Annotated in this window: 86 protein-coding genes; 40 read left to right on the top strand and 46 right to left on the bottom strand. The window is 64.4% G+C overall.

Going from position 1 to position 90,666, the window contains the following annotated elements; genetic code table 11:
* The 3 genes from AC1Y2B_RS12500 to AC1Y2B_RS12510 form a co-directional block, all read right to left on the bottom strand.
* The coding region (locus AC1Y2B_RS12500) for an urea carboxylase-associated family protein (protein WP_482253425.1) at positions 1–773 on the bottom strand (773 nt) is incomplete at its 3' end.
* Positions 774–898: 125 nt separating this feature from the next.
* On the bottom strand, positions 899–1,597 hold the full coding sequence (locus AC1Y2B_RS12505) for an acyl-homoserine-lactone synthase (RefSeq protein WP_482253426.1): 699 nt from the start codon (positions 1,595–1,597) through the stop codon (positions 899–901).
* A 125-nt stretch (positions 1,598–1,722) separates the two neighbouring features.
* On the bottom strand, positions 1,723–2,235 hold the full coding sequence (locus AC1Y2B_RS12510) for a helix-turn-helix transcriptional regulator (RefSeq protein ID WP_482253427.1): 513 nt from the start codon (positions 2,233–2,235) through the stop codon (positions 1,723–1,725).
* A gap of 207 nt (positions 2,236–2,442) precedes the next feature.
* Here AC1Y2B_RS12510 and AC1Y2B_RS12515 point away from each other — a divergent pair, with 207 nt between their 5' ends.
* A complete protein-coding gene (locus tag AC1Y2B_RS12515) occupies positions 2,443–2,919 on the top strand; it encodes an autoinducer binding domain-containing protein (protein WP_482253428.1) in 477 nt (158 codons plus the stop codon).
* Between the two features lie 9 nt (positions 2,920–2,928).
* Here AC1Y2B_RS12515 and AC1Y2B_RS12520 read toward each other — a convergent pair whose 3' ends face one another.
* The 13 genes from AC1Y2B_RS12520 to AC1Y2B_RS12580 all read right to left on the bottom strand — a co-directional run bounded on the left by AC1Y2B_RS12520 (position 2,929) and on the right by AC1Y2B_RS12580 (position 11,737).
* Positions 2,929–3,561 (bottom strand): hypothetical protein, encoded by a 633-nt coding sequence (locus tag AC1Y2B_RS12520; RefSeq protein ID WP_482253429.1) that lies wholly within the window; start codon positions 3,559–3,561, stop codon positions 2,929–2,931.
* Positions 3,562–3,564: 3 nt separating this feature from the next.
* On the bottom strand, positions 3,565–4,341 hold the full coding sequence (locus tag AC1Y2B_RS12525; protein WP_482253430.1) for a succinate dehydrogenase iron-sulfur subunit: 777 nt from the start codon (positions 4,339–4,341) through the stop codon (positions 3,565–3,567).
* 17 nt (positions 4,342–4,358) lie between these two features.
* Complete coding sequence (locus AC1Y2B_RS12530) at positions 4,359–4,658, bottom strand: hypothetical protein (RefSeq protein WP_482253431.1); 300 nt, start codon at positions 4,656–4,658, stop codon at positions 4,359–4,361.
* The gene (locus tag AC1Y2B_RS12535; protein ID WP_482253432.1) at positions 4,655–4,945 is read right to left on the bottom strand and encodes a hypothetical protein; all 291 of its coding nucleotides are present in this window, start codon (positions 4,943–4,945) and stop codon (positions 4,655–4,657) included. The genes AC1Y2B_RS12530 and AC1Y2B_RS12535 overlap by 4 nt, the downstream gene beginning before the upstream one ends.
* A complete protein-coding gene (locus AC1Y2B_RS12540; protein ID WP_482253433.1) occupies positions 4,942–5,403 on the bottom strand; it encodes a hypothetical protein in 462 nt (153 codons plus the stop codon). The genes AC1Y2B_RS12535 and AC1Y2B_RS12540 overlap by 4 nt, the downstream gene beginning before the upstream one ends.
* Before the next feature lie 2 nt (positions 5,404–5,405).
* Entirely contained in the window at positions 5,406–7,208 is a 1,803-nt protein-coding gene (gene sdhA, locus AC1Y2B_RS12545; RefSeq protein ID WP_482253434.1) for a succinate dehydrogenase flavoprotein subunit, read from the bottom strand.
* 7 nt (positions 7,209–7,215) lie between these two features.
* Positions 7,216–7,587: a succinate dehydrogenase, hydrophobic membrane anchor protein gene (locus AC1Y2B_RS12550; RefSeq protein WP_482253435.1), complete on the bottom strand. Its 372-nt coding sequence runs from the start codon at positions 7,585–7,587 to the stop codon at positions 7,216–7,218.
* A gap of 7 nt (positions 7,588–7,594) precedes the next feature.
* Positions 7,595–7,990, bottom strand: a complete 396-nt coding sequence (sdhC, locus tag AC1Y2B_RS12555) for a succinate dehydrogenase, cytochrome b556 subunit (protein WP_482253436.1) — start codon at positions 7,988–7,990, stop codon at positions 7,595–7,597.
* A 193-nt stretch (positions 7,991–8,183) separates the two neighbouring features.
* Positions 8,184–8,822, bottom strand: coding sequence for a hypothetical protein (locus AC1Y2B_RS12560; protein ID WP_482253437.1), 639 nt, complete (start codon positions 8,820–8,822; stop codon positions 8,184–8,186).
* Positions 8,823–9,040: 218 nt separating this feature from the next.
* A complete protein-coding gene (locus AC1Y2B_RS12565) occupies positions 9,041–10,069 on the bottom strand; it encodes a MaoC family dehydratase (RefSeq protein ID WP_482253438.1) in 1,029 nt (342 codons plus the stop codon).
* Between the two features lie 48 nt (positions 10,070–10,117).
* Positions 10,118–10,321, bottom strand: coding sequence for a DUF1737 domain-containing protein (locus AC1Y2B_RS12570; protein ID WP_482253439.1), 204 nt, complete (start codon positions 10,319–10,321; stop codon positions 10,118–10,120).
* Positions 10,322–10,325: 4 nt separating this feature from the next.
* The gene (locus AC1Y2B_RS12575) at positions 10,326–10,880 is read right to left on the bottom strand and encodes an NnrU family protein (protein ID WP_482253440.1); all 555 of its coding nucleotides are present in this window, start codon (positions 10,878–10,880) and stop codon (positions 10,326–10,328) included.
* Between the two features lie 2 nt (positions 10,881–10,882).
* Entirely contained in the window at positions 10,883–11,737 is an 855-nt protein-coding gene (locus tag AC1Y2B_RS12580; RefSeq protein WP_482253441.1) for an HpcH/HpaI aldolase/citrate lyase family protein, read from the bottom strand.
* Positions 11,738–11,926: 189 nt separating this feature from the next.
* On the opposite strand from AC1Y2B_RS12580, the gene AC1Y2B_RS12585 reads away from it, so the two are divergent.
* On the top strand, positions 11,927–12,238 hold the full coding sequence (locus AC1Y2B_RS12585) for a hypothetical protein (protein WP_482253442.1): 312 nt from the start codon (positions 11,927–11,929) through the stop codon (positions 12,236–12,238).
* A 3-nt stretch (positions 12,239–12,241) separates the two neighbouring features.
* Here the strand turns inward: AC1Y2B_RS12585 and AC1Y2B_RS12590 are convergent, their stop codons facing one another.
* Positions 12,242–13,021: a sulfite exporter TauE/SafE family protein gene (locus AC1Y2B_RS12590; protein ID WP_482253443.1), complete on the bottom strand. Its 780-nt coding sequence runs from the start codon at positions 13,019–13,021 to the stop codon at positions 12,242–12,244.
* 246 nt (positions 13,022–13,267) lie between these two features.
* Between AC1Y2B_RS12590 and mdh the strand changes: the two genes are divergently transcribed.
* The 12 genes from mdh (at position 13,268) to lpdA (ending at position 27,646) form a co-directional block, all read left to right on the top strand.
* Complete coding sequence (mdh, locus tag AC1Y2B_RS12595; RefSeq protein ID WP_482253444.1) at positions 13,268–14,230, top strand: malate dehydrogenase; 963 nt, start codon at positions 13,268–13,270, stop codon at positions 14,228–14,230.
* A 210-nt stretch (positions 14,231–14,440) separates the two neighbouring features.
* Complete coding sequence (locus tag AC1Y2B_RS12600; RefSeq protein ID WP_482253445.1) at positions 14,441–15,487, top strand: glycosyltransferase family 2 protein; 1,047 nt, start codon at positions 14,441–14,443, stop codon at positions 15,485–15,487.
* 63 nt (positions 15,488–15,550) lie between these two features.
* Complete coding sequence (gene pepT, locus AC1Y2B_RS12605; RefSeq protein WP_482253446.1) at positions 15,551–16,780, top strand: peptidase T; 1,230 nt, start codon at positions 15,551–15,553, stop codon at positions 16,778–16,780.
* A 90-nt stretch (positions 16,781–16,870) separates the two neighbouring features.
* On the top strand, positions 16,871–17,542 hold the full coding sequence (locus AC1Y2B_RS12610) for a class I SAM-dependent methyltransferase (protein WP_482253447.1): 672 nt from the start codon (positions 16,871–16,873) through the stop codon (positions 17,540–17,542).
* A 52-nt stretch (positions 17,543–17,594) separates the two neighbouring features.
* Positions 17,595–18,806: a hypothetical protein gene (locus AC1Y2B_RS12615; protein WP_482253448.1), complete on the top strand. Its 1,212-nt coding sequence runs from the start codon at positions 17,595–17,597 to the stop codon at positions 18,804–18,806.
* 235 nt (positions 18,807–19,041) lie between these two features.
* Positions 19,042–20,235 (top strand): ADP-forming succinate--CoA ligase subunit beta, encoded by a 1,194-nt coding sequence (sucC, locus tag AC1Y2B_RS12620; protein ID WP_482253449.1) that lies wholly within the window; start codon positions 19,042–19,044, stop codon positions 20,233–20,235.
* A gap of 4 nt (positions 20,236–20,239) precedes the next feature.
* Positions 20,240–21,124 carry a succinate--CoA ligase subunit alpha gene (sucD, locus tag AC1Y2B_RS12625; protein ID WP_482253450.1) on the top strand — a complete coding sequence of 295 codons (885 nt, stop codon included), beginning with the start codon at positions 20,240–20,242 and terminating at the stop codon, positions 21,122–21,124.
* A gap of 46 nt (positions 21,125–21,170) precedes the next feature.
* Entirely contained in the window at positions 21,171–21,575 is a 405-nt protein-coding gene (locus AC1Y2B_RS12630; protein ID WP_482253451.1) for a hypothetical protein, read from the top strand.
* A 12-nt stretch (positions 21,576–21,587) separates the two neighbouring features.
* The gene (locus tag AC1Y2B_RS12635; RefSeq protein ID WP_482253452.1) at positions 21,588–24,533 is read left to right on the top strand and encodes a 2-oxoglutarate dehydrogenase E1 component; all 2,946 of its coding nucleotides are present in this window, start codon (positions 21,588–21,590) and stop codon (positions 24,531–24,533) included.
* A 25-nt stretch (positions 24,534–24,558) separates the two neighbouring features.
* Entirely contained in the window at positions 24,559–25,758 is a 1,200-nt protein-coding gene (gene odhB / locus AC1Y2B_RS12640; RefSeq protein ID WP_482253453.1) for a 2-oxoglutarate dehydrogenase complex dihydrolipoyllysine-residue succinyltransferase, read from the top strand.
* Positions 25,759–25,807: 49 nt separating this feature from the next.
* Positions 25,808–26,203 carry an MAPEG family protein gene (locus tag AC1Y2B_RS12645; protein WP_482253454.1) on the top strand — a complete coding sequence of 132 codons (396 nt, stop codon included), beginning with the start codon at positions 25,808–25,810 and terminating at the stop codon, positions 26,201–26,203.
* 66 nt (positions 26,204–26,269) lie between these two features.
* Positions 26,270–27,646 (top strand): dihydrolipoyl dehydrogenase, encoded by a 1,377-nt coding sequence (gene lpdA, locus AC1Y2B_RS12650; RefSeq protein ID WP_482253455.1) that lies wholly within the window; start codon positions 26,270–26,272, stop codon positions 27,644–27,646.
* A gap of 54 nt (positions 27,647–27,700) precedes the next feature.
* Here lpdA and AC1Y2B_RS12655 read toward each other — a convergent pair whose 3' ends face one another.
* From AC1Y2B_RS12655 to AC1Y2B_RS12665, 3 genes are all read right to left on the bottom strand, one after another.
* Positions 27,701–29,341 (bottom strand): peptidoglycan -binding protein, encoded by a 1,641-nt coding sequence (locus tag AC1Y2B_RS12655; protein WP_482253456.1) that lies wholly within the window; start codon positions 29,339–29,341, stop codon positions 27,701–27,703.
* 3 nt (positions 29,342–29,344) lie between these two features.
* Positions 29,345–30,520, bottom strand: a complete 1,176-nt coding sequence (locus AC1Y2B_RS12660; RefSeq protein WP_482253457.1) for a biopolymer transporter ExbB — start codon at positions 30,518–30,520, stop codon at positions 29,345–29,347.
* A gap of 71 nt (positions 30,521–30,591) precedes the next feature.
* A complete protein-coding gene (locus AC1Y2B_RS12665) occupies positions 30,592–31,125 on the bottom strand; it encodes a gamma-glutamylcyclotransferase (RefSeq protein ID WP_482253458.1) in 534 nt (177 codons plus the stop codon).
* Positions 31,126–31,190: 65 nt separating this feature from the next.
* On the opposite strand from AC1Y2B_RS12665, the gene AC1Y2B_RS12670 reads away from it, so the two are divergent.
* Entirely contained in the window at positions 31,191–32,177 is a 987-nt protein-coding gene (locus AC1Y2B_RS12670) for a DUF2125 domain-containing protein (protein WP_482253459.1), read from the top strand.
* 39 nt (positions 32,178–32,216) lie between these two features.
* On the opposite strand, the gene AC1Y2B_RS12675 is transcribed toward AC1Y2B_RS12670, so the two are convergent.
* From AC1Y2B_RS12675 to AC1Y2B_RS12715, 9 genes are all read right to left on the bottom strand, one after another.
* A complete protein-coding gene (locus AC1Y2B_RS12675) occupies positions 32,217–33,047 on the bottom strand; it encodes an extensin family protein (protein WP_482253460.1) in 831 nt (276 codons plus the stop codon).
* A 1-nt stretch (position 33,048) separates the two neighbouring features.
* Positions 33,049–33,978, bottom strand: coding sequence for a prephenate/arogenate dehydrogenase family protein (locus AC1Y2B_RS12680; RefSeq protein ID WP_482253461.1), 930 nt, complete (start codon positions 33,976–33,978; stop codon positions 33,049–33,051).
* Complete coding sequence (gene hisC, locus AC1Y2B_RS12685; protein WP_482253462.1) at positions 33,975–35,060, bottom strand: histidinol-phosphate transaminase; 1,086 nt, start codon at positions 35,058–35,060, stop codon at positions 33,975–33,977. The genes AC1Y2B_RS12680 and hisC overlap by 4 nt, the downstream gene beginning before the upstream one ends.
* A gap of 67 nt (positions 35,061–35,127) precedes the next feature.
* Positions 35,128–35,676 (bottom strand): TIGR00645 family protein, encoded by a 549-nt coding sequence (locus AC1Y2B_RS12690; protein WP_482253463.1) that lies wholly within the window; start codon positions 35,674–35,676, stop codon positions 35,128–35,130.
* A gap of 93 nt (positions 35,677–35,769) precedes the next feature.
* A complete protein-coding gene (gene rpsD / locus AC1Y2B_RS12695; RefSeq protein WP_482253464.1) occupies positions 35,770–36,390 on the bottom strand; it encodes a 30S ribosomal protein S4 in 621 nt (206 codons plus the stop codon).
* Positions 36,391–36,577: 187 nt separating this feature from the next.
* Positions 36,578–37,645 (bottom strand): Hint domain-containing protein, encoded by a 1,068-nt coding sequence (locus AC1Y2B_RS12700; protein ID WP_482253465.1) that lies wholly within the window; start codon positions 37,643–37,645, stop codon positions 36,578–36,580.
* A 122-nt stretch (positions 37,646–37,767) separates the two neighbouring features.
* Positions 37,768–39,015 carry an Hsp70 family protein gene (locus AC1Y2B_RS12705; RefSeq protein WP_482253466.1) on the bottom strand — a complete coding sequence of 416 codons (1,248 nt, stop codon included), beginning with the start codon at positions 39,013–39,015 and terminating at the stop codon, positions 37,768–37,770.
* 197 nt (positions 39,016–39,212) lie between these two features.
* A complete protein-coding gene (locus AC1Y2B_RS12710; protein ID WP_482253467.1) occupies positions 39,213–40,043 on the bottom strand; it encodes an SDR family NAD(P)-dependent oxidoreductase in 831 nt (276 codons plus the stop codon).
* A 3-nt stretch (positions 40,044–40,046) separates the two neighbouring features.
* Positions 40,047–41,027 carry an aldo/keto reductase gene (locus AC1Y2B_RS12715; protein WP_482253468.1) on the bottom strand — a complete coding sequence of 327 codons (981 nt, stop codon included), beginning with the start codon at positions 41,025–41,027 and terminating at the stop codon, positions 40,047–40,049.
* A 301-nt stretch (positions 41,028–41,328) separates the two neighbouring features.
* On the opposite strand from AC1Y2B_RS12715, the gene gmd reads away from it, so the two are divergent.
* The 5 genes from gmd (at position 41,329) to AC1Y2B_RS12740 (ending at position 47,581) form a co-directional block, all read left to right on the top strand.
* On the top strand, positions 41,329–42,447 hold the full coding sequence (gene gmd, locus AC1Y2B_RS12720; protein WP_482253469.1) for a GDP-mannose 4,6-dehydratase: 1,119 nt from the start codon (positions 41,329–41,331) through the stop codon (positions 42,445–42,447).
* Positions 42,448–42,520: 73 nt separating this feature from the next.
* Complete coding sequence (gene fcl, locus AC1Y2B_RS12725; protein WP_482253470.1) at positions 42,521–43,501, top strand: GDP-L-fucose synthase; 981 nt, start codon at positions 42,521–42,523, stop codon at positions 43,499–43,501.
* Between the two features lie 33 nt (positions 43,502–43,534).
* Positions 43,535–44,980, top strand: a complete 1,446-nt coding sequence (locus AC1Y2B_RS12730; protein ID WP_482253471.1) for a mannose-1-phosphate guanylyltransferase/mannose-6-phosphate isomerase — start codon at positions 43,535–43,537, stop codon at positions 44,978–44,980.
* A gap of 63 nt (positions 44,981–45,043) precedes the next feature.
* Positions 45,044–46,411, top strand: a complete 1,368-nt coding sequence (locus tag AC1Y2B_RS12735; RefSeq protein WP_482253472.1) for a phosphohexomutase domain-containing protein — start codon at positions 45,044–45,046, stop codon at positions 46,409–46,411.
* Between the two features lie 222 nt (positions 46,412–46,633).
* Positions 46,634–47,581 carry an N-acetylglucosamine kinase gene (locus AC1Y2B_RS12740; RefSeq protein WP_482253473.1) on the top strand — a complete coding sequence of 316 codons (948 nt, stop codon included), beginning with the start codon at positions 46,634–46,636 and terminating at the stop codon, positions 47,579–47,581.
* Here AC1Y2B_RS12740 and AC1Y2B_RS12745 read toward each other — a convergent pair.
* Positions 47,578–48,642 carry an ABC transporter ATP-binding protein gene (locus AC1Y2B_RS12745; protein WP_482253474.1) on the bottom strand — a complete coding sequence of 355 codons (1,065 nt, stop codon included), beginning with the start codon at positions 48,640–48,642 and terminating at the stop codon, positions 47,578–47,580. The two genes, AC1Y2B_RS12740 and AC1Y2B_RS12745, sit on opposite strands and share 4 nt — an antisense overlap.
* 160 nt (positions 48,643–48,802) lie before the next feature.
* Here AC1Y2B_RS12745 and AC1Y2B_RS12750 point away from each other — a divergent pair, with 160 nt between their 5' ends.
* The 4 genes from AC1Y2B_RS12750 (at position 48,803) to AC1Y2B_RS12765 (ending at position 52,892) form a co-directional block, all read left to right on the top strand.
* On the top strand, positions 48,803–49,693 hold the full coding sequence (locus AC1Y2B_RS12750; protein WP_482253475.1) for a helix-turn-helix domain-containing protein: 891 nt from the start codon (positions 48,803–48,805) through the stop codon (positions 49,691–49,693).
* 165 nt (positions 49,694–49,858) lie between these two features.
* Positions 49,859–51,121 carry an ABC transporter substrate-binding protein gene (locus AC1Y2B_RS12755; RefSeq protein WP_482253476.1) on the top strand — a complete coding sequence of 421 codons (1,263 nt, stop codon included), beginning with the start codon at positions 49,859–49,861 and terminating at the stop codon, positions 51,119–51,121.
* Complete coding sequence (locus tag AC1Y2B_RS12760; protein WP_482253477.1) at positions 51,118–52,035, top strand: carbohydrate ABC transporter permease; 918 nt, start codon at positions 51,118–51,120, stop codon at positions 52,033–52,035. The genes AC1Y2B_RS12755 and AC1Y2B_RS12760 overlap by 4 nt, the downstream gene beginning before the upstream one ends.
* On the top strand, positions 52,032–52,892 hold the full coding sequence (locus tag AC1Y2B_RS12765; protein ID WP_482253478.1) for a carbohydrate ABC transporter permease: 861 nt from the start codon (positions 52,032–52,034) through the stop codon (positions 52,890–52,892). Before AC1Y2B_RS12760 ends, AC1Y2B_RS12765 begins: the two co-directional genes overlap by 4 nt.
* A gap of 60 nt (positions 52,893–52,952) precedes the next feature.
* Here AC1Y2B_RS12765 and AC1Y2B_RS12770 read toward each other — a convergent pair whose 3' ends face one another.
* Both AC1Y2B_RS12770 and AC1Y2B_RS12775 read right to left on the bottom strand, forming a co-directional pair.
* Positions 52,953–53,441 carry a hypothetical protein gene (locus tag AC1Y2B_RS12770; RefSeq protein ID WP_482253479.1) on the bottom strand — a complete coding sequence of 163 codons (489 nt, stop codon included), beginning with the start codon at positions 53,439–53,441 and terminating at the stop codon, positions 52,953–52,955.
* 7 nt (positions 53,442–53,448) lie between these two features.
* Positions 53,449–55,725 (bottom strand): adenosylcobalamin-dependent ribonucleoside-diphosphate reductase, encoded by a 2,277-nt coding sequence (locus AC1Y2B_RS12775; protein ID WP_482253480.1) that lies wholly within the window; start codon positions 55,723–55,725, stop codon positions 53,449–53,451.
* A 145-nt stretch (positions 55,726–55,870) separates the two neighbouring features.
* Here AC1Y2B_RS12775 and AC1Y2B_RS12780 point away from each other — a divergent pair, with 145 nt between their 5' ends.
* Positions 55,871–56,296: a DUF1489 family protein gene (locus AC1Y2B_RS12780; RefSeq protein ID WP_482253481.1), complete on the top strand. Its 426-nt coding sequence runs from the start codon at positions 55,871–55,873 to the stop codon at positions 56,294–56,296.
* Between the two features lie 36 nt (positions 56,297–56,332).
* A complete protein-coding gene (locus AC1Y2B_RS12785) occupies positions 56,333–57,202 on the top strand; it encodes a DMT family transporter (RefSeq protein ID WP_482253482.1) in 870 nt (289 codons plus the stop codon).
* Between the two features lie 61 nt (positions 57,203–57,263).
* On the opposite strand, the gene hisG is transcribed toward AC1Y2B_RS12785, so the two are convergent.
* From hisG to hisS, 3 genes are read right to left on the bottom strand one after another with little or no spacing between them, the layout of a single operon-like run.
* Positions 57,264–57,947 (bottom strand): ATP phosphoribosyltransferase, encoded by a 684-nt coding sequence (hisG, locus tag AC1Y2B_RS12790; protein WP_482253483.1) that lies wholly within the window; start codon positions 57,945–57,947, stop codon positions 57,264–57,266.
* Entirely contained in the window at positions 57,944–59,050 is a 1,107-nt protein-coding gene (locus tag AC1Y2B_RS12795; RefSeq protein ID WP_482253484.1) for an ATP phosphoribosyltransferase regulatory subunit, read from the bottom strand. Before AC1Y2B_RS12795 ends, hisG begins: the two co-directional genes overlap by 4 nt.
* Positions 59,047–60,534 carry a histidine--tRNA ligase gene (gene hisS / locus AC1Y2B_RS12800; RefSeq protein WP_482253485.1) on the bottom strand — a complete coding sequence of 496 codons (1,488 nt, stop codon included), beginning with the start codon at positions 60,532–60,534 and terminating at the stop codon, positions 59,047–59,049. Before hisS ends, AC1Y2B_RS12795 begins: the two co-directional genes overlap by 4 nt.
* A 147-nt stretch (positions 60,535–60,681) precedes the next feature.
* Here hisS and AC1Y2B_RS12805 point away from each other — a divergent pair, with 147 nt between their 5' ends.
* Positions 60,682–60,882, top strand: coding sequence for a SlyX family protein (locus AC1Y2B_RS12805; protein WP_482253486.1), 201 nt, complete (start codon positions 60,682–60,684; stop codon positions 60,880–60,882).
* 168 nt (positions 60,883–61,050) lie between these two features.
* Here AC1Y2B_RS12805 and dnaE read toward each other — a convergent pair whose 3' ends face one another.
* Entirely contained in the window at positions 61,051–64,491 is a 3,441-nt protein-coding gene (gene dnaE, locus AC1Y2B_RS12810) for a DNA polymerase III subunit alpha (protein ID WP_482253487.1), read from the bottom strand.
* A 209-nt stretch (positions 64,492–64,700) separates the two neighbouring features.
* Between dnaE and xdhA the strand changes: the two genes are divergently transcribed.
* The 3 genes from xdhA to xdhC are packed head-to-tail and all read left to right on the top strand — an operon-like array spanning position 64,701 to position 69,326.
* Positions 64,701–66,128 carry a xanthine dehydrogenase small subunit gene (gene xdhA / locus AC1Y2B_RS12815; RefSeq protein WP_482253488.1) on the top strand — a complete coding sequence of 476 codons (1,428 nt, stop codon included), beginning with the start codon at positions 64,701–64,703 and terminating at the stop codon, positions 66,126–66,128.
* Positions 66,125–68,404: a xanthine dehydrogenase molybdopterin binding subunit gene (xdhB, locus tag AC1Y2B_RS12820; RefSeq protein ID WP_482253489.1), complete on the top strand. Its 2,280-nt coding sequence runs from the start codon at positions 66,125–66,127 to the stop codon at positions 68,402–68,404. Before xdhA ends, xdhB begins: the two co-directional genes overlap by 4 nt.
* Positions 68,397–69,326, top strand: coding sequence for a xanthine dehydrogenase accessory protein XdhC (gene xdhC / locus AC1Y2B_RS12825; protein ID WP_482253490.1), 930 nt, complete (start codon positions 68,397–68,399; stop codon positions 69,324–69,326). The genes xdhB and xdhC overlap by 8 nt, the downstream gene beginning before the upstream one ends.
* Positions 69,327–69,337: 11 nt before the next feature.
* Here the strand turns inward: xdhC and AC1Y2B_RS12830 are convergent, their stop codons facing one another.
* On the bottom strand, positions 69,338–69,649 hold the full coding sequence (locus tag AC1Y2B_RS12830) for a hypothetical protein (protein ID WP_482253491.1): 312 nt from the start codon (positions 69,647–69,649) through the stop codon (positions 69,338–69,340).
* Positions 69,650–70,115: 466 nt separating this feature from the next.
* Here AC1Y2B_RS12830 and AC1Y2B_RS12835 point away from each other — a divergent pair, with 466 nt between their 5' ends.
* Positions 70,116–71,405 (top strand): amidohydrolase family protein, encoded by a 1,290-nt coding sequence (locus AC1Y2B_RS12835; protein WP_482253492.1) that lies wholly within the window; start codon positions 70,116–70,118, stop codon positions 71,403–71,405.
* A gap of 403 nt (positions 71,406–71,808) precedes the next feature.
* Here the strand turns inward: AC1Y2B_RS12835 and AC1Y2B_RS12840 are convergent, their stop codons facing one another.
* Positions 71,809–72,282, bottom strand: a complete 474-nt coding sequence (locus tag AC1Y2B_RS12840; protein WP_482253493.1) for a nucleoside deaminase — start codon at positions 72,280–72,282, stop codon at positions 71,809–71,811.
* Between the two features lie 386 nt (positions 72,283–72,668).
* Here AC1Y2B_RS12840 and AC1Y2B_RS12845 point away from each other — a divergent pair, with 386 nt between their 5' ends.
* From AC1Y2B_RS12845 to AC1Y2B_RS12860, 4 genes are read left to right on the top strand one after another with little or no spacing between them, the layout of a single operon-like run.
* Positions 72,669–74,249 (top strand): ABC transporter ATP-binding protein, encoded by a 1,581-nt coding sequence (locus AC1Y2B_RS12845; RefSeq protein ID WP_482253494.1) that lies wholly within the window; start codon positions 72,669–72,671, stop codon positions 74,247–74,249.
* Positions 74,239–75,315, top strand: a complete 1,077-nt coding sequence (locus AC1Y2B_RS12850) for an ABC transporter permease (protein WP_482253495.1) — start codon at positions 74,239–74,241, stop codon at positions 75,313–75,315. The genes AC1Y2B_RS12845 and AC1Y2B_RS12850 overlap by 11 nt, the downstream gene beginning before the upstream one ends.
* A gap of 1 nt (position 75,316) precedes the next feature.
* Positions 75,317–76,240: an ABC transporter permease gene (locus tag AC1Y2B_RS12855; protein ID WP_482253496.1), complete on the top strand. Its 924-nt coding sequence runs from the start codon at positions 75,317–75,319 to the stop codon at positions 76,238–76,240.
* Positions 76,241–76,297: 57 nt separating this feature from the next.
* Positions 76,298–77,377 (top strand): BMP family ABC transporter substrate-binding protein, encoded by a 1,080-nt coding sequence (locus AC1Y2B_RS12860; RefSeq protein WP_482253497.1) that lies wholly within the window; start codon positions 76,298–76,300, stop codon positions 77,375–77,377.
* 214 nt (positions 77,378–77,591) lie between these two features.
* Here the strand turns inward: AC1Y2B_RS12860 and AC1Y2B_RS12865 are convergent, their stop codons facing one another.
* Positions 77,592–78,071 (bottom strand): SRPBCC family protein, encoded by a 480-nt coding sequence (locus AC1Y2B_RS12865; protein ID WP_482253498.1) that lies wholly within the window; start codon positions 78,069–78,071, stop codon positions 77,592–77,594.
* On the bottom strand, positions 78,064–78,399 hold the full coding sequence (locus AC1Y2B_RS12870; protein WP_482253499.1) for an ArsR/SmtB family transcription factor: 336 nt from the start codon (positions 78,397–78,399) through the stop codon (positions 78,064–78,066). The genes AC1Y2B_RS12865 and AC1Y2B_RS12870 overlap by 8 nt, the downstream gene beginning before the upstream one ends.
* Positions 78,400–78,513: 114 nt before the next feature.
* Here AC1Y2B_RS12870 and AC1Y2B_RS12875 point away from each other — a divergent pair, with 114 nt between their 5' ends.
* Positions 78,514–79,590, top strand: a complete 1,077-nt coding sequence (locus AC1Y2B_RS12875; RefSeq protein WP_482253500.1) for an NAD(P)/FAD-dependent oxidoreductase — start codon at positions 78,514–78,516, stop codon at positions 79,588–79,590.
* Between the two features lie 158 nt (positions 79,591–79,748).
* On the opposite strand, the gene AC1Y2B_RS12880 is transcribed toward AC1Y2B_RS12875, so the two are convergent.
* The gene (locus tag AC1Y2B_RS12880) at positions 79,749–80,693 is read right to left on the bottom strand and encodes a LysR family transcriptional regulator (protein WP_482253510.1); all 945 of its coding nucleotides are present in this window, start codon (positions 80,691–80,693) and stop codon (positions 79,749–79,751) included.
* A 133-nt stretch (positions 80,694–80,826) separates the two neighbouring features.
* Here AC1Y2B_RS12880 and araD1 point away from each other — a divergent pair, with 133 nt between their 5' ends.
* The 4 genes from araD1 to AC1Y2B_RS12900 all read left to right on the top strand — a co-directional run bounded on the left by araD1 (position 80,827) and on the right by AC1Y2B_RS12900 (position 86,061).
* Positions 80,827–81,813: an AraD1 family protein gene (gene araD1 / locus AC1Y2B_RS12885; RefSeq protein ID WP_482253501.1), complete on the top strand. Its 987-nt coding sequence runs from the start codon at positions 80,827–80,829 to the stop codon at positions 81,811–81,813.
* Between the two features lies 1 nt (position 81,814).
* Positions 81,815–83,557 (top strand): L-arabinonate dehydratase, encoded by a 1,743-nt coding sequence (araD, locus tag AC1Y2B_RS12890; protein ID WP_482253502.1) that lies wholly within the window; start codon positions 81,815–81,817, stop codon positions 83,555–83,557.
* Entirely contained in the window at positions 83,557–84,468 is a 912-nt protein-coding gene (locus AC1Y2B_RS12895; protein ID WP_482253503.1) for a Gfo/Idh/MocA family protein, read from the top strand. The genes araD and AC1Y2B_RS12895 overlap by 1 nt, the downstream gene beginning before the upstream one ends.
* A gap of 84 nt (positions 84,469–84,552) precedes the next feature.
* Positions 84,553–86,061, top strand: a complete 1,509-nt coding sequence (locus AC1Y2B_RS12900) for an aldehyde dehydrogenase (NADP(+)) (protein ID WP_482253504.1) — start codon at positions 84,553–84,555, stop codon at positions 86,059–86,061.
* Between the two features lie 52 nt (positions 86,062–86,113).
* Here the strand turns inward: AC1Y2B_RS12900 and AC1Y2B_RS12905 are convergent, their stop codons facing one another.
* Genes AC1Y2B_RS12905 through AC1Y2B_RS12925 form a run of 5 tightly spaced genes read right to left on the bottom strand, consistent with a single transcriptional unit; the run spans position 86,114 to position 90,180 of the window.
* Entirely contained in the window at positions 86,114–86,575 is a 462-nt protein-coding gene (locus tag AC1Y2B_RS12905; RefSeq protein WP_482253505.1) for an Lrp/AsnC family transcriptional regulator, read from the bottom strand.
* Positions 86,576–86,591: 16 nt separating this feature from the next.
* Positions 86,592–87,323 carry a sulfate/molybdate ABC transporter ATP-binding protein gene (locus AC1Y2B_RS12910; RefSeq protein WP_482253506.1) on the bottom strand — a complete coding sequence of 244 codons (732 nt, stop codon included), beginning with the start codon at positions 87,321–87,323 and terminating at the stop codon, positions 86,592–86,594.
* Positions 87,324–87,332: 9 nt separating this feature from the next.
* Positions 87,333–88,208 carry a sulfate ABC transporter permease subunit CysW gene (cysW, locus tag AC1Y2B_RS12915; RefSeq protein WP_482253507.1) on the bottom strand — a complete coding sequence of 292 codons (876 nt, stop codon included), beginning with the start codon at positions 88,206–88,208 and terminating at the stop codon, positions 87,333–87,335.
* Complete coding sequence (gene cysT, locus AC1Y2B_RS12920; protein WP_482253508.1) at positions 88,201–89,037, bottom strand: sulfate ABC transporter permease subunit CysT; 837 nt, start codon at positions 89,035–89,037, stop codon at positions 88,201–88,203. The genes cysW and cysT overlap by 8 nt, the downstream gene beginning before the upstream one ends.
* 24 nt (positions 89,038–89,061) lie before the next feature.
* Complete coding sequence (locus tag AC1Y2B_RS12925) at positions 89,062–90,180, bottom strand: sulfate ABC transporter substrate-binding protein (protein ID WP_482253509.1); 1,119 nt, start codon at positions 90,178–90,180, stop codon at positions 89,062–89,064.
* Positions 90,181–90,666: the final 486 nt, after the last annotated feature.

A 90,666-nucleotide genomic window follows, 5' to 3' on the forward strand; every position in this document is an offset into this window, starting at 1 on the left:
AGGGGGTGGCAGGCGGCTTGGTCGGAGGAGTGTTCGGAGGAGCAGTCGCCGCCGGGGCAGGCGGACAGGGCGCCGATCAGGTCGATGTTGGCGAAGAACTCCAGATAGTCGCCGGGGCGGACCGGGCTGGCTTTCATGAAATACTGGCCGGTGTCGCGGGTGAAGCCGGTGCACATGAAGACGTTGAGGACGTCATGGACGGCGAATTCGGCGACGTGGAGGGGGATGCCCATGCGAAGGGCGAAGGCGCGGGTCAGGTTGGAGTGGCAGCAATGGTGGTACTGGCCGCCGGAGAGGAGGTTGTGGGTGTAGGGGTCGCAGCGGGTGCCGATCACGTCATGGACCGAGCCGCCAAAGGCGTCAAAGCCGTACCAGTCGAGCGAATCATCGGTGATCAGCGCCATTGGGCGCAGGTAGGGCAGGCAGGACCACATCTGGTCCCCCGCCGACAGATGCGTGCCGTGCAGGGCGCGGGTCTTGCCGGAGAAGAAGCGTTCCGAGGTGTCGGCGGCGGACCAGAGATTAAGGTCGCCAACCTGCGGGCCTTCGACAGAGGTGATGCGGAAGAAATGGCCGGCGGGGACGTCGAAGCTGCGGGCGTCGCGGGCGGGGACGAGGGTTTCGGAGACGCGGGTCCAGCCCGCGCGGGCCGCAAGGTAGGGGGCAAGGTCGGGGCGCGGCAGGCCTTCCACCGGATAGCAGATCACCGGCGCAATCGCCTTGCGCGACGCGGCATCGGTGGGGGCTTGGTGGCTGGGGGTCTGGGGTTTCATCTTTGGCCTTCCTCGTGCGGCGTTAACCATTTGGTAACCTTTTGCCGGAGGATGAACGAATTCCGGCCGGAACCACAAGCGGCCAGGCCAAGTTTCGCGCCGCTGACGCGGTCAGACCGCGCGGTTTAGACGGCGGCGGCCAGTTCGATCGACCGGGCCGGGGCGACGTCGGGGCGCGGGCGGGGGACGGTCAGGTGATGGACGGTGGCCGAAGCCTGGATCTGCGCCTTGCGGGCGTTGGAATAGTCGGCGGGCATGCGCAGGACGCCGTAGGTGCGGCCATCCTCGGCGTTCTGATAGGTCTCGCCAAGACGATCCACCTTGTAGCCCATCTGACGCAAGGCGCGCATCAGGTGGAGGGAAGACAGGCAGATCATCTCTTCGGCGCCATGTTTGCGCACGGTGTCGACAAGGCCGTCGACGATCAGGCGCAGACACTCGGCCCGTTCGGCTTGCGTGGCGATGTCAGAGGCGATCACCAGACGGGTGCATTCCCAGACACGCGGCGAGGCGATGTCGACCGACATGATATGCGGCGGGATGTGCTTGAGTTTGCCGGAATAGGCGTCGCGCAGCATGTAGGTGTGGTCGCCCCAGGTCGTGGTGGTGGCCATGGCGCGGGCCCCGCCAATCACCCTGCCCTGATGCCAGACCACCGAATAATGCGCCATCGGCGTGTCATATTGATCCATCTCGACCGTGTCATTGTGGGGTACGTCCCACTTCAACTCGTCAACGAACACCTGTTTGCGCAAAGCAAGAAACTGATAAAACGCCAGACCATGGCGGTGCAGGTCGGAAAAGTCGAAATTTACGCAGTCCATGTGAGTCCCCCAAGTCGTGTAAACATGCAGTGGGACCAGTTTTAGACTGCCTTGGGTTGTGCGAAACAGCCAAAATGACACTTCGGGTGGAAATTCCCGACGATCTGCCTGATGTGAAATCGAATTCAGATGATGCGACGGCCGGCCGCGATGGAGGAGGCCTGTGTCAGCGTCTTGGCGCCGAGTTTCTTCTTGGCATTGTTGAGCCGCGCCTTCACGGCGCTTTCGGAAATGCTCAATTCCCCGGCGATCTGCTTGAGCCGCAACCCGGAGGCCTGCATCTTCAGCGCCTCGATCTCGGCGGCGGTCAGGCCGGGTTCATCGCTGCTGCCACTGTGCAGTTGCTTGACGATGCCGTGCAGGGCCTTGAGATCGGGATCGGCGAAATCGCGATCCTCGCGGAAGAACAGGCCGTAGCTGCGCCGGCCACGATCCGCCGCCGTCATGACCGAAACCACCGCGCCGTGCCGCAGGCCGAAGGCCGTCGCCTTGGCGCGGATCTGATGCGGATCTGGCAGGGTGATTTCGGACATCCGGGCCGCGCCGAGATTGCCGTAGACCCATTTCATCACAGGATCGTGGACGACCAATCCCCGGGTGGTGTAGTATTCCACCCAGTTGTCTGGAAGTTGATTCAACTCCTCCTCTGGAAACGAGAAGCCCACCCGCAAGGCCAGGTAAAAGCCAGCAGGTGAAATCTGAACGATCTGGTCTCGCATCTTTTGAAGGATTGCCATCTACTTTTAAACAGGTTGCCGTTTTGCGGCCTAAGTTTATGTTTCGTGTGTTAACCAATGCCCGGTCCGAGTGCTTTTCGCAACAGCTAGCATCCTTGAGGTGAAGACTTGGCAAACGATCGTGGTAAGGTTGAGGCCGTTGCAAGGCATTTGAGCAGGCTGGGCGCTTTGTGCGACACCGGGTTTGCCTTGGCGATCCATATTCGGCTGACCGCGCCGACGCTGCTGTACCAGACCTATTCACAGGCCTGGGCCGAGCATTATTCGATCAAGGGCTATATGTTGTCCGATCCGGTGGTGCATTGGGGTCTGACCCACACCGGGCGGGTGGTCTGGGACACGCTGACCGGCGTCGATCCCGAGGGGGTCATACCGGCGGCTGTGTCATTTGGTCTGACCCATGGGTGGACCTATGCGGTGGGGCCGGCCGGGTCGCGCACCATCGCCGGGCTGACGCGGTCGGGCCAGGCGCATAGGGCGGAGGAGGTGGCCGAGATCGAGGCGATCGTCGATGATCTGCATGAATTGACCGAAGGGTTCGACGATTTCCCGAAGGACAAGCAGGACCGGCTGCGGAGGCTTTAGGGTGCGGTGTCAAGGGGTTGGCGGGCAGGTGACGGGGTCGCCCGCAGTGAAGCCCTTGACGGTGTCGGGGATGGGGTACCAATCGCCTGTGGCATAGCTCCAACCCAGGGGTTGGCCTTGCGCGCGGATGGCGGCGTGGATGTCGGGCTGTGGATCCTTTTGGGTGTTGGCCACGCTCCAGGCGAAGGAGTTCCGTTCAAAGCTGTAAACGCCGCGTTTGGCGGCGGCGGCGCACATCGCGGTCTGGCTGAGGCCGTCGCCGACATAAAGGGCGGCAAGCAGGGCGGTGGTCAGCGTTAGTCCAAGGCTCCACCGGCGCAGGGGCCGGATCGCAAGGCTGACCAGCACGGCGGCCCCGGCATAGGGGGCCACGTGCCAGGCGAGGTCTGTCAGGAAGGGGCCGAAGCGCGCCAACGCCGCCAGTTGCACCAGCGCCAGCGGCGGAAAGGCCGCCATGAAGATGCCGCCCATCGGCTCTGCACGCACAAGGCCGTAGATCAGGCACAGGCCGGACAGTTGCAGCGCCAGTCTGGCCAGGCGGCCGCGCCCATCGGGGCGCAGAAAGCCCGAGCACAGCCAGAGCCAGCCGAAGATGCCAAGGCAGGTCAGCGCCAACCCGGCCAGGATCAGCGCCACCTGCATGGGTCAGAGCACCCGTTCGACCATCATGTGCTTGATCTCGGCAATCGCCTTGGCCGGGTTCAGACCCTTGGGGCAGGTCTTGGTGCAGTTCATGATCGTGTGGCAGCGGTAGAGCTTGAAGGGGTCTTCGAGGTCGTCCAGACGCTCGCCCGTCGCCTCGTCGCGGCTGTCGACGATCCAGCGGTAGGCGTGCAAGAGGGCGGCGGGGCCGAGGTACTTGTCGCTGTTCCACCAGTAGCTGGGGCAGGAGGTGCTGCAGCAGGCGCACATCACGCATTCATAGACACCGTCCAGCTTGGCGCGGTCGTCAATAGACTGACGCCATTCCTTCTCGGGGCGGTTGGTCTTGGTTTCCAGCCAGGGCATGATCGAGGCATGCTGGGCGTAGAAATGCGTCAGGTCCGGCACAAGGTCCTTGATGACGGGCATATGCGGCAGGGGATAGATCTTGATGTCGCCCTTCACCTCGTCCAGGCCGTAGATGCAGGCGAGGGTGTTGATGCCGCCGATGTTCATCGCACAGGACCCGCAGATGCCTTCGCGGCAGGAGCGGCGGAAGGTCAAGGTCGGGTCGATGTCGGTCTTGATCTTGATCAGCGCGTCCAGAACCATGGGCCCGCATTTGTCCATGTCGAGGAAATAGGTGTCGACACGGGGGTTTTCGCCGTCATCCGGCGTCCAGCGGTAGATCTGGAACTTGCGGACGTTCTTGCCGTCAGGCCGGGGCCAGGTTTTGCCCGTACGGACTTTGGAATTCTTGGGCAGGGTGAACTGGACCATTTGTCAGCCTTTCGGGGTCACTGGCGGGATTCGGGCAGGGAAGAGAAGGGGATCGAGGGCGGCACCCCGGCGCGTTGCTGGACGCAGGCGGCATAGACCTGATCAGGGTCGTGGTGCAGCAGATAATCGGACGAGATGCCAAGCTGGATGCTGGCCCCGCTGCTGCCGCCCGAGCCAAAGCCGGCGGAGATCGTGCCACGCGGGTGCTGGGCCATCTGGGCGTCGGGGATGCAGACCCGCTCGGCCGTGGGCAGGTCCATCGGGCCGCAGGCGGCCAGCAGGCCCAGAAGGGCAAGGGAGAGGAGCGCGCGGGTCATGACAGGTTCGGCGCGGTCAGGTGGGCGCGGGTCAGGCAGGTTTGCGTGTCAGGGCGGATCAGAATGCCCTGAATGATCGCCTTGGTGCGGGTGCCGGCCTGCACGCCGATGTCCTGCGCCAGCACCTGCAACTCGGCCGGTTCGGCGTGATCCACGACGCAATTGGCCACATCGGCACCGGTCACCTCGGCGATGACGCTTTCGGCGGTGCGGGCGATGGTCTTGTCGACCACGGTCTGCGGATCGCAGGCTGCGAGAGTCAGAAGAAGCAAAGCGATACGTTTCATGCGGTTACCCCTGCGTTCACGCCGAAATTCACATGGGTGGCCCGCGCTTCCACGCGGACGACCAGTTTCAGACCGGACCAGACGGCATCAACGGCGCAGACTTTCACAGCCACCAGCCCCACGGCGAGGGCCTCGGCCCGGATCACGTCTTCGGTGACATCCGTCGGCACTTTGGCGGCCTTCTTCGGCCAAGACACCCAGATCATCCCCGCCGGCGCGATCAGATCGTGCAGCACCGGAAGCGCTGCCCGCAGATCATGGGCCTGTGCGGTGAAGATATGGATCACATCGCGCGCCCCTTCCGGCAAGGCGCGCCAGTCGGGGGCCAGTTCGATGCGGCGAAACTCTGCCGCATCGTGCAGGTGGGCCAAGCTGTCCGGCAGTCCGACAAAGGCCACCGCCTGCCCGGCCTTGAGGCCAAGCTTGCGTGCCAATGGGGTGCCGGAATAGCCCGCCATGATCAGAACTTCCGTTCCGCCGGGGCGATTTTCTTCAAGGAGATGCCGCCATCCGCCTCGGTCGTCAGGGGGTCGCGGTGGACGGCGCGGTAGTCGAGCTTGACCGTCGGCCCGTCGACCCAAGCCAGCGAGTGCTTGCGCCACTCCACGTCGTTCCGCGTCGGGTAATCTTCGTGGGCATGAGCGCCACGGGATTCCTTGCGGGCCTCTGCCGCCACGATGGTGGCAAGGGCGTTGGGCATCAGGTTGGTCAGCTCCAGCGTTTCCATCAGGTCGGAGTTCCAGACCATCGAGCGGTCGGTGACCTTGATGTCGGGCATCTTTTTTGCCACGGCATCCATCTTGCGCACGCCATCGGCAAGGGTCTTGTCGGCGCGGAAGACGGCGGCGTCGGCCTGCATGGTGCGCTGCATTTCCAGCCGCAGGTCTGCGGTTGGGATGGCGCCGTTGGCATGGCGCAGCGCGTCAAAGCGCGACAGGGCCTTGTCAACTTCCGGCTTGTTGACCGGGGCGACGCGCTCTTTGGGGTTGACGATTTCCCCAGCGCGGATCGCGGCAGCGCGGCCAAAGACCACAAGGTCGATCAGCGAGTTGGAGCCAAGGCGGTTGGCGCCATGCACCGAGGCGCAACCAGCCTCGCCCACGGCCATCAGGCCGGGGAAGACGGCGTCGGGGTTGTCGTGGGTGGGGTTCAGAACCTCACCGAAGTAGTTCGTGGGAATGCCGCCCATGTTGTAGTGCACGGTGGGCAGGACCGGGATCGGGTCTTTCTGCAGATCAACCCCGGCGAAGATCCGGGCGCTTTCGCTGATGCCGGGCAGGCGCAGGTCCAGCGTCGCCTTGGGCAGGTGGTTGAGGTTCAGGTGGATGTGGTCCTTGTTCGGGCCGACCCCCCTGCCCTCACGAATCTCCAGCGTCATGCAGCGGGAGACGTAGTCGCGGGGGGCAAGGTCTTTGTAGTGCGGCGCGTAGCGTTCCATGAAGCGTTCGCCGTTGGAGTTGGTGAGGTAGCCGCCCTCGCCCCGCGCGCCTTCGGTGATGAGGCAGCCCGAGCCGTAGATGCCGGTCGGGTGGAACTGCACGAACTCCATATCCTGCAGCGGCAGGCCCGCGCGGGCGACCATGCCGCCGCCGTCACCGGTGCAGGTGTGGGCGGAGGTGGCCGAGAAGTAGGCGCGGCCGTAGCCACCGGTGGCCAAGACGGTCATCTTGGCGTTGAAGACGTGGATGGTGCCGTCGTCCAGCTTCCACGCCACGACGCCGGTGCAGCGGCCCTCGGTCATGATCAGGTCGATGGCGAAGTATTCGATGAAGAATTCGGCGTTGTTCTTCAGGGATTGGCCGTAGAGCGTGTGCAGGATGGCGTGGCCGGTGCGGTCAGCGGCAGCACAGGTGCGTTGGACGGGCGGGCCCTCGCCGTATTCGGTGGTGTGGCCGCCGAAGGGGCGCTGGTAGATCTTGCCCTCTTCCGTGCGGCTGAAGGGGACGCCGTAGTGTTCCAGTTCATAGACGGCCTTGGGGGCTTCACGGGCGAGGTATTCCATCGCGTCGGTGTCGCCCAGCCAGTCAGAGCCCTTGACGGTGTCATACATGTGCCACTGCCAGGAATCCGGGCCCATGTTGCCAAGGCTGGCCGCGATGCCGCCTTGGGCTGCCACGGTGTGGGACCGCGTCGGGAAGACCTTGGTCACGCAAGCGGTGCGCAGGCCTTGTTCGGCCATGCCAAGGGTGGCGCGCAGGCCAGCACCGCCGGCACCGACAACCACCACGTCATAGTCATGCACTTCATAGGGGTAAGCGTTCATTGCAACCTCACAGCGCGATCTTGATCAGGGCGAAGAGCCCGGTCGCGGCGATCACGGCGGACAGGGAATAGACGGCGATGATGCCGATCTTGAGAGAGGACCCTTTGGTGTAGTCCTGCAGCATGGTGGTGGCGCCCTTGGCGAAGTGGCGCATGGCGACCACCAGCACGAGGGCGGTCAGAATCGCCGGGAGCGGGCGCGCGAAGGTCGCCACGACCTCGGCACGGCTGCCGCCTATGGCAGAGCCGAAGATGTAAAGCCAGGTCGGGACCATGAAGGCCAAGGCCACGCCAGAAACGGTCATCGCCCAGTGATGCTCTGTCCCAGAATGGGCGGAGCCTTTGCCCACGGCGCGTTTGCGGTCGGTCAGATAGCGCATGGGTGCCTCACACGATCACGAGGGTCAGAAGGGTCAGCACGACAGAGCCTATGATGCAGGCCCAGCCCAGCCTTTCGGCCGTGGCAATTTCAAGCCCGTGGCCGGCGTCGTAGTAGACGTGCCGCAGGCCGGCGAGGTAGTGGTACCAGACCGCCCAGAGCGCGCCTGTGAAGACCAGCTTGCCGAACCACGAGGTGACAACCGCGTTGGCCGTGGCGAAGGCCGCATCCGAAACCGCCGCCGCCGCCAGCCACCAGACCGCCAGAACCACACCCGCCATCAGCGCGTGCCCCGTGATCCGCGTCAGGATCGACGAGACCGAGGTGATCTGGACCCGGTAGATCTGCAGGTGCGGCGACAAAGGCCGCTCAACCCGCTTGGAAGACCCCGTCGCTTCGGCCATTTCGATGCCCTTTCCCCGTTGTCGAACTGCAGCGCCGCCATGCTGCGCTGCAGAGTTTACCAATCTTTCAATAGCGCCCAAATTTGCGCTGTCACGTCCCCATGCGACCGAAAAATCATCCTGCTTGCGGTATCAGGGCAAGATTTTGCGCTTTGTGATCACACCAAGAAATTTTGTGATCACAGGCCTTGCCTCAGCCGCCGAACAACGTGGTGTCCCACGTCAGATCCAGACCAAGGTAACCCTTGTAGTCCGAACCCTGATAGTAGTGCAACTTGGCCGCCGTCTCGGCGCCCAAGGCGTAAGTGGCGGCCAGTTCCCATTCCTTGGTGTCGGGCGCCCCGGCATTCTGAACGAAACCGACCTTGCCGGACAGGGTGATCTTGTCGTTCAGCACATAGGCCAGCGTGACATGGGCGTCCGAGGTCTGGTCTTGCGTGTAGTAATTGGCGTCAAGGGTGCCGGTCAGCGCGTCCGTGACAGGTTTGCTGAGCGACAGGGCCAGGTCTGCGCAGCAATTGCCACCGTTGTTGGGATAGATGTTGCGGGCATAGGAGACATCGTAGCTGAGATTGCCGGCGGTGGTGTTGCGGTAGCCGAAGGTCAGGTCGATCTCGTCCGAGGTGTGGTCGTTGTAGACGTCGCCCGAGGCGCCGAGGTAGAAATTGGCGAAATCGCCCTCGACATAGGCGTTGAGGTCGTCGCGGCTGGCCCTGTCGCCGCCCGGCGCGAAGCTGAGCGCCATGCCGCCCAGAACCTTGACCCCATCAGCGAAAACCGGATGCGTTTGCAGGGCCAGAAGGACAAGGCTTGAAAATACAGCAGACCGCATGGTGAAAATCTCCGGTTCGGGACGAGGGTTGAATGGGGTGCAGGGACAGCGGGAAACGACGGCCAATGGTAGCACTGGCGCAACATTTCACAAGCGGTAGTCGTGCGGCAGGCGGCTGGCACCAATCTGCGGCAGCCTTGACGGGATTTTCAGTCTTGTGATCACAGCGCAGGGCGTTGCACTTCGGGCATTTGGCCGCCGCCCGCGACCCGGTGCCGTCAGAGCGGGATCAGCGCCCAGTAATCAAGGTCCAGCAGGTGGCCCGGGGTGTATTTGCCGGCCGCATCGCGCAGTTGGAAGGGCGGCGTGCCGTCCTTGACCGCGACCAGCCGCAACCGCAGTGCGCCGACACCGGGGGCCGCGGTGGGCGCCTTGTCGAGCACCTGGCTCCAGGCGCGAACGGTGTCGCCGGCGAAGCAGGGGCTGATATGGGCGCCGGCGTTCAGGGCGACGATCATCTGCGCATTGGCCAGCCCGTTGAAGGACAAGGCCCGGGCGAGGCTGATGACATGGCCGCCGTAGATCAGCCGTTTGCCATCGGGGCGTTGGGTGGCGTCAAAATGCACCTTGGCGGTGTTTTGCCACAGGCGCGTGGCCAGCATATGCTCGGCCTCTTCGACGGTGACGCCATCGACATGGTCGATCTGTTCGCCCACGGCGTAGTCGCTGAAGCGGTGCGGCTCTCCGGCGAGGGTGAAGTCGTAGCGGGAGAAGTCGAGGCCCTTGGGGATCACCAGTTGCGCAGGCTCTACCGCGTCGGCCAGATCGGGCACCACGGCCTCGGGTGCGGGACCGGTGCCGCGTTTCCGGACCATGACCCAACGGACATATTCCAGCACCGCAGCCCCATGCTGGTTCAGGCCACGGGTGCGGACCCAGACCACGCCGGTGGTGCCGGAGGAATTCTCTTTCAGTCCGATCACCCAGCTTTCCGAGCGGATCGTGTCACCGGGCCAAACCGGGGCCAGCCAGCGGCCCTCGGCATAGCCCAGATTGGCCACGGCGTTCAGGCTGATGTCCGGCACGGTCTTGCCAAAGACCGTGTGGAAGGCGATCAGGTCATCGAGCGGGCTTTGCGGCAGGCCACAGGCGCGGGCGAATTCATCCGAGGAATAAAGCGCCCCCCGGGCGGGGTAGAGCGCGTGATAGAGCGCGCGCTCTGCGCCCGAGAGGGTGCGGGGGACGGCGTGGGGGATGACCTCCCCAAGTCGATAGTCTTCAAAGAACCGTCCCGGATTGGTCTTCATCTCGCCTCCCGCCGTCGTGTTCCGGTAGGGTGGGGTTATAACCCCACCCTACTGCTCGCCCAGTTTCAGGTCCGGGCTGTAGTCGCCCGGCGCCTCTTTCACCACCGCCTGCCCGCAGCGCATCACCCCCTTGGCCGCGTCGAAGGCGTAAGACGGGGCGCCATGCAGCACCCAGCCCTTGTTCAGCGCGGCCGAGACCTTGTGGCAGAAGGCAGACGTGTCGTCATCCGACAGAAAACGATAAAGTTTCATGGCCTTACCCAAGCACCGGATAGCCCAGGATCCAGCCGTGCAGCCACGCGATGGCCCCGAAGGCCACCACGCAGGCCACCCCATAGATCACGTCGTTGAGGACCGGACCCTTCGCCGGGCGCTGCCAGGCAGGCTCCATCCTGTTGATCAGGATGACGTCGACCACGGCCCAAGCCATGAGGCCACCAAACAGGATCAGCGAGCCCAGATCGCCATGGACCAGGATATGGGCCAGCGCCCAGACCTTGACCGCCGTCAGCATCGGATGGCGCAGGATCGTGCGCAGCGTTCCACGGTTGGCCTGCATGAAGACCAGAATCACCGCGATCAGCATCAACAGGTTGTTGATGTGACGCAGGAAGGCCGGCGGCGACCAGAGCATGATCGGGTCGAGTTTCGTTTCACCGTAGCCTTTGTACATAAGATAGATCGCGAGCACCGACAGCACGGCGGCCACGGCCTTGCCCGGCTCGCCCAGTTTCGCCCGGAACCCCGGCGTCACCCGTTTCATCAAGTGAGAATAGGCCCAGAGCAGGACCCCGATAACAAGTAACAGCATGTTCACCCCTGCAAAGCTGCGATGGCGCGGGCTTTTTCGATCAAGGCCCGCGCCGTCACGATATGCAGGTTCTCGACGATCTTTCCATCCAGAACTGCCACACCCTGCCCTGCGGCTTCGGCGGCGGCAAAGGCCTCGATCTGGCGGCGGGCCAGGGTGAGGTCCTCCGGCGCGGGGGCAAAGACCCGGTTGGCCACGGCGAGTTGAGCGGGATGGATCAGGGTCTTGCCGTCAAAGCCCATGTCGCGGCCCTGCCGGCATTCGGCCTCCAGCCCCGCATCATCCTGAAAGGCGTTGAAGACGCCGTCGATCACCGCCCGGCCATGGGCGCGCCCCGCCAGCACGCACAGGCCCAGAGCCGCGATCATCGGCAGGCGATCGGCGCGGAAGCGGACGCCGAGGTCCTTGGCCAGATCGTTGGTGCCCATCACCAGACCGCGCAGGGCCGGATGGGCGGCGATCTCGGCGGCATTGAGCAGCGCGAGCGGGGTTTCCATCATCGCCCACAGCGGCGTGTCGGGCGCCACCTGCGCCACGGCATCAAGGGCGGCGGCGCGGTTGACCTTGGGCACCAAAAGCCCGTCCACGCCGGGATGGCGGGCAAAGGCCGCCGCATCGGCGCGGCCCCAGACCGTGTCAAAGCCGTTGATTCGCACCAGCCGCAGGCGATGGCCATAGTCGGTGTCGTTGAGGACCCCGTCGAGGGTTTCACGCGCCGACAGCTTTTCAGCGGGCGACACCGCGTCCTCCAGATCGAAGATGATGGCATCCGCCGCCAGACCCGCCGCCTTTTCCAGCGCTCGGGCCTTGGACGCGGGGATGTACAGCACCGAACGGAGGGGTCTTGCAGCGATCATGATTCCACCAAGCAATAATCTTGCGCCAAGTGGCATCATTTGGACACTTCCCGCAAGGGCCATTTTGCCGCGCCGCAGAACGACCGACGAAGAACCGCTGAACGCGGCGTTAACCCGATCTTTGCCAGGACCGCGCAGTCTGACGGCATCAGATCCAGGGGGCGCGCCTGTCGCCCGGAAAGGCAAAAGATGGACCGGAATGTCTTCGCCCTGTCGCTCGGCCTCGCCGGGCTTTTGCTGTGGCCCGGATTGGGCCACGCCACGCCCGGCCCCTGCGCCCCGCATGATCGGGTGGCGGCGCAACTGGCGCAAGGGTTCGACGAACGGCCGCGCTCGATGGGGCTGGCGCAGGATGGCACGGTGATGGAGCTTTACGCCTCGGCCCGGCAGACCTGGACGCTGACGGTCACCCTGCCCAGCGGCATGACCTGCCTTGTGGCGGCCGGTGATGCGTTCGAGACGGCCCTGCCGGCGCAGGTGGCCAAGGGGGCCCCGGCCTGACGATCAGGCGAACAGGTTGAACAGGGCCAGCAAGGGCTCCACCCCGGTGAGGCCCTTGCCCATCAGGTCCGCGCCGATCACCAGAAGCGACCAGGTGACGATGCGGAAGAAGACCCGCTCTGGCAGGCGCCGCACCGCCCAGACGCCGAAAAAGACCGAGCCCGCCGCAATGGGCATCAGGACGGCGGCGGTTTCCAGACTGACCCAGGTGATCTGGCCCAGAAGGTAATAAGGCACCAGTTTCAAGGCGTTGATATAGGCGAAGGCGATGGTCGAGGTGCCTGCGAAAACCGCCTTCTTCATGCCCAGCGGCAGCGTCCAGACCTGATAGGGTGGCCCGCCGGTGTGGCTGACAAAGCTGGTGAAACCCGCGATCAGGCACCAGAACAGGCCCGGTGCCACCTCGGCCCGCCGGGGTGCGGCCAAGACCGGTTTGCGCAGCAACTGGTTGAGCGAGAAGGCCACCGCGATCGCCCCCACCAGCACGGTCACCCAATCCTCGGGAATGAAGCGGGCGATGGCCCAGCCCACGCCAACCCCCGCCGTCATGCCGACCGAGGCGATGATCAGCACGCGCTTGTCAAATTCCTTGCGGTAGGCATAAAGCCCGAACCAGTCCGAAACGACATAGACCGGCAGCATCAACCCCGCCGCCGCCACTGGCGAGATCACCAGCGACATCACCGGCACCACCAGCGCCCCCACGATCGGGATGCCACCCTTGCCGACCCCGGTCAGAAAGGCGCCGATGACGGCCACAACCCAGAATTCCCAGCCGCTCATCTCGCTTTTCCCATTCATCCAGGTCCAAATATCCGCGGGGGATCCAGGGGGCTGGCAAGCCCCCGGCCTTCCGACACGCCCGTTGCGGGCAAACCCGGCGCCCTTTTGCGATGTGCTAGCGCAATCATCCGGAATGCACCATCCCGCACCGCTTTGCCGCAGCGCAGCGCCCTTGCGCGGGGCCAAGGTTTGGGACTATGCCACGCCATCCAATTTCCGCTTGCAAACCAAAAAGGGGAGTCCCACATGGCCAGACCGAAGATCGCGCTGATCGGCGCAGGGCAAATCGGGGGCACGCTTGCCCACCTAGCTGCCATCAAGGAACTGGGCGACGTCATCCTGTTCGACATCGCCGAGGGCACCCCGCAGGGCAAGGCGCTCGACATCTCGCAATCCGGCCCGATCGAGGGATTTGACGCCACGATCAAGGGCGCCAATTCCTACGCCGATATCGCGGGGGCCGATGTCTGCATCGTCACCGCCGGCGTGCCGCGCAAGCCGGGGATGAGCCGCGATGACCTGCTGGGCATCAACCTCAAAGTGATGAAGGCCGTGGGCGAGGGTTTGAAGGCCCATGCACCGGACGCTTTCGTGATCTGCATCACCAACCCCTTGGATGCCATGGTCTGGGCGCTGCGCGAATTCTCGGGCCTGCCGCACCACAAGGTTGTCGGCATGGCGGGCGTTCTGGATGCCGGCCGCTTCCGGCACTTCCTGGCCAACGAGTTCAACGTCTCGATGAAAGATGTCACGGCCTTCGTGCTGGGTGGTCATGGCGACACGATGGTGCCGTTGGCGCGCTATTCCACCGTGGCCGGCATCCCGTTGCCCGATCTGGTCAAGATGGGCTGGACCAGCCAGGAAAAGCTGGACAGCATCATCCAGCGCACCCGCGATGGCGGGGCCGAGATTGTGGGCCTGCTGAAGACCGGTTCGGCCTTCTATGCCCCGGCCGCTTCGGCGATCGAGATGGCGGAAGCCTACCTGAAGGACCAAAAGCGCCTGCTGCCGGTGGCGGCTTATGTCAAGGACGCCTTCGGGCTTGACGGCATGTATGTCGGCGTTCCGGTGATCATCGGGGCGGGCGGTGTCGAGCGTCTGGTGGAAATCCAGATGACGGCGGACGAAAACGCCATGTTCCAGAAGTCGGTCGATGCCGTGAAGGGCCTTGTCGCCGCCTGCAAGACGATCGACCCCTCGCTGGCCTGAGCGCAAGCTGCCGGACGGACGGATGCGCGCCCCCCCTGCGGGCGCGCATTTCTTTTGGGCGGGCGCGCATTTCTTTTGGGCGGGCACGCCAAGCCCCTGCGCGCCATCGACCACATCGGGACCGGGTGGTTTCAAGGCGACTTTTCACGGCAGTGGGCCGATGTTAAGCAGCCGGTGATGCCTTTGCGACGGTCAATGTAGGTGATTTCCATGCGACCAACCTGGATGGTTCAGGCCACGGTGAACGAACCGCTGGAGCTGCTGGTCTCGTTCACGGCGCATCATCTGGATCTGGGGGCCGACCTTGTCCACCTGTATCTGGACCAGCCCCATCCCGAGGCGGAGGCCGCCTTCAAGGGGCATCCCAAGGTCAAGATCACCAATTGCGACGCCGCCTATTGGGCGCGTGTCGCCCCAAGGGGCCGTCCGCCCGGCCTGCCGGGACGCCAACAGATCAACTACCGCGACGTCTATGACTCGATGACGCAAGACTGGCTGCTGCTGTGCGACGCCGATGAATATCTGGCCCCGCGCGACGAGGTGGCTGCCGTTCTGGCCCGACAGCCGGCCCGGATCGACTTTCTGCGCATTCGGGTTGCCGAAAAGGTCCTGCCGCCGGGCCTGCAGCCCGCGACGGTGTTCGAGGGCACCTTCCGCAAGGCCCAGCCCAAGGGAGCAGCCTTTGCGCCCGAGATTTACGGACCCGAACTTGCCCCCATGCTGGAACGGGTGGTGGCCGCCCATGACGTCGGCAAAAGCATCGTGCGGCGCGGGGTGGACTGTCTGTTGTACGTCCACATGCCCGTGCCGGTGCCGCCGCCGCCGGGCGCGCCTGACCCCGGGCACAAGCTGAACTGGGTCTGGATGCCCGACACCTATCTGGCGCATTACGATGCGGTGACGCCGCTGTACTATCTGGTCAAGCTTCTGGCGCGCCATCTTGTCAACAAATCCATCCTCGAGGCCGGCCGCAAGACCGGCAAGCGCCACCCCTCGCGCGAAGAACAGATGGCTTTTGCCGTCGCCGCCTGCGCCCATGCCGACCCGGTCGCCGTGACAGAGGTGCTGCACCGGCTGACCCCCGCCTCGATGGCGGCGCTGAAGGACAAGGGGCTTTTGGTCGATCTGGCACTGGCCCCCGACCGCGTCGCCCGCAGGCTGTTCCCCGAACTGGCCCTGGACTACACGCCCGAGGCCTTTGACCGGGCGCTGCGCGTGAAGCACGCGGCGACCTTGGCCACGATGGGCGTGGCCTAGGCGCCGCCCGGCACGTTGACTTCGCCGCCCCCCGCCGCCACATTCCCCCGGACCGGAGGCCCCATGACCCATTCCTTTGACGACGCGCTTGAATCCCGCCTGATGCGCTATGCCGCTATCGACAGCCAAAGTGATCAGGACAGCGCCACCGCGCCGTCCAGCGCCGTGCAGTTTGCCATGCTGACCCTGCTGCGCGACGAACTTTTGGCCATCGGCGCGCAAGATGTCACCCTGACCGACTACGGCGCGGTGCTGGCCACCCTTCCCGCCACGGCCGAGGGGCCGACCATCGCCTTCCTGTCGCATGTCGACACCGCGCCCGCCTACAAGGCCACCGGCGTCAAGCCCCGCGCCCATCGCGGCTATAATGGGGGCGAGATCACCTATCCGGACGCGCCCTTGGTCCTGTCGCCCGAAACCTCGCCGGAACTGGGCAAGAAGCTGGGCCATACGATCATCACCGCCTCGGGCGGAACGCTTCTGGGCGCCGATGACAAGGCCGGCATTGCCATCCTGATGACGGCCGCCCAGCATCTTTTGACCACGCCGGGGCTGAAGCACGGCAAGATCCGTCTGGCCTTCACCCCCGATGAGGAAATTGGCCGCGGGGTGAACACGCGCCTGGTCGCCGACATCGGTGCCGACTTCGCCTATACGTTCGACGGCTCGACCGTCGGGGAAATCGAGTTCGAAAGCTTCTCGGCCGATGGCGCCACCGTCAAGATCACCGGCGTTTCGGCGCATCCGGGCTGGGCCAAGGGCAAGCTGGTCAACGCCCTCTACCTTGCCGCGCGCCTTGTCACTGCCTTGCCGCTGGCCACCATGACCCCCGAGGTGACCGAGGGCCGCGACGGTTTCCTGCATCTGACCGACATGACGGGCAATGCCGCCGAGGTGACCTTGCGCTTCATCCTGCGCGACTTCGAACGTCAGGGTCTGGCCGAAAAGGCCGCCCTGCTGCGTCTGGCCTGCGCCGATGTTGCCGCCGCCGAACCGCGCGCCAAGGTCGAGGTTGCCATAACCCCGCAATACCGCAACATGCGCTATTGGCTGGAAAAGGACATGCGCCCGGTCGATCTGGCGCTGCAAGCCGCCCGCGCCATCGGGATCGAACCGGTTTGCAAACCGATCCGCGGCGGCACCGACGGCTCTCGCCTGACCGAGATGGGCCTGCCCACGCCCAACCTGTTCACCGGCATGCAAGAGATTCACGGCCCCTTGGAATGGGTCTCGGTGCAGGATATGGCCGTGGCCACCGCCCTCATGCTGAAGATCATCGAAACCGCCGCCTGAAACGCCGCCGCCGCCCCTTTCATACTTGTCCAAATATCCCACGGGGGTCCGGGGGTGTGAAACCCCCGGCTGCCAGCCAAGAAGCCCGCCATGTCCCGCCCCGTCTCGCCCTACCACAAGCCCGGTTTCTACGACGAAGCGCTGGCCAAAGGCCGCCATCGCGACATCGTCGGCGGAAGGTGGGAGGAGACGGGTCTTGTGCAGATGCAGCTTCTGCTCGCCGCCGGATTGGACCGCCACAACACCCTGCTGGACATCGGCGCGGGCGCTTTGCGTCTGGGCTGTCGCGCGGTGCCTTACCTTGACCCGGGCCATTACTGGGCCACCGATCTGTCCGGCGCGCTGCTGCAGCGCGGCTATGACCTTGAGATTTCTGATAAATCCCGCCTGTCATCCGATCACCTGATCGAGGATGCCCACTTTGCCTTCCCCGGCGTGCCGGATACGATCGACATGGCGATGGCCTTTGCCGTCTTCACCCATTTGCCGCTGTCCTACCTGCAAGGCGCCTTGCCGACGATCCGGGCCCGCTTTCCCCGTCTGCAAAAGCTTCTGTTTACCGTCTTTCTCGCCCCCGACGCCGCGGCGGCCAAGGCTGCGCACCGCCAGCCTGATGGCGTGGTCACCCATCCTGACCGAGCGCCCTATCACCACCTGGGGCCCGATGTTCTGGCCGCCGCCCGCGTCGCGGGATTTGACGCCACCCTGTCGGACCCCTACCTGCCGCGCGGCCAGATCCTGTGCACCGCGACGCCATGCTGACTTGATTTATCGCGCCACCGGGCAGATCATGACCGCAATTCAGGAGGCTGCCATGCGCCGTATTCTCGCCGCTTTGCCTGCACTGTTCTTCTGTCTGCCCGTTGGTGCCGAAACCATTTCTGCCGAAATAGGCCACAAGGGCCTGGCCGAGGTGGAGGCCCGCCTGACCGCCCTGCCCGCACGCTCGGATGCCGACACCTTTGCCTTGGGCGGCGTGCAGTTCCTGCGCGCCCTTGAGATCAGCTTTCAGGACCGCTGGACCTCTGGCATGACGGACCGCTCTGGCCTGTTGCCCTTGTTGCGGATGCCGTTGCCGCCCAATCCGACCCCGAAGCCCTTTGACCCCGCCTCGGTCGTGGGGATCTTCATCCATGCGGGGGACGAACTGGCCAAGGCCAAGGCGACACTCGCCACCCTGCCGGATGCTTCGGATTTCGGTGTCGAGATCGCGCTGGACGACCTGTGGTTCGATGTGAACAGCAACGGCACCCGCGACAAGGGCGAAGGCTTGGTCGATATCATCGGCAGCACCGCCCTGGGCGGCAGCCCGGACGACACCGCCGTGCCGCATGCCATGCCGACCGTCCGGTTCGATGTCGCCGATGCCAGCTGGCTGGCCGCCTATGCGGACCTGCTTGGCGGATTGTGCGACATGGTGCGCGCCTATGACCCGACCCTGCCGTTGACCCGCGTCGTCGATGCCCGCGCCAGAATGATGCAGCTTGGCCAGATCTATCCCGATCCAATCTTTGGCGACAGCAGCATCGGCCCGCAGGCGCTGGACAGTCTTGACATCATCGCAGTGTTCCTGGGCAGCCTGAACCAGCAGCCCGACAAGGCCCGCATGGCTTCGGCCCGCGATCACCTGCTGGCCACTGTCGCCGAAAACCGCAGCTTCTGGGCCAAGGTCGACAAGGAAACCGACGACAGGCAGGAATGGATCCCGAACGAGCATCAACACTCGGCCATAGGCATCGACCTGCCGCCGGGGACCGAGGCCAGTTGGCTGGCGGTGCTGGCCGACCTTGACGGCGTGCTGAACGGCAAGAAGCTGCTGCCCTTCTGGCGGGTCAGGGCGCCGGTCGGCTTCAATCTGGCCAAGTTTCTGGCCGATCCGGTGCCGATCGACCTGGCAGGCTGGGTGCAGGGCTGGGCCGTTTTGCCCTATCTGGAAAGCGGAACCGTCGTCGATGCCAGCAGCACCGACAGCTTTGACCAGTTGATGGAGGGTCAATCCATGCTGTTCTCGCTGTATCTGAACTGAACGCCTCCTCGCACGGCGCCCGCCTGCCCGCGGGCCGACGGCGGGGGCAAACCCTTTCCCAGCCTGTGGCAGGCCTGAAATTCCATTTCATTTATTGCCAATTTCTTATGCGTGATCACAAAAAAATTTGCCGTGATCACAAATGTCGCTTTTGCCCAGCCTGCGACCTTTTCTCATTTTGCCAATGCAGCAATCTGTGTCATCACCCGGCGAAATCCACTTTTCGGGGCGCATGATGAACATCCACGAATACCAGGCCAAGTCCCTGCTGCGCAGCTACGGCATTCCTGTATCCGATGGCCGCGCCGTGACGCGCGCCGAAGATGCCAAGACGGCAGCCGGTGAACTTGACGGCCCGCTGTGGGTGGTCAAGGCGCAGATCCACGCCGGTGGCCGCGGCAAGGGCCACTTCAAAGAGGCCGAGGCCGGCGAAAAGGGCGGTGTCCGTCTGGCCCGCTCGGTCGAGGAAGCCGCCGAATTCACCCGCCAGATGCTGGGCCGCACCCTTGTGACCGTGCAGACCGGACCGGCGGGCAAGCAGGTCAACCGCATCTACATCGAAGACGGTTCGGACATTGCCAAGGAATTCTACCTGGCGCTGCTGATCGACCGCCAAACCTCGCGCATTTCGATCGTCTGCTCGACCGAAGGCGGGATGAGCATTGAAGACGTCGCCCACGACACCCCGGAAAAGATCCTGTCCTTCTCGGTCGATCCGGCGGCGGGCTTTTCGGAATACCACGGCCGCCGCGTCGCCTTCGCGCTGGGGCTGACCGGCAATCAGGTCAAGTCCTGCGTCGGCATCGTGAAGAACCTGTACCGGCTGTTCGTCGAAAAAGACATGGACATGCTGGAAATCAACCCCTTCGTCGTGCTGAAGGACGGCGGGTTGAAACTTCTGGATGCCAAGATGAGCTTTGACGGCAACGCCATGTTCCGCCACCCGGAAATCGCCAGCCTGCGCGATGAGACGGAAGAAGATCCGAAAGAACTCGCCGCCTCCAAGTTCGACCTGAACTACATCGCGCTGGATGGCGAGATCGGCTGCATGGTCAACGGCGCCGGTCTGGCGATGGCCACGATGGACATCATCAAGCTGTACGGGGCCGAGCCCGCCAACTTCCTTGACGTCGGCGGCGGCGCCACGAAAGAGAAGGTGACCGAGGCCTTCAAGATCATCACCTCTGACCCCAACGTCAAAGGCATCCTCGTCAACATCTTCGGCGGCATCATGCGCTGCGACATCATTGCCGAGGGCGTGCTGGCGGCGGTGAAGGAAGTCGGCCTGACCGTGCCGCTGGTGGTGCGGCTGGAGGGGACGAATGTGGAGTTGGGCAAGGAAATCATCCGCAATTCGGGTCTGAACGTGATTGCCGCCGACAACCTGTCGGATGCAGCCCAGAAGATTGTCAAAGCGGTGAAGGGTTAATCACATGTCCGTACTCGTCAACAAGAACACCCGCGTCATCTGCCAGGGATTCACCGGCAGCCAAGGCACTTTCCACTCTGAACAGGCGATTGCTTACGGCACGCAGATGGTCGGCGGTGTGACCCCGGGCAAGGGCGGCTCGCTGCACCTGAACCTGCCGGTCTTCGACTCCGTCCATGACGCCAAGCGCGAAACGCAGGCCAATGCCTCCGTCATCTACGTCCCGCCGCCCTTCGCCGCTGACAGCATCCTTGAGGCGATTGATGCCGAGATGGAGTTGATCGTCTGCATCACCGAAGGCATCCCGGTCCTCGACATGATGAAGGTCAAGCGCGCCCTTCTGAACTCCAAATCCCGCCTGATCGGCCCGAACTGCCCCGGTGTCATGACCCCCGGCGAATGCAAGATCGGCATCATGCCGGGCAGCATCTTCTCGCGCGGCTCGGTTGGCGTCGTCTCCCGCTCCGGCACGCTGACTTATGAGGCGGTCAAGCAGACCACCGACGTGGGCCTTGGCCAATCTTCCGCTGTCGGCATCGGCGGCGACCCGATCAAGGGGAGCGAGCATATCGACATCCTTGAGATGTTCCTCGCCGACCCGGAAACCCATTCCATCATCATGATCGGCGAAATCGGCGGCGCCGCCGAAGAAGACGCCGCCCAGTTCCTCGCCGACGAGAAAAAGCGCGGCCGCTGGAAGCCCACCGCCGGCTTCATCGCCGGCCGCACCGCCCCCACCGGCCGCCGCATGGGCCACGCCGGCGCGATTGTCGCCGGTGGCAAGGGTGACGCCGAATCGAAGATCGAGGCGATGAAGTCCGCCGGGATCATCGTGGCCGACAGCCCCGCCACGCTGGGCGAGGCCGTGATGAAGGCTTTGGGACGTTAAGGCGGCCTTCGTAGGGTGGGGTTAAACCCCACCCTACCGGAGATCCATGGACTGCTTGGGAGAAAGACGTACCGTGCTGGAGGCGATCACCAGAGTTGTGATTTACGGGACAGGCGCCTGCCTGATCCTGATCATGCTCTATTCGATGCGCCCGGACGTTGTCATGTCCGTCGTCCAGCCGCAGCCGACCGCTGCCGAACCGATCACGCTTTGCTCTGCTACGCAGACGCTTTGGTATCCGGCGGTGCAGACCGCGCTGGCGCAGCGCTTGCACGGGATCGGAGAGCTGATGGATTTCGACGCCAAGATCGGGCCGCCGGATGACGGCGGCCTGCACAAGATCACCATCCACTACCATCTGGCCAATCCGGCAAGGGCCAAGGTCTATACGGCCACAGGGACCCTTGCCGACAAGGATTGCATCACCGCAATCACAACCATTGAACGTTAGGAGCGGGAACACATGACCGAACAAACCCCCAACGCCGCCTTCCGCGCCTCCTCTTTCCTGCAGGGGGCCAACGCCGATTATGTTGACCAACTTGCCGCCCGCTATGCCGACGATCCGGCCAATGTGGATGGTCAGTGGGCGGAATTCTTCCGCCTGCTGGGCGACAGCGGCCTTGAACAGAAGCGCGCCGCCGCCGGGCCTTCCTGGGCGCGCAGCGATTGGCCGCCGCAGCCCTCGGATGATCTGACGGCCGCGATGACCGGAGAATACCCGGTTGAGATCAAGGCCGCGTCCAAGAAGATCACCGAGAAGGCTGCCGAAAAGGGGATTTCCCTGACCGATGCGCAGGTGCGACGCGCCGTCTTGGACTCGGTCCGCGCCATCATGATCATCCGCGCCTACCGGATCCGCGGCCACCTCGCCGCCGATCTGGACCCCTTGGGCATTGTCGAACGCGGCAACCACCCGGAATTGGACCCCGCCTCCTACGGCTTCACCGAAGCTGACATGGACCGGCCGATCTTCATCGACATGGTGCTGGGGCTGGAAATGGCCTCGATGCGCCAGATCGTCGAGATCGTGAAGCGCACCTATTGCGGCACCTTTGCCCTGCAATACATGCACATCTCCAACCCCGAAGAAGCGGGCTGGCTGAAAGAGCGCATTGAAGGCTACGGCAAGGAAATCGCCTTCACCCGTGAAGGCCGCAAGGCGATCCTGAACAAGCTGGTCGAAGCGGAAGGCTACGAAAAGTTCCTCCACGTCAAATACATGGGCACCAAGCGCTTCGGTCTGGATGGCGCCGAAGCCCTGATCCCAGCGATGGAACAGATCATCAAGCGCGGCGGCAATCTGGGCGTGCGCGAGATCATCGTGGGCATGCCGCACCGGGGCCGTTTGAACGTGTTGGCCAACGTGCTGCAAAAGCCCTACAAGGCGATCTTCCACGAATTCCAGGGTGGCAGCTACAAGCCGGAAGACGTTGATGGCTCGGGTGACGTGAAGTACCACCTTGGCGCCTCGTCTGACCGGGTGTTCGATGGCAATTCGGTGCACTTGTCACTGACCGCCAACCCGTCGCACCTTGAGGCGGTCAACCCGGTCGTCCTCGGCAAGGTCCGCGCCAAGCAGGACCAGTTCGGCGACACCGACCGCCATCAAGCGATGCCGATCCTGCTGCACGGCGATGCGGCCTTTGCGGGTCAGGGCGTTGTGGCGGAATGCTTCGGTCTGTCGGGTCTGAAGGGGCACCGCACCGGCGGCACCATTCATATCGTCGTGAACAACCAGATCGGCTTCACCACCGCGCCGTCCTACAGCCGTTCCTCCCCCTACCCCACCGACATCGCCCTGATGGTGGAAGCGCCGATCTTCCACGTCAACGGCGACGACCCGGAGGCCGTGGTCCATGCGGCGAAGGTCGCCACCGAATTCCGCCAGAAGTTCCACAAGGATGTCGTGATCGACATCTTCTGCTACCGACGCTTTGGTCACAACGAGGGCGACGAGCCCATGTTCACCAACCCGGCGATGTACACCCGCATCCGCAAGCAAAAGACCACGCTGCAGCTTTACGCCGAACGTCTGGTGAAAGACGGCCTGATGCCGGAAGGCGAGATCGAGGACATGAAAGCCTCGTTCCAAGCCAAGCTGAACGAGGAGTACGAGGCCGGCAAGACCTACAAGCCCAACAAGGCCGACTGGCTGGACGGGCGCTGGAAGAACATGCAGCCGAAGGATCTGGAAAACTACCAGCGCGGCGAAACCTGGATCAAGCCCGAGACGATGGCCGAGGTGGGTGCCGCTTTGACCCGGGTGCCGGAGGCGTTCGACATCCACAAGACCGTCGCGCGCCAACTGGAATCCAAGAAGGAAATGTTCGCGACGGGCAAAGGCTTTGATTGGGCCACCGCCGAAGCGCTGGCCTTCGGGTCGCTGGCCACCGAGGGCTTTGCGGTTCGCCTGTCCGGTCAGGATTGCACGCGCGGCACCTTCAGCCAGCGTCATTCCGCCTTCGTCGACCAGATCACCGAAGAACGCCACTACCCGCTGAACCACATCCGCGCCGGTCAAGCACGGTATGAGGTGATCGACTCCATGCTGTCGGAATATGCGGTTCTGGGCTTCGAATACGGCTATTCGCTGTCCGAACCCAATGCGCTGACCATGTGGGAAGCCCAGTTCGGTGACTTCGCCAACGGCGCGCAGATCATGTTCGACCAATTCATCTGCTCGGGTGAAAGCAAATGGCTGCGGATGTCGGGGCTGGTCTGCCTCTTGCCGCATGGCTTCGAGGGCCAGGGCCCCGAGCATTCCTCGGGCCGACTGGAACGCTTCCTGCAGATGTCCGCGCATGACAACTGGATCGTCGCCAACTGCACGACCCCGGCGAACTACTTCCACATCCTGCGCCGCCAGATGCACCGCGACTTCCGCAAGCCCTTGATCCTGATGACGCCCAAGTCGCTGCTGCGTCACCCGATGTGCATCTCGGATGCGTCCGACTTCACCGATGGGTCAACCTTCCACCGCGTTTTGTGGGATGATGCGCAAAAGGGCCATTCGACCACGCAACTGGCCACAGATGACCAGATCAAGCGCGTCGTCCTCTGCTCGGGCAAGGTCTACTATGACCTTCTGGCCGAACGTGACGCCCGTGGCCTGACCGACACCTACCTGATGCGGGTGGAACAGCTTTATCCGGTGCCGACCGTGTCGCTGACCGCCGAACTTTCTCGCTTCAAGAACGCCGACTTCGTCTGGTGCCAGGAAGAGCCGAAGAACCAAGGTGCCTGGTCCTTCATCGAGCCGGAAATCGAAGCCCTGCTGGTCAAGGTTGGTGCGAAGAACAGCCGTCCGCGCTATGCGGGCCGCATCGCCTCGGCCTCGCCCGCCACGGGTCTGGCCAGCAAACACAAAGCCGAACAAACCGCCCTCGTGAACGACGCCCTGTCCTGAATTTGAGTGGCCTGAGGAGAAGACAATGACCGACGTTATGGTGCCCGCACTGGGCGAAAGTGTCACCGAAGCCACCGTCTCGACCTGGTTCAAGAAGCCGGGCGATGCGGTCAAGCAGGACGAGATGCTGTGTGAGCTGGAGACTGACAAGGTTTCCGTCGAAGTCCCCAGCCCGGTGACGGGAGTCTTGGCCGAAATCATCGCCCCGGAAGGCGCCACGGTGCCCGCAGGCGCCCGTCTGGCGATCGTGACCGAAGGTGCCATGGCGGCACCCCGGGCGGCGGCGCCGGTGGTGGCGGCGGCTTCGGCCCCGGCGCCTGCCGCAAAGGACATCGAGGATGCCCCCGCTGCCAAGAAGGCGATGGCGGAAGCTGGACTGACGGCGGATCAGGTGACAGGCACCGGCCGTGATGGCCGCATCATGAAGGAAGATGTGGCCAAGGCCGCTGCAGCCCCCGCCGCGGCCGCCGCCGTGACCCCGGCCCCCGCCGCCATCCCGCGCGCGCCGATCCCGGCCGACGATGCCGCCCGCGAAGAGCGCGTCAAGATGACCCGTCTGCGCGCCACCATCGCCAAGCGCCTGAAAGACGCGCAAAACACCGCCGCCATGCTGACGACCTACAACGAAGTCGACATGTCCGGCGTGATGGAATTGCGCAACACCTACAAGGACATCTTTGAGAAGAAGCACGGCGTGAAGCTCGGCTTCATGTCCTTCTTCGTCAAAGCCTGCATCCACGCCCTGAAGGAAATCCCCGAGGTCAATGCCGAGATTGACGGGCAAGACGTGGTCTACAAGAACTACGTCCACATGGGCGTGGCCGTGGGCACGCCGAACGGTCTGGTGGTTCCGGTCCTGCGCGATGCCGACCAGATGTCCTTCGCCGGCATCGAAAAGAAGATCGCCGAGATGGGCGCCCGCGCCCGTGACAACAAGCTGACCATGGCCGACATGCAGGGGGGGTCCTTCACCATCTCGAACGGTGGCGTCTATGGGTCCCTCATGTCCTCGCCGATCCTGAACCCGCCGCAATCGGGCATTCTGGGGATGCACAAGATACAGGACCGTCCGGTTGTGGTCGGTGGCCAGATCGTGATCCGCCCGATGATGTATCTGGCCCTGTCCTACGATCACCGCATCGTCGACGGCAAAGGGGCGGTGACCTTCCTTGTCCGCGTGAAAGAGGCGCTGGAAGACCCGCGCCGCTTGCTCATGGACCTGTGATCAAACTCAGGTAGGATGGGCGCCACGGCCCATCCGCCAAAGGTGCCCGATGACAAGCGAACTCACCGCCCTCACCCTCGCGGCCCTGTTGCAGGTCGTCCAGTTCGCCCTGTTCGCGGTGCCCGCGAATGTCGAATTGACCCCGGCCTATACCAGCAGCCCGCGGGATCTGCCGCCGCCGCGCCCCTTGTCAAAGCTGACGGCGCGGTTGCAACGGGCGCTGAACAACCATTTCGAGGCACTGATCCTGTTCACCATCGCCGTCGTGGTGGTGACCCTCTCCAACCGGCAAAGCGGCCTGACCGCCGCCTGCGCCTGGACCTTCCTCACCGCCCGCATCCTCTATGTTCCGGCTTACGCCTGGGGGTGGTCCCCGTGGCGCTCGGCGATCTGGGGTGTGGGCCAACTTGCAACCATCGTGATGCTGCTGGCCGCCTTGCTGTAATCTGTCTTCACACAAGCAAGACCGAAGGAAGACGCAAGGAAGACGCCAAATTGAAGGGAAAAGACCATGGCAGAGTTTGATGTGATCGTGATCGGCGCCGGCCCCGGCGGCTATGTTTCAGCGATCCGCGCGGCCCAACTGGGATTGAAAACCGCCGTGGTGGAAGGGCGCGAGACCTTGGGCGGCACCTGCCTGAACGTCGGCTGCATTCCCTCCAAGGCGCTTTTGAACGCCACGCACCACTTGCACGAAGTCCATGAAAACTTTGAGAAAATGGGCCTGATGGGCGCCGCGCCAAGCGTCGACTGGTCCAAGATGCAGGCCTACAAGCAGGATGTGGTGAATGGCAACACCAAGGGGATCGAGTTCCTGTTCAAGAAGAACAAGATCACCTGGCTTAAAGGCTGGGGAACCCTCGTGGGCGCCGGCCAGGTCAAGGTCGGCGATGAGATCCACACGTCAAAAAATGTCGTGATTGCAACGGGTTCCGAACCGTCCTCGCTTCCCGGCGTGACCGTGGACGAGGTCAAGGTCGTCACCTCCACCGGCGCTTTGACCCTGGCCGAGATCCCGAAGTCGATGACGGTGATCGGCGCGGGTGTCATCGGGCTTGAACTCGGCTCGGTCTACGCCCGTCTGGGCACTCAGGTCACCGTGATCGAATACCTTGACGCCATCACGCCCGGCATGGATGCCGAGGTGCAGAAGACTTTCCAGAGAATACTGACGAAACAAGGGCTTAAGTTCATCCTTGGGGCCGCTGTACAAGGTGTCACCGGCACCACCACCACCTACAAGCTGCGCAAGGATGGGTCCGAAGCGACCATCACCTCCGATGTCGTCCTGGTTGCCACGGGCCGCAAACCCTACACCGCAGGACTGGGGCTGGAGGCACTGGGGGTGGAGATGGGGCCGCGCGGCACGATCAAGACTGACGCCCATTATGCCACCAACATCAAGGGCTTGTACGCCATCGGCGACGCAGTGGCAGGCCCTATGCTGGCCCACAAGGCCGAGGATGAGGGCATGGCTGTCGCTGAAAACATCGCGGGCAAGCACGGCCACGTCAATTACGGTGTCATCCCCGGCGTGATCTACACCACGCCAGAGGTCGCATCAGTTGGCGCCACCGAAGAGCAACTGAAGGAACAGGGCCGCGCTTACAAGGTCGGCAAATTCCCCTTCATGGGCAATGCCCGCGCCAAGGCAGTGTTTCAGGCCGATGGCTTCGTGAAGATCCTCGCTGACGCCGCCACCGACCGGATCCTTGGTGCCCATATCATCGGGCCCGCCGCGGGCGACCTGATCCATGAGGTTTGCGTGGCGATGGAATTTGGCGCATCAGCTCAAGATCTTGCGCTAACGTGCCACGCACACCCCACCTATAGCGAGGCTGTACGAGAGGCCGCCCTCGCCTGCGGCGACGGTGCCATCCACGTCTGACCTTGCCGAAGGTGACCTAGGAACAAGGGGCGGGGGCGTGAAGGCCCCGCCCGTCTAACGTTCGGTCAGCTTCAACTCGATCCGGCGGTTCTGCGCCAACGCGTCGGGGCTCTCACCTTGCGCGACCGGCTGGAACTCGCCAAATCCGGCGGCGGCCAAGCGGTTGGGCGGGAAGCCCAAGACATCCGTCATATAGCGCACCACAGCCAAAGCCCGGGCTTGCGACAGTTCCCAATTGTCCTTGAACTGTCCGGTCCCCGACAGCGGCTTGGCATCGGTATGACCATCGACACGGATGATCCAGTTGATCGCAGGCGGGATCTGCGGCACCACCTGCTTCAGCGTCTCCACAACCGAGGCGATCTGCGCCTGCCCTTCGGGCGACAAATCCGCAGCGCCCGGCTGGAACAGCACCTCGGACGAGAAGACAAACCGGTCGCCCACCACCCGCACGCCGGGTTGCCCCGCCAGCAGCTTCGACAATTCCCCAAAGAATTCAGAGCGATACTTTGACAGGTCCTGATTTTCGGCCTTCAACCGATCCGCCTCGGCGGCCTCAAGCTCGGCGCGGCGTTTCTGTTCGGCGGCAACCTGCGCCAAGGCGGCGTTCAGCTGGCTGCCCAAAGCCTCGATCTGGACGTTGTTCGAACTGTCCTTGGCGGCGGACGCGTCCAGCATCCCCTGCAGTTGCGCCAGTTGCGTGCGCAGCGCATCCAGTTGCTGGTTCAACAGCGCCACATTGCGCGCCTGATCGGCAAGCTGCTGATCTTTCTCGGATAATATCTTCTGCGCCTCGGCCATCACGGCGTCTTTCTGGCTTTGGCCAGCGTCTTGCGCCTGTTTGGACGCCGCATCCGACGCCGCCAGAAGTGTCAGCGTCTCTTCGGCCTTCTTGCGCTGCTCCTCAAGGGCGAGGGTCATCGAGGTCAATTCGGCATCGGAATTCTTCAGTTTTTCCTGAAGGGCCTGTGCTGCCGCCGCATCGACCAGACGCTGTTGTTCGGCGTCCGAAAGCTGGGTCTGAAGCGTCGTCGCCTGGCTTTGGGCCGTGGTCAACGCGGTATCCTTGTCAGACGATTGCTTCTTCAGATCGGCCACCAAAGCCTCCAACGCATCGCGGCGCGCGGCGGCAAGACGGGCGGCTTCGGCCCCGGCATCCACCTCATCGCGCGCCTTGGCCACGGCCAGGGCAAGGGCGTCCTTCTCGGAAACCAGTTTGCTTTCGGCAGCTTGCAGGTCGGCAACCGAGGCGGTCAGCGTGCCGATCTGACCCTTTTGCGCATCGCTTTGCGCCAGAAGGCTGGCCACCTGCGCCTCGTAGCTGGAAATCTTGCCCTGAGCGTCAGCCAAAGCACTTTCCTTGGCAGTCAACTGGCCCGACAGGTCGGAAATCTGCGCCGCCTGCTTGTCGCCCGCCGCCTTGGCTGCATCAAGGCTGCTGCGCAAGGTGCCGATCTGATGGGACAAATCCGAGGACTTCGCCTTCTCCAGCCCCAGCGCATCAGCCAGTTGCGACAGCTGGTCATTCAACTGGTTCAACTCGGTGCTTTGGGTGGTGATCGTGTCACGCAGCACGGATTGGGCGACGGTCAGGATGGTCAGAACGAACATCAGCACCATCAAAAGCGTCGTGACCGCATCAACGAAGCCCGCCCAGATGTTCGGCCCTTCGCGGCGGCGGCGGCTCAGGCCCATGGTTTAGCCCCGCCCGACAGAGCCACGCGACAGGGCGCGGATCGCAGTGGTCAAGGCCGTCAGATCGCCGCGCAGGTCAGCGATGCTTTCCTGCCGCCCGGCAGAGATTTCCTCAAGAATCCGAAGCAGTTGCACGTCGATCGAGCGCAGGCGCATCCGGCTTTCGGCATCGGTATAGCCATGCGCGCCCCCTTCGGCGGTGGTCAGGGCGGCCAGAACCTTTTCCTGCCCGGCTGCGATCCGGTTCAAGACGGCCAGTTGACCGCTGTCTGCCTCCATCGTCTTGGACAGACGGCGGACGGCGGTCGCCAGTTCGCCGATCTTGTCCTGACTTTGCGCCCGCGTCGCCTCGGCCTGCACATAGATCGTCTGCAGCACCTCGATCTGGCCCGCCATATGATCCAGCAACTGGGTCAGAACCGCCTGATCGGCCCCCTCCCCCTCGCCTCCGGCAAAACCCAGCCGGGTGATCGAAGAGACCCACTCCTCCAACTCGCGATAAAAGCGGTTCTGGCCGTGGCTGGCAAACAGTTCCAGCAGCCCCACCACCAAGGAGCCGGCGAGACCCATCAGCGAAGAGGAGAAGGCCGTGCTCATCCCGCCAAGTTGTTCCTGCAGGCCCGCCATCAGCTTGGTGAAAATCTCCACCCCCGTCTCGCCCGCCTGCGGAGCCAGGGATTTGATCGTGCCGACAATGGCGGGGATCGTGGTGGCAAGACCGTAGAAGGTGCCCAGAAGACCAAGGAAGATCAGCAGGTTGGTCAGGTACCGCGTGATATCGCGCGCCTCGTCGATCCGGGTGGCGACCGAGTCCAGAATGGAATGCGCGTTCGACGACGTGATGTGCTTCTTGGCCTCATGCGAGCGCAGAAGCGCCGCCAGCGGGGCCAGCAGACGCGGCGGATGGGCGGTTTCGGTGCCGGGAACCTCATTGGCGAAGTTCTCGATCCAGCGCACGGATTGGATCAGGATCAGGACCTGCCAGAAGCAGGTCAGGATGCCCAGACTGAAGACGCCAATGATGAAGGCGTTGAGCCAGGGGTTGGTCTCCAGAATCCGCAGGACATCGCCGCGGATCAGCCAGGCCCCTGCCGCGACCAGCCCGCATGCCACCAGCATGGTGACGATCTGCCGAACCGGCTGGGTGAAGGAAATCGGTGCGGAGTCCTGCTGGGTCATGCCTGTTTTCGGGTCATTGTTCTGTTGAGGCAACAATAGCAGGCAATCCCGGCCTGCCAAGCGAAAGCGGCTTAAGCACGGATTTCGCGTACCATTGTGACAAGGCGATCAAGATCGGCGTCGGCGATGCCAAGTTCTGCCAGATGGGCCGCTGTGGCATACAGGTAGTCGCGGTTGGGACCACGACCGCCCACGGCCTGCGCGATGATGCTGGCCTGCTCCTGCAACGAGAGACCACCGCAATACTGCACGTGGTCGGGGTCGATGACATAGGTCAGCGCGGTCAATGCTCGCCCGTCGGTGGTCAGAACCGGAAGCCATTCCTCTAGATAGGCCGAGGAGATCAGTTCGCGTTCCCGCAGCGCGGCCAGTGTTTCGGCCTCGGCGCCCCGGACCACGCGAAACGCCACGCCGTCGCAGAAGGCCGGGGCGCGGTCCAGTGCCAGCACCAGCCCCATCTGCTCGGGCGTGCCGCGATGGTGGATGGACCGCATGCAGAAGCTGCGATGCCAGCCCTCGGCCCGGGCCACGATCCGCTCGGCCACGGGAAACCCGGTGTCCCAGATCAGCGACCCATAGCCAAAGACCCAAAGCGTTTCCTGCATCAACTGGCCCTTTCCGTTGCACCCTTGTAAGCATCCCTTCAGGGCAAGGAAAAGGGCCAGATCACATGCGTTCGATGCGGTTCATCCTGTGGATGTGTCTTGGTCTGGGGATCCTGTGGGGCGGCTACTGGTTTGTCGGCGCCCGGATGGTGAAAAGCGGGGTCGAGGGTTGGTTTGCCGATCAGAAGGCCGCCGGGATGGTGGCCGAGACGTCCGGCGTCTCGGTGGCGGGCTTTGCCGACCGGTTTGACGTGACGGCAAACGACGTGCATCTGGCCGACCCGGTCAGCGGTTGGGGCTGGAAAGCCCCCTTCGCGCAGGTCTTTGCCATGACGTGGAAGCCCTGGCATCTGATCGGTGCCCTGCCGAACACTCAGGTGATCGAAGTGCCGGATGGGCAGAAGGTTACGGTCGGCTCCTCGCGGATGATGGGCAGCCTGCTGATGCAACCCTCGCTGGCCATGTCGCCCGACCGCGCGGTGCTGGAGGCCGAGGGTGTGGCCCTGACCTCGGACGCGGGCTGGAAGGCTGGGGCAGAGAAGGCGGTACTGGCGGTCGAGCGCGATCCGACGCGGGTCAATGCCGTAAGGCTGGGGGCAGATGCCAGCAATATGACCCTGCCCGACACTCTGGCCCAACTGCCCGATCTGGGGCCCGTGATCACAACCCTGCATGTCGACACCAGCGCGACCCTGTCAGAGCCCTTGGACTGGGTGATGCAAGACCCCAAGGTTCTGGATGTGACGGTGACGGCGGTGCATCTGGCGTGGGGGGCCATGGACCTGACGGCCTCTGGCAGCGTGAAGGCCGATGCCGATGGCATGCCGGACGGCAAGATTGATCTGGCCCTCAAAGGGTGGCGCAGCCTGCCGGCCGTGGTGGTGGCGCTTGGTCTGGTGCCGCCGCAAAATCAGGTGACGGTGGAGCGCGGGTTGGAGTTTCTGTCGAAGACCGGCAAGGACCCCGACGTGTTGAGCCTGCCGCTGATCTTCAAGTCCGGCCAGATGCGTCTGGGCCCCCTGCCGCTCGGCCCCGCGCCACGGCTGCAATAGGCCCGATCTTGCGATGAAAGATCGGGCGCGCCCTTGGCCTTAGTGGCAATAGTCACTGCCGCCGTGATGGCTGACGTCAAAGTGGATGTGGTTCTCGTGATAGCCGTCCGAGCCGGGGCCGAGGATGGTGTGGAAGGTGCCACATCCGGATTTCTCGGCAGCCCTGATCTGGGCGTTGTAGTTCTGCGCCACGGTGTAGGTGCGGCCCGTGTTGGTCACAAACCCTGCAATATCAATAGCCTGACCCAGACCATGCACCGAAACTGGCGCCCCGCGGACATTGTTGCGCGGCCGGCAGGCGTAACTGTCCACCACGTTCAGCGCAACGATGGAGTTGGCAAAGGCTGGCTCTAGCCCGCCCTTCACCCAGACCGACAGCGCCTTTGCCTCTTCGCAGTTGATCGTGGCGGGTGGGTTCAGCGCCACGCCCGCGACCTGACTGACCAGAACCGCATCGGGCACATTGCACCCCGCAACGACCGAGCGGATCGGCGCCAAAGTCTTGCCCTTGATCTGGGGTTGCTGACAGACCGACCCTTTCAGCGAGGCTTTGACGGGTTTCTGCGGCGTCACAACCGGGGACACCGGCGGCACGACGGCCGGCTGCAAGGCCGGATCAACCGGCGGCACGACCGGGGCGCTGGCCAGCAACGGCGGACGCGGCATCGGACGGATGTGCGGGAGCGCTTCGGATTCCACGTCCAGCTTGGGCCTGGGCATCGGGCGGATGGTTGGCCGTATCGGGCCCTGTGCTGCGACCCCGGTCACCGCCGCCGGACGCGGCATCGGGCGGAAGGTCGACAGATCGGCCTCGGCCTGCGCGGCGCCTGTGCCCAGCAGAACCACCGCGGCGGCCTGAAGCCAGGTCACGTCAGGCCCCGGTCTTGGATGAGGCGACGCGGCCAAAGTCGGGGGCCGACGTATCTTGCCCCGCCTCGATGATGCCACGGCGGATGGCACGGGTGCGGGTAAAGTAGTCAAACAGATGGTCGCCGTCCCCCATGCGGATGGCGCGTTGCAGCACGAACAGTTCTTCGGCAAAACGGCCGAGGATGTCCAGCACCGCCTCCTTGTTGGTCAGGAACACATCGCGCCACATCGTCGGATCAGAGGCGGCGATGCGGGTGAAATCGCGAAAACCGGTTGCGGAATACTGAATGACCTCGCTGTTGGACACCTGCGCAAGGTGATCGGCCACGCCCACCATCGTGTAGGCGATCAGGTGCGGGGTGTGTGACACCACCGCCAGCACCAGATCATGGTGCGGCGGGTCCATCGTATCGACCTTGGCGCCGAACCTCTCCAACAGCGCCCGCAGTTGCGCCAGACGGGCGGGATCGGTGCCCTCCAGCGGGGTCAGAAGCCACCAGCGGTTCTGGAACAGCGTGGCAAACCCCGATCGAGGGCCGGAATATTCGGTGCCCGCCATCGGGTGGCCGGGGATGAAGGTCACGCCCTCGGGGATGTGCGGCTGGACGGCGGCAATCACCGCCTGCTTGACCGAGCCGACGTCGGTCACCGTGGCACCGGGCTTCAGATAGGGGGCAATCTCGGCGGCAAGGGCCGCCATGGCGCCGACCGGAACCGCCAGCACCACCAGATCAGCCCCCGCCACCGCCTCGGCCGCCGTGGCATAGACGCGGTCACAGAGCCCGATGTCCAACGCCGTGGCGCGGGTCTCGGCGGATTTGGCATGGCCGACAATTTCGCCCGCCAGCCCCTTGGCCCGCATGGCGTGGGCCATGGACGAGGCGATCAGTCCAAGGCCGATCAGGGCAACACGTTGGTAGATCACAGTCATTTCATGCCCTTGAACTGGCCGATGGCATGGGCGACGCGGCGGCACCCGGCCTCGTCGCCAATCGTGATCCGCAGGCAGTTTGGCAGCTTGTAGCTGGAGACACGCCGCACGATCAGCCCCTGCGCCTGCAGGAACAGATCACAGGCCTCTGCCTCTTCGGGCGAGGCGAAGCGGGCGAGGATGAAATTGGCCATCGAGGTGTCAGACGGCACGCCCAATTCGCCCAGGGCCAAGGCCAGCCAGGTGCGCATCTTGGCATTCTCGGCCCGGCATTTGGCGACATAGTCCTGATCGCGCACGGCGGCTTCGGCCACGTCCAGCTGGGTGTTGGACAGGTTGAAGGGACCGCGGATGCGGTTCAGCACGTCGATGATGGCTTTGGGTCCATAGCCCCAGCCCACGCGCAACCCGCCAAGGCCGTAGATCTTCGAGAAGGTCCGGGTCATCACGACATTGTCGCGCGCATTCACCAAAGCCGCACCACCGTCATAGCCATCGACAAACTCGGCATAGGCCCCATCCAGCACCAGAATGGCTTGTGCAGGCAAACCGGCGGCCAGACGCGCGACCTCGGCGGCCGAAATCATCGTGCCGGTGGGGTTGTTCGGGTTGGCGATGAAGACCAGCTTGGTGCGCCGGTTGCAGGCTTTCAGGATCGCGTCAACGTCGGTTGTCCGGTCACGCTCGGCCACTTCGACCGGGGTGGCCCCCGCCGCCATTGCCGAAATGCGGTACATAAGGAACCCGTGCTCGGTATAGACCACTTCGTCCTTGGGTCCGGCATAGGCTTGGCAAAGGAAATGGATGATCTCGTCCGAGCCGACGCCACAGATGATACGGGCCGCATCCAGCCCATGCGCATCGGCAATGGCCGTCCGCAGCGACTGATGATCGGTCGAGGGGTAGCGGTGGATCTGGTGCACAGACCGTTGAAACGCGTCCTTGGCCTTGCCAGACGGCCCGAACGGATTTTCGTTCGACGACAGTTTGACCACGTTCGACACGCCCGCGACCGAGGCCTTGCCGCCTTCGTACAAAGCAATGTCCATGATGCCAGGTTGCGGACGGATGGCGTCGTTCATTCAATAAACCTCGGATCCTTCGACGGGCGTTGTATCCGCCGGGGGAAGTGATGGCCAGACGGAAAACTCAGTGCGTGCCAGAGCGGTCGGTCAGCCAATCCATCAACGCCAACAGGACGCCTGAGATGACGAAGGCCAGATGCACCATCACCATGTCGCGCAGCATTTCGCTGCTGACCGGATGCGCGCCATCCTGCCCCAGTTCCATGAACACCTTCAAAAGGTGGATCCCCGAAATCGCCACGATCGAGGCGATCAGCTTCATCTTCAGCCCCGAGAAATCGACCTTGCCCATCCAGGACGGCCGGTCCTTGGCATCTTCAAGGTCAAGCTTCGACACGAAATTCTCGTAGCCACTGAAGATCACGATCAGCATCAGGTTGGCCGCCAGCGACATGTCGATCAAAGACAGGATCGACAGGATACCCTGATCGGCCGTCATCTCCAGCACATGGGGCAGGATCGAAACGGTCTCGCGCACAAAGATCACCGTCAGGATGGCCAACGAGATCACAAGGCACAGATACATTGGCGCCATCAGCCAGCGCGCGGCGAACAGAAATTGCTCGAACCGGCCTTCTACCGTGTTCTTGCGGTTTTGACGGGTCGTTGGCATTGCAAAGTTCCCGGCGTTGAAAAGGGCATGACTTGAAACGAAAAGGGCCCGCCAACCGGCGGACCCTTGTGCCGGAACCCGTAAGGGCCGGTATCAGTTCTTGGCGTAGTATTCGACGACCAGGTTCGGTTCCATCTTCACCGGATAGGGCACGTCGCCCAAGGTCGGGGTACGGACGAACTTCACGGTCAGCTTGTGCTGATCGACTTCCAGATAGTCGGGGATGTCACGCTCGGTCAAAGCCAGGGCTTCGGTGATCGTGGCCATTTGCTTGGACTTCTGGCGAACTTCGATCACGTCGCCTTCGTTCACGCGGTAGGACGCGATGTTCACGGCCTTGCCGTTGACATGCACGTGGCCGTGGTTGACGAACTGGCGGGCGGCGAACACGGTCGGCACCAGCTTGGCGCGGTACACGACGGCATCCAGACGACGTTCCAGCAGGCCGATCAGCGCTTCACCGGTATCGCCACGCTGACGTTCAGCATCCGCATAGATCTTGCGGAACTGCTTTTCGGTCAGGTCACCATAGTAACCCTTGAGTTTCTGCTTGGCGCGCAGCTGCGTACCGAAGTCCGACAGCTTGTTCTTGCGGCGCTGACCATGCTGGCCGGGACCGTATTCACGCTTGTTCACCGGGGACTTCGGACGGCCCCAGATGTTTTCGCCCATACGGCGGTCAATTTTGTATTTGGCAGACGTGCGTTTGGTCACGGCTGATCTCCTTCGTTCTTTGGCGCCCTTGGCTGAACCTTGCGGTCCCCATACCTTGGGCCATGAAGGGCGTTGTCCTTTGCCTTGCGGCCGACAGGTCTCCTCTTGCGAGGTCCACCAACACCAATGAAAAGCCCCGGACTCTCATCCGGGACTTGCGCGGCTTATACAGGGCAAGATGGCGGAGTCAACAGGTCAGGCGGGGCATGTCATGCCGCAGGATCGCCGCCTCGTAGGTGGTCAGGTTGCGGCGGGCAAAGTCGCCGTAGGCCTGCGGGTTGACCGAAAGCGCCGGCATGGCCGCCAGAAGGTCAGCCTTTTGTCCGGCGTCGATCATCTCTGGCGCGGCGTTGGCGGGGTGGAAACTTTCGGTCTCCAGCCCGTTGGCCCAGATGATGTTGTGATGTTCCAGCAGGACATGGACGTAGGTCACCTCTTTGCAGGCATAGTCCACCGCGACCGTGGCATCGTTGACCATGTCCTCGGCCTTGACCAGTACCTCGTCGACGCTGAACAGCGCCTGCGCGGCACGGCCCTTGATCAGCATGCGGTGCTGCGGGCTGACGCGCAGGTCAGGCTCGGGCCGGTCCCGGCCAAAGGCACCGCTGCGAAAGCGGATCGGGCGCAACTGCGGCATCGCGTGCAGACGGGCGCCAGAGATGTGCCGCTGCCCGACCCACAGCACAGGCTGCGCGCCACAGTCGCGGGTAAAGACAAGATCGCCCGGACGCAGGGTCTGGATCGCCCGCCCGCCCTGTGGGGTCAGAATGCGGGTGTCGGGCGTGAAGCAGATCACCCCGCCGTCGGTCGGCGAGGTGATCTTGCGACGATCCGCCGCGACATGAACCACCCAAAGATCCCGGTCCACCGGCGGCAAAGGCCCGACCGCGAGGGCGAGGAGCCCGCCCGTCTCGGGGACGGCCATCAGGGTCATGGCAAAGCTGGCGTACCCGTCCGTGAGGGTGAAGCTGGGAAAGGTCAGGTCAGGTCCGCCTTCTAGGGCTGGCTCAACACGGGGCAAGGCGCAGGCCCCGACCAGCCGCCGCGCCACCCGCGCCGCCCGCCGCCGCATCTCTGCAACGCCCTCAGCCCCATCCAGACGCAGAAGCGTGGCCGGCCCGTCGACCCGCACCGGCTCGCCCGTCCAGCGCCATGTCACGCCAACCGACAGCAAATCCAGCGACGCGGCTGCGACCCCGTCCGTTTCTGTCTGGGACCATGAAATGACGAACGTGCCCGATGAGCCCGTTTTCATGCCTGTCCTGCCTGCTCGTTTCTTGTTTGTCCCGGCTTTTTGCCGTTTTAGGTTTGAAAATGCTAACGAATGCGACAGGCTTTGCCTATGGGAATTCCGCAACGGTTGGCAAATAACCGCGCCTAGGGGTGCAGGGCCGGGTCGGTGGCCAGCGCCAGCCCATCGACCACCGCCGTAAACGGCTCGGAGTTTTGCAGCGTGGCATTCGGGCACAACGCGCGCGCCACCGCTTCAACCATGCCCATCAGGCTGGAGCCGCCAACAAGGATCACCGTGCCAATCGCCTCGGCGGACACGCCCGCCATCTGGCAGGTCTCCAGCGCCGCTTCGCGCAAGGGCGCGCGGTAGCGGGCCAAGGCGCGGTCCAGCGAACCGCGCGAGATGGCAACCTGCAGGTCGGGCTCGATCTTGTCCATCTGGATGCGCGCGCCTTCGCGGCCCGCATTGGCGTTGATCTTGCCGCGTTCGACCGCGAAGGCAAGGTCATGGCCCAGTTCATCGGTCAGCACTTTGGCAAGGCGGCGCAGGTGACGCGGCTTCACGGCCACTTTGACCATGTCTGCCACGATGGCCCGGGTTTCCGGCGTGTACAGGAACGGGATCTTGGCCCAGGTCGAGAGATCGACATAGATGTGGTTGGGCACCGGCAACAGCCCCTCGCCCATTTGCCGCTTCAGTTGTCCGCCATAGCCCAGATAAGGCATCGCATGGGCCATCGACACCGCATGGTCAAAGTCGGTGCCACCCAGACGAATGCCGTGGCTGGCCAGAATACGCACCTTGCCTGCCTCGGTCCGGAACACCGAAAAGTCCGAAGTGCCGCCGCCGATGTCGACGATCAGCCCCAGTTCTCCGGGTTGCCCCAAGCCATGTGTCGCCAAGGCGGCGGCTTCGGGTTCAAACAGGAAAGATACCTCATCAAACCCCGCCGCTTTGTAGCAGCCCAGCAGATCGGCCTCGGCCTTGGCATCGCGCACCGGGTCCGAGGTATGGAAATGCACCGGCCGGCCTGAAAGCGCCCGGCTGAACTTGCGGCCCGAGGCGGCCTCGGCGCGTTCTCTCACCGCGATCAGAAACGCCGTGACAATGTCGGCCAGCGTTCGCCGCTTGCCGCCGATCAGCCGCTGTTCATGGAACAACCCGGTCCCCAGCACGCTTTTCAGGGCCCGCATATAACGGCCCTCCTCGCCCGAGATCAGCGCCACCGCCGCCTGTACGCCAATCCGCATCGGCCCCTTGTCCAACGGAAAGAACACCGCCGTCGGCACCGTTTCGGCATCGGTCTCGATCGGCAGACGGCGCACCTTGCCGTCTTCCAGAATGGCTGCGGCAGAGTTGGAGGTGCCAAAGTCGATGGCCAAAGTGGGCATGGGGGCTGCTTCCGTGAATGAAGCCCCGGCTGCTAGTCCTTTTGCCCGCAACCAGCAAGCCCATTCCCTGCCCTTTGCTCTTTGTCCAAATACTCCCGCGCGGCGCGCTCTTCGCCGGGCCGGTTGGCCCTTGGGCCAGAGGCGAGACAAAGGAATGCGCGCCAGCGCTCGATTTGGTCCGCGTTCAGCGCAGGGCGTCAGCCTTTCAGATAGGCCTTGAACGCCTCGGCATGATCGGGATGCCAGCGCGACAGGGCGGGACGGTTCTCGATGATGTCGCCTGCCGCCCAGGCGATGCGCTTTTCATCTAGGGCGCGCGGTACATCGTTGTCCGGGCACAGGATATAAAAGTCACCCCGGTCGAGGCTGTCCAGCATGAACGCCACCGCCTGATCCGCAGACCACGCCCCCGCAGGCTTGGGCGCGCCACTGGCCGCCGTCATCCCGGTGTGAACCCAGCCGGGGATCATCAGATGCGCCGAGACCTTGCCAGCCCCGTTGCGCAGTTCATGCGCCAAAGCCTCGGTGAACGATTTCACCCCGGCTTTGGACACGTTGTAAGCCGGATTGCCCGGTGGTGTGGTAATGCCCTGCTTGGATCCGGTGTTGACGATCAACGCCCGTTCGCCATGCGCCATCATCGCTGGCGAAAACGCCATGGTGCCGTGGATGACGCCCCACAGGTTGACACCCAGGGTGCGCTGCCACGCCTTCGCCCCGCCCAGGGTCGAGGATGGCATCCCGATCCCGGCGTTGTTGAACAGGAACGTCACTGGCGGCAGGTCCACCGCCGCCGCCGCGATCTGCTCCATTGCCGACAGGTCGGACACATCGGCCCCCTGCGCCCAGACCGTCGCCCCCTTGGCCGCCAGCCGCTGTGCTGCAGCGTCCAGCGCCTCACCGGGCAGGTCGATCATCAAGACCCCCATGCCAAGCGCCGCCACCGCCTCGGCCGCAGCAAAGCCGATGCCAGAGGCCGCGCCGGTGATGACCGCGGTGCGGCCGGAAACGAAAGCGGGATGGGTCATGGCTTACTCCTGCCCCAGGGGCGCGTGGGGGATATAGGCGGCCTCAAGGGCGGCAATCTGGTGCGGGGTCAGAACCAGATCAAGGCCCGCCAAGGCCTCGGTCAAGTGTTCGGGCTTGGTGACGCCGATGATGGGGGCGGTGACGCCGGTCTTCTGGCGCACCCAGGCCAAGGCCACCTGTGCCATCGGACGCCCCAGTTCGGTGGCCAGGCCCTGCACCGCGCCAATCACCCGGGCATCGGCCTCAGCCGTCTTGTCGAACAGATAGGCCATGTATTTGTCCTTGCCCGCCCGGTCCGTCTGCACCCCTGCCGGACGCGCCAGCTTGCCGCGCGCGATCGGGCTCCACGGGATCAGGCCAACACCCTGGTCAAGGCAAAGGGGGATCATCTCGCGCTCTTCCTCGCGGTACAGCAGGTTGATCTGGTTCTGCATCGAAACAAATGGTGTCCAGCCATTGGCCCGCGCCACCTCTTGCGCCTTGGCGAACTGCCAGGCCCACATGGTCGAGGCCCCGATATACCGCGCCTTGCCCGCCTTCACGACATCATGCAGCGCCTCCATCGTCTCTTCGATGGGCGTGTCATTGTCCCAGCGATGGGTCTGATACAGATCGACATGGTCGGTCTTCAGCCGCTTCAGGCTGGCGTCGATATTGTGCAGGATCGACCGCCGCGACAGGCCGCGCATCTGCGGCTCGTTCAGCATGACGCCATGCACCTTGGTGGCCAGCACCACCTCATCCCGCCGCACCATGTGCCACAGCACCTCGCCGATGATCTCTTCCGAGGAGCCGTCGGAATAGACGTTGGCGGTGTCGAGAAAATTCACCCCCGCCTCGATCGCCTGACCAAGCAGCACCCGCGACTCCTCTTTCGGCAGGGTCCAGGGATGACCGCCACGATCCGGCTCTCCGAAGCTCATGCAGCCAAGACACAGTTCCGAGACCTTCAAGCCTGACCGGCCCAAACGATGCATTCTCATCCGACACCCCCGATGTTCCTATCAGGTTACAAGCGGACCCCTGCAAGTGCCACCCAAATGCACAGGACGTATACGTCATCGGAGGCCTGCCGGACCGCCCCCCCCGGCGCAGCGGCAACCATCCGGTGCGCCAGAAGGCCAACCTTTCGCCGCAGGATACTGCAACATCAGGATAAGGTTGCGCAAAGGACGCGAACATCTGGAACGGTGCGCAACTTTCGGATAGCTCTGCGCATACAGGTGTCGCGTGCGCTTAGGGACACCAAACCCCGCCTATCATCAGGAAAATGGACCCCGTTTCATGAAGAAAGCCTTGATCAGCGGCGTCACCGGACAGGACGGCTCCTATCTGGCCGAGTTGCTTCTGGAAAAGGGCTATGAAGTGCATGGCATCAAACGCCGCGCTTCGCAGTTCAACACTCAACGGGTGGACCACATCTATGAAGATCCCCACATCGACAACGCGCGCTTCCGTCTGCATTACGGTGATTTGAGTGACAGTTCGAACCTGACACGGATTCTCTCGGAAGTGCAGCCGGACGAGGTGTATAATCTGGCGGCTCAATCCCATGTCGCCGTCAGTTTCGAGGCCCCCGAATACACGGCAGACGTCGACGCCTTGGGCACCCTGCGCCTGTTGGAAGCGATCCGTTTCCTGAAACTGGAATCCAAGACCCGCTTCTATCAGGCTTCCACCTCAGAACTTTACGGTCTGGTTCAGGAAACCCCACAACGCGAGACGACGCCGTTCCACCCCCGCTCGCCCTATGCCGTGGCCAAGCTTTACGCCTATTGGATCACGGTAAACTATCGCGAGGCCTATGGGATTTACGCCTGCAACGGCATTCTGTTCAACCACGAAAGCCCCCGGCGCGGCGAGACCTTCGTGACGCGTAAGATCACGCGCGGCTTGTCCAACATCGCCATGGGGCTGGAGCCGTGCCTATACATGGGCAACATCGACAGCTTGCGCGACTGGGGCCATGCCAAGGACTATGTCCGATCCCAGTGGCTGATGTTGCAGCAGGACAAGGCGGAGGACTATGTGATCGCCACCGGTCAACACCACACGGTGCGTGAGTTCATCACCTGGGCCGCCGCAGATCTGGGCCTGACGCTGGCCTTCCGGGGCACGGGCGTCGATGAGGTCGCGGTGGTCAAGACGGTAAACGGCAACCTCTCGCCGATGGTGCGTGAAGGTCAGGTCGTGATGCGGATCGACCCGCGCTATTTCCGCCCGGCCGAGGTTGAAACCTTGTTGGGCGATGCCACGAAGGCGAAGGAAAAGCTGGGGTGGCAGCCAGAAATTACCGCACGGGAGATGTGTCGGGAAATGGTGGACCACGACCTGACCACAGCCCGCCGCCATGCCCTTTTGAAGACGCATGGGCTGGATACACCGGTCAGTTTCGAAAGTTGACAGACATGCGACATCTGGTTGCCGTTTTCTTCGCTGGAAACGCCGGCGACCGGTCCGACGGGCAGGACAAACCATGACGAAGATTTACATCGCAGGTCACCGCGGCATGGTGGGCAGTGCGATCCTGCGCCAACTGCAAGCGCGCAAGGACGCGGGCGAAGCGCTGACGCTGATCACCCGCAGCCACGCGGAACTGGATCTGACCCGGCAGGACGCCGTGCGCGCCTTCTTTCAGACCGAAAGGCCTGACATCGTGATCCTTGCGGCGGCCAAGGTCGGTGGCATTCTGGCCAACACCACCTACCCGGCGCAGTTCATCTACGAAAACCTGATGATCGAGTGCAACGTCATCCATCAGGCCCATGCTTCGGGCGTCACGCGACTGCTGCAACTGGGCTCGTCGTGCATTTATCCCAGGGAAGCGCCGCAGCCGATGCGCGAGGATGCCCTGCTGACAGGCCCGCTGGAGCCCACGAACGAGCCCTATGCCGTGGCCAAGATCGCCGGGATCAAGCTGTGCGAAAGCTACAATCGGCAGTATGGCGTCGACTACCGCTCGGTCATGCCGACCAACCTATACGGGCCGGGCGACAATTTTCACGCAGCCGACAGCCACGTCCTGCCCGCCCTGATCCGCCGCTTCCACGAGGCGACGCTGTCGGGAGAGGACGAGGTGGTGATCTGGGGTTCCGGCACGCCCCGCCGCGAGTTCCTGCATGTCGATGACATGGCCGAAGCCAGCCTGTTCGTGCTGGACCTGCCCGCCTCCGTCTATCAAGCCGAAACCCGGCCGATGCTGAGCCACATCAACGTCGGCACCGGCCGCGACATCTCGATTGCCGAGCTGGCCCGGATCGTGGCCGAAACGGCCGGATTCAAAGGCCGCCTTATTTTTGACCTGAGCAAGCCCGATGGTACGATGCGAAAACGGATGGATGTCTCTCGGCTCCAGCGATTGGGCTGGTCCGCAAGGTTTGAGTTGCGCGAAGGGATTTGCGCAACTTACAAGTGGTACAGGAAACAACTGGAGTCAGACACCGCGGTGCGGGGCTGATCGCTATAAGTGATTAAAGAAATGACCAATACAATGACGCAGACCATTCATCCCGTGCTTTTGTGTGGCGGTTCGGGAACCCGGCTGTGGCCCTTGTCACGCAAGAGCTTTCCCAAGCAATTTTCAGCACTTGCCGGGACGGAAAGCCTGTTTCAGGCCTCGGCCCGCCGGTTTGCCGCACCCGGGTTTTCGGCCCCTTTGGTGGTGTCGGGGTCGGATTTCCGCTTCATCGTCAAGGATCAGCTTGCGGCCGTCGGCATCAATCCGGTTGCCACGCTGATCGAGCCGCAGGGGCGCAACACCGCCCCCGCCGTGCTGGCCGCGGCGCTGGTGCTGGAGGCGGCGGAACCGGGGGCGTTGATGATCGTGGCACCCTCCGATCACGTCATTCCGCAGGACCAGCAGTTCCGCGCGGCCGTTCTGGCGGCGGTGCCCTCGGCGCTATCGGGGCAGCTTGTGACTTTCGGCATCCAGCCTGACCGGGCGGAAACCGGCTATGGCTGGCTGGAATTGTCGCAAGATGCCCCGGGATTCGCCCCGCTGCCCCAGCCCTTGAAGCGTTTTGTCGAAAAACCCGACGCCGCCACCGCCGCCGCCATGCTGGCTGACGGGCGCCATGCGTGGAATGCAGGGATCTTTCTGTTCACCACGACGACCCTGATCGAGGCTTTCACTGCCTTTGCGCCCGAAATCCTGGCGGGAGTGCGCGCCGCGCTGGCCTCGGGGACGCTTGACCTTGGTTTCACACGGCTTGACCCGGCTGCCTGGGCAGCGGTGCCTGACATTTCCATCGACTATGCGGTGATGGAAAAGGCCCCCAATCTGACCGTGGTGCCCTATAACGGCATCTGGTCCGATCTGGGCGGCTGGGAGGCGGTCTGGCGCGAATCCCAGCCCGATGACACGGGCACGGTCACCCACGGCAATGCCATGGCGATTGACTGCACCGACAGCCTGTTGCGGTCGGAAGCGGGCGGCCTGCAACTGGTGGGGATCGGGCTGGACAATATCGTGGCCGTTGCCATGCCGGATGCGGTGTTGATCACCACCAAGGACCGCGCGCAGGATGTGAAGATCGCCGTCAACAAGTTGAAGGCCGCCAAGGTTCCGCAGGCTGAAACCTTCCCGAAAGATCACCGGCCCTGGGGCTGGTTTGAAAGCCTTGTCGTCGGCAACCGCTTTCAGGTCAAACGGATCGTCGTGCATCCGGGGGCCGCACTGAGCCTGCAAAGCCATCACCACCGGGCCGAGCATTGGATCGTCGTCGAAGGCACCGCCAAGGTGACGATCGACAAAGAGGTAAAGCTGGTGACGGAAAACCAGTCGGTCTACATCCCGCTCGGCGCCGTGCACCGGATGGAGAATCCCGGCAAGGTCAACATGGTGCTGATCGAAGTGCAGACCGGCATCTACCTTGGCGAGGATGACATCGTGCGCTACGAGGACGTTTATGCCCGGGGCGCCGGGGCGAAGGGCTAGCGCTAGCAAAAGCGCCGCACGATTCATCAACATATTGACTCTGCCGTTCAAGGATTGCGTCCCATGACCCTGACCTGCTTCAAGACCTACGACATTCGCGGGCGCCTTGGCGTCGATCTGGATGACACGATCGCCTACCGGATCGGCCGCGGCTTTGCGGTGGCTTTGCGGGCTGCGAAGGTGGTTGTTGGGCGCGACTGCCGCGCCTCGTCGGCGGAGCTGGCGGCGGCGGTGGTGGCGGCTTTGCTGGCCGAGGGGGTTGAGGTTCTGGATCTGGGTCTGGCCGGGACCGAAGAGATGTACCATGCCACCACGCATTTCGCGGCGGACGGCGGGATTGAGGTCACCGCGTCACACAATCCGATTGATTACAATGGGTTGAAGATGGTTCGCCACGGCTCGGCACCATTGGATGCGGCAACGGGGCTGTCGGCCATCAAGAGTTTGGCCGAGGCGGATACCTTCGGTCCGGCCAAACCTGGCGGCATCCTGCGCGATGTTTCGGCGGAGGCGCGGGCGGCCTATGTGAAAACGGTGCTGTCGTTCGTTGACGTCAACGCCTTGAAACCGTTGAAAGTTCTGGTCAACGCTGGCAATGGGACGGCGGGGCCGACCTTTGATGCGATTGCTGAAGGGCTGGCGAAGCTTGGTGCGCCGTTGACCTTCGTGCGGTTGCATCATGCGCCCGACGGCAGCTTTCCAAATGGCATTCCGAACCCGCTACTGGTGGAAAACCGGCCGCAGACCGCCGATGCGGTGGTGGCCGCCGGCGCCGATCTGGGGGTGGCGTGGGATGGCGACTTTGACCGCTGTTTCTTCTTTGACCACACCGGCGCCTTCATTGACGGTGAGTATATTGTCGGGCTTCTGGCCGAAGTGTTCCTGGCCAAGGAGCCGGGGGCCAAGATCGTGCATGACCCGCGCGTGGTCTGGAACACCAAGGATGTTGTGGCCAAAGCCGGTGGCGTGGCGCTGCAGGCGCGCACCGGGCATGCCTTTGTCAAGCAGGCGATGCGCGACACGGGCGCTGTCTATGGGGGTGAGATGTCGGCCCATCACTACTTCCGCGATTTTGTCTGGTGCGACAGCGGCATGATCCCCTTTGTGCTGATCGCCGAACTGGTCAGCCGCAAGGGCGCTTTGGCCGATCTGGTGGCGGGCCGCCGCGCGGCGTTCCCCTCGTCCGGAGAGATCAATTACCAGTTGAGCGACCCGGCGGTGGCCATTGCCAGGGTGCGGGCGCGGTTCCAGCCGCTGGCCCTGACGGTCGATGAAACCGACGGGCTGAGCCTGGAATTCGCCGACTGGCGCTTCAATCTGCGGTCCTCGAACACCGAACCGGTGGTGCGGCTGAATGTCGAATCGCGGGGGCAGGCCCACCTGTTGGCGGGGCGCGTGGCGCAGGTGCAGGACCTGCTGCTGGGGGCCTGACGGCGGCTGCGGCCTGTCGGGTTGGCGTCGGGTTTGCGTAGGGTTTGCGTCATTTTTGCGTAGCTACACGGGGCGCGCTGCCGCAAGGCCTTGGAAAGGCGTTTGGCGGGGCTTGGCCCGCCCCGGACAGCACAGGAACAGGCTGGGGTTTTGGCGCGGGCATGCTAAGGGAAGGCCTGAGCGCAGGCGGGTTTCAGCGCAAGGGGCAGGAAGGTCCGGAACATGACACGCATCCTTGGGGTGGACAGCGGCGGCACGAAAACCGTGGCCGCACTGGCGCGGCGTGACGGCACGGTGAGCCAGGTTTTTCGCGCGGCGAGCCTTGACCCCGTCTCGGTCCCGGACTGGCCCGAGCGGTTGCGGGCGCTGGTGGCAGAGGTGCGGGCCGTGGAACCAAACCCGGCGGCGGCGGCGTTCGGCTTGTCGTATCACACCGAGATCGCCGAAGTCTCGGCCGAGCAGGACCGGGTCGTGGCGGCGCTGCTGCCGGGCAAGGTTTTGGTCGACAATGACGTGCGGATTGCTTTTGACGGGGCGTTTGCCGGGGAGGCTGGCGGGCTTATCCTGGCGGGGACCGGGTCAATGGCCTGGGCCAGTCTGGGGGGGCCGGGCGACCGCCATGAACGGTCGGGCGGCTGGGGCGAGATTTTCGGCGACGAGGGCAGCGCCTACTGGATTGGCCGCGAGGCGCTGGCCGATGTGGCGCGCGAGTTGGACGGGCGTCTGCCGGTCAGCGGATTTTCGGCGGGGATCCTGGCGGGGCTGGGGATCGGCCCCGAGGCGTTGCTGGACTGGTGCTATGCGCAGGACCATCGCCGGTCGGCGATTGCCGATCTGGCGCGGCAGGTGGCGCGGATGGCTGCGGCGGGCGATGCGCGGGCCTTGGGCCTCCTTGAGCGGGCGGGCGATGAGCTGGCCAGCACCTTGCAGGCGGCATGGCGCAAGGCGGCGGGGGATGTGCCGCTGCGCTGGACCTATGCCGGCGGGGTGACGACCAATCCGCAGGTTCTGGCGCGGATTGCGCAGCGGGTGGGCGTGGCCCCCCTGCCCTGCCGCCTGCCGCCGGTGGGCGGTGCCCTGCTGCGGGCCGCGCGGCTGGCCGGGTGGGAGGTGACGCCGCCTTGGGTGGAGCAGGTGGCACGGTCGCTGGCCGAGGCCTTGGTGGGCTAGGCCTCGACCCGCAGGCCGGTGGCGGCGTCGAAGACGTGGATTTGCGCGGGCGGGATGGTCAGCCAGATGGTCTGCCCCTCGCCCAGTTCCAGCCGGGTTTGGGCGGTGACGGTGAGGGGGTGGCCCGCGACCCTGACGGTCAGATAAGAGGTGGCGCCGGTGGTTTCGCAGGTCACCACCTGGGCTGCGATGGCGTCCGGGGCCGGGGCCATGGCGATGGAGAGGTGTTCGGGGCGCAGGCCAAGGGTGACGCGGTCGGGCAGGGCGGCACTGTGCGGCGCGGTCAGGCTTTGGCCATCGGCCAGACGGAAGGTGCCGCCGGCGGGTTCCGCCGCGATCAGGTTCATCGACGGCGAGCCGATGAAGGTGGCGACAAACAGGTTGCGCGGTCTGTCGTACAGGTCCAGCGGTCTGCCGGCCTGTTCCACCACCCCGGCGCGCAGGACGATGATGCGGTCGGCCATGGTCATCGCCTCGATCTGGTCATGGGTGACGTAGATCGAGGTGACGCCCAGCCGCCGGTGCAGGGCGCGGATTTCGGCGCGCATCTGCACGCGCAGGGCGGCGTCGAGGTTGGAGAGCGGCTCGTCGAACAGAAAGACCGAGGGTTTGCGCACGATGGCCCGGCCCATCGCCACGCGCTGGCGCTGACCGCCCGAGAGTTGGCGGGGGTAGCGGTCCAGCAGGGTTTCAAGGCCGAGGATGGTGGCGGCCTCACGCACGCGGGTGGTGATGTCCTCGGGCTTGCCGCCGCGCAGCTTCAGGGAGAAGCCCATGTTCTGCGCCACGGTCATGTGCGGATAGAGCGCGTAGTTCTGGAACACCATCGCCGCGTCGCGTTCCTTGGGGTCAGCTTGCGTAACATCGCGGCCGCCGATCTGGATCAGGCCCTGATCAATCGCCTCCAGCCCGGCGATGCAGCGCAGAAGGGTGGATTTGCCGCATCCCGAGGGGCCGACGAGGGCCACGAATTCCCCGGCCTGAGCGTCCAGCGCCACGTCCTTGAGGACTTTCACCGTGCCGAAGGATTTATAAAGACCTGTCACCTGCACTCCGGTCATGGCGCGGTTCCGGCGGGTGTGGGGACAGGGGTCATGGGCAGCTCCTTTGACGCCGGACAGCACAGGCTTGCCGTTTGTGCCATTGGAAACCGGAATGTTCTTGCTATATTGCGACAAGTTCTTCCGGAATCCCAGCGCAACTCTGCCAGCGGCGTGGTCTATGTCCTCTAACCGAGCCTTGCAGTTTCTGGACCCCAGCCAGACCGGGAACCGGTTCCTGCAGCCTGACGAGTTTTTGACCGAAACCCATCTGGTGGCGCCGATGCCCGAGGCGCATTGGCATGACCATGTGGAGTTGAACCTGCTGATCCGCGGGTCGATGACCTATCAGATCAACGGGGCGCAGGTGAAGCTGCATGCGGGGGCGCTGTATTGCTTCTGGGCGGCGGTGCCGCATCAGGTGACGGTGGCCGATGCGCAGACCGAACTGGTGTGCATCTATCTGCCGTTTGCCGATCTGTTGGCCTTGGTGATTTCCGCCGATTTCAAGAATGACCTGATGTCGGGCGCGATCCTGACCACGCCCGAGCCGGACCCGGCGGATCTGCTTTTGGTGGCGCGGTGGGCGCGCGATTGGGACGGTGCCAGCGACCATCTGGCCGAGATCATGCGCGACGAGGTGCGGCTGCGCTTGCGGCGGCTGTCGGTCAACCATGTGCGGGCCGACATGGCGGCGGGGATCGAGGCGGAGCCGCGCCGCAACACCAAGGCCGCGACCGAGCGGCGGGTGGTGGCGCGGGTGCAGCAGATGACCAGCTACATCAACGAGGATTTCGCCAAGCCGATCGACGTGTCGGACGTGGCCAAGGTGGGCGGCCTGCATCCGACCAATGCCACGGCGATCTTCCAGAAGGTGCTGGGCCAGTCGATTGCGCAATATCTGCGCCAGCGCCGGATCAGCCATGCGCTGTGGCTGCTGGCCAATACCGACATGGCGATCATCGAGGTGGCGTTCGAAAGCGGGCATGGTTCGCTGAGCCGGTTTTACGATGCGTTTCACCGCCGGGTCGGCTGCACGCCCAAGGATTACCGCCGCCGGTTGCGCGCCTGACCTGACCGGCGCGAAGCACTGAAAAACCGGAATGATTGGGCCTAATCCGGCAAGAATGTCAGAATTTCCAGTCCTACGCTGGGCCTGATGCACGGGCCTGACGGCGTTCGTCCGGCCTGTGCCAAGACCACGCGAAACCCATCGCATTCCGACATGGAGGACGACATGTATCTGCGCCGAACGGACTTTTCCCTTGCCGTAGCTGCCCTTCTTCTGTGCACCGCCAGCGCGGTGCGGGCCGAGGACAAGCCCTTCGCCGGGCAGACGATCTCGGTCCTGCTGCCCTCGCCGCAAGATGCCAACATGGCGGCGGATTTCGAGAAGGATACCGGCATCAAGCTGGATCTGCAGACGGCATCCTGGGATGACGTGTCGGTGAAGGTTTCCACCGCGCTGCTGGCGGGCACGGCCCCGGCCGATGTGACCGAGTTCGACTGGTCCTGGACCGGGCAATTTGCGGCCGCGGGCTGGTATACGCCGCTGAACGATACGGTTGATGCCGATACGCTGACCGATATCAAGGGCGCGTCCCTGTTCAACATCAACGGGCAGGTGCTGGCGATCCCCTACACGAACGACTTCCGGGTGATGCTGATCAACCGCAAGCAATTCACCGATGCGGGCATCACCGACACGCCTGCAACGCTGGACGCGCTGGTGGCCGATGCCAAGGCGATCAAGGCCAAGGGCATCGTGCAATATCCCATCGGCCTGCCGCTGTCGGCGACCGAGGGGGCCTCGACCTCGTGGTATTTGCTGACCAAGGCGTTTGGCGGCGATCTGTTCGACAAGGACATGAAGCCGGCCTTCACCAGCCCGGATTCGGCGGGCTACAAGGCGATGGCGTTTGAAGTGCAACTGCTGAAGGATGGTCTGGTTGATCCGGCCTCGACCGGGTTGAAGGACAGCGACATCAACGACACGATGTTCGCCAAGGGTCTGACCTCGATCATGATTTCGGGCGAGCCGGGGCGGTTGGGGCAATACAGCGATCCCAAGCAATCGGCGGTGGCCGGTCAGGTGGAGGCCATTCCGGTGGCGACGGTCAGCGGCACGACGCGCAGCTTTGGTCTGCTGGAGGGCTTGGGCATTCCCAAGAACGCCGAGCATCCGGATGCGGCCAAGGTGTTCATCAAGTGGATGACCTCGAAAGACTTCCAGGTGCACAATTATTCCAACGGCGTCTTGCCGACCCGGACCTCTGCGCTGGCGCAGTTGCAGGACGCGGGCAAGCTGATCAGCGGGGCGGCCCTGGTGGCGCAGGCCCCGACGGTGGAGCCGTTGTTCCCGGCGGGTGCGCCGACCTGGTATCCGCAATTCTCGCTGGCGGTGAACACCTCGATCAACTCGGTCGCCAAGGGGGAAATCACGGTGGATGAGGCGGTCAAGCGGATCGCAGATGCCGTGCAGACCGCTGAGAACCAGTGAGCACAGCGTCCACGCAGGGGACGCGACACAGTTACCGCATCGGCGCACGGGCCGATGCGGTGACGGCGTTTTTGCTGGTGCTGCCCATCGTGCTGACGATGGGCGGGCTGGTGTTCTATCCTTTGGCCAGCACGGCGTGGGACAGTTTGCACCGCGTCAACCCGATGCAGCCGGGCACGCCGTTTGTGGGGTTGAAGAACTATACGCGGATGTTCAGCGATGCCGAGGTCGGGCGGTCGTGGCTGAACACGCTGGAATATGTGGTGATGGCGGTGCTGGCCGAGACGGTGTTCGGCATTCTGGCGGCGGCGCTGATCAACCAGCTGGATCGCGGACGGCGCTGGGTTCTGGCGGCGGTGGTGCTGCCCTGGGCCTTGCCCGGTGTGGTCAGCGGCGTGGTCTGGCAGTGGATCTATTCGCCCGGCCCGGGGCTGCTGAATGCGCTGCTGGTGCGGGCGGGCTTTGATTTTGACGCGCATCTTTGGTTCAACGACACCACCAGCGCCATGCTGGCCATCACGGTGGTGCATGTCTGGCGGATGATGCCGCTGACCATCGTGATCGTGCTGGCGGCGATGCAGTCGATCCCGGCGGAGCTGTACGAGGCGGCGCGGATGGACGGGGCCTCGCGGTCGGCCATGTTCCGGATGATCACGCTGCCGCTGACGCGCAGTGCGATTGCGGTGGCGATGACCAATGCGACGGTGTCGGCCTTCAACCTGTTCGACGAGGCGATCGTGCTGGCGCACAACAGTGTGGAGACCCGACCGATCCTGATCCAGATCTATCTGGAAGCATTCAAGAAATTCAACTTCTCTTACGGGATGGCGCTGTCGTTGATGGTCACGCTGATTTCGCTGCTGGTGTCCTTGGGCTATGTGCTGCGCCTTCAGCGCACGACGAGGCTGGAATGACGCGCACGCCTTGGGTTTTGCGGGGGGCGGTCTGGGTCGGGGTGGCGGTGCTGCTGATCTGGTCCTTGGCGCCGATTTACTGGACGCTGGCCTCCAGCATCACGCCCACGGTGGAGTTCAGCGACAAGCCCCTGCATCTGTTCCCGCAGATGCCGACGTTTGAGCATTATCTGCGGCTGATCGGCGTGTTGGATGGCCATTTCGGCGGGGTCGATGTGGCGCAGAATTTCCGGCTGGCGCTGTTCAACAGCATCGTGACCTCGGCCGCGGCGACGGTGCTGTGCGTGCTGTTTTCGCTGCTGGCGGCCTATGCCTTTGCCCGGCTGGAGTTCTGGGGCCGCGATGCGCTGTTTTATGCCGTGGTGGCGACGCTGGCCATTCCGGGTTATGCGGTGATCATCCCGCTGTTTCGGCTGATGGTCGCCACGGGGCAGATCGACAGCTATCTGGGGGTGACGCTGATCTATGTGTCAGCCTTCCTGCCCTTGTCGCTGTGGCTGATGAAGGGGGTGCTGGACGCCCTGCCCCGGTCCTTGGAGGAGGCGGCGCGGATGGATGGCGCGGGGCATCTGCGCATCCTGTTTTCCATCGTGGCGCCGATTTCCGCGCCGGGGCTGACGGCAACGGCGATCCTGACCTTTCTGGGGGCCTGGGGCCAATATGTGGTGCCGCTGATCTTTTCGCCGAAGAATGCCAAGCCGCTGACCGTGCTGATCCCGGAATTCGCCGGCAAGAATTTCGTCGATTACGGGCTGATCATGGCGGGCGGGTCGATTGCCATCGTGGTGCCCTGCCTGCTGGTGATCTTTCTGAACCGCTATCTGATCTCGGGCCTGCTGGCGGGATCGACCAAGTAGGGTCAGCCGCGCGGCTGCGGCCATCTGCACCCGAGGCGTGTCTTCGGGGGAGGCGGCGGCTCAGTCTTCGGCGTCAAAGCCTTTCGGGACGCGGGGGCCCGGGCCGGGCGGCAGGCCCGCGTCTTGCAGCAGGTCGGCGGCCATCGAGGTGGCATTGGGTCCGGCTTCGGCCAACCGCTGCCAGAGGTCGCGGGCGGCGGGCAGGATGCGGGGTTCCGTGAGGGCGCGGGCCGTGTGAAGCCAGAGGACCAGACCGTCGCTGCTGGCGTAAAGCCGCTGTTTGCGCAGGGCGGCGACCTTGGTCTGCGTCGCCCGCACAAAACGCGTCACGGCGGCCGGTGGCCAGTCGGCCAGAGCATGAAGATCCTGCCCCTCGGCCAGACAAGTCGCCGCCCAAAGCTGGGCATGGGCAGCGTAACTGTCCAGAATGTGCGGTTTGACGGTGGCCAGTTTGTCGGCCAGCGCCTGCGCTTCGTCGATCAGCGTCAGGATGGCCTTTTCGGCCTTCCAGGCGCTGAATGCGGGATTGGCATCCGGGCCGGGTTTCATGCCCGGGTCAGCCGCATTTGGAATGGCCGCAGTCGTTGCAGGTCATGCAGCCTTCCTTCATCTGCAGGGCATAGCTGCCGCAGCTTGGGCAGGCCGGGCCGCGCGGGGCGGGGCCTACCACCATCACCTCGGCGTGGGGATCGGATTTCAGGCCAAGGCCCTCGCCTTCGATGAAGCCGATGGCGATCAGGTGGCGTTCGATCACGCCGCCGATGGCCGCGAGGATGGATGGCACGTAGCGCCCTTCCATCCAGGCGCCGCCGCGCGGGTCGAAGACGGCTTTCAGCTCTTCGACCACGAAGGAAATATCGCCGCCCCGCCGGAACACCGCCGAGATCATCCGGGTCAGCGCCACGGTCCAGGCGAAATGCTCCATGTTCTTGGAGTTGATGAAGACCTCGAACGGGCGGCGGTGGCCGGCGATGACGATGTCATTGACGGTGATGTAGATGGCGTGTTCGCTGCCCGGCCATTTGACCTTGTAGGTGTTGCCTTCCAGCGCCGCGGGGCGGTTGAGGGGTTCGGCCAGATAGACGACCTCGGCCTCTTTGGTGGGTTGCGGGGTGGCGACCGGGGCCTTGTCGGAGCTTTCCGAGACGGTCAGCACCGAGCCTGTGACGGCATTCGGGCGGTAGGTGGTGCAGCCTTTGCAGCCTTGGTCCCAGGCGGCCATGTAGACCTCCTGAAACGCGTCAAAGCTGATGTCTTCGGGGCAGTTGATGGTTTTCGAGATGGACGAGTCGATCCACTTCTGCGCCGCTGCCTGCATGCGGACGTGGTCCAAGGGCGGCAGGGTCTGGGCGTTGACGAAGTAATCCGGCAGGGGGGCGTCGCCGTGGGTTTCGCGCCAGAGGCGGACGGCGTAGTCGACGACCTCTTCTTCCGTACGCGAGCCGTCCTTTTGCAGGACCTTGCGGGTATAGGCATAGGCGAAGACGGGTTCGATGCCCGAGGAGACGTTGCCGGCGTACAGGCTGATCGTGCCGGTGGGTGCGACCGAGGTCAGCAGGGCGTTGCGGATGCCATGCGTGGCGATCAGGTCACGCACATCGGCGTCCATCGCCTGCATGTTGCCGGTGGCAAGATAGGCATCGGCGTCAAACAGCGGGAAGGCGCCTTTTTCCTGCGCAAGGTCGACCGAGGCCAGATAGGCGGCGCGCGCAATCGCATGCATCCAGGCTTCGGTCTGCGTGGCAGCCTCGGGCGAGCCGTAGCGCAGGCCGACCATCAGCAGGGCATCGGCCAGCCCGGTGACGCCAAGGCCGATGCGGCGCTTGGCATGGGCCTCGGCCTCTTGCTGGGGCAGCGGGAAGCGGGAGGCGTCGACGGTGTTGTCCATCATCCGCACGGCCATGCGCACGAGGTCATCCAGCGCCGTCACGTCGAGTGCGGCACCGGGCTTGAACGCGCCCGAGACCAGCGTGGGCAGGTTGATCGAGCCCAGCAGGCAGGCGCCGTAGGGCGGCAGGGGCTGTTCACCGCAGGGGTTGGTGGCGGCGATCTTTTCGACATAGCCAAGGTTGTTGGCCGTGTTGATGCGGTCGATGAAGATGACGCCGGGTTCGGCAAAGTCATAGGTGTTGCGCATGATCTTGTTCCACAGATCGCGCGCGGGCAGGGTCTTGAAGACCTTGTCGCCGAAGACCAGTTCCCACGGGCCATCCGCCTTGACGGCGGCCATGAAGGGATCGGTGATCAGCACCGACAGGTTGAACATCCGCAGACGGGCGGCATCCTTCTTGGCCTCGATGAAGGCTTCGATATCGGGGTGGTCGCAGCGCATCGTGGCCATCATGGCGCCCCGGCGAGAGCCTGCCGACATGATCGTGCGGCACATGGCGTCCCAGACGTCCATGAAGCTGAGCGGGCCGGAGGCATCCGCCGCCACACCCTTCACTTCCGCGCCACGCGGCCGGATGGTTGAGAAGTCATAGCCGATGCCGCCGCCCTGCTGCATGGTCAGCGCGGCCTCTTTCAGGGCATCAAAGATGCCCGCCATCGTGTCGGGGATGGTGCCCATGACGAAGCAGTTGAACAGCGTGACCGCCCGGCCGGTGCCCGCGCCTGCGGTGATGCGGCCTGCGGGCAGGAACTTGAAGCCCTCCAGCGCGGCATAGAATCGCGCTTCCCAAAGGGCCGGGTCGTTTTCCACCACGGCCAGGGCGCGGGCGATCCGCCGCCAGGTATCCTCGACCGAGCCATCAATCGGCGTGCCATCCGCCTCTTTCAGGCGATATTTCATGTCCCAGATTTGTTCGGCAATGGGGGCGGCAAAACGGGACATGGGGCAGACCTTTGTCGAGAGATGGGGGATTGTTCGGCGAAGGGCACAAGATACGCGCATGGTGGGCGGCAGGCAAGCACCGCAACGCGGGATTCTTCGCCACCTCGACCCTTGAGGCTGCCGGCATCCACGCTATGATGGGCGCATGGCACTCAACATCCTGAAGCTTTGCGTCGGCGCCGAAAGCGTCGAGGACCTGACCCAGTGGCAGGCACAACACAGTCACCTGTGGACGCCCGGAACGGCGGAGCACATCACCCGCATGTGGCCCAAGCGCGAGGCCGAGGTGCTGGACGGTGGCTCGCTGTATTGGGTGATCAAGGGGCAGATTCTGGCCCGCCAGCGGCTTGTCGGGCTGGAGGCGCGGCAGGGGTCGGACGGGATTGAACGCTGCGCGCTGGTTCTGGACCTTGAGGTGATCCGCACCGAGCCGGCTGCGCGCCGGCCGTTTCAGGGCTGGCGCTATCTGGACCCGGCGGAAAGCCCGCGCGATCTGCCCAAGGGGCGGGCGCTGGATGACACCCTGCCCCCGGCGCTGGCGCTGGCGCTGGCGGAAATCGGGCTGCGCTGACTTGCCCATGACGCTGCGGGCTGGCAGACAGGCGGCATGAAACGCCCTGTCTGGCTGCTTGCGGCCCCCGTGATCTTCCTGCTGCTGTGGTCTGCCGGCTTTGGTGTGGCCAAGCTGGGCCTGCAGCACGCGCAGCCGCTGACCCTGCTGGCGCTGCGCTATGTGCTGGTGCTTTTCGTGCTGATCCCGGTTGCGCTGGTGATCCGTCCACCCTTGCCGAAAAGCTGGCGCGCGGTGGGGGATGTGGCCGTGGTGGGGTTTCTTATTCAGGTCGTCTACTTCGGCCTGTGCTATGTTGCCTTCAAGTCCGGGGTTTCGGCAGGGGCGGTGTCGATCATCGTCTGCCTGCAACCCATCCTTGTTGCCCTGACAGCCCCTTGGCTGGTGGGCGAGCGGGTCAGCGGCAAGGGCTGGATCGGGCTGGCGCTGGGGCTGGCCGGGGCGGCGGTGGTGATCCTGGCCCGCTCCAACGTCGCGGTGGAAAATCCCTTCGGTCTGGGCTGCACGGTTCTGGCTTTGCTGGGCATCACGGGCGGCACGCTTTATGAAAAGCGCTTCGGCGTCAGCCACCACCCGGTCGTGGCCAACCTGATCCAGTATGCGGTGGGCGCCGCTTTCACCCTGCCGATGGCGCTGGCCACGGAAACGCTGGACATCCGGTGGGATGCGCAATTCGTCTGGGTGATGGTCTATCTGGTGCTTGGCAACTCGCTTCTGGCCATGACCCTGCTGCTGGCCATGATCCGGGCCGGAGCGGTCAGCCGCGTCTCTGCCCTGTTCTACCTTGTGCCACCGCTTTCGGCCCTGTTCGCCTGGCCGATGCTGGGCGAGGTGATGCCGCCGCTTGGCTGGGTCGGCATGGCCCTGGCGGCGACGGGCGTCGCCTTGGCCAGCCGGCGGGGCTGACGCCCGATGTCAACGGTTCACAGATAGCCCGTGGCGTTCTGGCTGGGGGGGCCCCCGGCGGTCAAGACAGCAGACCGATCCTGTCCAACAGGGCCGAAACCGCGGGGTCGGAAGCCTGGGCTGAGCGGTACAGCATGGCCTGGCTTTGCAGGATCACCGCATTGCTGAGGATTTTCAGGTGGTTGGCCCGCAGCGTTTCACCACTGGAGGTGATGTCGGCAATGGCTTCGGCTGTCAGGTTCTTGACGGTGCCTTCGGTGGCGCCCTGACTGTCGACCAGCTGGTAATCCGCCACCCCCTGCGCCGTCAGGTAATCGCGCACCAACCGGTGATACTTGGTGGCGATCCGCAGCCGGAAGCCGTGACGTGCGCGGAAGGCTGCCGCCGCGGCATCCAGATCGTCCAGCGTATCGACGTCGATCCAGCAGGACGGCACAGCGATGATCAGATCGGCATGGCCAAAGCCCAGCGCCGCCACTTCCGACACCTGCCGGTCCCAGTCCGCCAGCTTGTCGCGCACCAGATCGGTGCCGGTGACGCCCAGATCAATCCGGCCCGCGGCAAGTTCCCGCGGGATCTCTCCGGCCGAAAGCATCACCAGTTCAACGCCCGCAACCCCCTCGACAACCCCGGCATATTCGCGGTCGTTGCCGGTCTTGGCCATGCGCAGCCCGCGCAGCCCGAACCATTCGAAGGTCTTCTCCATCAGCCGCCCCTTGGAGGGCACCCCGATCTTGACCATCATGCGGCCCCCTTCCCTGCGGCGACCAGATGGGGCCGGATGATGCCGCCCACCGCCGGGATCGATCGGCCCTGCCCCAGCACCGCCGTCAGCGCGTCATAGCGCCCGCCCGAGGCGACGACATCCTCGCCGTCCACGAAGCTGAAGACGAAGCCGTCGTAATATTCCATCGCCGTCCGGCCATGGCTGGCCTCGAAGGCCAGAGTCTGGACATCGACGCCATGTGCGGCCAAAGCCTCAAGTCGGGTGGCAAAGCGCTGCACGGCGGGCACGATCGCCGGCAGATGCGCCGAAATCCCGCGCAGGTGGTTGAGCGCGGCCCCGGCGGGCGCCTGCAATTGCAGCAGGTCATAAAGCATCGCCGCCTCCAGCGCCGAGATGGGCTGCGCCTTGGCGTCTTCCAGCAGGGCCTCGGCCCGCGCGCCGATTTCATCGGCCTCGCGCAGGCCAATCAGGGGCCCCGCCGCCGCGATCAGATCCGCCGGAGAGCCCTTGGCCAGACGGTCCAGCAAGGCCGCCCGCGCGGCAGGCATCGGCGCGCGGCCGGAAAAGCGGTCAAGCAGGGCGCGAAACCGCACCGGCCGCCAGATATGGCGCAGAAGCGCCGCCTTGCGCCGTTCGGTCGTGGCAAGGCCGCGCACGGCGGCCATCAGGATGCCGATGTCGCCCGTCACCGCCCGCACCGGCAGACCCGCAAGGGCATCGCGGAACAGCGCGAAGACCTCGGCATCGGCCGCTTCGGGGGCGTGGCGGTCGAAGACTTCGAAGCCAACCTGCAAGGTCTCGCTCGCCCGGTTGCCAAGGTGATCCTGCTTGCGGAAAACCTCGCCCATGTAGCAATAGCGTGCGGGTTCGGCACCGTGCGACATATGGGCCTGCACCACCGGCACGGTGAAGTCGGGGCGCAGCATCATCTCGCCCTGCAAGGGGTCGGTGGTGACGTAGGCCCGGGCGCGGATATCTTCGCCGTACAGGTCCAGCAGCGTTTCGGCGGGCAGCAGGATATCGGCATCGACCGGCACCGCACCGGCGGCCTGAAAGGCGGCAAACAGCCGCTCGGCCTCGGACCGGATCGCCGCCTTCGGGGTGCCCGCCTTTACCGTCACGGCTGCAGCATCCGCCGCACCGCCGCCACCAGATCGGCACGCGGCACCTCGACCTGCGCGGGGCGGTCCTTCCATTCCTCCAGCGTGGCGTTCTGGGCAATCTGGGCGCCAAGGATCAGGTCCTTCAGGATGACCACGCCCTTCTCCGCCTCGTTGCCGCCCTGGATGACCGCGATGGGAGAGGCGCGTTTGTCGGCATACTTCAACTGGTTGCCGAAGTTCTTGGGGTTGCCGAGGTAAACCTCGGCCCGGATGCCCGCCTGCCGCAGATCGCCCACCATCGACATGTAATCGGCCATCCGGTCGCGGTCCATCACGGTGACCACCACCGGCCCCGCACTTTCGCCCGAGGTCCGCCCCTTGGCGCGCAGGGCGGCCAGAAGCCGGTCCACCCCGATCGACACGCCCGTTGCCGGAACCGCTTGGCCGGTGAAGCGCTTGACCAGATCGTCATAGCGCCCGCCGCCCGCGACCGAGCCGAACGACCGCTTGCGGCCTTTTTCATCGAGGATTTCGAAGGTCAGTTCGGCTTCATAGACGGGGCCAGTGTAGTAGCCCAAACCGCGCACCACGCCCGGGTCCAGCACGATGCGGTCGGCACCATAGCCTTGCCGGTCAAGCAGTTCGGCAATCGTCTCCAGCTCCGCCACCCCTTCGGCGCCCATCACCGAGGTGCCGACCAGATCCCGCAGCCGTGCCACCGTGGCAATGCCGGTGTCGCGCTTGGCCGAGGTAAAGCCCATGACAACCTCGGCCTGTTCCGCCGACAGGCCCGCGCCCTTGGTGAAATCGCCGCTGTCGTCCTTGCGCCCCTCGCCCAGCAGGGCGCGCACGCCCGCATCGCCAAGCCGGTCCATCTTGTCGATGGCGCGCAGGACGATGCCGCGTTCGTTTGCGAAACGCTCGGGGTCGGACGGGTCCAGCACGCCCGCCACTTCCATTACGCCGTTCAGAACCTTGCGATTGTTGACCTTCACCACATAGTCGCCGCGCGGAATGCCCACGGTTTCAAGGGCATCCGACAGCATGGCGCAAATCTCGGCATCGGCCGCCACCGAGGGCGCGCCCACCGTATCGGCGTCGCACTGATAGAACTGGCGGAAGCGCCCCGGACCGGGCTTTTCATTGCGCCAGACCGGACCCATCGCATAGCGGCGATAGGGCGAGGGCAGGTCGTTGCGGAACTGCGCCGCCACCCGCGCCAAAGGCGCCGTCAGGTCATAGCGCAGGGCCAACCAATCGGCATCCTCATCCTGCCAGCCAAAGACGCCTTCGTTGGGCCGGTCGACATCGGGCAGGAACTTGCCCAGCGCCTCGACCGTTTCCACGGCACTGGTTTCGAGGGGATCAAAGCCATAGCGATGATAAACCTCGGCCACCTTGTCGAGCATCTGCTTGCGTTCGGTGACTTCCGCGCCGAAATAGTCACGAAAGCCCTTGGGCGTTTCGGCACGCGGGCGACGGGTGGGTTTGTCAACTGCCATGGCGGAACCTTTGGTTGGTTGAGGCTCCCATACCGTGGACGGGGAAGCGCTTCAAGGACTGCGGGCGCGCCCTTGGCCGGCCGCCGGAGGGTTTCACACCCTCCGGACCTCCCGTGGGATATTTGGACCTGAATGAAGGGGTTGAACTTGGACAAGATCGAAGCGCTGGAAGAGAGAACCGCCCACCTGATCCGCGCGGTGGAGGATCTGTCCGACGTGGTCACGCGGCAGGGCCGCGAGATCGACCGGCTGACGCGCATCGTGGGCCTTCTGGCCGAACGCGAGGCCGAGCGCGAGGCGATGGGAGGCGAGGCGCCGGCGGCGAATGTGCGGCCGCCGCATTGGTGACGGCACCTGTCATGTGCGCCCTGGCACATACGCCCGACGGAGGCCCAACCGAGCCGGTTGGCGCTTGCGCCAGAGGCGAGATCAAAGGAATGCGCCGCAAGGCGCTCAATTTGGCAGGGGCAGCCTGAGGCGCGTCGGCCCGCCAGACTTCCCCGTCAGACTTCCCCGTCAGACTTCCTCGACCATCACCACCCCGCTCATCGCCTTGATCGCCCCGCGGATCTGCGGGGTCAGCGGGTAGGGCTGCGGCAGGGTCAGGTCAATCTCGCGGCCCTGATCATCGGGCACGCAGAGGGTGATCTGCGCCTTGTTGCGGCCCTCCACTTTCGCGAGGAGGGCGGCGAGGGAGGGGATCGCCTCGGCCCGGTTCAGGTGCACGCGGATCGCCTGGGCGCCGGCATCGGCGGCCACCTGATCAATCGGCTGCGCGGCACGGGCCAGCAGTTTCAGCGTGTCGCCTTCCAGATTGGCCTCGACCGTCAGGACGACGTTCATCCCCGGCTCCAGATTGTCGCGTGCCGCTTCCAGCGTGTCGGAGAACACGGTCACTTCATAAAGCCCGGTCGGGTCTGACAGGCTGACGAAGGCGAAGCGGTTGCCCTTGGCCGACTTCCTTTCCTGCTTGGCCGAGACCGATCCGGCGATCTTGGCCACGAGGGGCCCGCGTTCGGCCAAAGCCGTGATCTCGGTCAGGGTCTTCACATCCTTGCGTTTGAGGGCGGACATGTAGTCATCCAGCGGATGGCCCGAAAGATAAAAGCCGATCGCCTGATGTTCCTGGGCGAGCCGTTCAATCGGCAGCCAGTCATCGCGGAACGGCAGGCGGGGTTCGGGAATGTCCGACCCACTGTCGCCAAAGAGCGAGACCTGGTTGGAGGCCTTGGCCTCGTGGATCGCGGCGGAATAGGCCACCAGCGGGTCCAGCGCTTCAAAGACCCGGGCGCGGTTGGCGTCCAGTTCGTCAAAGGCCCCGGCGCGGGCCAGCATTTCCAGCGGGCGTTTGCCGACCCGCTTCAGGTCGACCCGGCGCGCCACGTCGAACAGCGTGGCAAAAGGACGCTCGCCCCGGTCCGTCATGCGGCCGCGCACGATCAGCTCCATCGCCTCGACGCCGACTCCCTTCAGCGCGCCCAGCGCATAGATCACCTGACCCTCGCGCACGGTGAACTTGGCCAGCGAGGCATTGACCGAGGGGGCAATGGTCTTGATGCCCAGCTTGTCGACCTCTCGCTTGTAGACGGCGAGCTTGTCGGTCAGGTGAAGGTCGCAGTTCATCACGGCGGCCATGAATTCGCAGGGGTAATTCGCTTTCAGGTAAGCGGTCTGGTACGACACCACCGCATAGGCCGCCGCGTGGGATTTGTTGAAGCCATAGTTGGCGAACTTCTCCAGAAGGTCAAAGACTTCGCCGGCCTTTTCCTTGTTCACGCCATGGGTCTTGAACGCCCCCTCGATGAACTTGGGCCGCTCTTTGGCCATCTCTTCGGCGATCTTCTTGCCCATCGCCCGGCGCAGCAGGTCAGCCCCGCCCAGGGAATACCCGCCCATCACCTGAGCGATCTGCATCACCTGTTCCTGATAGACGATGATGCCTTGGGTTTCCTTCAGGATGTGATCAATCGTCGGGTGGATCGATTCCAGATCCTTCAGGCCGTTCTTCACCTCGCAATAGGTCGGAATATTCTCCATCGGGCCGGGGCGGTACAGGGCGACCAAGGCCACGATATCCTCGATGCAGGTCGGCTTCATGCGCCGCAGCGCATCCATCATGCCGCTGCTTTCGACCTGGAACACCGCAACCGTCTTGGCCGAGGCATAGAGGTCATAGGACGGCTTGTCGTCCAGCGGGATCAGGTTGATGTCGAACTGGATGCCGCGCAGGCCCAGAAGCTGCATGCAGTTCTGGATCACCGTCAGGGTCTTCAGACCCAGAAAGTCGAACTTCACCAGCCCCGCCGCTTCCACCCACTTCATGTTGAACTGGGTGGCCGGCATGTCGGACCGCGGATCCTGATACAAGGGCACCAGTTCGTCCAGCGGCCGGTCGCCGATCACCACCCCGGCGGCGTGGGTGCTGGCGTTGCGATAGAGCCCCTCGATCTGCTCGGCAAAGCCCAGAAGCCGCGCCACGACCTCCTCTTTCGCCGCCTCGCGCAGGCGCGGCTCGTCGGCCAAAGCCTTGGTGATGCTGACGGGCTTGACCCCTTCCAGCGGGATCATCTTCGACAGCCGGTCGACCTGCCCGTAAGACATCTGCAGCACCCGGCCGACATCGCGCACGGCGGCCTTGGACAGCAGCGCCCCGAAGGTGATGATCTGCGCCACCTTCTCGCGGCCATATTTCTTCTGGACGTACTGGATCACCTCTTCCCGGCGGTCCATGCAGAAGTCGATGTCGAAGTCAGGCATCGAAACGCGTTCGGGGTTCAGGAAGCGTTCGAACAGCAAGGCATAGCGCATGGGGTCAAGGTCGGTGATGGTCAGCGCATAGGCGACCAGAGACCCGGCGCCCGAACCGCGGCCCGGACCCACCGGAATATCCTGCAGCTTGGCCCATTTGATGAAATCGGCCACGATCAGGAAGTAGCCCGGGAAGCCCATCTTCTCGATGATCGAGAGTTCAAAGGTCAGCCGGGCCTCATACTCCTCCACCGGCACGGCATGCGGGATCACGGCCAGCCGGTTCTTCAGGCCTTCCCAAGCCTGACGGCGCAACTCCTCCACCTCGTCATCGGCGAATTTCGGCAGGATCGGCTTGCGCTTGTACGTGGCAAAGGCGCAGCGTCGGGCGATTTCGACGGTGTTGTCCAAAGCTTCGGGCAGATCGGCGAACAGGGTCGCCATCTCGGCTTCCGACTTGAAGTAATGCTGCGCGGTCAGGCGCCGGCGTGGCTGGCTTTGGTCGACATAGGCGCCTTCGGCGATGCAGATCATCGCGTCATGCGCCAGATACATGTCGGCTTTCGGAAAGTAGACATCGTTGGTGGCGACCAAGGGCAGGCCCAGATCATAGGCCAGGTCCACCATCACGGCTTCCGAGGCCGCCTCGCCCTCGGGCAGGGCCCCGCCCTCGCCGGGATGGCGCTGCAGTTCCACATAAAGCCGCTGCGGATAGGCCCGCGCCAAACGCTCCAGCAAGGCCCGGGCCTTGGGCAGATGTCCGGCCAGCACGGTCCGCCCCAAGGGACCGTCGGCCCCCCCGGTCAGGCAGATCAGCCCCGCCGCATGCGCTTCAAGGTCTTCCAGCGTCACCTGCGGCAGCGCGCCGCCCTTGTCGATGTACAGGCACGAGTTCAGCTTCATCAGGTTCAGATAACCGGCCTCGCTTTGCGCCAGCAGCACGACGGGAGCGGCGGGCTTCACCTTTTCACCCGGAGCGGCCACCTCATAGGCGACCGAGACCTGACAGCCCACGATCGGCTGCACGCCCTCGCCCAGGGCGCTGACGGAAAACTCCAGCGCGGCGAACATGTTGTTGGTGTCGGTCACAGCCACCGCCGGCATTTCTGCCGCCTTGGCCAGCTTGATCAGTTTCTTCACCGGAACCGCCCCTTCCAGAAGGGAGTGTTCGGTGTGCACGCGCAGATGGATGAATCGAGGCTGGGTCATGGCCCGACCCTATCCAGCCCCGCGCCCCGGCAAAACCCCTTTCGCCCGATTTCCGCCATTCTTCGCAAGCCCCTGAAAGACCTTTCGCCCCCGCCCGCAAGGAAACACTGGACAGCGCGCCGTGCGTCCCGTTCAATCGCGGCAAAGCGCCGCCCCTTTCCGCCGCATCGGGGGGTGGACCGAAGGCAGTGACAGCGGCAGGACAGACCATGGCTCAGGTTGCGTTTCTTCTGAACGGAACCCCCGTTCGCCTCTCTGACGTGAACCCCACCCAGACCCTCTTGGATTACCTGCGCGAGACGGCAGGGCTGAAAGGTACGAAAGAGGGCTGCAACGAGGGCGACTGCGGGGCTTGCACCGTGATGGTCACGGACACCACCGGGGCCAAGGCCCTGAATTCCTGCATCCTTTTCCTGCCGCAACTGGATGGCAAATCGGTCCGCACGGTCGAAGGATTGACCGGCCCGCAAGGCCAGCCGCATCCGGTGCAAGAGGCGATGGTGGCCCACCATGGCAGCCAGTGCGGCTTTTGTACGCCGGGCTTTGTCGTCTCGATGGCCACGGCCCATCTGAACGGCGACACCGACCATGACACCACGCTGGCCGGCAACCTGTGCCGCTGCACCGGCTACGCCCCGATCCTGCGCGCGGCCCAGGCCGCCGAGCGCGCACCGGTGCCCGCGTGGCTTTCTGCCCCTTTCGCATTTGCAGAAATATCCTCGGGGGACTCCAAGGGGGCGGAAAGCCCCCTTGGCGAGGGGGTTGGGGGGGCAAGCAGCCCCCCCATCTTCCGGCCCACCAGCAGCGATGCCCTCGCCGACTGGTATCTGGCCAACCCCGACGCCACCCTGATCGCCGGGGCCACCGATGTCGGCCTGTGGGTCACCAAACAGTTGCGGACCCTGTCCCCGGTGGCCTTCCTGAACGCCGTGACCGACCTGCAGCAGATCGAGCGTCAGGGCGCGCAGTTCCACATCGGGGCCGGTGTGACGGTGGAAACCCTGCGCAAGGCGCTGGCCCCGCATCATCCGTCCTTCGCGGCCCTGTTGCGCCGCTATGCCTCCACCCAGGTGCGCAACGCCGCCACCATCGGCGGCAACATCGCCAACGGCTCTCCGATCGGCGACGGCCCGCCCGCGCTGATCGCCATGGGCTGCACGCTGCACCTGCGCCGGGGGGACGAGCTGCGCTCGATCCCGCTGGAAAGCTTTTTCCTCGACTACCGCAAGCAGGACCGCCGCCCGTCAGAGTTCGTCGCGGGCCTGTCCATTCCCGACGCCGCCCCGGCCTTGCGCTGCTACAAGATCTCCAAGCGCTTCGATCAGGATATCTCTGCCGTTCTGGGCTGTTTCAACCTGCGGGTGGAGGACGGCATCATCACCGGCGCCCGCATCGCCTTTGGCGGCATGGCTGGCATTCCCAAGCGCGCCGCAGCGGTCGAGGCAGCGCTGATCGGCCAGCCCTGGGCCGAGGCGACCATCGCCGGTGCCCGCCCGGCTTTCGCCAAGGATTTCCAGCCGCTGACCGACATGCGCGCCTCGTCCGACTACCGGCTCCTGACGGCGCAGAACCTGCTGACCCGCTATTTCCACGACCTGAACGGCGTTCCCGTCAACGTGCTGGAGGTGCAGCCATGACCATCGGTTCCCCCCTGCCCCACGATTCCGCGCCGCTGCACGTCACCGGCGCCGCCCGGTATGTCGATGACGCCCCCCTGCCCGGCCATGCGCTGCACCTGGCCTTCGGCCTGTCGACGCAGGCCCATGCCGAGATCCTGTCGCTGGATCTGAGCGCGGTGCGGCAGGCCCCCGGCGTGGTTCTTGTCCTGTCGGCAGAGGATTTGCCCGACATGCCGGACACCTCTCCCACCGTCCACGACGAGCCGCTGCTGGCGACCGGCACCGTGCATTTCGCCGGGCAGGCCATCTTCCTTGTGGTGGCGGAAACCCATCTGCAGGCCCGCAAGGCCGCGCGTCTGGCCAAGGTCACCTACCGCGACCTGCCTGCCCTTCTGACGGTGGAACAGGCGCTTGCCGCCAATTCCCGGTTCGAACAGGGCCCGATCCTGTGGACGCGCGGCGATGTGGCGCGGATGGCGGACGCCGCCACCGTGGTCGAAGGCGAATTCGAGGTGGGCGGTCAGGAGCATTTCTACCTGGAAGGCCAGATTGCAGCCGCCATCCCGCTGGAAGATGGCATGCACATCCTGTCCTCGACCCAGCATCCGACGGAAATTCAACACAAAGTCGCCCATGCTCTGCACCTGCCCATGTCGGCCGTTCGGGTCGAGATGCGGCGCATGGGCGGCGGGTTTGGCGGCAAGGAAAGCCAGGGCAACGCGCTTGCCGTCGCCTGCGCGCTGGCGGCTCGGGCCACGGGACGGCCCTGCAAGATGCGCTATGACCGCGATGACGACATGGTCATTACCGGCAAGCGCCACGATCTGAAGATCCGTTACCGCGCGGGGGCCGATGCGCAGGGGCGGCTGATCGCTGTCGACTTCCAGCACCTGATCCGCTGCGGCTGGAGCCAGGATCTTTCGCTGGCGGTTGCCGACCGCGCCATGCTGCACGCCGACAACTGCTACTGGATCCCCAACATCCGGATTGAATCGCACCGGCTGAAGACCAACACCTGCTCGGCCACCGCCTATCGCGGCTTCGGCGGCCCGCAAGGCATCATCGGGATCGAGCGGGTGATTGACCACCTTGCCCATACCCTGGGCCTTGACCCGGTCGAGGTGATGCAGCGCAACCTTTACGCGCCGATGGGGGCCGTGCCGCAAACCACGCCCTACGGGATGGAGGTTGAGGATTCGATCACCGACAAGATCCTGACCACCCTGATCAAATCCTCGGACTACGAGGCGCGCAAGGCGGCGATCGCGGCCTACAATGCCACCTCGCCCGTTCTGAAGAAGGGCATCGCCATCTCGCCGGTCAAATTCGGCATCTCTTTCACGCTGACCTTCCTCAATCAGGCCGGCGCGCTGGTGCATGTCTATCAGGACGGCTCTGTCATCGTGAACCACGGCGGCACCGAGATGGGTCAGGGCCTGAACCAGAAGGTCGCGCAGGTGACGGCGCAGGTCTTCGGCCTGACCGCGGCGCAGGTTCAGATCACCGCAGCCGATACCGCCAAGGTGCCCAACACCTCGGCCACCGCGGCGTCTTCGGGGTCTGACCTGAACGGCAAGGCGGCCGAAAGCGCCGCCCTGACGATCCGCGACCGCATCGCGGCCTTCATCGCCGAAAAGCATCAGGTCAAACCGGACACCGTGCGCTTCAAGGATGGCATGGTGCGCGTGGCGGGGGAAAGCTATGACTTCGCCCGCGTGGTGAACTGGGCCTATCAGGCGCGGGTTTCGCTGTCCTCGACTGGCTTTTACGCGACCCCCAAGATCAACTGGGACCGCGTCCGGGGCCAGGGCCGCCCCTTCTTGTACTTCGCCTATGGCGCAGCCGTGACCGAAGTCGTGATCGACACCCTGACCGGCGAAAACCGCATCCTGCGGGCCGACATCCTGCATGACTGCGGCAATTCGCTGAATCCGGCGCTGGATGTGGGTCAGGTCGAGGGGGCCTATGTTCAGGGTGCGGGCTGGCTGACGACCGAGGAACTGGTCTGGGATGCGAAGGGACGGCTGAGCACCCACGCGCCCTCGACCTACAAGATCCCCGCCGTCACGGACCGCCCGGCGGTGTTCAACGTGGCGCTGTGGACCGATCCGAACCCAGAGGACACCGTGGGCAAGTCGAAAGCCGTGGGCGAGCCGCCTTTCAACCTGGGCATGTCGGCCTTCTTCGCGCTGTCGCATGCGGTTGCGGCCTGCGGTTCGGCTTATCCGGCGCTGAACGCGCCGGCCACCGCCGAACGGGTGCTGATGGCCGTGGGCCAGGTGCGCGATGTTTGACCTTGACGCCCTGACCGAGGCCGTCCGGCGCCATGGCAGGGTCGCCCGGGTGGTGATCGCCGGTCATGACGGCTCTGCGCCGCGTGAAACCGGCGCCGCGATGCTGGTCTGGGCGACCGGCCAATCCGGCACCATCGGCGGCGGCGCGCTGGAACATCAGGCCACCCTCGCCGCCCGGACCCAAGGCCAGGCCACCGCGGTTGCCCGCATCGCGCTTGGCCCCGCCCTGGGCCAATGCTGCGGCGGCGCCGTGACGCTGGTGACCGAGGTCTTTGACGCAGCCACCCTGCCCGCCGCGCCGAACCTGTCTGTCTTTGCGCGCAGCCTTGACGGCTGTGCCATGCCCCTGGCGGTCAAACGCCTGCTGGCGACGGCCCGCAATCAGGGCACGCGTCCTGCCACACAGCTTCTGCAAGGCTGGCTGATCGAGCCGGTTGCGACCCCCACCCGACAGCTCTGGCTTTGGGGTGCGGGCCATGTCGGTCGGGCGATCGCGGCGGTCATGGCGCCGTTGCCGGACCTGCAGATCACCTGGATCGACATCGCCCCGGACCGCTTCCCACAGCCCCTGCCGCCCGGCGTGCAGATGCTGCCCGTGCCCGATCCCGCCCAGGCCGTGTCACTGGCACCCAAAAAGGCCGAGCATCTGATCCTGACATTTTCCCACGTTCTGGATCTGGAACTGTGTCATCGCCTGCTGAACCATGGCTTTTTGCAATGTGGCCTGATTGGCAGCGCCACCAAATGGGCCCGCTTCCGCAGCCGTCTGTCAGCCCTTGGTCACACCCCGCACAGCATCGCACGGATCACCTGCCCGATCGGGGACCCGCGCTTGGGAAAACACCCGCAGGCCATCGCCCTTGGCGTGGCGACCGCATTCCTGCAGCACCAGCCTGCCACGCCTGCGGCGCTGACGCTGTAGCCCAAGGTGGTTCACATCTGCACCGATCCCAGCGACCACAGCGCCAAAAGCACCGGCCAGAACACCGCCAGCGAAATTGACCAGCCCAGAAGTGCGCCGGTCGAGGTCCAGTCGCGCCGGACCAACCCTATGACACTGTTGAGAATTGCCACGAAGATCACCGGGCTGTTGAGCAGCAGGCCCCCCTCGGCCAAGCCCGCCAGCCCCGGACCCGGCGCTGGCTGCAACAGCAGGATGCGCAGGATCACGGCGTTCAACAGCACCACGGCGATCGCCACCACCGCCAGATGAAAGATTGCCCCAACGCGCAGGACCCGTTTCACATTCACCCCCATGGCCGGAACCGATACGCCACTAGCCCGCGACGTGTTCCGGGATGCCGAAGTTTCACATCACACGCGCCCCGCACGCAACCTGCCACCTGTGGCAGGGCGAACACCTTTGCGGCACCGGAGGGGTTCTGACCGTGCCAAACCGGCCGCTGGCATCCGGTGCGTGGCCCATCCGCCGCAGCGCCGGTGACGAAGGCATCGTCCTGTCACCGATTGGCCGCACATCCGATCATGACGGGCAAACCGGCGCATCGCCAAGGCGCAGGCCCTGAACACCCGCCCGCCTGCAGCGCGTGCCCACCCCATCGGGCGGTTCGGCCCCCCGTGGAGTCCAAATCCCTGATTTTATAGGATTTCTCAACCTGCAACCTCAGCTTTCCCGGGCTTTTGGGCCTGAAATCCCTGCTTGACGGGGCCGGCCCGTCCGCCCAGAGTTCGCCAAAACCAAGAGGCCCCCATGTTTGACCTGATCCTGCGCCAAGCCAACCTGCCCGATGGCCGCAAGGGCCTCGACATTGCCATTTCCGGCAGCAAGATCAAGGAGATCGCCCCCAAGGTCGAGGCGCAGGCCCGCGAAGAGATCGACGCCACCGGCCGCCTTGTGACCCCGCCCTTCATCGACCCGCACTTCCACATGGACGCGACCCTGTCGCTGGGTCTGCCACGGATGAACCGCTCTGGGACGCTTCTGGAGGGCATCAGCTTGTGGGGAGAGCTTCGGCCGACACTCACCGTAGATGCTCTTGTCTCCCGCGCGCTGAAATACTGCGATCTGGCGGTGAGCCAGGGGTTGCTGGCGGTGCGGACCCATGTCGACACCTCTGACCCGCGTCTGGTGACGGTGGAGGCGATGCTGGAGGTCAAGCGGCGGGTGGCGCCCTATCTGGACCTGCAACTGGTGGCCTTCCCGCAGGACGGCTACTACCGGGCCAAGGATGGTGTGTCCTCGCTGAACCGGGCACTGGATATGGGGGTCGATATCGTCGGCGGCATCCCGCATTTTGAACGGACGATGGAGGAAGGCCGCGCCTCGGTCGAGGCTTTGTGCCGGATTGCGGCCGATCGGGGCCTGCCGGTCGACATGCATTGTGACGAAACCGACGATCCGATGTCGCGGCATGTGGAAACCCTGGCGGCTGAGACGGTGCGGTTTGGCTTGCAGGGCCGGGTTGCGGGCTCGCACCTGACCTCGATGCATTCGATGGACAACTATTATGTGTCCAAACTGATCCCGCTGATTGCGGAAGCGCGGATGAACGTGATCCCTAACCCTCTGATAAACATCATGCTTCAGGGGCGCCATGACACTTACCCCAAGCGGCGCGGCATGACGCGGGTCCGCGAATTGATGGCCGCGGGGCTGAACGTCTCCTTCGGGCATGATTGCGTGATGGACCCGTGGTACTCGATGGGCTCTGGCGACATGCTGGAGGTCGGGCATATGGCGATCCATGTGGCGCAGATGGCATCCCTGGACGAAAAAGCTGCGATCTTTCAGGCGCTTACGGTGAATTCGGCCAAGACCATGGGGCTGGAGGGCTATGGGCTGGCGGTGGGCTGCAACGCCGATCTGGTGCTGCTGCAGGCGCGGGACCCGGCAGAGGCCTTGCGGCTGAAGGCGGTCAAGCTGGCTGTGATCCGGCGGGGAAAGGTCATTGCCCGGACCCCGGCCCGGGTGGGGCAGTTGTTCCTGGAGGGAAGACCGGGCGAAGTGGACGCCGCCTCGGGCTTTGCGCCGGACTACTAAGCCCTTGCGGACGCTGGATTAATCCTTGGGTTTTCGGCGAAAATGGCGGTCTTCCGCGCGTCTTCTTTCTGTCTTCCTTCTGTCTCTACGCACGGGGTGGGAAGCGGTCGTTAACCATGATTATCCGAATCAGACGCGGCGAAAACCCTTCCGATGTGAAGATCGCCGCGCAAGGGTTTGATTGATCTGGATTATCCCGGAGCGGTGCGTGAAATCACCCAGCCTACCGATAACGCCCGCGGTCGGACGCCTCCGGCGGGCGTATTTGGCAAGGAGCAAGGGCAAGCGGCTCTTTCATTTGCTCCTTGAGAAATACTCCGCAGGGGGGTCTGGGGGGCTGCGCAAGCCCCCCAGCCGGGGCCGCCGCGCGCCGGGCCGCGCAAGTTTGCGCGGCCCGGCCTTGTCAGCCCCAGGCGCCCTCGTGGACGGCGGCCGCTTCGGCTTCCAGCATCGGGCCGATCACCTCGACCTTCCTTTGGCCTGCGGCGAAGACGACTTCGCAGGGCAGGTCCAGCGTGGGGTTTTCGGGGTGGTCGCCGGTAATGCCTTTCAGCGCCTTTTCGGTCAGGCCGTAGACCACGCGCTTCAGGCCGGTCCAGTAGATGGCGCCGGCGCACATGGCGCAGGGCTCGGCGGAGGTGTAGATCGTGCAGTCCTTCAAAAGCGCCGGCGGATAGGTGGTGGAGGCGCGGGTCATCAGGACGCGTTCGGCGTGGCCGGTCATGTCGTGAAGGGGCATGTAGGCGTTGTGCTGGGTCATCAGGACCTCGCCATCGGGGCCGACGAGGATGCAGGCGAAGGGATGGTTGCCGGCCTCGCGGGCTTTGCGGCTTTCGTCGATGGCGCGGCGGAGGAGGGCTTCGTGGTCGAGAGGCATGGGCGGCTCCGATCGTGGGGTTGCGGCAGAGTTGCCGGGAATGCGGCCGCTGGCAAGGGCGGCGGGTCTGGCGGTTTGCCCGATTGCGGGGCAACTGCCCGGAACTTGTGCAAGCTATCCCTTCGCGCAGAGGGAATCCCTTGTTTCCGCCAGAGGTTCCGGTCTAGCTTTTGATCTGGAAAACGGCTGCGCAAGACGGTCGGAACCGGGAAACTGGGGGTAAACGTGGGATATTCGCGGCGTTTGGGCGCGAAACGAGGGCATGGGCTTCACCCTGCCCGACGTTCGCTGCTGAAATTTGAAGCTGCTTCAAATTCTGGCCACATATACAGAACCACGGTCCGAGGTCATCACTTCCGGAGCCCGCAACGATGAACGGAGCGCCGATGGCCGCCTTGACTGACACACCTCGCCTGCAGTTGACGGGCATCACCAAGCGCTTTCCGGGCGTACTGGCCAATGACCATGTGGGCTTCTCGGTCAAGCCCGGGGAGATCCATGCGCTGCTGGGCGAGAATGGCGCGGGAAAATCGACGCTGGTCAAGATGATCTACGGGATCATGCAGCCCGACGAGGGCGAGATCCGCTGGAACGGCCAGCGCATCACGGTGGCCAATCCGAAGGCGGCGCGCAAGCTGGGGATCGGGATGGTGTTTCAGCACTTTTCCCTGTTCGAGGCGATGACGGTGCTGGAGAATATCGCCCTGGGCATGGACGGCAAGATCCCGCAGCGCGAGCTGGAGGGGCGGATCACGGCGGTGATGAGCCAGTACGGCCTGAAGCTGGAGCCGCACCGGATTGTGTCCACCTTGTCGGTGGGCGAGCGGCAGCGGATCGAGATTGTGCGGGCGTTGCTGCTGAACCCCAGCCTGTTGATCATGGACGAGCCGACCAGCGTCTTGACGCCGCAGGAGGTGGAGCAGTTGTTCGTCGTCTTGCGCAAGCTGGCGAGCGAGGGGTGTTCGATCCTGTATATCAGCCACAAGCTGCATGAGATCAAAGCGTTGTGCGACACGGCGACGATCTTGCGGGGCGGCAAGCTGGTGGATACCTGTGATCCGAAGGTGGAGACCAGCCGGTCGATGGCCGAGAAGATGATCGGCGGCAGTCTGAAAGACATCCAGCGTGGCGCCTCGCGCGGGTTCGGGGGGGACAAGCTGGTGGTGCAGAACCTGCACCTTGCCGCCGACGGGCCGTTCGGGACCGCGTTGAAGGAGATCACCTTTACGGTGCGGGCCGGAGAGATTTTCGGCGTCGCCGGAGTGGCAGGCAATGGGCAGAACGCGCTGTTGCTGGCCCTGTCGGGGGAAGAGCCCAATCTGGACCACGCGGCCGTGACGGTGGATGGGGTCGAGGTGGGCCGGATGCATGCGCGGGATCGGCGTTCGAAGGGTGTCGCCTCGGTGCCCGAAGAGCGGAACGGCCATGCGGCGGTGCCGATCTTCAGCTTGGCGGACAATGCGATTTTGACGGCGCGGGATCGGTTGGGGATGGTGCGGGCGGGTCTGATTGACCCCAAGGCCGCGCGGACCTATGCCGGTGAGGTGATCGAGGCCTTTGCCGTCAAGGCCACCGGGCCGGGGGCCATGGCCGAAAGCCTGTCGGGCGGGAATTTGCAGAAATACATCATGGGGCGGGAGATCCTGCAAAAGCCGCAGGTTCTGGTGGTCAGCCAGCCGACATGGGGCGTGGATGCGGGTGCGGCTGCGGCGATCCATCAGGCTTTGGTGGATCTGGCCGCGACGGGGTCTGCGATTGTGGTGATCTCGCAGGATCTGGATGAGCTTCTCAGCCTGTGCGACACGCTGGCGGTGATCAATGGCGGGCGGTTGTCCAAGCCGATGAAGGTGTCTGAGGCGAAGATTGACGAGATTGGCCTGCTGATGGGCGGCATTCACGGCGAACCTCAGGTCGGCGAGACTCAGGTCGGGGAGACTCAGGTCGGGGAGACCGCGCATGCGCATTAAGCTGGAGAAGCGGCGCGAGCCGAGCATGGCGATGCTGGTGGTGACGCCTGTCGCCTCGGTGCTGCTGACGATGATCATCGGGATCGTGGTGTTCGATCTGATCGGGATCAAGGGGTTCAAGGCGGTGGTGGATATCTTCCTGTCGCCGATCCTGGCCAGCTACAAATGGCAGGATGTGGCGCTGAAAGCGGCGCCGCTGATCATCATCGCGCTGGGGCTGTCGATGGGCAATCGGGCGCAGGTCTGGAACATCGGGGCCGAGGGGCAGTATGTCATCGGCGCGCTGTGCAGTGCGGGCGTCGGGATTGCCTTTGGGCAAAACGGCGGGTTCTTCGTGATCCTGTTGATGGTTCTGGCGGGCATTGTTGGCGGCGGGGCCTGGGCCGTGATCCCGGCGTGGCTGCGGACAAGGTTCAACGTGAATGAAATCCTGTCGAGCCTGATGCTGACCTACGTCGCCTTGCAGGTGCTGGGCTATCTGGTGGGGGGCCCTTGGAAAGACCCCAACGGGCGGAACTTCCCGGCCACGGCACCGCTGATTGACAGCCAGACGCTGCCGGTCTGGCCGGGCTCGACCGTGCATCTGGGCGTTCTGGTCGCGCTGATCCTGCCCTTCGTATTCTGGGTGATCATGTCGCGGTCGGAGTTTGGCTATCAGGTGCGGGTGGTCGGGTCTTCGCCCACCGCCGCGCGGCATGGCGGGTTTGACAGCCGGCGGACGATCTGGGCGACGCTGGTGATTGGCGGGGCTATGGCAGGGCTGGCGGGGTCGCTGGAATTTGCCGGGGTGATGCACAAGATCGACCTTGGCTTCCCCTCGGGCTACGGCTTCACCGCGATCATCGTGGCCTTCCTGGGCCGCTTGAACCCGATTGGCTGCCTGATTGCCGGGATCGTGCTGGCGGTGACCTATGTCGGCGGGCAGATGGCGCAGACCTCTGTCCATATTCCGAACTCTACGGCGGGCATCTTTCAGGCGATGATGCTGTTCTTCATTCTGGCGAGTGACATTCTGGTGCGCTACCGCGTGCGGGTGATCCCCTCCTCCAAAGCAGCGAGTGTCTGAGATGAGCATTGATTTCGTCATCGCGGCGATCATCACGGTGGTGGGGCTGACCACGCCGATCCTGCTGGCGGCCCTGGGCGAGCTGGTGGTGGAAAAGTCGGGCGTGCTGAACCTTGGCGTCGAGGGGATGATGCTGACCGGCGCCATTTCGGGCTTTGCCGTGACGGTTTACACCTTCAACCCCTGGCTGGGTGTGCTGGGGGCGGCGGCGGGCGGGGCGGCGGTGAGCATGCTGTTTGCCGTGCTGGTCTTGCAGCTGAACTCGAACCAGGTGGCGACCGGGCTGGCGCTGACGATCTTTGGCACCGGTCTGTCCTCGCTGTTGGGGCTGTCGTTCACCGGGCGGATCGTGGCACCGTTCCTGAGCGTGTTTCCCGATGCGCTGGCCAAGGGCGAATATGCCCAGGTGATCTTCGGCTATTCGCCGATTGTCTATTTTGCCATCCTGATGATCCCGCTGACGGCGTGGTTCCTGAAATCGACGCGGGCCGGGCTGATCTTGCGGGCGGTAGGGGAAAATGACCTGTCGGCGCATTCGATCGGCTATTCGGTGGTCAAGGTGCGCTATGCGGCGATTGCCTTCGGCGGTGCCATGGCCGGGATCGGCGGCTGCTACTTCAGCATGGTGATCACGCCGATGTGGGCCGAGAAGATGACGGCGGGCCGCGGCTGGATCGCGCTGGCGCTGGTGGTTTTCGCCGGCTGGCGGACCGGGCGGCTCTTGGCGGGTGCCTATTTTTTCGGCATACTGATGGCATTGGAGCTTTATGCGAAGGCATCCGGCTTCTCATTCTTGCCCAGCCAATTCTGGGCCGCTATGCCCTACGCCATGACCGTGGTTGCGCTTTCCTTCATCTCGTCGCGTGGAACGGCGGGGGCCAATGCCCCGGCCTGCCTTGGCAAACCCTTCCTGCCGTCGACCTGACATGACGGGCAACCCTTTCCATCCTCAACCCAAACAAGAAACCAACAGGAGAGTCTGATGACCAAGATTTCCCGCCGCACGCTGTTCAAGGGGGCAGGTGCCGCCACGATGGCCACTTTGGCCTCGCCCGTGCTGGCTGAAGACAAACTAAAAGTCGGCTTCATCTTCCTTGGCCCGATCGGCGACTACGGCTGGACCTGGGCGCACAACAAGGGCCGTGAGGCGATCGAGACCGAACTGGGCGACAAGGTCGAGACGATCTATGTCGAGAACGTCGCGGAAGACGCCTCGGCCATTCCGCAGATCCGCGATCTGGCGCAACAGGGCTGCAAGCTGATCTTCACGACCTCTTACGGCTACATGGACCAGACGATCCAGGTGGCTGGCGAGTTCCCGGACGTGAAGTTCGAACATTGCACGGGCTTCAAGCGCGCCGACAACGTGGCGACCTACAACTCGAAGTTCCACGAGGGCCGTGCCGTTCTGGGCACCATCGCCGGCAAGATGTCGAAGTCGGGCGTGCTGGGCTATCTGGGCTCTTACAAGGTGCCGGAAGTCGTGTTGGGCGTGAATTCGTTCGCGCTGTCGGCGCAGCGCCAGAACAAGGATGCCAAGGTCAAGCTGGTGCTGATCGACAGCTGGTTCGACCCGCCGAAGGAAGCCGCTGCGACCGAGACGCTGATCAACCTGGGCTGCGACATTGTCACGACCCACACCGACAGCCCCGGCCCGCTGCAGATCCTGGAGCAGAAGGGTCTGCATGGCTTCGGCCAAGGCGCCGACATGTCGTCCTTCGCGCCGAATGCGCACCTGACCGCGATCGAAGACATCTGGGGCCCCTACTACATCAGCCGCGTCAAGGCGGTTCTGGATGGGTCGTGGAAGTCGATCGACACGTGGGATGGCTTCAAGGAAGGCACCGTCGTCATCTCGCCCTATTCCAAGGACGTGACGAAGGACGCTGCTGCCGAAGCCGACAAGGTGCAGGCGGGCTACAAGGACGGGTCGTTCAATGTCTTCACCGGGCCGATCTATGACCAGGACGGCAAGCTGCGGGTCAAGGATGGCGAAGTGATGAAGGACGCCGATCTGGCGACGCTGGACTGGTTCGTCAAGGGCGTTGAAAGCGCCTCGTGATTTTGGCTTGAGTTTGGGAAAGGCCCGCCCTTGCGCGGGCCTTTTCATTTGGGCGGCAGGGGCATGCCGGTCCGAGCGATGGCAGGTCTTGGGGCCTTGGGCGGCATCTGCAACGGCTTTGCGACCGGGCTGCTTGCCTGCGCCTTCCGGGGCAGCGGCACGCCGTTGGCACCCTTCGCGCGAGATATGGGCATGGGGCATGGCGGAGGGGGTATTACCCCCCCTGCCCCAAGGCGGCGGCCAGTTTGCCAAGCTCTTGCTCCCAGCCCATGCGTTGGCGCGCGCTCCACACCGCGTCGTGCATTGCATCGAAGCTGAGGCGGAGGAGGACGGCATCCCCCTGCGGTTCGAAATCGACGGCCATGGCAGTGTAATAGGGGGCGTGGCCGGGAACGAAATCGACAAGGTTGCGGTAGGTCAGGCGCGTCATCGGGGTGATGCTGTCGTAGATCGCCTGACAGGGTGTGGCGGTGGGCATGCCGTTGGCCTGCATGAAGGCCACCATGTCGGGCGCCTGGGCGGTCATCGTGTAGCGCAAGAGGCCGCCGGGGGTCAGGTCCATCTGCTGGACGGTGACGGCGAAGCCGGGCGGGCCCCACCAGCTTTCCACCCCAGCGGGCGTGGTCCAGAGCGACCAGAGATCGGCAAGCGGCGCGCGGTACAGGCGTTCGATCACGACGGGGGCATCAGTCATTGCGGGGGCCTTTCAACTGGCGATCGGTGAGGGCCCCGGCCAAGCGGTCAAGCCGCGCGGACCAAAGGCTGTGGAAGCCAGCCAGCCAGGCCTCCAGACTTTGAAAGGGTTCGGGGTTGAGCGCGTAGAGGCGGCGCTGGCCTTGCGCGCGGACGTTGACCACGCCGGCCTGATGCAGGATCGCAAGATGGCGCGACACGCCGGACTGCGCGATGCCGACCGATTGGGTGATCTGGGTAACCGACGCCTCCCCCTGCTTCAGGGCAGCGATGATGTCGAGCCTGGTGGGGTCTGACAGCAGGGGCAGAAGCGATCTGTGCGGGTCCATGAAGAAGCTATCTGTGCGCTATGATGTATATACATTTCCATGTATACACTGCGGCGTCAAGCGCCTTGTGCATTTGATCAAACCATGGAAAACTTCGGAAAAACGGAGGCTTCGATGGATGCGGATTTCCTGATCATTGGCGGTGGTATCGCGGGCGTGTCCGCTTCGGCCCGATTGGCGCCGCAGGGCAAGGTGGTGCTGGTGGAAGCCGAGACGGCCTTGGCGCATCATGCCTCGGGGCGGTCGGCGGCGTTGTATGAGCCGCGCTATGGACTGCCGCCGGTGGTGGGGTTGTCGATGGCCTCGGGCGATTATTTCCGCGCGGCGGAGGGGGTGCTGAGCCCGCGCGGCTTGATGGTGCTGGGCAAGGCGGATCAGGCGGAGGAGTTCGCCGCCGAGGCCAAGGCGCTGGGGGTCGACGGCATTTCGGTCGCGGAAGCGGTGGCAATGGTGCCGATCCTGAACCCCGGCAAGGTGGCCTTTGCAGCCTGGGCGGAGCATGCCTGGGACATTGACACCGATCTGCTGTTGCAGGGCTTTGCGCGGACGGCCAAGGCCCATGGGGCGGAGTATCGGCTGGGGGCGAAGGTTACGGCGATTGAGAAGATCGCGGGCGGTTGGCGGGTGACAGCGGGCGGGACCGAGATTACGGCGCGCCTGCTGATCAACGCGGCGGGGGCTTGGGTGGATGAGGTGGCGAAGCTGGCGGGCGTGACGCCGATCGGCTTTCAGCCCAACCGCCGCTCGATGGCGCGGATCCCGGCACCGGGGGGGCATGACGTGTCAAAATGGCCGATGATCTTTGGCTGTGGCGAGACGTGGTATGCCAAGCCGGACGCTGGGGCGCTGATCGTCTCGCCGGCCGAGGAACATCCGATGGAGCCGCATGACGCCTGGGCCGATGACATGGTGCTGGCCGAGGGGCTGGCGCGCTATGAGGAGATGGTGACGGAGCCTGTGACGCGGTTGATCACGTCCTGGGCGGGGCTGCGGACCTTCTCTCCCGATCGGTCTTTGGTGATCGGGCGGGACCCCGGGGAGGCGAGCTTTGTGTGGGTGGCGGGACAAGGCGGTTATGGCTTCCAATCCTCGCCAGCGGCCAGTCAACTGGTGGCGGATCTGGTGTTGGGACGGACGCCGGAGATTGACGCAGACTTGGTGGCGCAGCTGTCCCCCGCACGGTTCCGGTAGCTGGCGATGGAGGCGGGGGGTCTCCCCTCGCGCTCCACGTCCAACAGCGGGGGGTTTCACACCCCTCGCGCTCCACGCCAAAAGAGCGAGGGGTTTCACACCCCTCGCGCTCCCCGTGGGATATTTATGAACAAATGAAAGGGGGGGCCGGGGGGGCTTCAGCGGTCGGCGTTCAGGATCAGGTCGGCGAGGCGTTGCGACGCGGGGGTGAGGGAGACGCGCTCACGGGTGATCAGGCCGAAGGGTTCCACTTCGATGGCAAGGTCCACGGGCAGCAGGTCGAAGGCGGCGCCGTCGCCGGTGGTAAATTGCTCCGCGCTGGCGCGGGAGACGGCGGCGATGGCGTCGGACTTTTGCAGGACGGCGATCGTGAGCAGAAACGAGGCGGTGAGGAGCCGCTGGGTCGGGCGCGGCAGGCCAAGGGCTTGCAGGCGGGCGATCACGCTGCGGGTGAGGAGCGAGTCGGGGCCGGGCATGACCCAGTCGTAGGCGAGGGTTTCAGCCGCTTGCAGGGGAATGGCGCTGCGGAGCAGAGGGTGGCCGCGGCGGGCGATCAGCACGACGGGCTCGGTCGCGATGGGCAGGAAGGTCAGGGGCTCGGCCCGGGGACCTTCGGGCAGGCGGCCCACGGCGAAATCGAGACGGCCGGCGAGCAGGTGTTCGCACAGGATGTCAGAGGGGGAGACGTCAACCTCGACCGAGACATTGGGGTGCAGCAGGCGTTCGCTTTGCAGGGCGGGCAGGACCCGGTCGAGGGCGGGACCCGAGACGGCGCCGATGCGCACATCGCCGACGCCGCCGACGGCGATTTCGGCAAGGTCCCGGGCGGCGTCATCCAGTTCCAGCCTGATGCGTTGGGCGCGCAGGGACAGGGCGCGGCCCAGGGCGGTCAGGCCAATGCCGCGGCCGGTGCGTTCGTGAACCGGGGCGCCGATGATGCGCTCGATTTCGGCGATCAGGCGGGAGGCGGCGGGTTGGGTGATGCCGATGATGGCGGCAGCCTGGGTGAGTTGTTCCGCCTCGGCCAAAGCCGCCAGAAGACGCAGGTGGCTGAGTTTGAGGCCCTTGCGCAGCAGGGTGTCCGAGCTATGTGGGTGCAGCATACCGATCACGACATGTTTTCATACTTAATCATCATTTGACGGATATGCGAATGCATTGCAACTGTGCGGCAACCAAGGACAGGGGCAACTTGTCGCAGGCCGGTCACACGAAGCATATTCAGGGAGGAACGCGATGCATCTATCACAGGTGAGGGGTCCGGACGGGACCCTTGTGGTGGCGCGTGAGGGGGCCGAGGCCCGGGTCGTGACCGGCGCGGGTTCGGTCTACGAGTTGGCGCTGGCGGCGGTTGCTGCGGGGCGCAGTCTGGCGGCGGAAGTGGCCGCGCGCGGGTTGGGCGCGGCGGTCGATCTGGCCAAGGCTGCGGCGGAAGGCCGGCTGGCGCTGCCGGTGGCGCATCCGGATCCGGCGCATCTGCATCTGACGGGGACCGGGTTGACCCATCTGGGCTCCGCCTCAGCGCGGGATGCGATGCATGTGAAGCTGGGCGCCGAGACGCTGACCGACAGCATGAAGATGTTCCGGATGGGGCTGGAGACGGGCCGGCCTGCGGCGGGCGAGGTGGGCGCGCAGCCGGAATGGTTCTACAAGGGCAATGGCTTTGCCGCCGTGGCACCCGGGGCGCCCTTGCTGGCGCCGGGATTTGCCGAGGATGGTGGCGAGGAGCCCGAGATTGCCGGTGTCTATATCGTGGGCCCGGATGGCACGGTGCATCGGATTGGCTGGGCTTTGGGCAATGAATTCTCGGACCATGTGACCGAGCGGGTGAATTACCTGTGGCTGGCGCATTCCAAGCTGCGGGTGGCGTCCTATGGGCCGGAGATTCTGGTGGGCGATCTGCCAGCGGATATCCGGGGCACATCCCGCATCCGCCGCGATGGCGCGGTGATCTGGGAAAAGCCGTTCCTGTCGGGTGAGGCGAACATGTCCCACACCATCGCCAATCTGGAGCATCACCACTTCAAGTATGACATCTTCTGCCAGCCCGGCGATCTGCATGTGCATTTCTTCGGCACGGCGACGCTGTCCTTTGCCGATGGCATCAAGACGCAAGCCGGCGATGTCTTTGAAATTGAAGCTGCGGACTTCGGGCTGCCGCTGACCAACCCCCTTGCCTTTGCCCCCGCCCAAAGCGGCGCCCAAACCGTGAAAGCCCTGTGAGATGACCTTCGCCCCCGCCCCCTGGCCCCGCAAGCTGCGCTCGCAAGAGTGGTTTCACGGCACGTCGAAGGACAATATCTACTATCGGGCCTGGATGAAGAACCAAGGCTTTCCGCCGGATCTGTTCGATGGCCGCCCGGTGATTGGCATCCTCAACACCTGGTCCGAGATGACGCCCTGCAACGCGCATTTGAACGACCTGGCGCAGCGGGTGAAGCATGGGATCTATGAGGCGGGCGGGTTCCCGCTGGAAGTGCCGGTGTTCTCCACCTCGGAATCGGCGTTCCGTCCGACCGCGATGATGTTCCGCAATCTTGCGGCGATGGCGGTGGAAGAGCAGATGCGCGGGTTGCCGATGGATGGCTGCGTGCTGATGGTGGGCTGCGACAAGACAACGCCCAGCCTGCTGATGGCGGCGGCCTCGACCGATCTGCCGTCGATCATCGTGACCGGCGGGCCGATGCTGAATGGGTACTACAAGAATGAACGGGTCGGCTCTGGCACCCATCTGTGGAAATTCTCGGAAGCGGTGAAAGCCGGAACCATGACGACCGAGGAATTCCAGGAGGCAGAGCAGTCGATGAGCCGCTCTCCGGGGTCGTGCAACACGATGGGGACGGCGTCGACGATGGCCTCGATGGCGGAGGCCTTGGGGATGGCCTTGTCGGGCAATGCGGCGATTCCGGCTGTCGACAGCCGTCGCCGGGTGATGGCGCAGCTGACCGGGCGGCGGATTGTGCAGATGGTCAAGGATGACCTGAAGCCATCCGATGTGTTGAAGAAAGAAGCGTTCGAGAATGCCATCCGCACCAATGCGGCGATTGGCGGTTCGACCAATGCCGTGATCCACCTTTTGGCAATTGCCGGCCGGGTCGGGATTGATCTGACACTGGAGGACTGGGACCGCTGCGGGCGCGACGTGCCGACCGTGGTGAACCTGATGCCCTCGGGCAAGTACCTGATGGAAGAATTCTTCTACGCCGGCGGCCTGCCCGTGGTGATCAAGCGGCTGGGTGAAGCGGGGATCCTGCACAAGGATGCGCTGACGGTATCAGGGCAGACGGCATGGGATCAGGTCAAGGACGTGGTCAACCACAATGACGACGTGATCCTGCCGGTCGAAAAGGCGCTGACCCAGTCGGGTGGCGTCGTGGTGGTGAAGGGCAACCTGGCGCCCAAGGGGGCCGTGCTCAAGCCCTCGGCGGCGACCCCTGCCCTGATGACGCACCGCGGCCGTGCGGTGGTGTTCGAGGATATCGAAGACTACAAGGCCAAGATCAACGACGAGGCTTTGGACATCGACGAGACCTGCGTCATGGTTCTGAAGAACTGCGGGCCCAAGGGCTATCCGGGCATGGCAGAGGTCGGCAACATGGGCCTGCCGCCCAAGGTGCTGCGCAAGGGCATCACCGACATGGTGCGGATTTCCGATGCGCGGATGTCAGGCACCGCCTTTGGCACGGTGGTTCTGCACACCTCGCCCGAGGCGGCGGCGGGTGGGCCTTTGGCCGTGGTTCAGAACGGCGATTTCATCGAGCTGGACGTGCCAAACCGCCGCCTGCATCTGGAGATTTCCGATGAGGAACTTGCGGCACGCCTCGCCAAATGGGAAAACCATGTCAAGCCGCCGGAATCGGGCTATGCGCTTTTGCACCACAACCATGTGCAGGGGGCAGACACCGGGGCCGACCTTGATTTCCTCAAGGGCTTCCGTGGCGCCAAGGTTGGAAAGAACTCGCACTGATGAAAATCGCACTCGTCGGAATTGGCAAAATCGCGCTGGATCAGCACGTTCCGGCGATTGCCGCATCACGGGACTGGGACTTGGCCGCCACCGTCAGCCGCAAGGGGACGGTGGAGGGGGTAGAGGCCTTCACCGACTTCGCCAGCTTCCTTGCGGCCCGGCCCGATGTGCCGGTGGTGTCGCTGTGCATGCCACCGGTGCCACGCTTTGCCTATGCGCAGGCGGCGCTGCGGGCCGGGCGGCATGTGATGCTGGAAAAGCCGCCGGGGGCCACGCTGGCCGAGGTGCAGGCGTTGCAGGCGTTGGCCGCGTCTTTGGGGCGCACGCTTTACACCACCTGGCACAGCCGGATGGCCTATGCGGTGGCCCCGGCCAAGGCCTGGCTGAAGGACAAGACCGTCCGCAAGGGCCATATCACCTGGCGCGAGGATGTGCGGCGCTGGCATCCGGGGCAGAACTGGGTCTTTGAACCGGGTGGCATGGGTGTCTTCGACCCCGGCATCAACGCGCTGTCGATCCTGACCGAGATCCTGCCTGCCCCGGTCCATCTGACGGCTGCGACGCTGACATTTCCGGAAAACTGCCAGACGCCGATTGCGGCCGACCTGAGCTTTACCGACAATCTCACGACGGATTTCGACTGGCGCCAGGAAGGCCCGCAGACCTGGGACATCGATATCGAAACCACGGCGGGCCACCTTGCCTTGCGGATGGGCGGAAACCGGCTGGAGATTGACGGGCGCGAGGTGGCGGGCGAGAATTCGATCATGGGCGAATATCCGGCGCTTTATGCCCGGATGGCCGAACTTGTGGCCCAAGGGACGTCCGAAGTCGACCTCGCCCCCATGACCCATGTCGCGGATGCCCTCACCCTGGGCCGCCGCGTCACTGTGCCCCCCTTCCATCTCTGACCTTCCCCTTTCATACTTGCACAAATATCCCACAGGGGGTCCGGGGGACGTGACGTCCCCCGGCGGCTGATCAAGGAGACCAAGATGCTGACCGGAAAACACCTGATCGCAGGCCAATGGGTTGCGGGCGAAAGCACGTTCCACTCCTCCCCGGCGACGGGAGAGGCGCTGACCTTCTCGGTCGGGACCCCGGCCCATGTCGATGCTGCCGTGCTGGCCGCCGAAGCGGCCTATCCCAGCTATTCGGCGCTGAGCCGCGAGCAGCGCGCCGTGTTTCTGGAGCGGATCGCCGACGAGATCGAGGCGCGCGGGGTAGAGATCACCGCGATCGGCACCAGCGAAACCGGCCTGCCCACCGCGCGGCTGGAAGGGGAGCGGGGCCGCACGACCGGCCAGTTGCGCCTGTTTGCCAGCCATATCCGCGACGGCAAATATCTGGACCGCCGCCACGATGCGGCCCAGCCGGACCGCAAGCCCGCGGCACGGCCGGACATCAAGATGGTGCAGCGTCCGATCGGGCCGGTGGCCGTGTTTGGCGCCTCGAACTTCCCCTTGGCCTTCTCCACCGCGGGCGGCGACACGGCTTCGGCGCTGGCGGCGGGTTGCCCTGTCGTGGTGAAGGGCCACTCTGCCCATCCCGGCACGGCAGAGATCGTGGCGCAGGCGATCGAGACGGCCATTCTGGCCTGTGGCCTGCATCCCGGCGTCTTCAGCCTGGTGCAAGGCGGCAAGCGCGATGTGGGCGAGGCGTTGGTGCAGCACCCGCTGATCAAGGCGGTGGGCTTTACCGGCTCGCTGGGTGGCGGTCGGGCGCTGTTTGACCTGTGCCAGCGGCGGCCGGAGCCTATTCCGTTCTTTGGGGAATTGGGCTCGGTGAACCCGATGTTCCTGCTGCCCCATGCAGTGGCTGCCCGGGGCGACGCGATTGCAAAGGGTTGGGCGGGGTCATTGACCATGGGTGCGGGGCAGTTCTGCACCAATCCAGGAATCGCCGTGGTGATCGACGGACCGCAAGCGCAGGCCTTCATCGCCGCCGCCAAGGAGGCGGTGGGCCAGGTGGGTGCGCAGACCATGCTGACCGATGGCATCGCCGCCGCATATCGGGCGGGCCGCGACCGGGTGGCCGCACAGGTCGGCGTGCAGGCGATTGTGACCTCGGTCTGCGACCTACGCCATGCCACGCCCTATCTGTTCGAGGTCTCGGGCGATGACTGGCTGGGCAACCATGCCCTGTCGGAAGAGGTCTTCGGCCCCTTGGGTCTGATCGTCCGGGTCAAGGATGCCAGCCAGATGCTCGAAGTGGCTCAGAGCCTTGAGGGGCAGTTGACCTGCACCCTGCATCTGGATGACGCAGATACCGCGCTCGGCCAGTCGCTGATGCCCGTGCTGGAGCGCAAGGCGGGTCGGGTTCTGGCCAATGGCTTCCCGACCGGGGTTGAGGTGGTGGACAGTCAGGTGCATGGCGGCCCCTACCCGGCCAGCACCAACTTCGGCGCGACTTCGGTCGGGACCCTGTCGATCCGGCGCTGGCTGCGCCCGGTGGCCTATCAGAACATGCCCGACGCGCTGCTGCCCGCCGATCTGCGCGGGTAACGGACGGGATCAGACAGGATGGCCAAGATCGCCCATCCTGTCTGACCCTCAATCACGCGACTTCCGGCAGCGGCAGGCTGGCCTTGGCGTGGACCGTCTCCATCACAAAACTGGACCGCACCGCACGGACCGGAACCGCAGCGGTGAAGCGGCGGTAGAAGGCGTCGTAGGTCTGGGTATCCGATACCGTGACCCGCAGCACATAATCGGCGTCACCGCCCAGCCGCAGCACCTCCATCACCTCGGGCGAGGATCGCACCGCGTCCAGAAACGCATCCCGCCACTGCGCAGAGTGATCCATGGCCGTGACCTCGACCAGCACGGTCAGGCCAAGGCCCAGCTTGTGCGGGTCGACCCGGGCCACGCGGCCGATGATCACGCCGGTCCGCTCCAGCTTTTGCACCCGCTTCCAGCAGGGCGAGGCGGAAAGGCCCACCCGGTTTGCCAGTTCCACGATGGGCAGCGTGGCGTCACGCTGCAGTTCGGTCAGGATACGCCGGTCAATCTGGTCCATGAAAGCTTGTTACCTGTCAGGCTGAGATGAAATCGCGCACGAAGGCCGAGGCGGGCTTGGCGCGGATGTCGTGTGGGCGGCCGATCTGCTCGATCCGGCCCCCCGTCGGCGATTGCGACATGACGACCACAAGATCGGCCAGTTCCATCGCCTCGTCCTGATCATGGGTGACGAAGACGGTGGTCAGGCCGGTGGTGTCATGGATGTCGCGCAAGCCCTGGCGCAGTTCCTTGCGCACCTTGGCGTCCAGCGCGCCGAAAGGTTCGTCGAGCAGCAGCATCCGCGGCTCGATCGCCAAGGCGCGGGCGAGGGCCACGCGCTGGCGCTGGCCGCCCGACAGCTGGGTCGGATAGCGGGCGCCGATCTGCGGCAACTGGATCAGGTCCAGCAGCTTGTTGACGCGGCGGGAAATCTCCGCCTCGGGCGGGCGGGTGGCGCGGGGGCGGGCGCGCAACCCGTAAGCGATGTTTTCAAACACCGTCATGTGGCGGAAGAGGGCATAGCTTTGGAAGACAAAGCCCGCCCGCCGTTCCTGCACGGTCAGGGCTGTGGCGTCCGAGCCGTCAAACAGGACACGGCCCGAGGTGGGGAATTCAAGGCCGCCCAAGATGCGCAGGAGCGTTGTCTTGCCCGACCCCGAAGGCCCCAGCAATGCCACCAACGCCCCCGACGGGATGGTCAGCGACACCGGCGTCAGCGCGGCGGTGGTGCCGAACTCTTTGGAAATCTCGTCGATTTCGATCTGCATCGCTGCCTCCTAATGGCGGTGGTTTGCGGCCAACTGGTCGGCATAGCGCCATTCCAGCAGGGTTTTCAGGGCCAGCGTCACAAGGGCCAACAGGGCCAGAACGGCGGCAAGGGTAAAGGCGGCAACCGAGGAATACTCGTTATACAGCATTTCGATCGAAATCGGCATGGTGGCGGTCAGGCCGCGGATCTTGCCCGAGACGACCGAGACGGCCCCGAATTCGCCCATCGCGCGGGCGTTGCAGAGAAGGACGCCGTACATCAGCGCCCAGCGGATGTTGGGCAGGGTGACGGTGAAGAACACCCGCCAGCCGCTGGCGCCCAGCGACAGGGCGGCCTCTTCTTCGGCCTTGCCCTGTTCGATCATCACCGGGATCAGCTCGCGGGCGACAAAAGGGAAGGTCACGAACATCGAGGCCATCACGATGCCCGGCACCGCAAACACCACCTGCATGCCGTGCGCCACCAGCCATGAGCCGAACCACGAATTCGCCCCGAAGGTCAAAACGATGCACAGGCCCGCAACGACCGGCGAAACCGAGAAGGGGATGTCGATCAGCGTGATCAGCACCGCCTTGCCGCGAAAGCTGTATTTGGTGATCAGCCAGGCCGCGGCCACGCCGAAGATGGCATTCAAAGGCACGGCGAAGACGGCCACCAGCAGGGTCAGCCGGATCGCCGATTGCGATTCCGGGTTGGCCAGACTGGCAAGCGAGGCGCCGATGCCGTCGTGCAAGGCTTCGTAGAACACGGTGAACAGCGGGGCGAAAAGCAGGAGCCCCAGCACCACCAGCACCAGCGCCGTCAAGAGCCAGCGCACCCAGGGCACCTCGGTGGCGACCGGTTTGAAGGCCTTGGGCGACGCGGTGACGGCAAGGTCAGACATGGCCAATCCTCCGGCGGCTATAAACTTGCACGGCGTTGATGACAAACAGCATCCCGAAGGAGATCACCAGCATGGCGATGCCAATGGCTGCGGCGCCGGCGTCGTTGTATTCTTCCAGCTTGATGACGATCAGCAGGGGGGCAATTTCCGTCTTCAACGGGATGTTGCCCGCGATGAAGATCACCGAACCGTATTCGCCAACCGCCCGCGCCAGCGACAGCGCAAAGCCGGTCAGGGCGGCGGGTGCCAGCATCGGCAGGATCACCCGGCGCAACGTGTAGGCGCGGGTGGCCCCGAGCGTGGCAGAGGCTTCTTCAACCTCGCGCTCGATCTCTTCGATGACGGGTTGGACGGTGCGGGTGACGAAGGGCAGGCCCACGAAGATCAGGGCGATCAGGATGCCCCATTGGGTGTAGGCGATCTTGAAGCCCCAGTCCTTGGCAATGGCTCCGAAGGCGCCATTCGGGGCGTAAAGGGCGGTCAGGGCGATGCCCGCCACCGCCGTTGGCAAGGCAAAGGGCAGGTCGACAGAGGCATCCAGCAGCTTGCGCATCGGAAAGCGGTAGCGCACCAGAACCCAGGCCAGAACCACGCCGAAGATCAGGTTGAACAGCGCGGCCACCAAAGACAGCCGGAACGACAGATACAGCGCCGCCCAGGTGCGCGGCGTGTTCACCGCCGCGAACAAGGCCGGCACTCCGTTCGACAGGCCCTGCACCAGCAGCGCGGCGATCGGCAGCAAGACCATCAGGCTCAGCATCGTAAGGGTAATCCCGGCCGAGAGTCCAAGGCCGGGAATCGGGGATCTGTGAACGAGGGGCTTGCCCATCAAACTCTCACTGCTGCCGGAGGATTACTTGGCTTGGTAGATCTGGTCGAACACGCCGCCGTCGGCGAATTGTTCCTGCTGAACCTTGGCCCAGCCGCCGAAGTGGCTGATGTCGACCAGATCAAGCTTGGGGAAGCGCGCCACATCGGCAGGATCGGCCTTGGAGGTATCCCAGCCGCGGTAGAAGTCCTTGAAGATGATGGCTTGGGCTTCCGGGGTGTAGAGGAAGTTCAGATAGGCCTCGGCCAGCTTCTTTTGGCCATCGTCATGGATGTTGGCATCCACCACGGCCACCGGCGGTTCGGCCAGAACCGAAATCGACGGCACGATGATGTCATACTGATCGGCGCCCAATTCCTTTTGGGCCAGGAACGCCTCGTTCTCCCAGGCCAGCAGAACGTCGCCGATGCCGCGCTGGGTGAAGGTGGTGGTGGAGTCGCGGGCCCCCTTGTCCAGAACCGGGACGTGGGAATACAGCGCCTTTTCGAAGGCCTTGGGATCTTGGCCATTCTTTTCCGCCCAGGCCCAGGCGCCCAGATAGTTCCAGCGCGCCCCGCCCGAGGTCTTGGGGTTTGGCGTGATGACTTCGACGCCATCCTTCACCAGATCACCCCAGTCCTTGATCGCCTTGGGGTTGCCATGGCGCACCAGAAACACAATGGTCGAGGTATAGGGCGAGGAGTTGTGCGGCAGTCTGGTCTGCCAATCGGCCGACAGTTTGCCCGCCTTGGCAATCTTGTCGATGTCCGCCGACAGGGCCAGCGTGACAACCTGCGCATCCAGCCCCTCGATCACCGCACGGGCTTGCGCGCCCGAACCGCCGTTCGAGGCTTGCAGTTGCGGGGCCGGATTGCCCTGCGCCACCCAGTAGTCCGAGAAGGCCTTGTCGATATCGGTATAAAGCTCTCGGGTCGGGTCGTAGCTGACGTTGAGCAGCGCCTGCGCGGTGGCGGTCTGCGGTTGGGCGGCCACAAAGCCCAAGCCCAGCACCAGCGCCGTCAGCGCGCCGCGGATCATGCGCCGCACCGGCCAGCCGGTCAGCAGTTGCGCGCCGGTGTTGATTGTCACCCGTCCGTCGCTGTGGTCGCGCACGACAGTGCCTTGGGCCGAGATGGTTCCGGCGATTGTGATGGTCCTGAACATTGTCTTCTCCTGAACTCTGGCGGCTTCCCGCTTTACACGCATATCACGACAGAGATTGTAGATATTTGCAAGGAGAAAACGGGTTCTGAATTTGGCGACATTTTGGAATTATATGCTGAATTATGACTAAATTCCGGAACTTTGCCCCCCCCCCCCCTGCCAAGCGGGGTCGGCGAATCGTGCGCTGTGTTTTGGTCCCTTGAAGGGCGAAATTTGACCGGACGAAATCCACTCAGGGCTGAAAGGCGCTATGCCACTATCCCTTCGGTTCAACCCTATCCTTACGGTGCCTGAACCTACCCGAAGCCGCAGTTCTAAGTAGGCTGAAACTAAGTCAATGATCGGTGGTAACTATGCCGTGATTGGCGCGACCAGCGCGACGGCGGGAGAGGACGAAGTGGCTAAGACCGTATATGCGCCCGTGGCCGTGCAAGGCGTGCTGCAAATCGTGCTACGCTCAGTGGGGGATTTTCCTGAACTGGTGGT

This window comes from Stagnihabitans sp. (assembly GCF_964946895.1).

Coding starts and splice junctions, on each gene's coding strand:
- AC1Y2B_RS12905 (WP_482253505.1), bottom strand. CDS start 86,575: ATGGACCAGATTGACCGGCGTATCCTGACCGAACTGCAGCGTGACGCC.
- lpdA (WP_482253455.1), top strand. CDS start 26,270: ATGGCAGAGTTTGATGTGATCGTGATCGGCGCCGGCCCCGGCGGCTAT.
- sdhA (WP_482253434.1), bottom strand. CDS start 7,208: ATGAACGCTTACCCCTATGAAGTGCATGACTATGACGTGGTGGTTGTC.
- sucD (WP_482253450.1), top strand. CDS start 20,240: ATGTCCGTACTCGTCAACAAGAACACCCGCGTCATCTGCCAGGGATTC.
- AC1Y2B_RS12770 (WP_482253479.1), bottom strand. CDS start 53,441: ATGAAACCCGGCCCGGATGCCAATCCCGCATTCAGCGCCTGGAAGGCC.
- xdhC (WP_482253490.1), top strand. CDS start 68,397: ATGTTTGACCTTGACGCCCTGACCGAGGCCGTCCGGCGCCATGGCAGG.
- AC1Y2B_RS12680 (WP_482253461.1), bottom strand. CDS start 33,978: ATGACTGTGATCTACCAACGTGTTGCCCTGATCGGCCTTGGACTGATC.
- araD (WP_482253502.1), top strand. CDS start 81,815: ATGACCTTCGCCCCCGCCCCCTGGCCCCGCAAGCTGCGCTCGCAAGAG.
- AC1Y2B_RS12925 (WP_482253509.1), bottom strand. CDS start 90,180: ATGTTCAGGACCATCACAATCGCCGGAACCATCTCGGCCCAAGGCACT.
- AC1Y2B_RS12570 (WP_482253439.1), bottom strand. CDS start 10,321: ATGAAACTTTATCGTTTTCTGTCGGATGACGACACGTCTGCCTTCTGC.
- AC1Y2B_RS12850 (WP_482253495.1), top strand. CDS start 74,239: ATGCGCATTAAGCTGGAGAAGCGGCGCGAGCCGAGCATGGCGATGCTG.
- AC1Y2B_RS12705 (WP_482253466.1), bottom strand. CDS start 39,015: ATGCCCACTTTGGCCATCGACTTTGGCACCTCCAACTCTGCCGCAGCC.
- AC1Y2B_RS12615 (WP_482253448.1), top strand. CDS start 17,595: ATGCGCCGTATTCTCGCCGCTTTGCCTGCACTGTTCTTCTGTCTGCCC.
- AC1Y2B_RS12610 (WP_482253447.1), top strand. CDS start 16,871: ATGTCCCGCCCCGTCTCGCCCTACCACAAGCCCGGTTTCTACGACGAA.
- hisS (WP_482253485.1), bottom strand. CDS start 60,534: ATGGCAGTTGACAAACCCACCCGTCGCCCGCGTGCCGAAACGCCCAAG.
- xdhA (WP_482253488.1), top strand. CDS start 64,701: ATGGCTCAGGTTGCGTTTCTTCTGAACGGAACCCCCGTTCGCCTCTCT.
- AC1Y2B_RS12765 (WP_482253478.1), top strand. CDS start 52,032: ATGACGCGCACGCCTTGGGTTTTGCGGGGGGCGGTCTGGGTCGGGGTG.
- AC1Y2B_RS12785 (WP_482253482.1), top strand. CDS start 56,333: ATGAAACGCCCTGTCTGGCTGCTTGCGGCCCCCGTGATCTTCCTGCTG.
- AC1Y2B_RS12585 (WP_482253442.1), top strand. CDS start 11,927: ATGGACCGGAATGTCTTCGCCCTGTCGCTCGGCCTCGCCGGGCTTTTG.
- AC1Y2B_RS12835 (WP_482253492.1), top strand. CDS start 70,116: ATGTTTGACCTGATCCTGCGCCAAGCCAACCTGCCCGATGGCCGCAAG.
- hisC (WP_482253462.1), bottom strand. CDS start 35,060: ATGAACGACGCCATCCGTCCGCAACCTGGCATCATGGACATTGCTTTG.
- odhB (WP_482253453.1), top strand. CDS start 24,559: ATGACCGACGTTATGGTGCCCGCACTGGGCGAAAGTGTCACCGAAGCC.
- AC1Y2B_RS12740 (WP_482253473.1), top strand. CDS start 46,634: ATGACACGCATCCTTGGGGTGGACAGCGGCGGCACGAAAACCGTGGCC.
- sdhC (WP_482253436.1), bottom strand. CDS start 7,990: ATGGCCGAAGCGACGGGGTCTTCCAAGCGGGTTGAGCGGCCTTTGTCG.
- AC1Y2B_RS12895 (WP_482253503.1), top strand. CDS start 83,557: ATGAAAATCGCACTCGTCGGAATTGGCAAAATCGCGCTGGATCAGCAC.
- sucC (WP_482253449.1), top strand. CDS start 19,042: ATGAACATCCACGAATACCAGGCCAAGTCCCTGCTGCGCAGCTACGGC.
- AC1Y2B_RS12655 (WP_482253456.1), bottom strand. CDS start 29,341: ATGGGCCTGAGCCGCCGCCGCCGCGAAGGGCCGAACATCTGGGCGGGC.
- gmd (WP_482253469.1), top strand. CDS start 41,329: ATGAAGAAAGCCTTGATCAGCGGCGTCACCGGACAGGACGGCTCCTAT.
- AC1Y2B_RS12910 (WP_482253506.1), bottom strand. CDS start 87,323: ATGCAGATCGAAATCGACGAGATTTCCAAAGAGTTCGGCACCACCGCC.
- AC1Y2B_RS12560 (WP_482253437.1), bottom strand. CDS start 8,822: ATGCGGTCTGCTGTATTTTCAAGCCTTGTCCTTCTGGCCCTGCAAACG.
- AC1Y2B_RS12900 (WP_482253504.1), top strand. CDS start 84,553: ATGCTGACCGGAAAACACCTGATCGCAGGCCAATGGGTTGCGGGCGAA.
- AC1Y2B_RS12745 (WP_482253474.1), bottom strand. CDS start 48,642: ATGACCGGAGTGCAGGTGACAGGTCTTTATAAATCCTTCGGCACGGTG.
- AC1Y2B_RS12865 (WP_482253498.1), bottom strand. CDS start 78,071: ATGACTGATGCCCCCGTCGTGATCGAACGCCTGTACCGCGCGCCGCTT.
- AC1Y2B_RS12670 (WP_482253459.1), top strand. CDS start 31,191: ATGCGTTCGATGCGGTTCATCCTGTGGATGTGTCTTGGTCTGGGGATC.
- AC1Y2B_RS12565 (WP_482253438.1), bottom strand. CDS start 10,069: ATGAAGACCAATCCGGGACGGTTCTTTGAAGACTATCGACTTGGGGAG.
- AC1Y2B_RS12580 (WP_482253441.1), bottom strand. CDS start 11,737: ATGATCGCTGCAAGACCCCTCCGTTCGGTGCTGTACATCCCCGCGTCC.
- AC1Y2B_RS12690 (WP_482253463.1), bottom strand. CDS start 35,676: ATGCCAACGACCCGTCAAAACCGCAAGAACACGGTAGAAGGCCGGTTC.
- AC1Y2B_RS12660 (WP_482253457.1), bottom strand. CDS start 30,520: ATGACCCAGCAGGACTCCGCACCGATTTCCTTCACCCAGCCGGTTCGG.
- AC1Y2B_RS12550 (WP_482253435.1), bottom strand. CDS start 7,587: ATGCGCTATCTGACCGACCGCAAACGCGCCGTGGGCAAAGGCTCCGCC.
- AC1Y2B_RS12700 (WP_482253465.1), bottom strand. CDS start 37,645: ATGAAAACGGGCTCATCGGGCACGTTCGTCATTTCATGGTCCCAGACA.
- AC1Y2B_RS12880 (WP_482253510.1), bottom strand. CDS start 80,693: ATGCTGCACCCACATAGCTCGGACACCCTGCTGCGCAAGGGCCTCAAA.
- AC1Y2B_RS12860 (WP_482253497.1), top strand. CDS start 76,298: ATGACCAAGATTTCCCGCCGCACGCTGTTCAAGGGGGCAGGTGCCGCC.
- AC1Y2B_RS12505 (WP_482253426.1), bottom strand. CDS start 1,597: ATGGACTGCGTAAATTTCGACTTTTCCGACCTGCACCGCCATGGTCTG.
- araD1 (WP_482253501.1), top strand. CDS start 80,827: ATGCATCTATCACAGGTGAGGGGTCCGGACGGGACCCTTGTGGTGGCG.
- AC1Y2B_RS12645 (WP_482253454.1), top strand. CDS start 25,808: ATGACAAGCGAACTCACCGCCCTCACCCTCGCGGCCCTGTTGCAGGTC.
- cysT (WP_482253508.1), bottom strand. CDS start 89,037: ATGGGCAAGCCCCTCGTTCACAGATCCCCGATTCCCGGCCTTGGACTC.
- AC1Y2B_RS12875 (WP_482253500.1), top strand. CDS start 78,514: ATGGATGCGGATTTCCTGATCATTGGCGGTGGTATCGCGGGCGTGTCC.
- AC1Y2B_RS12520 (WP_482253429.1), bottom strand. CDS start 3,561: ATGCAGGTGGCGCTGATCCTGGCCGGGTTGGCGCTGACCTGCCTTGGC.
- AC1Y2B_RS12630 (WP_482253451.1), top strand. CDS start 21,171: ATGGACTGCTTGGGAGAAAGACGTACCGTGCTGGAGGCGATCACCAGA.
- AC1Y2B_RS12635 (WP_482253452.1), top strand. CDS start 21,588: ATGACCGAACAAACCCCCAACGCCGCCTTCCGCGCCTCCTCTTTCCTG.
- fcl (WP_482253470.1), top strand. CDS start 42,521: ATGACGAAGATTTACATCGCAGGTCACCGCGGCATGGTGGGCAGTGCG.
- AC1Y2B_RS12750 (WP_482253475.1), top strand. CDS start 48,803: ATGTCCTCTAACCGAGCCTTGCAGTTTCTGGACCCCAGCCAGACCGGG.
- AC1Y2B_RS12840 (WP_482253493.1), bottom strand. CDS start 72,282: ATGCCTCTCGACCACGAAGCCCTCCTCCGCCGCGCCATCGACGAAAGC.
- AC1Y2B_RS12735 (WP_482253472.1), top strand. CDS start 45,044: ATGACCCTGACCTGCTTCAAGACCTACGACATTCGCGGGCGCCTTGGC.
- mdh (WP_482253444.1), top strand. CDS start 13,268: ATGGCCAGACCGAAGATCGCGCTGATCGGCGCAGGGCAAATCGGGGGC.
- AC1Y2B_RS12665 (WP_482253458.1), bottom strand. CDS start 31,125: ATGCAGGAAACGCTTTGGGTCTTTGGCTATGGGTCGCTGATCTGGGAC.
- AC1Y2B_RS12780 (WP_482253481.1), top strand. CDS start 55,871: ATGGCACTCAACATCCTGAAGCTTTGCGTCGGCGCCGAAAGCGTCGAG.
- AC1Y2B_RS12730 (WP_482253471.1), top strand. CDS start 43,535: ATGACGCAGACCATTCATCCCGTGCTTTTGTGTGGCGGTTCGGGAACC.
- AC1Y2B_RS12755 (WP_482253476.1), top strand. CDS start 49,859: ATGTATCTGCGCCGAACGGACTTTTCCCTTGCCGTAGCTGCCCTTCTT.
- AC1Y2B_RS12855 (WP_482253496.1), top strand. CDS start 75,317: ATGAGCATTGATTTCGTCATCGCGGCGATCATCACGGTGGTGGGGCTG.
- AC1Y2B_RS12590 (WP_482253443.1), bottom strand. CDS start 13,021: ATGAGCGGCTGGGAATTCTGGGTTGTGGCCGTCATCGGCGCCTTTCTG.
- pepT (WP_482253446.1), top strand. CDS start 15,551: ATGACCCATTCCTTTGACGACGCGCTTGAATCCCGCCTGATGCGCTAT.
- AC1Y2B_RS12530 (WP_482253431.1), bottom strand. CDS start 4,658: ATGACCCGCGCGCTCCTCTCCCTTGCCCTTCTGGGCCTGCTGGCCGCC.
- AC1Y2B_RS12525 (WP_482253430.1), bottom strand. CDS start 4,341: ATGGTCCAGTTCACCCTGCCCAAGAATTCCAAAGTCCGTACGGGCAAA.
- AC1Y2B_RS12775 (WP_482253480.1), bottom strand. CDS start 55,725: ATGTCCCGTTTTGCCGCCCCCATTGCCGAACAAATCTGGGACATGAAA.
- AC1Y2B_RS12845 (WP_482253494.1), top strand. CDS start 72,669: ATGGCCGCCTTGACTGACACACCTCGCCTGCAGTTGACGGGCATCACC.
- AC1Y2B_RS12575 (WP_482253440.1), bottom strand. CDS start 10,880: ATGCTGTTACTTGTTATCGGGGTCCTGCTCTGGGCCTATTCTCACTTG.
- hisG (WP_482253483.1), bottom strand. CDS start 57,947: ATGATGGTCAAGATCGGGGTGCCCTCCAAGGGGCGGCTGATGGAGAAG.
- AC1Y2B_RS12535 (WP_482253432.1), bottom strand. CDS start 4,945: ATGAAACGTATCGCTTTGCTTCTTCTGACTCTCGCAGCCTGCGATCCG.
- AC1Y2B_RS12710 (WP_482253467.1), bottom strand. CDS start 40,043: ATGACCCATCCCGCTTTCGTTTCCGGCCGCACCGCGGTCATCACCGGC.
- AC1Y2B_RS12870 (WP_482253499.1), bottom strand. CDS start 78,399: ATGGACCCGCACAGATCGCTTCTGCCCCTGCTGTCAGACCCCACCAGG.
- AC1Y2B_RS12715 (WP_482253468.1), bottom strand. CDS start 41,027: ATGAGAATGCATCGTTTGGGCCGGTCAGGCTTGAAGGTCTCGGAACTG.
- AC1Y2B_RS12600 (WP_482253445.1), top strand. CDS start 14,441: ATGCGACCAACCTGGATGGTTCAGGCCACGGTGAACGAACCGCTGGAG.
- dnaE (WP_482253487.1), bottom strand. CDS start 64,491: ATGACCCAGCCTCGATTCATCCATCTGCGCGTGCACACCGAACACTCC.
- AC1Y2B_RS12540 (WP_482253433.1), bottom strand. CDS start 5,403: ATGGCGGGCTATTCCGGCACCCCATTGGCACGCAAGCTTGGCCTCAAG.
- cysW (WP_482253507.1), bottom strand. CDS start 88,208: ATGTCTGACCTTGCCGTCACCGCGTCGCCCAAGGCCTTCAAACCGGTC.
- xdhB (WP_482253489.1), top strand. CDS start 66,125: ATGACCATCGGTTCCCCCCTGCCCCACGATTCCGCGCCGCTGCACGTC.